110 protein-coding genes (2 of these 110 running past the window's edge) are annotated in these 112,116 nt (G+C 63.3%); 64 read left to right on the top strand and 46 right to left on the bottom strand.

Annotated elements, in window-relative coordinates; all coding sequences use genetic code 11:
- Positions 1 to 174: the final stretch of a 3-isopropylmalate dehydrogenase gene (leuB, locus tag ABDJ38_RS01810; protein ID WP_346783366.1), read on the top strand. 882 nt of this gene lie to the left of the window's left edge; 174 of the gene's 1,056 nt are visible here — the last part of the coding sequence; the start codon falls outside the window, past its left edge; it ends in the stop codon at positions 172 to 174.
- Positions 175 to 267: 93 nt separating this feature from the next.
- Positions 268 to 453 (top strand): PLD nuclease N-terminal domain-containing protein, encoded by a 186-nt coding sequence (locus ABDJ38_RS01815; RefSeq protein ID WP_346783367.1) that lies wholly within the window; start codon positions 268 to 270, stop codon positions 451 to 453.
- Between the two features lie 66 nt (positions 454 to 519).
- Here ABDJ38_RS01815 and ABDJ38_RS01820 read toward each other — a convergent pair whose 3' ends face one another.
- Positions 520 to 1,803: a phospholipid carrier-dependent glycosyltransferase gene (locus tag ABDJ38_RS01820; RefSeq protein WP_346783368.1), complete on the bottom strand. Its 1,284-nt coding sequence runs from the start codon at positions 1,801 to 1,803 to the stop codon at positions 520 to 522.
- A 76-nt stretch (positions 1,804 to 1,879) separates the two neighbouring features.
- Between ABDJ38_RS01820 and ABDJ38_RS01825 the strand changes: the two genes are divergently transcribed.
- From ABDJ38_RS01825 to ABDJ38_RS01850, 6 genes are all read left to right on the top strand, one after another.
- Complete coding sequence (locus tag ABDJ38_RS01825) at positions 1,880 to 3,088, top strand: trans-sulfuration enzyme family protein (RefSeq protein ID WP_346783369.1); 1,209 nt, start codon at positions 1,880 to 1,882, stop codon at positions 3,086 to 3,088.
- Between the two features lie 84 nt (positions 3,089 to 3,172).
- Positions 3,173 to 4,525 (top strand): PAS domain S-box protein, encoded by a 1,353-nt coding sequence (locus ABDJ38_RS01830; protein ID WP_346783370.1) that lies wholly within the window; start codon positions 3,173 to 3,175, stop codon positions 4,523 to 4,525.
- 71 nt (positions 4,526 to 4,596) lie between these two features.
- A complete protein-coding gene (gene apaG, locus ABDJ38_RS01835; RefSeq protein ID WP_346783371.1) occupies positions 4,597 to 5,013 on the top strand; it encodes a Co2+/Mg2+ efflux protein ApaG in 417 nt (138 codons plus the stop codon).
- 48 nt (positions 5,014 to 5,061) lie between these two features.
- Positions 5,062 to 5,850, top strand: a complete 789-nt coding sequence (locus ABDJ38_RS01840; protein WP_346783372.1) for a LysR family transcriptional regulator — start codon at positions 5,062 to 5,064, stop codon at positions 5,848 to 5,850.
- Between the two features lie 89 nt (positions 5,851 to 5,939).
- Positions 5,940 to 7,244 carry a hypothetical protein gene (locus ABDJ38_RS01845; protein ID WP_346783373.1) on the top strand — a complete coding sequence of 435 codons (1,305 nt, stop codon included), beginning with the start codon at positions 5,940 to 5,942 and terminating at the stop codon, positions 7,242 to 7,244.
- Between the two features lie 404 nt (positions 7,245 to 7,648).
- Positions 7,649 to 7,975, top strand: a complete 327-nt coding sequence (locus ABDJ38_RS01850) for a hypothetical protein (RefSeq protein ID WP_346783374.1) — start codon at positions 7,649 to 7,651, stop codon at positions 7,973 to 7,975.
- Here the strand turns inward: ABDJ38_RS01850 and ABDJ38_RS01855 are convergent.
- The 5 genes from ABDJ38_RS01855 to ABDJ38_RS01875 all read right to left on the bottom strand — a co-directional run bounded on the left by ABDJ38_RS01855 (position 7,902) and on the right by ABDJ38_RS01875 (position 12,906).
- Positions 7,902 to 8,390, bottom strand: coding sequence for a hypothetical protein (locus ABDJ38_RS01855; RefSeq protein ID WP_346783375.1), 489 nt, complete (start codon positions 8,388 to 8,390; stop codon positions 7,902 to 7,904). The genes ABDJ38_RS01850 and ABDJ38_RS01855 overlap by 74 nt on opposite strands.
- Before the next feature lie 207 nt (positions 8,391 to 8,597).
- Complete coding sequence (locus ABDJ38_RS01860; protein ID WP_346783376.1) at positions 8,598 to 9,854, bottom strand: hypothetical protein; 1,257 nt, start codon at positions 9,852 to 9,854, stop codon at positions 8,598 to 8,600.
- A gap of 121 nt (positions 9,855 to 9,975) precedes the next feature.
- Entirely contained in the window at positions 9,976 to 10,128 is a 153-nt protein-coding gene (locus ABDJ38_RS01865) for a hypothetical protein (protein WP_346783377.1), read from the bottom strand.
- Positions 10,129 to 10,167: 39 nt separating this feature from the next.
- On the bottom strand, positions 10,168 to 11,979 hold the full coding sequence (locus ABDJ38_RS01870; RefSeq protein WP_346783378.1) for a diguanylate cyclase: 1,812 nt from the start codon (positions 11,977 to 11,979) through the stop codon (positions 10,168 to 10,170).
- Between the two features lie 201 nt (positions 11,980 to 12,180).
- Positions 12,181 to 12,906 (bottom strand): hypothetical protein, encoded by a 726-nt coding sequence (locus tag ABDJ38_RS01875; protein ID WP_346783379.1) that lies wholly within the window; start codon positions 12,904 to 12,906, stop codon positions 12,181 to 12,183.
- A gap of 124 nt (positions 12,907 to 13,030) precedes the next feature.
- On the opposite strand from ABDJ38_RS01875, the gene ABDJ38_RS01880 reads away from it, so the two are divergent.
- The 26 genes from ABDJ38_RS01880 to rpmD all read left to right on the top strand — a co-directional run bounded on the left by ABDJ38_RS01880 (position 13,031) and on the right by rpmD (position 29,563).
- Complete coding sequence (locus ABDJ38_RS01880) at positions 13,031 to 13,987, top strand: DNA cytosine methyltransferase (RefSeq protein WP_346783380.1); 957 nt, start codon at positions 13,031 to 13,033, stop codon at positions 13,985 to 13,987.
- On the top strand, positions 13,984 to 14,877 hold the full coding sequence (locus tag ABDJ38_RS01885) for a NaeI family type II restriction endonuclease (protein ID WP_346783381.1): 894 nt from the start codon (positions 13,984 to 13,986) through the stop codon (positions 14,875 to 14,877). The genes ABDJ38_RS01880 and ABDJ38_RS01885 overlap by 4 nt, the downstream gene beginning before the upstream one ends.
- A 371-nt stretch (positions 14,878 to 15,248) precedes the next feature.
- Entirely contained in the window at positions 15,249 to 15,620 is a 372-nt protein-coding gene (rpsL, locus tag ABDJ38_RS01890; protein WP_346783382.1) for a 30S ribosomal protein S12, read from the top strand.
- A gap of 133 nt (positions 15,621 to 15,753) precedes the next feature.
- A complete protein-coding gene (gene rpsG, locus ABDJ38_RS01895; protein ID WP_346783383.1) occupies positions 15,754 to 16,224 on the top strand; it encodes a 30S ribosomal protein S7 in 471 nt (156 codons plus the stop codon).
- 128 nt (positions 16,225 to 16,352) lie between these two features.
- A complete protein-coding gene (gene fusA / locus ABDJ38_RS01900; protein ID WP_346783384.1) occupies positions 16,353 to 18,446 on the top strand; it encodes an elongation factor G in 2,094 nt (697 codons plus the stop codon).
- A gap of 94 nt (positions 18,447 to 18,540) precedes the next feature.
- On the top strand, positions 18,541 to 19,716 hold the full coding sequence (tuf, locus tag ABDJ38_RS01905) for an elongation factor Tu (protein ID WP_346783385.1): 1,176 nt from the start codon (positions 18,541 to 18,543) through the stop codon (positions 19,714 to 19,716).
- 332 nt (positions 19,717 to 20,048) lie between these two features.
- Complete coding sequence (gene rpsJ, locus ABDJ38_RS01910) at positions 20,049 to 20,360, top strand: 30S ribosomal protein S10 (protein ID WP_010234663.1); 312 nt, start codon at positions 20,049 to 20,051, stop codon at positions 20,358 to 20,360.
- Positions 20,361 to 20,610: 250 nt separating this feature from the next.
- On the top strand, positions 20,611 to 21,471 hold the full coding sequence (gene rplC / locus ABDJ38_RS01915) for a 50S ribosomal protein L3 (protein WP_346783386.1): 861 nt from the start codon (positions 20,611 to 20,613) through the stop codon (positions 21,469 to 21,471).
- Between the two features lie 4 nt (positions 21,472 to 21,475).
- Complete coding sequence (gene rplD, locus ABDJ38_RS01920; protein ID WP_346783387.1) at positions 21,476 to 22,099, top strand: 50S ribosomal protein L4; 624 nt, start codon at positions 21,476 to 21,478, stop codon at positions 22,097 to 22,099.
- Positions 22,092 to 22,403, top strand: coding sequence for a 50S ribosomal protein L23 (locus tag ABDJ38_RS01925; protein ID WP_346783388.1), 312 nt, complete (start codon positions 22,092 to 22,094; stop codon positions 22,401 to 22,403). The genes rplD and ABDJ38_RS01925 overlap by 8 nt, the downstream gene beginning before the upstream one ends.
- A gap of 4 nt (positions 22,404 to 22,407) precedes the next feature.
- Entirely contained in the window at positions 22,408 to 23,244 is an 837-nt protein-coding gene (gene rplB, locus ABDJ38_RS01930; protein ID WP_137679571.1) for a 50S ribosomal protein L2, read from the top strand.
- A gap of 6 nt (positions 23,245 to 23,250) precedes the next feature.
- Complete coding sequence (rpsS, locus tag ABDJ38_RS01935; protein ID WP_137679570.1) at positions 23,251 to 23,526, top strand: 30S ribosomal protein S19; 276 nt, start codon at positions 23,251 to 23,253, stop codon at positions 23,524 to 23,526.
- The gene (gene rplV / locus ABDJ38_RS01940; protein WP_346783389.1) at positions 23,526 to 23,903 is read left to right on the top strand and encodes a 50S ribosomal protein L22; all 378 of its coding nucleotides are present in this window, start codon (positions 23,526 to 23,528) and stop codon (positions 23,901 to 23,903) included. The genes rpsS and rplV overlap by 1 nt, the downstream gene beginning before the upstream one ends.
- A 2-nt stretch (positions 23,904 to 23,905) precedes the next feature.
- A complete protein-coding gene (gene rpsC, locus ABDJ38_RS01945) occupies positions 23,906 to 24,601 on the top strand; it encodes a 30S ribosomal protein S3 (RefSeq protein ID WP_346783390.1) in 696 nt (231 codons plus the stop codon).
- Between the two features lie 11 nt (positions 24,602 to 24,612).
- On the top strand, positions 24,613 to 25,047 hold the full coding sequence (gene rplP / locus ABDJ38_RS01950; protein WP_346783392.1) for a 50S ribosomal protein L16: 435 nt from the start codon (positions 24,613 to 24,615) through the stop codon (positions 25,045 to 25,047).
- Positions 25,047 to 25,256 (top strand): 50S ribosomal protein L29, encoded by a 210-nt coding sequence (rpmC, locus tag ABDJ38_RS01955; RefSeq protein ID WP_346783393.1) that lies wholly within the window; start codon positions 25,047 to 25,049, stop codon positions 25,254 to 25,256. Before rplP ends, rpmC begins: the two co-directional genes overlap by 1 nt.
- Positions 25,257 to 25,267: 11 nt before the next feature.
- Positions 25,268 to 25,558: a 30S ribosomal protein S17 gene (gene rpsQ, locus ABDJ38_RS01960; protein WP_137679565.1), complete on the top strand. Its 291-nt coding sequence runs from the start codon at positions 25,268 to 25,270 to the stop codon at positions 25,556 to 25,558.
- Positions 25,559 to 25,680: 122 nt separating this feature from the next.
- Positions 25,681 to 26,049, top strand: coding sequence for a 50S ribosomal protein L14 (rplN, locus tag ABDJ38_RS01965; RefSeq protein WP_119591144.1), 369 nt, complete (start codon positions 25,681 to 25,683; stop codon positions 26,047 to 26,049).
- Positions 26,049 to 26,369, top strand: a complete 321-nt coding sequence (gene rplX / locus ABDJ38_RS01970) for a 50S ribosomal protein L24 (RefSeq protein ID WP_346783394.1) — start codon at positions 26,049 to 26,051, stop codon at positions 26,367 to 26,369. Before rplN ends, rplX begins: the two co-directional genes overlap by 1 nt.
- A complete protein-coding gene (gene rplE / locus ABDJ38_RS01975) occupies positions 26,362 to 26,946 on the top strand; it encodes a 50S ribosomal protein L5 (protein WP_346783395.1) in 585 nt (194 codons plus the stop codon). The genes rplX and rplE overlap by 8 nt, the downstream gene beginning before the upstream one ends.
- A 42-nt stretch (positions 26,947 to 26,988) precedes the next feature.
- Positions 26,989 to 27,294: a 30S ribosomal protein S14 gene (gene rpsN / locus ABDJ38_RS01980; RefSeq protein WP_346783396.1), complete on the top strand. Its 306-nt coding sequence runs from the start codon at positions 26,989 to 26,991 to the stop codon at positions 27,292 to 27,294.
- A 12-nt stretch (positions 27,295 to 27,306) separates the two neighbouring features.
- Positions 27,307 to 27,702: a 30S ribosomal protein S8 gene (gene rpsH / locus ABDJ38_RS01985; RefSeq protein ID WP_346783397.1), complete on the top strand. Its 396-nt coding sequence runs from the start codon at positions 27,307 to 27,309 to the stop codon at positions 27,700 to 27,702.
- Positions 27,702 to 28,235: a 50S ribosomal protein L6 gene (gene rplF, locus ABDJ38_RS01990; protein ID WP_346783398.1), complete on the top strand. Its 534-nt coding sequence runs from the start codon at positions 27,702 to 27,704 to the stop codon at positions 28,233 to 28,235. Before rpsH ends, rplF begins: the two co-directional genes overlap by 1 nt.
- A 1-nt stretch (position 28,236) precedes the next feature.
- Complete coding sequence (rplR, locus tag ABDJ38_RS01995; RefSeq protein WP_346783399.1) at positions 28,237 to 28,581, top strand: 50S ribosomal protein L18; 345 nt, start codon at positions 28,237 to 28,239, stop codon at positions 28,579 to 28,581.
- Positions 28,582 to 28,583: 2 nt separating this feature from the next.
- Complete coding sequence (rpsE, locus tag ABDJ38_RS02000) at positions 28,584 to 29,378, top strand: 30S ribosomal protein S5 (RefSeq protein WP_429771079.1); 795 nt, start codon at positions 28,584 to 28,586, stop codon at positions 29,376 to 29,378.
- Between the two features lie 5 nt (positions 29,379 to 29,383).
- Positions 29,384 to 29,563 carry a 50S ribosomal protein L30 gene (gene rpmD, locus ABDJ38_RS02005; RefSeq protein ID WP_346783401.1) on the top strand — a complete coding sequence of 60 codons (180 nt, stop codon included), beginning with the start codon at positions 29,384 to 29,386 and terminating at the stop codon, positions 29,561 to 29,563.
- A gap of 99 nt (positions 29,564 to 29,662) precedes the next feature.
- On the opposite strand, the gene ABDJ38_RS02010 is transcribed toward rpmD, so the two are convergent.
- A complete protein-coding gene (locus ABDJ38_RS02010) occupies positions 29,663 to 30,271 on the bottom strand; it encodes a sulfotransferase family protein (RefSeq protein ID WP_346783402.1) in 609 nt (202 codons plus the stop codon).
- Between the two features lie 178 nt (positions 30,272 to 30,449).
- Between ABDJ38_RS02010 and rplO the strand changes: the two genes are divergently transcribed.
- From rplO to ABDJ38_RS02055, 9 genes are all read left to right on the top strand, one after another.
- On the top strand, positions 30,450 to 30,974 hold the full coding sequence (gene rplO / locus ABDJ38_RS02015) for a 50S ribosomal protein L15 (protein ID WP_346783403.1): 525 nt from the start codon (positions 30,450 to 30,452) through the stop codon (positions 30,972 to 30,974).
- A 109-nt stretch (positions 30,975 to 31,083) separates the two neighbouring features.
- The gene (gene secY, locus ABDJ38_RS02020; RefSeq protein WP_346783404.1) at positions 31,084 to 32,448 is read left to right on the top strand and encodes a preprotein translocase subunit SecY; all 1,365 of its coding nucleotides are present in this window, start codon (positions 31,084 to 31,086) and stop codon (positions 32,446 to 32,448) included.
- Between the two features lie 48 nt (positions 32,449 to 32,496).
- A complete protein-coding gene (locus tag ABDJ38_RS02025; protein WP_346783405.1) occupies positions 32,497 to 33,144 on the top strand; it encodes an adenylate kinase in 648 nt (215 codons plus the stop codon).
- 309 nt (positions 33,145 to 33,453) lie between these two features.
- Positions 33,454 to 33,822, top strand: a complete 369-nt coding sequence (gene rpsM / locus ABDJ38_RS02030) for a 30S ribosomal protein S13 (RefSeq protein ID WP_346783406.1) — start codon at positions 33,454 to 33,456, stop codon at positions 33,820 to 33,822.
- Positions 33,823 to 33,877: 55 nt separating this feature from the next.
- Complete coding sequence (rpsK, locus tag ABDJ38_RS02035) at positions 33,878 to 34,267, top strand: 30S ribosomal protein S11 (RefSeq protein WP_119591157.1); 390 nt, start codon at positions 33,878 to 33,880, stop codon at positions 34,265 to 34,267.
- Between the two features lie 116 nt (positions 34,268 to 34,383).
- On the top strand, positions 34,384 to 35,439 hold the full coding sequence (locus ABDJ38_RS02040) for a DNA-directed RNA polymerase subunit alpha (RefSeq protein WP_346783407.1): 1,056 nt from the start codon (positions 34,384 to 34,386) through the stop codon (positions 35,437 to 35,439).
- Between the two features lie 120 nt (positions 35,440 to 35,559).
- Positions 35,560 to 35,979, top strand: a complete 420-nt coding sequence (gene rplQ / locus ABDJ38_RS02045; RefSeq protein WP_346783408.1) for a 50S ribosomal protein L17 — start codon at positions 35,560 to 35,562, stop codon at positions 35,977 to 35,979.
- A 209-nt stretch (positions 35,980 to 36,188) separates the two neighbouring features.
- Positions 36,189 to 36,749 (top strand): hypothetical protein, encoded by a 561-nt coding sequence (locus ABDJ38_RS02050; RefSeq protein WP_346783409.1) that lies wholly within the window; start codon positions 36,189 to 36,191, stop codon positions 36,747 to 36,749.
- Positions 36,750 to 36,843: 94 nt separating this feature from the next.
- Complete coding sequence (locus ABDJ38_RS02055; RefSeq protein ID WP_346783411.1) at positions 36,844 to 37,638, top strand: hypothetical protein; 795 nt, start codon at positions 36,844 to 36,846, stop codon at positions 37,636 to 37,638.
- 16 nt (positions 37,639 to 37,654) lie between these two features.
- Here ABDJ38_RS02055 and ABDJ38_RS02060 read toward each other — a convergent pair whose 3' ends face one another.
- The 13 genes from ABDJ38_RS02060 to ABDJ38_RS02120 all read right to left on the bottom strand — a co-directional run bounded on the left by ABDJ38_RS02060 (position 37,655) and on the right by ABDJ38_RS02120 (position 52,493).
- Entirely contained in the window at positions 37,655 to 38,278 is a 624-nt protein-coding gene (locus ABDJ38_RS02060; protein WP_346783412.1) for a trimeric intracellular cation channel family protein, read from the bottom strand.
- Positions 38,275 to 38,955, bottom strand: coding sequence for a PepSY domain-containing protein (locus ABDJ38_RS02065; RefSeq protein ID WP_346783413.1), 681 nt, complete (start codon positions 38,953 to 38,955; stop codon positions 38,275 to 38,277). The genes ABDJ38_RS02060 and ABDJ38_RS02065 overlap by 4 nt, the downstream gene beginning before the upstream one ends.
- Positions 38,956 to 38,997: 42 nt before the next feature.
- The gene (locus ABDJ38_RS02070; protein ID WP_346783414.1) at positions 38,998 to 39,420 is read right to left on the bottom strand and encodes a VOC family protein; all 423 of its coding nucleotides are present in this window, start codon (positions 39,418 to 39,420) and stop codon (positions 38,998 to 39,000) included.
- Between the two features lies 1 nt (position 39,421).
- A complete protein-coding gene (locus ABDJ38_RS02075; protein WP_346783415.1) occupies positions 39,422 to 39,988 on the bottom strand; it encodes a DUF924 family protein in 567 nt (188 codons plus the stop codon).
- On the bottom strand, positions 39,985 to 40,806 hold the full coding sequence (locus ABDJ38_RS02080) for a hypothetical protein (protein WP_346783416.1): 822 nt from the start codon (positions 40,804 to 40,806) through the stop codon (positions 39,985 to 39,987). Before ABDJ38_RS02080 ends, ABDJ38_RS02075 begins: the two co-directional genes overlap by 4 nt.
- A gap of 4 nt (positions 40,807 to 40,810) precedes the next feature.
- A complete protein-coding gene (gene lpdA, locus ABDJ38_RS02085) occupies positions 40,811 to 42,208 on the bottom strand; it encodes a dihydrolipoyl dehydrogenase (protein ID WP_346783908.1) in 1,398 nt (465 codons plus the stop codon).
- A gap of 113 nt (positions 42,209 to 42,321) precedes the next feature.
- Positions 42,322 to 43,572 (bottom strand): 2-oxoglutarate dehydrogenase complex dihydrolipoyllysine-residue succinyltransferase, encoded by a 1,251-nt coding sequence (gene odhB / locus ABDJ38_RS02090; protein ID WP_346783417.1) that lies wholly within the window; start codon positions 43,570 to 43,572, stop codon positions 42,322 to 42,324.
- Between the two features lie 18 nt (positions 43,573 to 43,590).
- Positions 43,591 to 46,431, bottom strand: coding sequence for a 2-oxoglutarate dehydrogenase E1 component (locus ABDJ38_RS02095; protein WP_346783418.1), 2,841 nt, complete (start codon positions 46,429 to 46,431; stop codon positions 43,591 to 43,593).
- A gap of 52 nt (positions 46,432 to 46,483) precedes the next feature.
- A complete protein-coding gene (gene sucD, locus ABDJ38_RS02100) occupies positions 46,484 to 47,374 on the bottom strand; it encodes a succinate--CoA ligase subunit alpha (RefSeq protein ID WP_346783419.1) in 891 nt (296 codons plus the stop codon).
- Between the two features lie 299 nt (positions 47,375 to 47,673).
- Positions 47,674 to 48,648, bottom strand: coding sequence for a malate dehydrogenase (gene mdh / locus ABDJ38_RS02105; RefSeq protein WP_346783420.1), 975 nt, complete (start codon positions 48,646 to 48,648; stop codon positions 47,674 to 47,676).
- 193 nt (positions 48,649 to 48,841) lie between these two features.
- A complete protein-coding gene (locus tag ABDJ38_RS02110) occupies positions 48,842 to 50,776 on the bottom strand; it encodes a putative bifunctional diguanylate cyclase/phosphodiesterase (protein ID WP_346783421.1) in 1,935 nt (644 codons plus the stop codon).
- A gap of 98 nt (positions 50,777 to 50,874) precedes the next feature.
- The gene (locus ABDJ38_RS02115) at positions 50,875 to 51,183 is read right to left on the bottom strand and encodes a hypothetical protein (protein ID WP_346783422.1); all 309 of its coding nucleotides are present in this window, start codon (positions 51,181 to 51,183) and stop codon (positions 50,875 to 50,877) included.
- A 143-nt stretch (positions 51,184 to 51,326) separates the two neighbouring features.
- Positions 51,327 to 52,493 carry a cell wall hydrolase gene (locus ABDJ38_RS02120; RefSeq protein WP_346783423.1) on the bottom strand — a complete coding sequence of 389 codons (1,167 nt, stop codon included), beginning with the start codon at positions 52,491 to 52,493 and terminating at the stop codon, positions 51,327 to 51,329.
- Between the two features lie 381 nt (positions 52,494 to 52,874).
- Here ABDJ38_RS02120 and ABDJ38_RS02125 point away from each other — a divergent pair, with 381 nt between their 5' ends.
- The 3 genes from ABDJ38_RS02125 to ABDJ38_RS02135 are packed head-to-tail and all read left to right on the top strand — an operon-like array spanning position 52,875 to position 55,305.
- Positions 52,875 to 53,597, top strand: a complete 723-nt coding sequence (locus ABDJ38_RS02125) for an ABC transporter substrate-binding protein (RefSeq protein WP_346783424.1) — start codon at positions 52,875 to 52,877, stop codon at positions 53,595 to 53,597.
- Between the two features lie 5 nt (positions 53,598 to 53,602).
- Positions 53,603 to 54,559 carry a FecCD family ABC transporter permease gene (locus ABDJ38_RS02130; RefSeq protein WP_346783425.1) on the top strand — a complete coding sequence of 319 codons (957 nt, stop codon included), beginning with the start codon at positions 53,603 to 53,605 and terminating at the stop codon, positions 54,557 to 54,559.
- On the top strand, positions 54,550 to 55,305 hold the full coding sequence (locus ABDJ38_RS02135; RefSeq protein ID WP_346783426.1) for an ABC transporter ATP-binding protein: 756 nt from the start codon (positions 54,550 to 54,552) through the stop codon (positions 55,303 to 55,305). Before ABDJ38_RS02130 ends, ABDJ38_RS02135 begins: the two co-directional genes overlap by 10 nt.
- Here ABDJ38_RS02135 and ABDJ38_RS02140 read toward each other — a convergent pair.
- Positions 55,302 to 57,512: a M3 family metallopeptidase gene (locus ABDJ38_RS02140; RefSeq protein ID WP_346783427.1), complete on the bottom strand. Its 2,211-nt coding sequence runs from the start codon at positions 57,510 to 57,512 to the stop codon at positions 55,302 to 55,304. The two genes, ABDJ38_RS02135 and ABDJ38_RS02140, sit on opposite strands and share 4 nt — an antisense overlap.
- A 267-nt stretch (positions 57,513 to 57,779) precedes the next feature.
- On the opposite strand from ABDJ38_RS02140, the gene ABDJ38_RS02145 reads away from it, so the two are divergent.
- The 3 genes from ABDJ38_RS02145 to uvrA all read left to right on the top strand — a co-directional run bounded on the left by ABDJ38_RS02145 (position 57,780) and on the right by uvrA (position 63,966).
- Positions 57,780 to 59,066, top strand: a complete 1,287-nt coding sequence (locus tag ABDJ38_RS02145) for a surface lipoprotein assembly modifier (RefSeq protein WP_346783428.1) — start codon at positions 57,780 to 57,782, stop codon at positions 59,064 to 59,066.
- Between the two features lie 14 nt (positions 59,067 to 59,080).
- On the top strand, positions 59,081 to 60,949 hold the full coding sequence (locus ABDJ38_RS02150) for a HupA family protein (protein WP_346783429.1): 1,869 nt from the start codon (positions 59,081 to 59,083) through the stop codon (positions 60,947 to 60,949).
- Positions 60,950 to 61,071: 122 nt separating this feature from the next.
- Entirely contained in the window at positions 61,072 to 63,966 is a 2,895-nt protein-coding gene (gene uvrA / locus ABDJ38_RS02155; protein ID WP_346783430.1) for an excinuclease ABC subunit UvrA, read from the top strand.
- Positions 63,967 to 63,977: 11 nt separating this feature from the next.
- Here the strand turns inward: uvrA and ABDJ38_RS02160 are convergent, their stop codons facing one another.
- Genes ABDJ38_RS02160 through ABDJ38_RS02170 form a run of 3 tightly spaced genes read right to left on the bottom strand, consistent with a single transcriptional unit; the run spans position 63,978 to position 65,386 of the window.
- Positions 63,978 to 64,496: a hypothetical protein gene (locus tag ABDJ38_RS02160; RefSeq protein ID WP_346783431.1), complete on the bottom strand. Its 519-nt coding sequence runs from the start codon at positions 64,494 to 64,496 to the stop codon at positions 63,978 to 63,980.
- A 1-nt stretch (position 64,497) separates the two neighbouring features.
- Positions 64,498 to 64,824 carry an STAS-like domain-containing protein gene (locus tag ABDJ38_RS02165; protein ID WP_346783432.1) on the bottom strand — a complete coding sequence of 109 codons (327 nt, stop codon included), beginning with the start codon at positions 64,822 to 64,824 and terminating at the stop codon, positions 64,498 to 64,500.
- The gene (locus tag ABDJ38_RS02170; RefSeq protein WP_346783433.1) at positions 64,808 to 65,386 is read right to left on the bottom strand and encodes an ATP-binding protein; all 579 of its coding nucleotides are present in this window, start codon (positions 65,384 to 65,386) and stop codon (positions 64,808 to 64,810) included. The genes ABDJ38_RS02165 and ABDJ38_RS02170 overlap by 17 nt, the downstream gene beginning before the upstream one ends.
- 893 nt (positions 65,387 to 66,279) lie before the next feature.
- Between ABDJ38_RS02170 and ABDJ38_RS02175 the strand changes: the two genes are divergently transcribed.
- Entirely contained in the window at positions 66,280 to 67,257 is a 978-nt protein-coding gene (locus ABDJ38_RS02175; RefSeq protein WP_346783434.1) for a hypothetical protein, read from the top strand.
- Here ABDJ38_RS02175 and ABDJ38_RS02180 read toward each other — a convergent pair.
- The 4 genes from ABDJ38_RS02180 to ABDJ38_RS02195 form a co-directional block, all read right to left on the bottom strand.
- Positions 67,254 to 67,838 carry a septal ring lytic transglycosylase RlpA family protein gene (locus ABDJ38_RS02180; protein ID WP_346783435.1) on the bottom strand — a complete coding sequence of 195 codons (585 nt, stop codon included), beginning with the start codon at positions 67,836 to 67,838 and terminating at the stop codon, positions 67,254 to 67,256. The two genes, ABDJ38_RS02175 and ABDJ38_RS02180, sit on opposite strands and share 4 nt — an antisense overlap.
- Positions 67,839 to 68,111: 273 nt before the next feature.
- Positions 68,112 to 69,329, bottom strand: a complete 1,218-nt coding sequence (locus tag ABDJ38_RS02185) for an argininosuccinate synthase (protein ID WP_346783436.1) — start codon at positions 69,327 to 69,329, stop codon at positions 68,112 to 68,114.
- Between the two features lie 63 nt (positions 69,330 to 69,392).
- Complete coding sequence (locus ABDJ38_RS02190) at positions 69,393 to 70,724, bottom strand: MATE family efflux transporter (RefSeq protein ID WP_346783437.1); 1,332 nt, start codon at positions 70,722 to 70,724, stop codon at positions 69,393 to 69,395.
- 147 nt (positions 70,725 to 70,871) lie between these two features.
- A complete protein-coding gene (locus ABDJ38_RS02195) occupies positions 70,872 to 72,197 on the bottom strand; it encodes a class I SAM-dependent methyltransferase (RefSeq protein WP_346783438.1) in 1,326 nt (441 codons plus the stop codon).
- A gap of 86 nt (positions 72,198 to 72,283) precedes the next feature.
- On the opposite strand from ABDJ38_RS02195, the gene ABDJ38_RS02200 reads away from it, so the two are divergent.
- Entirely contained in the window at positions 72,284 to 72,721 is a 438-nt protein-coding gene (locus ABDJ38_RS02200) for a DUF1801 domain-containing protein (protein ID WP_346783439.1), read from the top strand.
- A gap of 3 nt (positions 72,722 to 72,724) precedes the next feature.
- On the opposite strand, the gene ABDJ38_RS02205 is transcribed toward ABDJ38_RS02200, so the two are convergent.
- The 3 genes from ABDJ38_RS02205 to ABDJ38_RS02215 are packed head-to-tail and all read right to left on the bottom strand — an operon-like array spanning position 72,725 to position 74,915.
- Positions 72,725 to 73,468, bottom strand: a complete 744-nt coding sequence (locus ABDJ38_RS02205; protein ID WP_346783440.1) for a molybdopterin-dependent oxidoreductase — start codon at positions 73,466 to 73,468, stop codon at positions 72,725 to 72,727.
- Positions 73,465 to 74,157, bottom strand: a complete 693-nt coding sequence (locus tag ABDJ38_RS02210) for a cytochrome b/b6 domain-containing protein (RefSeq protein ID WP_346783441.1) — start codon at positions 74,155 to 74,157, stop codon at positions 73,465 to 73,467. Before ABDJ38_RS02210 ends, ABDJ38_RS02205 begins: the two co-directional genes overlap by 4 nt.
- Positions 74,154 to 74,915 (bottom strand): SDR family oxidoreductase, encoded by a 762-nt coding sequence (locus ABDJ38_RS02215; RefSeq protein WP_346783442.1) that lies wholly within the window; start codon positions 74,913 to 74,915, stop codon positions 74,154 to 74,156. The genes ABDJ38_RS02210 and ABDJ38_RS02215 overlap by 4 nt, the downstream gene beginning before the upstream one ends.
- Positions 74,916 to 75,103: 188 nt before the next feature.
- Here ABDJ38_RS02215 and ABDJ38_RS02220 point away from each other — a divergent pair, with 188 nt between their 5' ends.
- A complete protein-coding gene (locus ABDJ38_RS02220; RefSeq protein WP_346783443.1) occupies positions 75,104 to 76,363 on the top strand; it encodes a PQQ-dependent sugar dehydrogenase in 1,260 nt (419 codons plus the stop codon).
- Between the two features lie 149 nt (positions 76,364 to 76,512).
- Here ABDJ38_RS02220 and ABDJ38_RS02225 read toward each other — a convergent pair whose 3' ends face one another.
- From ABDJ38_RS02225 to rlmN, 6 genes are all read right to left on the bottom strand, one after another.
- Complete coding sequence (locus tag ABDJ38_RS02225; protein WP_346783909.1) at positions 76,513 to 78,570, bottom strand: NAD(+) synthase; 2,058 nt, start codon at positions 78,568 to 78,570, stop codon at positions 76,513 to 76,515.
- Between the two features lie 330 nt (positions 78,571 to 78,900).
- Positions 78,901 to 79,347: a glycine zipper 2TM domain-containing protein gene (locus ABDJ38_RS02230; protein WP_346783444.1), complete on the bottom strand. Its 447-nt coding sequence runs from the start codon at positions 79,345 to 79,347 to the stop codon at positions 78,901 to 78,903.
- A gap of 147 nt (positions 79,348 to 79,494) precedes the next feature.
- On the bottom strand, positions 79,495 to 80,697 hold the full coding sequence (locus ABDJ38_RS02235) for an amidohydrolase family protein (protein ID WP_346783445.1): 1,203 nt from the start codon (positions 80,695 to 80,697) through the stop codon (positions 79,495 to 79,497).
- Between the two features lie 58 nt (positions 80,698 to 80,755).
- Positions 80,756 to 81,403 (bottom strand): MOSC domain-containing protein, encoded by a 648-nt coding sequence (locus ABDJ38_RS02240; RefSeq protein ID WP_346783446.1) that lies wholly within the window; start codon positions 81,401 to 81,403, stop codon positions 80,756 to 80,758.
- On the bottom strand, positions 81,400 to 82,011 hold the full coding sequence (locus tag ABDJ38_RS02245) for a class I SAM-dependent DNA methyltransferase (protein ID WP_346783447.1): 612 nt from the start codon (positions 82,009 to 82,011) through the stop codon (positions 81,400 to 81,402). Before ABDJ38_RS02245 ends, ABDJ38_RS02240 begins: the two co-directional genes overlap by 4 nt.
- On the bottom strand, positions 82,008 to 83,276 hold the full coding sequence (gene rlmN / locus ABDJ38_RS02250) for a dual-specificity RNA methyltransferase RlmN (protein ID WP_346783448.1): 1,269 nt from the start codon (positions 83,274 to 83,276) through the stop codon (positions 82,008 to 82,010). The genes ABDJ38_RS02245 and rlmN overlap by 4 nt, the downstream gene beginning before the upstream one ends.
- 360 nt (positions 83,277 to 83,636) lie before the next feature.
- Between rlmN and ABDJ38_RS02255 the strand changes: the two genes are divergently transcribed.
- On the top strand, positions 83,637 to 84,299 hold the full coding sequence (locus tag ABDJ38_RS02255) for an outer membrane protein (RefSeq protein ID WP_346783449.1): 663 nt from the start codon (positions 83,637 to 83,639) through the stop codon (positions 84,297 to 84,299).
- 73 nt (positions 84,300 to 84,372) lie between these two features.
- On the opposite strand, the gene ABDJ38_RS02260 is transcribed toward ABDJ38_RS02255, so the two are convergent.
- The gene (locus tag ABDJ38_RS02260; RefSeq protein ID WP_346783450.1) at positions 84,373 to 84,855 is read right to left on the bottom strand and encodes a hypothetical protein; all 483 of its coding nucleotides are present in this window, start codon (positions 84,853 to 84,855) and stop codon (positions 84,373 to 84,375) included.
- A gap of 208 nt (positions 84,856 to 85,063) precedes the next feature.
- Between ABDJ38_RS02260 and ABDJ38_RS02265 the strand changes: the two genes are divergently transcribed.
- From ABDJ38_RS02265 to alaS, 10 genes are all read left to right on the top strand, one after another.
- The gene (locus ABDJ38_RS02265; protein WP_346783451.1) at positions 85,064 to 85,714 is read left to right on the top strand and encodes a YqiJ family protein; all 651 of its coding nucleotides are present in this window, start codon (positions 85,064 to 85,066) and stop codon (positions 85,712 to 85,714) included.
- Positions 85,715 to 85,765: 51 nt separating this feature from the next.
- The gene (locus tag ABDJ38_RS02270) at positions 85,766 to 87,481 is read left to right on the top strand and encodes a flotillin family protein (protein WP_346783452.1); all 1,716 of its coding nucleotides are present in this window, start codon (positions 85,766 to 85,768) and stop codon (positions 87,479 to 87,481) included.
- Positions 87,482 to 87,534: 53 nt separating this feature from the next.
- On the top strand, positions 87,535 to 88,722 hold the full coding sequence (locus tag ABDJ38_RS02275) for a DUF3734 domain-containing protein (protein WP_346783453.1): 1,188 nt from the start codon (positions 87,535 to 87,537) through the stop codon (positions 88,720 to 88,722).
- A 201-nt stretch (positions 88,723 to 88,923) separates the two neighbouring features.
- On the top strand, positions 88,924 to 89,448 hold the full coding sequence (locus ABDJ38_RS02280; protein ID WP_429771080.1) for a DUF2062 domain-containing protein: 525 nt from the start codon (positions 88,924 to 88,926) through the stop codon (positions 89,446 to 89,448).
- Between the two features lie 59 nt (positions 89,449 to 89,507).
- Positions 89,508 to 91,946: a hybrid sensor histidine kinase/response regulator gene (locus ABDJ38_RS02285; protein WP_429771081.1), complete on the top strand. Its 2,439-nt coding sequence runs from the start codon at positions 89,508 to 89,510 to the stop codon at positions 91,944 to 91,946.
- Positions 91,947 to 92,027: 81 nt separating this feature from the next.
- Positions 92,028 to 93,509, top strand: coding sequence for a DUF4139 domain-containing protein (locus ABDJ38_RS02290; RefSeq protein WP_346783456.1), 1,482 nt, complete (start codon positions 92,028 to 92,030; stop codon positions 93,507 to 93,509).
- A 173-nt stretch (positions 93,510 to 93,682) separates the two neighbouring features.
- A complete protein-coding gene (locus ABDJ38_RS02295; RefSeq protein ID WP_346783457.1) occupies positions 93,683 to 95,275 on the top strand; it encodes a DUF4139 domain-containing protein in 1,593 nt (530 codons plus the stop codon).
- A 136-nt stretch (positions 95,276 to 95,411) separates the two neighbouring features.
- Positions 95,412 to 96,479, top strand: coding sequence for a recombinase RecA (recA, locus tag ABDJ38_RS02300; RefSeq protein ID WP_346783458.1), 1,068 nt, complete (start codon positions 95,412 to 95,414; stop codon positions 96,477 to 96,479).
- 204 nt (positions 96,480 to 96,683) lie between these two features.
- Positions 96,684 to 97,502 carry a methyltransferase domain-containing protein gene (locus ABDJ38_RS02305; RefSeq protein ID WP_346783459.1) on the top strand — a complete coding sequence of 273 codons (819 nt, stop codon included), beginning with the start codon at positions 96,684 to 96,686 and terminating at the stop codon, positions 97,500 to 97,502.
- A gap of 93 nt (positions 97,503 to 97,595) precedes the next feature.
- Complete coding sequence (gene alaS, locus ABDJ38_RS02310; RefSeq protein ID WP_346783460.1) at positions 97,596 to 100,268, top strand: alanine--tRNA ligase; 2,673 nt, start codon at positions 97,596 to 97,598, stop codon at positions 100,266 to 100,268.
- Here alaS and ABDJ38_RS02315 read toward each other — a convergent pair.
- Together ABDJ38_RS02315 and ABDJ38_RS02320 are read right to left on the bottom strand one after the other, a co-directional pair.
- A complete protein-coding gene (locus ABDJ38_RS02315) occupies positions 100,260 to 100,430 on the bottom strand; it encodes a hypothetical protein (RefSeq protein ID WP_346783461.1) in 171 nt (56 codons plus the stop codon). The two genes, alaS and ABDJ38_RS02315, sit on opposite strands and share 9 nt — an antisense overlap.
- 53 nt (positions 100,431 to 100,483) lie before the next feature.
- A complete protein-coding gene (locus tag ABDJ38_RS02320; RefSeq protein ID WP_346783462.1) occupies positions 100,484 to 102,250 on the bottom strand; it encodes a cation:proton antiporter domain-containing protein in 1,767 nt (588 codons plus the stop codon).
- A 131-nt stretch (positions 102,251 to 102,381) separates the two neighbouring features.
- Between ABDJ38_RS02320 and putP the strand changes: the two genes are divergently transcribed.
- Positions 102,382 to 103,839: a sodium/proline symporter PutP gene (putP, locus tag ABDJ38_RS02325; protein WP_346783464.1), complete on the top strand. Its 1,458-nt coding sequence runs from the start codon at positions 102,382 to 102,384 to the stop codon at positions 103,837 to 103,839.
- Here putP and ABDJ38_RS02330 read toward each other — a convergent pair whose 3' ends face one another.
- The 6 genes from ABDJ38_RS02330 to ABDJ38_RS02355 all read right to left on the bottom strand — a co-directional run.
- Positions 103,840 to 105,444, bottom strand: coding sequence for a GNAT family N-acetyltransferase (locus ABDJ38_RS02330; protein ID WP_346783465.1), 1,605 nt, complete (start codon positions 105,442 to 105,444; stop codon positions 103,840 to 103,842). It abuts the gene before it with no gap.
- 99 nt (positions 105,445 to 105,543) lie between these two features.
- The gene (locus ABDJ38_RS02335) at positions 105,544 to 106,773 is read right to left on the bottom strand and encodes an NADP-dependent isocitrate dehydrogenase (RefSeq protein WP_346783466.1); all 1,230 of its coding nucleotides are present in this window, start codon (positions 106,771 to 106,773) and stop codon (positions 105,544 to 105,546) included.
- Between the two features lie 112 nt (positions 106,774 to 106,885).
- On the bottom strand, positions 106,886 to 107,737 hold the full coding sequence (locus ABDJ38_RS02340; protein ID WP_346783910.1) for an NAD(P)H-dependent flavin oxidoreductase: 852 nt from the start codon (positions 107,735 to 107,737) through the stop codon (positions 106,886 to 106,888).
- A 56-nt stretch (positions 107,738 to 107,793) separates the two neighbouring features.
- Positions 107,794 to 109,584: an acyl-CoA dehydrogenase C-terminal domain-containing protein gene (locus ABDJ38_RS02345; RefSeq protein ID WP_346783467.1), complete on the bottom strand. Its 1,791-nt coding sequence runs from the start codon at positions 109,582 to 109,584 to the stop codon at positions 107,794 to 107,796.
- 12 nt (positions 109,585 to 109,596) lie between these two features.
- Positions 109,597 to 111,939, bottom strand: coding sequence for a 3-hydroxyacyl-CoA dehydrogenase/enoyl-CoA hydratase family protein (locus ABDJ38_RS02350; RefSeq protein ID WP_346783469.1), 2,343 nt, complete (start codon positions 111,937 to 111,939; stop codon positions 109,597 to 109,599).
- Positions 111,939 to 112,116 carry the 3' end of a thiolase family protein gene (locus ABDJ38_RS02355; protein WP_346783470.1) on the bottom strand. The gene runs 956 nt beyond the window's last position, so only the last 178 of its 1,134 coding nucleotides appear in the window; its start codon lies off the right edge, out of view; its stop codon occupies positions 111,939 to 111,941. The genes ABDJ38_RS02350 and ABDJ38_RS02355 overlap by 1 nt, the downstream gene beginning before the upstream one ends.

The raw sequence follows: 112,116 nt of genomic DNA on the forward strand, positions 1-112,116 counted from the left end.
GCGATGATCTTGTCGCTGGCGATGCTGCTGCGCCATTCGCTCGGGTTGGAAGAGCAGGCCGCGCGGGTCGAAAAGGCGGTGTCGCGGGCGTTGGCCGACGGCATCACCGGGGCAGACCTTGGCGGCTCTGCGGGCACCTCCGAAGTGGGCGACGCTGTGCTCGAGCGGCTCTAAGGTAATATTACTGAGGAACCGGACCCGTGCTTCGCCCGTTTCTGAGTCATAATCGCCGCTGACACTTGCGGCTACCAAACTCAGGAGCGGACCATGGAGTTTATTTTCGGTATCGTCGTGCTTTTGCTCGACATCTGGGCCATCGTGAACATTGTTGCGAGCCCGTCCTCAACCCTCAGCAAGGTGCTGTGGACCATCGGTATCATCGTGCTGCCGATCCTTGGCTTCCTCGCCTGGTTTCTGTTCGGCCCGAAGTCGGGTTCGCGCGCAATCGCGTAAGCCTGACAGCCTGATCTGAATAAAAAGGCCGGCATCGCCACGTGCGATGTCGGCCTTTTTCTCGAGCTAGCGCCAGCCGTCGAACCAGGCCCACAGCAGGAACGCCTGGTCGTCTTGGAGCGGCGCGCCGGTCAGCACCGGATACCAGTACGCAAAGGCGGACAGCGCGCCGATCGTGATTACCCCGGCAACCAGCCGATCGCCGCGTTGCCACAGACGCTCGACCGCCAGGGCCAGCGCCGCGGAAAGAAAGATCGAAGGCAGGAAATAGTGGAAGTAGAACTGTATCGGCTTGGGCGCGATCACCCATAGCGCCATGCTGATGAGATATAGCACCGCCACGCCGAGGCACTCGCGCCGCTTGTCCTTGATTCCAGCCCACAGGCACCATGCCAGCGCGGGCAAGCCTGCGATCATCGTTATCGGGTTGCCGATCAGCATCACGCCGCGCTGCGCCCCGTCGATCACCTCGTAGAGATACCAGATTGCGCGGATGTTCGGGATCCACTGCCACCAGACGCTTTGATAAGGGTGGGGCTTAACTATCTGTTGTTGCAACTCAATCATATGCCGGTGTAAAGCAATGATCCCCTGGCCGGCTTCGCCCGGGCTGGTGAAAGCGGCATAGGGCAGGAAGCTTGCCCAGTAGACTGCGAGCGGCAGCACCCCGAGCCACAGCGCCGCCTCCCACAGTGCCATGCCGCGGATCGGGGGATATCGTGTGGCTGTAACCACCTGCCAGCCTGCCGCATGCATTCTGATGGCGAGGAAGGCCAGCCCCGGCAGCACGGCCAACGGCACCGCGTTCCACTTGGCTGCCATCGCCGCGCCCATCGCTACGCCCCCGATCGCGAGGCGCCAGCGCGCGGTTTCGTTCTGCCGCCATGCGCCGACCACCATCCATGTCGCCAGCATCAGGAACGAGACCATGAACACATCGAGCATGGCGATGCGCGACTGGACGAACAGTAGGAAGTTGGTGCCAACGAACAGTCCGGTGAGGACGCTGGCCGTACCCGCGCGGCCGGTCAGCCACATCGCGCGCATCGATGCGAACAGCGCCAACGTGCCGAACAACGCCGCCAGCGCCCGCCAGCCGAACGGGCTATCGCCGAACAGCCAGATCGACAGCGCGATCATCTCCTTGCCGAGCGGCGGGTGTTCGAGGTTGACCGCGTTTGACAGCTCGAGAAAGCGACGGCCCGCTGGGACGTAGTGGACCTCGTCGAAATAAGGCGCCGAGGGAATCTTTATGCGGATCAGCACCAGTACGAGGAACGCGAGGGCGATCAGGCCATGCCACAAGATCGGATCGCTGGCGCGGTGAGGTGGGGCAAACAGCGGTCTCATCGCTTCGCCGAATAAGTCGGCGTGAGGCCAAGGGCAATTGGCAAATCCGCTGCAGGTCCGTAAACGGCGGCGCATCATGAAAAAGACCACCGGAATAGATCGCAGCCAGACCAGTTCCTGGCGCCCCGCCACCCGCGCCGTGCGTTCGGGCACCTGGCGCTCCGACCACGGCGAGACGAGCGAGGCGCTCTATCTCAACAGCGGTTATTCATACGACAGCGCGCAGGAAGTGGCCGACCGCTTTGCCGGCGAAGCCGAGGGCATGGTCTATTCGCGCTTCCAGAACCCCACCATCGCGATGCTCGAAGAGCGGATCGCCGCGATGGAAGGGGCCGAGGCCTGCAAGGTGCAGGCTTCGGGCATGGCGGCGATGACCACCGCCCTGCTGTGCCAGCTTTCGGCGGGCGATCACGTGGTCGCAGCCAAGGCGGCGTTTGGTTCGTGCCGGTGGATCCTGTCGAACGTGCTGGCCCGTTTCGGGATCACCCACACGATTGTCGACGGGCGCGACAACGCCGCCTGGGAAGCCGCGATCCAGCCCAATACCAAGGTGTTCTTCTTCGAGACCCCGGCCAACCCCACGCTCGATGTGGTTGACCTCACGTTCGTCTGCGGGCTGGCGAAGGCGCATGGGATCATGACGCTGGTCGACAATGCCTTTGCCACCAGCGCGCTTCAGCGTCCGCTCGAATTCGGGGCGGACCTGGTCGCCTATTCGGCTACCAAGCTGATGGACGGGCAGGGCCGGGTGCTGGCGGGCGCGGTTTGTGGCTCGAACGAGTTCATCCACGAGGTGCTCTCGCCGTTCCAGCGCAACACCGGCCCGGTCTGCTCGTCGTTCAACGCTTGGGTGGTGCTCAAGGGGCTGGAGACGCTGTCGCTGCGCGCCTTCAAGCAGAGCGAGAACGCGCTGGAGGTGGCGAAGTTCGTCGAGGAGCGCGGGGTCAAGGTGCTCTATCCCGGCTTGCCGAGTTTTGGCCAGCACGAGCTGGCGGCGCGGCAGATGGATGCCTTCGGGCCGATCTTCAGTTTCGTGGTCGAAGGCGGGCGCGAGAAAGCCTTTGCCGTGCTCGATGCGATGCAGCTGGTCGATATCTCGAACAACATTGGAGATTCCAAGTCTCTCGCCTGCCACCCGGCCAGTTCCACGCATCACTCCATGGGGCCGGAGGGCCGGGCAGATATGGGCGTCGACGAAGGCATGATACGGATCAACATCGGCCTTGAGGACCCGCGCGACCTGATCGAGGATCTGGGCCAGGCCTTCGATACTGCGGGAATCTGATCGTCCGCATATACAAATTTGTGGTGCTGCCTTGGCGAAACACGCATATGCTGTGCGTGTTTGCCGCGCAGAGTGCCTGATAAAGTGCCCACAAATTCTGACTTTTATGCCTGCCTCGTTGATTCCTGCAGTGATGCCATCGTGGCCAAGGCTATCGATGGCACGATCGTCGGCTGGAATGCCGCGGCCGAGCGATTGTTCGGCTATTCGGCGGCGGAAATGGTCGGGAATACGACCCGCGGATTGCTGCCCGAAGACCGTCAGCACGAGGAAGACGACATCCTCGCGCGCATCCGTGAGGGCGAAGTGGTTGGGCAGTTCCTTACCAAGCGGTGGCACAAGGACGGCACGCTGCTGGACATTTCCGCCACCGTTTCGCCTGTGCGCGATGCCGATGGCAACATCGTGGGGGCGAGCAAGATCGCCCGCAATGCCGGGCCGTACCTGGAGAACCAGCGCCGCATTCGCGAGGCCGACCTGCGCTTCCGGATGATGGCCGATAACATCAGCCAGCTCGCCTGGATGGCGAACCCCGATGGTAACATCTTCTGGTACAACAAACGCTGGTACGACTACACCGGGACCGACTTCGAAACCATGCAGGGATTCGGCTGGCGCACGGTCCATCATCCCGACCATGTCGACCGCGTGATCGCCCGCTATCATGAGAGCTTTGCCACGAAGGAGCGCTGGGAGGACACGTTCCCGCTTCGCGGCAAGGACGGCAATTATCGCTGGTATCTGTCGCGTGCGCTGCCCGTGTGCGACGACAATGGCGAGGTGCAATACTGGTTCGGCACCAACACCGACATCACCGAACAGCGCGAGCAGGCCGAGCAAATTCGCGTGCTGCTGATGGAAGTGAACCACCGTTCGAAGAACATGCTGGCAATCGTCCAGGCGCTCGCCCGCCGCACCGCGCCCGACGACGCCGGGTTCGTTGCGCGGTTCGAGGATCGGGTGCGCTCGCTGGCGGTCAACCAGGATATTCTCGTGCGGCGCGAATGGCGCGACGTCCCGGTGCTCGAGCTGGTGCAGCAGCAGTTGCGCTTTGTCGAGGCGGCGCCGGGCGGGCTAATGATCGAGGGGCCGACGATCCTGCTGAAACCGCGCGCGGCCGAGGTGATCGGTATGGCATTACACGAACTGGCGACCAATTCGATCAAACACGGTGCGCTGTCGCTGGATGGAGGAAAGGTCACGATCGGCTGGGACAAGCGCGAAGCGGCTGGCTCCGATGCCGAGGGGTTCACGATGTTCTGGCATGAAGAGGGCGGGCCGCTCGTGGCTACTCCGCAACGTACCGGCTTTGGCACCAGCCTGATCAGCGATATACCGCGGCGTTCGCTTTCAGCTACGGTGATGCTGGAATATCCGCGCGAGGGCGTGCGCTGGGAGCTTTCGTGCGGGCCAGAGATTATCGCCGGGCAGGGCTGAGCCGCCGCGCGCGGGGGCAGCGGCTGCGAAGCCCTTGCTCCCTGCCGCAAAGCCGTTAGGCTGCGGCCGCGATGACCGATGATGCACTCCATTCGCTGTTCCAGCAGGTAGCCACGACCCACGGGGTGACCGTGCGCGTGGCGGTCAGCTTCATGCCTGAGCAATCGCGGGTCGAGGCCGGGCGCTGGTTCTGGGTCTACCATATCCGGATGGAGAACCACCGCGAGGAAACGATCCAGCTGCGCACGCGCCATTGGCGCATTTCGGATGCGGACGGGATGATCAACGTGGTCGATGGCGAAGGGGTGGTCGGCGAAACGCCGATCCTCGCCCCGGGGCAGACGCATGACTATGTATCGGGTTGCGAACTGAGCACGCGCCATGGCGCGATGGAGGGGCACTATGCTTTCACCCATGCCGATGGCTCGCTGTTCGAGGTGGCCATTCCCCACTTCGTACTCGAAGCTCCCGCAGAGCGTGCGCACTAGAGGGCTTGCCGGACCCCGCGGCTAGGCATAAGTCGCAGGCCCAAGACCATGAAACGCACGCACCTGCCCCTGAACGCCCTGCGCGTATTCGATGCCGCCGCGCGGCACCTCAGCTTCACCCGCGCCGCTGACGAGCTGGCGGTGACGCCCGCCGCCGTCGGCCAGCAGATCCGCGCGCTGGAAGACGTGCTCGGCGTGGTGCTGTTCCGCCGCACCAGCAAGGGCCTCGAACTGACCGAGGAGGCGCAGTCGGGCCTGGAACCTTTGCGCGAAGGCTTCCTGCGGTTCGAGGAAAGCGTCGAGGCGATGCAGGCGGGGCAGGGCTCGTCCACCTTTGCCATTGCCGCCCCGCGCGAGTTCTTCGCCCAGTGGCTGGCACCCCGGCTGGCCTCGTTCCGCGTGATCAATCCCGATATCCGTTTCGCGCTCGCAAGCGATGAACATGCAGATTTCACCGAGGCCAACCTCGATCTCGCCGTGCGGCTGGTCGAAGGGCCGGCCGAGCTGGAAGGTATCCAGCTTGCTCCGGGTGAACGCGTGGCGGTGTCGGCGCCCGATGCACAGGACGGCTGGATCAGCTGGCCGGGCTTCGAACCGGCAGACGATGCGCGCGTGGTGCTGCAGGCAGGCAATGCGGGCCAGGCGCTGTCGGCGGCGTTGGCTGGTATGGGCTCGGCGCTGATGCCGCTGCCGCTGGTGGCCGAGGCGCTGGCGAACGGCGCGTTGCTGGCACAGGGCGAGGCGCAGGCCTGTCGCCGCGCGTTCTGGTTGGTCGCGCCGCGCCCGCAGTGGCGCCAGAAGAAAGTGCGCGCGCTGGTCGAGCATCTTACCAGCTGAACCTGCGCCAGCGCGCGGGCTTTGATTGCCAGCAAGATGCCGCGAGCTTAAGGCGGCCCTGAAATTTGCCGAATGATGGAGACAATACGATGCGTGCAGGACTGGTAATGGCGGCGCTGCTCGCCAGCGCGGCGATGGCAATTCCGGCGGCCGCGCAGGAGGTGCGCAATCTCGATCAGGAACAGAGCGATGCGCGCGTTTTCAGCAGCGCTCACAATGGCGATCCGGTACTTTTCGAAGTGTCGCTGCCGGCCGGAGAGGCGATGCGCGTCGATGTGATCTCGACCAGCGAGATGGACCCTGTGCTGCGCATCTACAATTCTACCACGGGCGACCTGATCGTGGAGAACGACGATGGCGGCGATGGTCTTAACTCACGCGCCGTGGTCACCGCCAGCGAGGACATGCACCTGCGCATCGAGGTCAACGCCTTCTCGGCCGAAGAGGCCGCGGAAGAGGTCGTGGAGGCGGTTGTCGGCGACGAGATCGTCGAGTCGGGTGATGGCGGCTTCGTTTCCCCGCGGACCTTCGATCTCAAGCTCACCGCGCTCAGTTACGATCCGCAAGCCACGCGCCAGGTGAACTGGAATGACGAGGAAAAGGGTCAGATCTTCGGCGGAGAAGAGCACCTGTTCACCGTCACTGGCGAAGAAGGCCTGCTGCTCGAAGTGGCGATGGTGGCCGATACCGACATCGGCAACGAGCTCGATCCCTTTCTCGCCCTGCGCGACGCCAGCGGCCAGACCGTGGCCGAGAACGACGATGGCGGAAATGATCTCAACGCACTGCTGCGCTACGTCATGACGAGCGATGAGACCTACACCATCGTCGCCACGGGCCTTGGTGAGAGCGTCGGTGGCTATACCCTGCGCGTTGGGCCGCGGCGCGAGCCGGTTGTTCAGGCGCCGTTGCAGGTGGTGGCCATTGGCGACAGGGCGACCGGACGCGTGGGGGCAGGCTACGAGAACGGCGACCTCGATCCGGCCTCGATCCTCTATCAGCTCTCCGATAGCGCACTGGCCGCGATCCGTGGCGGCGCTGGTCAAGTCACCGTGCGGATGATGGCGGCAGAGAGCGACGATCCCGATTTCGCCAATCCGCTTGATCCCTATCTGGAGCTGGGCTTCGACACGCCGCTCGGTTTCGCCGTGGTGCAGACCGACGACGATGGCGCGGGCGATCTCAACGCGATGATCCCGGTCGATCTTTCGACCATTGCGGATAGCGCTGAGCTGCTCGATGCCTTGCGGATCAAGGTAAGCGGGTTTGGCGATTCGGCGGGCGACTTTGTACTCACCGTTACCGAAGGGCTCGATCCGATTGAGGCGCATTACGAGGACTATCTCGAAAGTGCAGTCGGCGCGAGCCACATCCCGTTGGCTGTCGAGGACTGAGGCGCAACGCACGGCCCGGGCGTCGTGCTTGGGCCCACCGCCAGAGGCGTTGTTCACCCGGCTGCCTGCGTGCGGCGGTTCGGCGCGCCCGGCGGCCCGCTGCCGCATCGGGAAGCTCGTCGGCGGCGGCCGCGCGAGGCTGGCGCCCGTTATGCGGAAGGCCTTCGAACTGCAACTGGTCGATCTCTGATCGTAGCATCGGAACGCATTTGGTCGATGCGCCACAGTCGCCTGCTAGCCCGGGATCGGGTTTGGAGGGGCGCAGTTCATTCTGTACATATCTTAAAATATGTACAGAATGGCATTGATAATCTGTGTAATTAAAATATAACAATTACTAACAGTAATGTTAATAACTGGAGCTCGGGCGCGGGGCCTTTCGTGATCGGGATGAGGGTGGGACTATGCCGGATGACGATGCCGGGCATGAGGCTGGGGAATTCGCGCGGGGCATGTATGCCCTGTCGGGTGATCTGGACGAACTGATCGATGATGCCCGTCGGCGTGTCGACAGGCTCGGTCGGCAGTCCAGCCAGTTGCTTGACCTGCTTCTCGATGGATACGGGCGTGAGGATATCGTTGCCGTAATGGGCATTGCGCCCGCGCAGTTCGACGAAGCGCGCGCAACGATGCTTGCCGAACTCGACGCCAGTTCGATTACAGATGCGATCCGGATTGGTATCTGTGCGGCCTATCGCCGGCCACGGGATAGCTCAGAATCTCCTGATTGAGGGCATAGTCCATCATCAGGCAGTCCACGATCGCGGCGAGCACGGCTTGGCCTAAGGTTGCGCCAATAGCCACACCTACTGCCTCTCGCGCGGCCAGGCGCACCCTGGCGTTTGCGCCCTTCTCGCTGCTCTGGATTTCCAGTTCCGGGTTTGTGCCGAGCAGCAGCATTGCAGCGCAGTCGAATTGGCGGGCCTCCAGCAGGGCCTCCATGCAAGCCCCGCAAGTTCGATCGAGCCCTTTGATCCGCAGCGGTTCAGGCGCAAGCAAACACAAGTGGAATGCCAGTCGCAGGTTCCGCCCAAGGGCGGCCTTGTCGAGCCCGTCGTCCTTCAGCGACGTGGCGACCGTCTCCAACTTGGAGATCCATATCTCCGGTAATAAAGGCTCCAGACCCTCGACATCACAGCTGTCCATCCGCCGCCCCCCTTGGTTCCATCTGTCCTCCTCAGGCCGCCAGAGAGACTCTGGCTGCAGAACTCAGATCGTGGACCCACAACGCCCCACGAATTGGATCTATTCTGTCACGAAAACAAAGTCTTCGTTAGCATGGCTCGCGAGACGCGCGATTCGCTAAGGCGATCGTCCCGAGGTTGCAAGATATTTCGCAATGTCAGGAAGAAACTATTCGTCTTTAGTATCATCCTGTGCAGCTGGAGGCTCACCGCGGCCGGGGCGAGGGCCGGTGCCGGGGTCGTGGTCGAAGGGCTGGGCGAAGCGGCTGCGGTCGTCGTTCTCGGCGGTAACGGCCTCTTCCTCACCCGCCGCGATGCGGGCCTGTTGCGCGCGACTCGCGCTGATGTAGTCGCGCGGCATGTAATTGCCCTCGTGGCAGGCATATTCGAAGAACTGATAATCCTCGTCGCGGCTCCACGAGATGCGGGTGGTCCAGGGCTGGGTGTAGACCTCGGGATCGGAATAGGTCAGCTCGTGGACGATCTCGTCCGGCCCGACCATGGTCAGCCGTTCGACCGTCATCGCCTGATCGCTCATCGGCACGGTGTTGAAGGCGGGCACGTCGAGCGTGCCGGTAAACTGCGTCGCCATGTTGAGCGGGCTGGCCGAGCGGGCATAGCTATCGTGCGTGGCGCTGTCGCCCGAGACGATGTTGGTGGTTTCGATCACCAGCGTCTTTCCGTCCCACCAGCCGCGCGAATTGCCCATCCACGCCTCGACCGGCTCGTCCAACTTGGCCGCCTGTGCCGCTTCCTTGCTGTCGTAAATCTTCACCACCCGCGTGCCGAGCATCTCCAGCACGATGGTCATCACACCGGGGCTCTGGAAGATGCGGATGCCGTTGTTGTAGCGGAACGGGTACATCGAGGCCGGAAAGCCCCGCGAAACGCACCGGTCCCAGCTGTCGAAGTCGCTCACCCAGTCATAGGCCTGACCGGGCACCCAGCCCGAGCGGCCCTGCTTGAACAGCTCCATCGCCTGCGGGGTGAGGGCGGGCAATTGGCCATCGGCGGGGCTGACGAGCATCGCGGTGCGCTTGCCGAAGCTGGTCGACTGGAACCACGCCTCCAGCCCCTCGGTCCCGGCGGTGCCAATGCCGGTCTCGGTCGCCTCGGCGAAGTTGCCATCGTTCCCGCGCGCGGCGGCGAGGCGGCGTTCGAACTCCTCGTCGGTGACCCACTGGCGCATTCCATAGGCGGCGGGGCGCTGGAACAGGATGTGGCCGGTGTTGATATTCTCAATCGGCCAGGTGCCGGTGAAATCGTAGTCGCCCCAGGATGTCTTCGCGGGCTCGTAGTCGGTGGGAACGGGCGGCAGTTCGGTGAGGTCCGCAGGCCGCTCCTGCGCCACGACGGGGGCGGCGAGGGCCAGACTCAGCGCAGGCGCCGAAGCGGCACACAGGACGGCGGCAAGGCGACGGATCATGCAATACTCTCCTCAGAGGTTTGCCTTACAGCAAATTGATTTTGTCCATTTCTAGTAGCGTTTGTCCGGTACGGCAATGTTTGTTTCGTCTCAGCCTCCGCGTTTGCACCGGCGCGCTTGGCTACCACCCTACCACCCCCGCATCCCGACGGACTTGCTCGCTCTCCATACCAGCCTCGGCCTCCCTGGCGCGCTGCACATCGAGCTCGGCGCGGATGCGGGCTGTCAGATCAGGAATGGCTGGATTGCGCCAGCCGACACTGATTTCGAACATCGATATCCGATTGCCGGGAGCCGCCTGAAGCTGGTCTTCCTAACCCGCCGTTTTATGGTCTTGCAGCAGCTGAGCGATCTCGACCCTATCCCTGCCGTTTCTCTTCGCCTTGAGAAGCACCGCATCGGCGGTGGGCACGAGCACACCGACATGGCAGTGTTCAGGTGCGGTTGCGACACCGACCGAGACGGTTATCGTCCCCAGATCCTTGCCTATATGGGTTGTCTGTAGCGCTGCGATTTTGGCGCGAATTTCTTCGGCACGTCGGGCGGCCGCGTCAACGTTGACCTCCGGAAGCAACAACAGGAACTCCTCGCCGCCATAGCGGAAAGCTCTTTCTGTTTCGCGCACCGAGCTTTTCAGCACGCCGCCCACTTCCTGCAAGACAAGATCGCCAGCTTCATGTCCATGTTTGTCGTTGAAGCGTTTGAAATGGTCGATATCGATCATCAGGCAACTGAGCGATTTGCCTTCCCGAGCCAGTCGAGCGGCCTGCGTTGTCAGAGTCTCGTCAAGGCGGTGGCGGTTGGCCAGCCCGGTCAGGGCATCGACCATCGCCATCTCGCGTAAAGCATCGCTCAGGCGCAAGTTCGCGAGGGCAAGGGCGATATTCTCGACAAGCATGTTGAGATAGACTTCGCTGATCGTGCTCTTTTCGGTCTCGTCGTCGCGCGCCTCAAGATAGAGCAGGCCCAGCCTTTCGCCTTGCGCCGTGATCGGCAGACATAGGGTATCGGGAGCTTTCGACCCTTCCAGGCGAAGGTGATGGCACGGAACATCGACGTTCCCATTGGCGGGGCGGTGCGGCAATCCGCGGCGCAAAGCCCAGCACGCCGAGGGTGGAAACTCCGAAGCCGAATGGCGCGGGCCGAGCCAGTCGCACGATGCAACCATCGCGTTGCGTTGGTCTTCAAGCAGATAAAGGCGGCCCGCATGACCGGGCGTAATGGAGGGAATAAAGCTCTTAACCACATATAGCAGGTCGTCCAGCGTATCGCAGCTTTGCATGCGCTGGGTCATGGATAGAAGCCGGTTCTGTGTTGCGAGGTCGACATCGCGTTCGGCTTCCAGCCGCTGCCGCTCCAGGCCGTTTTCGCGGAATATCCGGACGGCCTTGGCCATATCACCGATCTCGTCGATCTGGTCGATGTCGGGGAGTTCAGTCGTATAGTCCTGCTCGGCCAACCGCCCAACAATGTCGCTCAGCTTGACCACCGGCCGCAGAACGCGCTGTTTGAAGATGAAATAGAGTACGCAGAGAAACAGGATGCCCGTGATCGCAATCACGATTTCGGACACGGTCTTCCAAAGCCTGGCGACCTCGGTGGCGGCCTGCACCGTGCGTTCGGTGCGACGGTCCAGCAAGTCCTGGAAGCGGACAATCAGCGCCTGCACCTGGTCGAGTTGGCGTTCATATTCCGCGCCGAACAGAATTTGCCGTGCGACCGTCTCGTTTCCCGCTTCAAAGGCATCTATCGCAAGAATTTGTTCGTCATGCAGCGTGTCCGCCTGACGAACCGCATTTTCCAGAAGCGCAAGCTCGTTTGCGCTCGCACCTGCGTCATCAATGTGGTCGATACGCTGTTCGACCGTCGCGAGGCCTTCCAGATCGTGGCCGTAAACGACCTTATACGTCGGGTCGCCGGTATTCAGATATTGCCTTGCATGGTCACTCAAGGCGTAAACTTCGGAGCCGAGCCGCGAGGTGGCCTTATCGAGGCGATAGCGCTGCTCGACCGCGTCGCGCTCGCGCTCCTGCGCGCTGGCTGCCAGCAACATTGTTCCGCCGGATGCCAGGGTGAGCGCAACTGTTGCGCCATATGCCCAGTTGGTGATTGTCGACAGTCTCATGCATGGACCGTCGCAGAAAACCACCACCAATTCGTATACATCCTCAGACTGCTCCACCTATCGGACCAGTGGTTGGCCACGCGCGATCAGCGGACATTCGCCCCGCCTGATTGCCTCTCGGCCTGCGCACAGTGCCGGGTCTGCAATTCACCCGTGAATTCTCGCCGTGCGAGCGCGTTGCGGGCCGGATCGACCGGGTATTCACTGGTCCGGGCCGCATGATCCGGAGTGGAGGTGTTCATCCGGCTCGACGTGCTCGCCATCGCTGTGCCGGGCGTTGCGCAGCGCATCGACCTCGGCGCTGATCAGGTCGACCAGCGCGCCGCGGTTGCGCTCGGCCTGCTGCATGAGGTCGGTCAGCACCTCGGCGCGGATGCGTTCGTAGACCGCGTTGCCGGGGCGCAGGTGCTGCGAGTATTTCTCCGGACGCCGGTTCTTCAGGAAGAACATCACGAGGTTCTCGTTATGCTTCGCGCCGTGGACGACGATGTCGCCATTGGCGAGCACATGCTCGTAGGGCACGCCCTTGATCGCGCGCTCCATGGCGGCGGCCTCGATCCGGTCGACCCCGCGATCGACCGCGGCTTCCCACGCGGCGGCAAAGCCCTCGGCACCCGGCTGCTGGCGCAGCTTGTACAGCGCCTCCAGCGAAACCCCGATATGCATGGCCGCGCGGGCGACGATCCCGGTGGCGGCGAGCATGGCGATGAAGTCGCGCTGTTTGTCGGGCGTGATCGAGTTCCGGCGCGGCTGCTTGTGAAGATAGGGCGCAAAGTCGAGCAGCGGATCGTCCGCGGCGGGCAGCGGGCCGGAGGCGGTCATATAGCTGGTGCCCTGCCGCGCCGTCGCGCGCTGGTGGCCTTTGGGCGCGGGGGTGTCAGGGCTGAGCGGTTGCGGGCGCGCGGGCTTTTTGGGTGAGTCGGGCATCTGCCAGTCTGGAGCAGATTTGGGGGTGTGTAGGAAAGGGGTTTGCTCTTCCACCAATTTCGAGGTGTCTCAGGTTGACTGGAACGGATGGGGAACTTACGCCGAGGTGAAGTAGGAGGCCGTGATGCAGTCGATTGAGTTTTGTGCTGGTGCCGGGGGGCAGGCGCTCGGGTTGGAACGAGCTGGATTCGACCATGCTGCACTCGTTGAGATCGATGAGGATTGCTGCAAGACACTCAGGCTCAATCGACCGCAATGGGATGTTCGATGTGTCGATATGAATGACTTCGACGGAAGGCCGTTTGCGGGAGTTGAACTGTTTGCCGGAGGCTTGCCTTGCCCTCCGTTTTCGGTGGCGGGCAAGCAGTTAGGTCAGAAGGATGAACGAAATCTATTTCCCGCAGCACTTCGCCTTATCGACGAGATTAATCCCAAGGCGGTAATGATAGAGAACGTCAAAGGTTTTCTATCGCCAGTTTTTGAAGAGTACCGGCTCAAGCTTAAGTCGGACTTTAAGAAGTTGGGATATAAGATCGATTGGCGGTTGTTGAATGCGTCAGACTTCGGAGTTCCTCAACTGCGGCCACGCGTAGTGATCGTCGCTATGAAGAAGGAGTTCGTTGATGGATTTGAATGGCCGGAAGTGCAGCCGCAAAATCCGCCGACAGTGGGGGAGGCGCTGCGGGAAATGATGGGCGCAGGCGGCTGGTTGGGGGCAGATCTATGGGCCGTGCGCGCGAATGACATTGCGCCAACCATCGTTGGTGGATCCAAGAAGCATGGCGGCCCGGATTTAGGGCCCACCAGGGCACGTAATGCTTGGGCGGCCTTGGGTGTGGAGGGGCGCAGTCTGGCAAATGAGGTTCCGGCCCCAGACTTTAATGGTATGCCAAGGTTGACCGTTCCGATGGTGGCAAAGTTGCAAGGCTTTCCCCCGGAATGGCAGTTTTCTGGTCGTAAGACGGCTGCTTACAGGCAGGTTGGAAACGCCTTTCCTCCGCCGGTTGCTTGCTCTGTGGCGCGAAACGTCAAGGCGGCGTTGTCGACCGCGCGGTATTTTTCGGTCAAGGCGGTTGCGTGACATCAGATGAAAGCTCTGGTTACGCGCCATTAGCGCCTGAGCACATTGACTTCGAAGACTTGCGGCGCCTCGAAGGTGATCTGTTTCAGGCGGTTGGCGGGCGCTTGGTGTTCGACGAGAAGCTGCGCTCGTTTTTCCGTTCCGCCATCGATGAGGTCATCGACACTGCCCGCACCGGTCGTTTTTTCCTGTCTGACTTGGAGAAAACTGAAAAGACCTACCTTGGCACGAAATTCGAAATCCTGCTGAGAGACTGGTTGGACGTTCCGAAGGGTGTTGTCCTTGATTTACATATCGGCGGGCAAGAAGTCGATGTGAAGTCAACCACTGGCGGAGGGTCCGGCTGGATGATCCCGCCTGAGGCGATAGATCAGCTTTGCATTCTGCTGAGGGTAAATGAGGTCGATTCGACCTGTGCCGTTGGCTTGGTAAGGGCTAGGCCTGCGTATCTTAGGTCTGGGCAAAATCGTGATGCCAAGACTTCGTTTTCCGCTGCGGGCCGTGTCAATATCTGGTGGTTGGTACAGGGCTTTGCATATTCACCGAATTTTTGGACGCTGATCTCTGAGCAAACGCGTGAATATATCATGGCTCCTAGTGGCGGAACTAACCGCTTAGTGCGCCTTTTTACGGCTTGTCCTGGGATTCCGGTGTCTCGCGTGTTGATTGCAAGCGTCGCAAAGCAGGATGATTTCATGAAGCGCCTTCGCCGGAACGGCGGAGCGCGTGACAAGCTTTTTGAGGCCGGCATCGTCGTTCTCTATTCGGAAGCGCACCGTGAGCTTATGCATGAACTGGGTTTGACGTTTGGGGCGCGTGAATTTGTCTCTTACAAAATAGAGAATGAGAGCGATCGAGCCAAATTGCAGATGCATGGGGTGATCGACTAAGGCTTCTCCCCTTGACCGACACCCCACAACTCGCTAATGGCCCGCCCTTCGCAGGTCCGTCCGCAAGGTCGGCTTTGCAATCATAGAGCTGAACATTGTCGGCCCCGTCCCAGCGCGAACGCAAAGGGGCAGTCGGCAAAGTAACCCGGTTATCTGGCTGTGCCAGCACTCCGGGTGGAGCGTTTCAGGCTCGCGCGATACTTGCTCGCTTGTCCCTCGCGGCAGGCAGCTTCGCACGATCCCGATACATTCCATCCGGAACGCTGTTTCAACCCGGTGACCAATTAGGGTCCGGGTCTTTTTCCATGCTTGCTCAGAATTGGGCGGGCGAGGGCAGGGGCCGGGGTCCGCAACCCGCACGAAGGATATCAATGCCTACGATCAACCAGCTGGTCCGCAAGGGCCGCCATCCCATCGTCAAGAAGTCGAAGTCGGCGGCGATGGATTCGAACCCGCAGAAGCGCGGCGTTTGCACCCGCGTTTACACCACCACTCCGAAGAAGCCGAACTCGGCTCTGCGCAAGGTGGCCAAGATCCGTCTCACCAACAAGCGTGAGATCATCGCCTACATTCCGGGCGAGGGCCACAACCTGCAGGAGCACTCGGTGGTGCTGATCCGCGGCGGCCGTGTGCGCGACCTTCCCGGTGTGCGCTACCACGTGCTGCGCGGCGTTCTCGACACGCAGGGCGTGAAGGACCGCAGGCAGAGCCGTTCGAAGTACGGCGCCAAGCGGCCCAAGTAACAGGTTTTTCCCACGTCGCCCCGGACCCGGTCCGGGGCAGGGCTTTCTTCTGTCGTGCGCGCGGCGCTCGTGAAGGGAAAGCCCGGGCCCGGATCAAGTCCGGGCAGGCGAACTAGATTTTGGAGACTGAGAAATGTCACGTCGTCGTCGTCCCGAAAAGCGGGAAATCCTGCCTGATCCCAAGTTCGGAGATCAGGTCCTGTCGAAGTTCATGAACAACCTCATGCTCGACGGTAAGAAGGCCGTTGCCGAAGGTATCGTCTACACCGCGCTCGACACCGTCGAGGCCCGCGCCAAGAGCGATCCGGTGCAGGTGTTCCACGATGCGCTCGAGAACGTGAAGCCGCAGGTCGAGGTGCGTTCGCGCCGCGTCGGTGGTGCTACCTATCAGGTGCCGGTCGAGGTTCGCCCCGAGCGTGCCCAGGCGCTGGCGATCCGCTGGCTGATCTCGGCTGCGCGCGGTCGTGCCGAAACGACGATGTCGGCCCGCCTCTCGGGCGAGCTGATGGACGCCGCCAACAACCGCGGCAACGCGGTGAAGAAGCGCGAAGACACGCACCGTATGGCTGATGCCAACCGTGCCTTCTCGCACTATCGCTGGTAAGATGCTGATCCGGCCCGCCGCCATGCCTTTGTGGATGGCGGGCCGTCAGGTCTTCAAGCTGACACATTAATAGCCATATGGGGCGCGCTTCGGACGTCTGAAGTCCCCCAACGCTCAAGGAATTCATTATGGCCCGCGAATATCCGCTGGAACGCTATCGCAACATCGGGATCATGGCGCACATCGACGCCGGGAAGACCACGACGACCGAGCGGATCCTGTACTACACCGGCAAGTCCTACAAGATCGGCGAAGTCCACGACGGCGCCGCCACCATGGACTGGATGGAGCAGGAGCAGGAACGCGGGATCACGATCACCTCGGCTGCCACCACCACCTTCTGGGCCGCCGAAGACGGCAAGGGCCCGAAGCACCGCATCAACATCATCGACACCCCCGGCCACGTCGACTTCACGATTGAAGTCGAACGTTCGCTGCGCGTCCTCGACGGCGCGGTCGCCGTGTTCGACGGTGTTGCCGGTGTCGAACCGCAGTCAGAAACCGTCTGGCGTCAGGCCGATAAGTACCGCGTGCCGCGGATGTGCTTCATCAATAAATTGGACCGCACCGGCGCCGATTTCTACTACTGCGTGAACTCGATCGTCGAACGTCTGGGCGCTACCCCGCTGGTGCTCTATCTCCCGATCGGCGCCGAGAGCGACCTCAAGGGCGTTGTCGACCTCGTCAATAACCGCGGCATCGTCTGGGAAGACGACGGCCTCGGTGCGACCTTCAACTACGTCGATATCCCGGCTGACCTGGCCGACAAGGCTGCCGAATACCGCGAGAAGCTGATCGAGACTGCTGTCGAGCAGGACGATGACGTGATGGAAGCTTACCTCGAGGGCAACGAGCCCGACGCGGCGACCCTCAAGAAGCTGATCCGCAAGGGCACCATGGACCAGGCCTTCGTGCCCGTGCTGTGTGGCTCGGCGTTCAAGAACAAGGGCGTTCAGCCGCTGCTCGACGCCGTGGTCGACTACATGCCGTCGCCGCTCGACGTTCCCGCCATTAAGGGCGTTCTGCTCGATGGTGAAACCGAGGAAACCCGCCCGTCGTCGGACGATGCGCCGTTCTCCGCGCTCGCCTTCAAGATCATGAACGATCCGTTCGTCGGGTCGCTCACCTTCACCCGCATCTACTCTGGGCAGCTGTCCAAGGGTTCGGTGCTGAACTCGGTGAAGGACAAGAAGGAAAAGATCGGCCGCATGCTGCTGATGCACTCCAACAACCGCGAGGACATCGAAGAAGCATTCGCCGGCGACATCGTCGCTATCGCGGGTCTCAAGGAGACTACCACCGGTGACACGCTGTGCGATCCGTCCAAGCCGATCATCCTTGAGCGGATGGAATTCCCCGAGCCCGTGATCGAGCTGTCGGTGGAGCCGAAGACCAAGGCCGACCAGGAAAAGATGGGCGTTGCGCTCAACCGCCTGGCTGCCGAGGATCCCTCGTTCCGCGTCAGCACCGACCACGAATCTGGCCAGACGATCATTAAGGGCATGGGCGAGCTTCACCTCGACATTCTTGTCGATCGCATGAAGCGCGAGTTCAAGGTCGAAGCCAACGTCGGTGCGCCGCAGGTGGCCTACCGCGAATCGCTCGCCCGCAAGGTCGACGTGGACTACACCCACAAGAAGCAGTCGGGTGGTTCGGGCCAGTTCGGCCGTGCCAAGGTGACGGTTGAGCCGGGTGAACGCGGCCAGGGCGTCATCTTCAATGACGAGGTCAAGGGCGGTAACATTCCGAAGGAATATATCCCCGCGCTTGAAAAGGGCATGCGCGAGCAGGCTGACAGCGGTCACCTGGTCGGCTTCCCGATCATCGACTTCACCATCACCCTGACCGACGGTGCCTACCACGACGTCGACTCGAGCGCGATCGCGTTCGAAATCTGCGGCCGTGGCGCCATGCGCGAAGTGGCCGAGAAGTCCGGCATCAAGCTGCTTGAGCCGGTCATGAAGGTGGAAGTGGTTACGCCCGAGGAATATCTCGGTGACGTGATCGGCGATCTGAACTCGCGTCGTGGCCAGATCCAGGGTACCGACAGCCGCGGCAACGCACAGTCGGTCGAGGCTCACGTACCGCTGGCGAACATGTTCGGCTACGTCAACGAACTGCGCTCGTTCACCCAGGGCCGTGCCCAGTACTCGATGCAGTTCTCGCACTATGACGAGGTTCCGGCGAACGTCGCGGCCGAAGTCAAGGAGAAGCTTGCCTAAGGCAGGCTCAACGTCTAGTGGCGGGCGCCTGATTCAGCAGGTGCCCGCCTGATCTTGAAGAAAATCAGATTCGAACAAGAAGGTTATTGGAAAAATGGCGAAGGAAAAATTCGAGCGGAACAAGCCGCACTGCAACATCGGCACCATCGGTCACGTCGACCACGGCAAGACCACGCTGACTGCTGCAATCACCAAGGTTCAGGGTTCGGCTGTCGATTTCGCAAACATCGACAAGGCTCCTGAAGAGCGCGAGCGCGGCATCACTATCTCGACCGCCCACGTGGAATACGAGACCGACGCCCGCCACTATGCGCACGTCGACTGCCCGGGCCACGCTGACTATGTGAAGAACATGATCACCGGTGCCGCCCAGATGGACGGCGCGATCCTGGTGGTGAACGCTGCCGATGGCCCGATGCCGCAGACCCGTGAGCACATCCTGCTTGCCCGTCAGGTCGGTGTGCCGGCGCTGGTCGTGTACCTGAACAAGGTCGATCAGGTCGACGACGAGGAAATCCTCGAGCTGGTCGAGCTGGAAGTGCGCGAGCTGCTTTCGAGCTACGATTTCGACGGCGACAACATTCCGATCATCAAGGGCTCGGCTCTGGCCGCTCTCGAAGGTCGCGATCCGGAGATCGGCGAGAACTCGATCAAGGAACTGATGGCCGCGGTTGACGAGTACATCCCGCAGCCGGAGCGTCCGGTCGACAAGAACTTCCTGATGCCGATCGAAGACGTGTTCTCGATCTCGGGTCGTGGCACCGTGGTCACCGGCCGTGTGGAATCGGGCGTTGTGAACGTTGGCGACGAAGTCGAAATCGTCGGCATCAAGGACACCACCAAGACCACCGTGACCGGCGTGGAAATGTTCCGCAAGCTGCTTGATCGCGGCGAAGCTGGCGACAACATCGGCGCCCTGATCCGCGGCGTGGCGCGTGAAGCTGTCGAGCGTGGCCAGGTCCTGGCCAAGCCCGGCTCGGTCACCCCGCACACCGACTTCGAAGCCGAGGTCTATGTGCTGTCGAAGGACGAAGGCGGCCGTCACACTCCGTTCTTCGCCAACTACCGTCCGCAGTTCTACTTCCGCACCACCGACGTAACCGGTGAAGTGGTTCTGCCGGAAGGCACCGAGATGGTCATGCCCGGCGACAACGTGTCGATCGGCGTGAAGCTCATCGCCCCGATCGCCATGGACGAAGGTCTGCGTTTCGCTATCCGCGAAGGCGGCCGCACCGTCGGCTCGGGCGTGGTCTCGAAGATCACCAAGTAAGCCTGCTGCGCCCATCAGGGCGCCAGGTTCAAAGGCGGCCCGGCTCACTTTCCGTGAGTCGGGCCTCTTTTTATGTGAGCTGAATTTTCCCGTCCTGTCGCAAAAGTGAAAGGGAAGGGGGCAATTGCCCGACTTTCGGGTTGTCAGTGCGGGCCAAGCCCCGTATAGGCGCGACCACAGAGAGAGATTCGTCACTCTCGCAACGAATTCATGCAAGAGGCCGCCCTGTCCGGTGAGACCGGAAAGCGGGGCGGGCTTTTGTTTTTTGTGGGAAGTATCCCCGTCGCAAGATAGGGCGCTTTCTTGGCTCTTTCGCATCGGTAGTTGGAATTATGGACGCTCAGAACATCCGCATTCGTCTCAAGGCCTTTGATCACCGTGTGCTCGATCAGGCGACTGGCGAAATCGCTGATACCGCACGCCGCACCGGCGCGCTGATCCGAGGCCCGATTCCTCTCCCGACGCGCATCGAGAAGTTCACCGTGAACCGCGGCCCGCACATCGACAAGAAGTCGCGTGAGCAGTTCGAGGTGCGCACCTACAAGCGGCTGCTGGACATTGTGCAGCCGAACGCCCAGACGGTCGACGCGCTGATGAAGCTCGATCTGGCTGCTGGCGTGAACGTCGAGATCAAGCTCGCTTAAGCGGGAAACGCCCCGGCATCAGGCCGGGTGCTCCGGTTCCGACAAGGGACCGTGAAGACAGAGCCCGGTGAAACGCCATCGGGACACAAGGGATACCACCGGAGGGTTGCTCCACCGGGTTTGCGTCCCCCGTCTTAGTCCTCCCTGTTGCGGGGAGGGCGCTTCAGCCCGGACGGGGCTCGCTTCTTACAACAGGGCTGGGCACGCACCTGGGGATGGTCCTCTTGTGCCTCTGTAAGGAGTTTTGGTCATGCGCACTGGCGTGATCGCGAAGAAAGTCGGGATGACCCGCCTCTTCCAGGAGGACGGTCGGCACGTGCCGGTCACCGTTCTCTCGCTGGAAGAGTGCCAGGTTACCGCCCACCGCACAGCCGATCGCGACGGCTATTTCTCTGTTCAGGTCGGCGCAGGCCGGGCCAAGCAGAAAAACGTCAACAAGCCGCAACGCGAAGCGTTTGCCAAGGCCGAAGTCGGTCTCAAGCAAAAGGTTGCAGAATTCCGCGTCGAGAATGAGGAAGGCCTCCTTCCCGTCGGCGCTTTCATCACCGCCGATCACTTCATTGCTGGTCAGCTGGTTGATGTCACCGGCCACACCGTCGGTAAGGGCTTTGCCGGCGCCATGAAGCGCTGGGGCTTCGGTGGTCTGCGCGCTACCCATGGCGTCTCGATCTCACACCGTTCGCACGGTTCGACTGGTAACCGCCAGGATCCCGGCAAGGTGTTCAAGGGCAAGAAGATGGCCGGCCACATGGGCGACCGTCAGCGCACCCAGCAGAACCTCGAAGTGGTTCGCACCGACGCCGAGCGTGGCCTCATCTTCGTCAAGGGCTCGGTCCCTGGTTCGAAGAATGGCTGGCTGATGGTCAAGGACGCGGTCAAGGTCGCGCTGCCTGAAGGCGCGCCGTTCCCCGGCGCGATGCGTCGCAACGCCGCAGAGACTGCTTCGGAAGATGCCAAGCCTGGCATGGTCGAGGCTGCTGCAGAGCATGAAGTGAACCCCGATGTCACTGTCGAGCAGCAGGCAAAGCTGGCTCAGCAGCAGGACGCGGGCGTTGGCACCGAGGCTGGCACGCCGCCGGCCGACGCCAATTCCAAGAACGAGGAAGGCTAACGCCATGAAGGTGAAGGTCCAGAAAATTGACGGCGCAGCAGCCGGCGACGTGGAGCTGAACGAGGCCGTTTTCGGCGTCGCGCCGCGTGCCGACATCCTGCACCGGGTTGTCACCTGGCAACTTGAGAATCGCCGTGGCACTGCCCGCCCGACGCGTGAGCGTTCGGATGTGGCTCGCACCGGCAAGAAGTGGGGCAAGCAAAAAGGTTCGGGTGGCGCTCGCCACGGCGACCGCGGCGCTCCGATCTTCATCGGCGGCGGCAAGGCCCACGGTGCGCGCAAGCGCGAGTTCGAGCAGTCGCTCAACAAGAAGATCCGTGCGCTCGGCCTGAAGATGGCGCTTTCGAGCAAGGCGGCCGGTGGCCTCGTGGTCGTCGACAGTCTTGAGCTGAAGGACGCCAAGACCAAGGCGCTCGCCGGTATCTTCGGCAAGAATGGCTGGAACGGCAAGGTGCTCGTGATCGACGGTGAAGCCGTCGACGAGGGCTTCCGCAAGGCCGCCGGCAACCTGCCGGGCGTGGACGTGCTCCCGGCTGCGGGCGCCAATGTCTACGACATTCTCAACCACGACACGCTGGTCCTGACCAAGGACGCTGTCGCCAAGCTGGAGGCGCGTTTCAATGGCTAAGCAGCAGATCGACGCGCGTCACTACGACGTCATCCTGTCGCCGCACATCACCGAGAAGGCTACGCTTCTCTCGGAGAACAACGCGGTTGTGTTCAAGGTCGCCGGTTTCGCCACCAAGCCCCAGATCAAGGAGGCCGTCGAGGCTCTGTTTGATCGCAAGGTCAAGTCGGTCAACACGATCGTGAGCAAGGGCAAGACGAAGCGGTGGAAGGGCAAGCCCTACACCCGCACCGACTTCAAGAAGGCGATCGTGACTCTCGCAGAGGGTCAGGACCCGATCGACATCACCGAAGGTGTGAGCTGATCCCATGGCACTGAAGAACTATAACCCGACTAGCCCGGCCCGCCGCGCGCTTGTCCTCGTCGACAAGACCGGCCTGCACAAGGGCAAGCCCGTCAAGGCGCTGACCGAAGGTAAGCGCAAGACCGGTGGCCGTAACAACAAGGGCCATGTGACCAGCCGCGGCATCGCCGGTGGTCACAAGCAGAAGTATCGTTTCATCGACTTCAAGCGTCGCAAGTGGGGCGTTGAAGGCACCGTGGAGCGGATCGAATACGATCCCAACCGCACCGCTTTCATCGCGCTCATCAAGTACGCCGATGACGAGCTGGCCTATATCATCGCGCCCAACCGCGTGGCCGTTGGCGACAAGATCATCGCCGACGAGAAGACCGACACCAAGCCGGGCAACGCCATGTTGCTGGGTCAGATGCCGGTCGGCACGATCTGCCACAACGTCGAGATGAAGCCGGGCAAGGGCGGTCAGATCGCCCGTTCGGCCGGCACCTATGTGCAGCTCGTCGGTCGCGACCGCGGCATGGTCATCGTTCGCCTGAACTCGGGCGAGCAGCGCTACCTGCGTGCCGATTGCATGGGCACGGTCGGTTCGGTGTCGAACCCCGACAACCAGAACCAGAACCTCGGCAAGGCCGGGCGTGTCCGTCACATGGGCCGCCGTCCGCTGACCCGTGGTGTCGCCAAGAACCCGGTCGATCACCCGCACGGTGGTGGTGAAGGCCGGACCTCGGGCGGTCGTCACCCGGTTACTCCGTGGGGCAAGCCGACCAAGGGCGCGCGTACCCGCAACAACAAGCAGACGGACAAGATGATCATCCGTTCGCGTCACGCCAAGAAGAAGAGGTAAGCGAAGATGGCACGTTCCGTCTGGAAAGGTCCGTTCGTCGATCTTCACCTGCTGAAGAAGGCGCAGGAAGCTCAGGAAGCCAGCAGCACCAAGCCGATCAAGACCTGGTCGCGCCGCTCGACTGTGCTTCCCGATTTCGTCGGCCTGACGTTCAACGTCTACAATGGCCACAAGTTCATCCCGGTGTCCGTTTCGGAAGAAATGGTCGGCCACAAGCTCGGTGAGTTCGCGCCCACGCGCACCTTCCCGGGCCACGCTGCCGACAAGAAGGGTAAGCGCTGATGAGCAAGCAGAAAGCCCCCCGTCGCGTAGCCGACAATGAGGCTCTGGCGGTCGGCACCACGATCCGTGGTTCGGCCCAGAAGCTGAACCTTGTCGCGGCGCTGATCCGTGGCCGCAAGGTCGAGGAGGCGATGAACATCCTCACCTTCTCGAAGCGTGCCATGGCCCGCGACGCGCAGAAGGTGCTGGCCTCGGCCATCGCCAATGCCGAGAACAACCACGATCTTGACGTCGACTCGCTGGTCGTCGCCGAGGCGAGCGTTGGCAAGTCGGTGACCATGAAGCGTTTCGCAACCCGTGGCCGCGGCAAGTCGACCCGGATTCTCAAGCCGTTCAGCCGGCTGCGGATCGTCGTGCGCGAACAAGAGGAGGCCTGATCATGGGTCATAAGAGCAATCCGATCGGCCTTCGTCTGCAGATCAACCGTACCTGGGACAGCCGCTGGTACGCCGAGGGCGGCGACTATGCGCGTCTGCTCAAGGAAGACATCGAGATCCGCAAGTACATCATGGGCAAGTTGCCGCAGGCGGCGATTTCCAAGGTGGTGATCGAGCGCCCGGCCAAGCTGTGCCGTGTGTCGATCTATGCCGCACGTCCGGGTGTGATTATCGGCAAGAAGGGCGCGGACATCGAAAAGCTGCGCGCCGAGCTGGCCAAGATGACGACGAGCGAAGTGAAGCTTAACATCGTCGAGATCCGCAAGCCGGAAGTCGATGCCAAGCTCGTCGCCCAGGGCATCGCCGATCAGCTGATCCGCCGTGTCGCTTTCCGTCGCGCGATGAAGCGTGCGATGCAGTCGGCCATGCGTCTGGGTGCCGAAGGCATCAAGATCATGTGCTCGGGCCGTCTCGGCGGCGCCGAAATCGCCCGCGTCGAACAGTATCGCGAAGGCCGCGTTCCGCTGCACACGCTGCGTGCCAACATCGACTATGCCGAAGCCGAGGCGCTGACCGCCTATGGCATCATCGGCATCAAGGTGTGGGTCTTCAAGGGTGAGATCATGGGCCATGATCCGACCTCGACTGACCGACTGATGATGGAATCGCAGACGTCCGGCGTCCGCCCGGCTCGCTGAGGTAGAAGATCATGCTGCAACCGAAGAAAACCAAGTTCCGCAAGGCCTTCAAGGGCAAGATCCATGGTCTCGCCAAGGGTGGCTCGGCGCTGAACTTCGGCTCCTATGGCCTGAAGGCGATGGAGCCGGAACGTATCACCGCACGCCAGATTGAAGCTGCGCGTCGTGCGATCACCCGCCACATTCGCCGTCAGGGCCGTCTGTGGATCCGCGTGTTCCCCGATGTGCCGGTGTCGAAGAAGCCTGCCGAAGTGCGTCAGGGTAAGGGCAAGGGTTCGGTCGAATACTGGGCCGCTCGCGTGAAGCCGGGCCGCATCCTGTTCGAACTCGATGGCGTTCCCGGCCCGCTGGCCGCTGAAGCGTTCGAACGTGCCGCGATGAAGCTGCCGATCAAGACCAAGGTCGTTGCCCGTCTCGGCGACACCTCGCATCTGGGAGGCGAATAATGGCCAAGATGGAAGACCTTCGCACCAAGACTGACGATCAGCTGGGTGAACAGCTGACCTCGCTCAAGCGCGAACAGCTCAACCTGCGGTTCCAGGCTGCGACCAACCAGCTCGAGCGTTCGGCTCGCGTGAAAGAGGTCCGCCGCGAAATCGCTCAGATCATGACCCTGCAGACCGAACGCGCCAAGAGCGCGGCGGCGCAGGGCTGAGGAGACAGACTATGCCCAAGCGTATCCTGATCGGGACCGTCAGCTCCGACAAGACCGACAAGACCGTGACCGTGCTGGTCGAACGCCGCGTGAAGCACCCGCTTTACGGCAAGATCATCAAGCGGTCGAAAAAGTACCACGCCCACGACGAAGCCAACGAGTACAAGGTTGGCGACAAGGTCCGCATCGAGGAGACCAAGCCGATCTCCAAGACCAAGACCTGGGCGGTGAAAGATCGGATCGTTGCATCAAAGGGTGTTGCGATCGAGGCCGATCTCGATGTAGAGGCCGCCGGCAACTAAGCCGACAAGCCGATTTAGTTTCCCTTCCTCGCAACCCTGCGGGGAAGGGTAAGGCGTTTAGGAACTGCCGGGCCCCAGTCGTATTGGGTGTCCCGGCAAGCCAATGAGAAGGAACCGGATCAATGATCCAGATGCAGTCCAATCTCGACGTCGCGGACAACTCCGGCGCCAAGCGCGTCCAGTGCATTAAGGTGCTGGGTGGCTCGAAGCGTCGTACCGCGAGCGTCGGTGACGTGATCGTCGTTTCCGTCAAGGAAGCGCAGCCGCGTGCCCGCGTCAAGAAGGGCGACGTTCACCGTGCGGTGATCGTGCGCACCAAGAAGGATGTCCGCCGCGTCGACGGCACCGTCATCCGTTTCGACAGCAATGCTGCGGTGCTCGTCAACAAGAACGAGGAGCCGATCGGCACTCGTATCTTTGGCCCGGTGGTGCGCGAACTGCGCGGCAAGGGCTTCATGAAGATCATCTCGCTCGCTCCGGAGGTGCTGTGATGGCTGCTGCAAAGATCAAGAAGGGCGACCAGGTCGTCGTGCTTGCGGGCAAGGACAAGGGTCAGACCGGTACGGTCGCCAAGGTCATTCCCGGTGAAGGCAAGGTCGTGGTCGAGGGCGTCAACGTGATGACCCGCCACCGCAAGCCGAACCAGGCCAATCCGCAGGGCGGCATCGACCGCGTTGCCGCGCCGATGGCGATTTCGAATGTCGCCGTTGCCGATCCCAAGGACGGCAAGCCCACCCGTGTCCGCTTCGAAACGAAGGATGGCAAGAAGGTGCGCGTCGCCGTCAAGTCCGGGGAGACGATCGATGGGTGATTACACGCCGCGTCTGAAGACCAAGTACAACGAGGAAATCGCCAAGGCGATGACCGAGAAGTTCGGTTACAAGAACCACATGGAAATCCCGCGTCTGGAAAAGATCACGCTCAACATGGGCGTGGGCGAAGCCAGCCAGGACAAGAAGAAGGTTCAGGTTGCCGCCGAGGAAATGGAACTGATCGCCGGCCAGAAGCCCGTGATCACCAAGGCCAAGAAGTCGATCGCCCAGTTCAAGCTGCGCGACGGCATGCCAATCGGCTGCAAGGTCAACCTGCGCCGGGACCGGATGTACGAATTCCTCGATCGTCTGGTGACGATCGCGATGCCGCGCATCCGAGATTTCCGTGGCCTCAACCCGAAGTCGTTCGATGGCAATGGCAACTACGCCATGGGCATCAAGGAGCAGATCATCTTCCCCGAGATCAGCTACGACCAGATCGACAAGGTGCGTGGCATGGACATCATCGTCACCACCACCGCCAAGACCGACGAGGAAGCGCGCGAGCTGCTGCGCCTGTTCGGTTTCCCGTTCCCGGCCGAGCAGTCGGCTGATGAAGAAAAGGCGGCGGCGTAAGCCGTCGCCCCGCAAGCTGAGAAAAGAGAGAGCTTAAGTCCAATGGCGAAACTGAGTTCCATCAACAAGAACGAGAAGCGTAAGAAGCTCGTTCAGAAGTATGCCGCGAAGTATGCGAAGCTGAAGGCGATTGCCGACGATGATTCGCTCGACGAGACCGAGCGCCTGATGGCCCGCCTCAAGATGGCCGAGCTGCCGCGCAACGCGAACCCGACCCGGGTGCGCAACCGCTGCAACACCACCGGCCGCCCGCGCGGCTACTACCGCAAGTTCGGCCTGTGCCGCATCGAGCTGCGCGATCTTGCCAACAAGGGCATGATCCCCGGCGTCACCAAGTCGAGCTGGTAAGGACCTAGAGAGATGGCATTGACCGATCCCTTGGGTGATATGCTCACCCGTATCCGCAACGGCCAGCGTGCGAAGAAGGACTCCGTCCTGTCGCCGGCGTCGAAGCTGCGTGCCAACGTGCTCGAGGTGCTTCAGCGCGAGGGCTATATCCGTGGCTACAGCGAAGATACCAGTGGTGCCCACAAGGCGCTGCGCATCGAGCTGAAGTATTTCGAGGGCGAACCTGCGATCAAGCACGTTGCCCGTGTCTCCAAGCCGGGCCGCCGCGTCTACTCGGGTTCGAAGGAACTGCCGAGCATTCGCAACGGCCTCGGCATCACCATCGTCTCGACGCCTCGCGGTGTGCTTTCGGATGCCGAAGCCCGCACGCAGAACGTCGGCGGCGAAGTGCTGGCGGAGGTGTTCTGATGAGCCGCATCGGCAAAAGGTCGGTGGCGATCCCGAGCGGGGTGACGGCCACTATCGAAAATGGTTCGCTGATCGTGAATGGCCCCAAGGGCACCCTCTCGATGAGCACTTCGGACCTCATCACCTACACGATCGAAGACGGCGAGATTTCGGTCAAGCCGGCCAACAACAGCAAGCCTGCGCGTTCCCACTGGGGCATGCAGCGCACGCTGGTGTCGAACCTGGTGGAAGGCGTCACCGACGGCTTCTCCAAGGTTCTCGAAATCGCTGGTGTCGGTTACCGCGCGAACATGCAGGGCAAGACCCTGAAGCTGCAGCTCGGTTTCTCACATGACGTCGATCTCGATGTGCCGGAAGGCATTGAGGTGAAGACCCCCGATCAGACCACGGTCGAGATCTCGGGTATCGACAAGCAGAAGGTCGGCCAGTTCGCTGCCGAAATTCGCGAATGGCGCAAGCCTGAGCCCTACAAGGGCAAGGGTGTGAAGTATCGCGGTGAGTATATCTTCCGCAAGGAAGGGAAGAAGAAGTAAGATGGCAAAGCTATCCCTTTTCGAACGTCGTCGTCGCCGTGTCCGCACGGCCCTGCGCGCCCGCGCCGGCGGCAAGCCGCGTTTGTCCGTGCATCGCACCGGCAAGCACATCTACGCCCAGATCATCGACGATGCCGATGGTCGCACCGTTGCCGCTGCTTCCACGCTTGGTGGCAAGGCTTCGGGTGCCAATGTCGCTGCTGCCGAACAGGTCGGCAAGGACATTGCCGCTGCCGCCAAGAAGGCTGGCGTGACCACTGTCGTGTTCGATCGCGGCGGGTTCCTGTTCCATGGCCGCGTCAAGGCGCTGGCCGATGCCGCTCGTGAAGGCGGGCTGGAGTTCTGATGATGGCTGATGAAAACAACAACGCGGAAACTCCCGTGGTAGACAACGCCGGCTCGACCCCGACGCCGACCACCGCCCCGAGCGAAGCAGCCGACAACCAGTCGTCGGCTGCTGCAACCGACGGCAACGAGCGTGGCGCTCGTGGTGGCCGTGGCGGTCGCGGAGGTGATCGTGGCGGTCGCGGTGGACGTGACGGCGGCCGTGATGGCCGTGGCCGTGGTCGCGGTCGTGATGACCGTCGCGGCGGTGACGACGATGGTGAGGAGCTGATCGAAAAGCTCGTCCACATCAACCGCGTCGCCAAGGTGGTGAAGGGCGGTAAGCGCTTTGGTTTCGCCGCGCTGGTCGTGGTGGGTGACGGCAAGGGCCGCGTGGGCTTCGGCCACGGCAAGGCTCGCGAAGTGCCGGAAGCTATCAACAAGGCGACCGCTGCTGCCAAGAAGAAGATGATCCGCGTGCCGCTTAAGGAAGGTCGCACGCTGCACCATGACGGCAAGGGCCATTTCGGCGCTGGCAAGGTCAACGTGCGTTCCGCGCCTCCGGGCACCGGCATCATCGCGGGTGGTCCGATGCGCGCCGTGTTCGAAAGCCTTGGTGTGGCCGACGTGGTCACCAAGTCGATCGGCACCTCGAACCCCTACAACATGATCCGCGCCACCTTCGACGCGCTCACCAACCAGTCTTCCCCGAAGTCGGTTGCTATGCGTCGTGGCAAGAAGGTCGCCGACCTTCTTGGTCGGGGCGGTCAGGTCAGTGAAGCTGAGGCGGAAGCCGAAGCTGCTGCTATCGCGGAGTAAGTCTGATGGCGACTATCAAAATCAAGCAGATCGGTTCGCCGATCCGTCGTCCGGAAAGCCAGCGCAAGATCCTGATCGGCCTCGGGCTGAACAAGATGCACAAGGTGGTGGAACGCGAGGACACCCCGGAAGTGCGCGGTGCGATCCGCAAGCTGCCGCACATGGTTCAGGTGATCGAGGATTAATCGATCACATGATACACGAGTAAATGCGAGGGCGCAGACCATCGAGTCAGCGCCCTCGTTTCATTTTTGGCAAGGGGATACTGCGAAGTCTGGCCCGCGCTAGCTGGAAACGATGTTCTTGAGCTTTCGTCGGGCCCTACCGGCGAAGCGGCGCAGGACGCTCTTCGGCGGAGCAGCGTTGGCTACCGGAAAGGGAATGTCGGGGACGGGCCTGTCGACAAAGCTGCACAGCTTTTCCCAACCGTCCCCTGCGGCCCAGTTGACAACCAACAGGTCATCAGGGCGATCAGCGAAGTATGCGCGCACATCGCGATTGTGCCGGTTGTAGCGTTCCAGCAGCATTTCGTCGGTCACATCGGGAAAAGGTAGGCCGTAAAGGCGTCGTCGCCAGCGGGTGGTTTGCTCGCCCTGGTCGGAGCGTTCCAGCTGCCTGCGGTAGCTGATAAGCCAGGATTGCGGGTCGCGCGTGGTCAGAATGAAACGCGTGCCGGGAAAACGTTGATCGAACTCGCGATACAGCAGCAGCCAGGGCCAGTCTTCAAAGGTTTCGTGCCTGGCGGCGCATTCCCAGATCGGCTCCTGGCCGGGTTGATCGAGCGCATCGGTAAAGCTCAGTTCCTGCGTCTTGTGCCGAAACCCGAGATGCCGCAGAGCACTTGCGAGACTTGTTGTTCCTGTTTTTGCCCACCCAACACCAAGGAATTTCAACGGCTGCTCCCTATTGATTGTGCGTAGTTATTGAATTCTTCGGGGTGGCGCTCAAGGTCATTCTTGTCAAACCCTTGGCAGCTTTCACAAGGTAACAAAGGGCGTGACAAAGCTTGCATGATCGCCTAGGGCGCCGCCTTCCCAACAGCGCGAACAAAGCGAAAGCGAGTGCAAGACTATGAAACTTTCAGACATCCGTGACAACGATGGCGCCCGCAAGGGCCGCATCCGTGTCGGCCGTGGCATCGGCTCGGGCAAGGGCAAGACCGGGGGGCGTGGCCAGAAGGGTCAGAAGAGCCGTTCGGGCGTGGCCATCAAGGGCTTCGAAGGTGGCCAGATGCCGCTGCACATGCGGATCCCGAAGCGCGGCTTCAACAACCCGTTCGGCAAGGACTACGCTGAGGCCAACCTGGGCCAGATCCAGGCGCTGGTTGACGCTGGCAAGCTCGACGCCAAGGCGACGATCGATCACGCCGCGCTGAAGGCGGCCGGTATTGCCCGTGGCGGCAAGGACGGCGTGCGCCTGCTCGGCAAGGGCGAGATCACTGCCAAGCTGACCTTCAAGGTCGACGGTGCCTCGAAGGGCGCGGTTGCCGCGGTGGAAAAGGCTGGCGGCTCGGTTGAGGTGATCGACCGTGGTGCTCCCGAGCACGAAAAGAAGGCTGCTCGCGCCGAAGCCAACAAGGCTGCGCGCGCGAAATAACCGCTTAAAGGGGTGTGCGGGTTCGACAAAGAGCCGGCGCACCCCTATCTACCCTGCCGGGCTTGCCAGGGGGTGGGCCGGATAGTCAGGAAGTCAAAAGACAGAACCGATGGCATCACGCGCCGACAACATCGCCTCATCGCTGAGCTTTGCCAACTTCGGCAAGGCCACTGAGCTCAAGCAGCGCATCTGGTTCACCATCGGTGCGCTGATCGTGTTCCGCTTCATGAGCTTCGTGCCGCTGCCGGGTGTAAACCCGCAGATCCTCGAAACGCTTTACGACCAGACGCGCGGCGGTATCCTCGACCTGTTCAACACCTTTTCGGGCGGTTCGCTTGAGCGGATGAGTCTTATCGCGCTTGGCGTCATGCCCTACATCACGGCCTCGATCGTGGTGCAGCTGGCCGCTTCGCTTCACCCGGCGCTGATGGCGCTGAAGAAGGAAGGCGAGGCCGGCCGCAAGAAGCTCAACCAGTATACCCGCTATGGTACGGTGTTCCTGTGCGCAGTGCAGGGCTGGTTCCTCGCGTCGGGCCTCGAGGCTTACGGCGCGCAGTCCGGCCTGCAGGCCGTGGTCGATCCGGGCATCATGTTCCGCATCGTGGCCGTCATCAACCTCGTCGGGGGCACCATGTTCCTGCTGTGGCTCGGTGAGCAGATCACCTCGCGAGGGATCGGGAACGGCGTGTCGCTGATCATCATGGCGGGCATCGTTGCCCAGTTCCCGACCTTCATCTCGAACCTGCTAGAAGGCGGCCGCACTGGTGCGATCAGCCCTGTTATCATCGGTGGCTTCTTGATCATGGTCGTGGTGCTGATTCTCGGCATTTGCTTCTTCGAGCGCGCTCAGCGCCGTTTGCTGATCCAGTATCCCAAGCGCGCGACCGAGCGCGGCGGGATGCAGGCCGACCGTTCGCACCTGCCGCTGAAGCTCAACACGGCAGGTGTGATCCCGCCGATCTTCGCCAGCTCGCTGTTACTGCTGCCGCTGACGATCACCCAGTTTGCGGGCAACTCCATCGATCCGAGCAGCAGCTTCGGTGGTTTCGTGCAGAGCCTTAACCAGTACCTGGCGCATGGTCAGCCGCTGTACATGGCGCTCTATGCGATCGGCATCATCTTCTTCTGCTTCTTCTACACGGCGGTGGTGTTCAACCCCGAGGATACGGCGGAGAATCTGAAGAAGAACGGCGGGTTCATTCCTGGCATCCGTCCGGGCAAGCGCACGGCCGATTATCTCGACTATGTGCTTACCCGCGTCACTGTCGTAGGCGCGATCTACCTTACGGTGGTCTGCGTAGTCCCCGAATGGGGGATTGCTCAGACGGGCATTCCGTTGTTCCTGGGCGGTACGTCGTTGCTCATCGTTGTGAACGTGACGGTGGATACGATCAGCCAGATTCAGTCACACCTGCTTGCGCATCAGTATGGTGACCTTATCAAGAAGGCCAAGTTGAAGGGCCGCCTGCGCTGAGTCTACGGACTCAGGCGTGGAGTTGCTCCGGTTAGTGAGGGGGCTTTCATGAACATTATTCTTTTGGGGCCTCCGGGCGCGGGCAAGGGGACGCAGGCTGCACGCCTGGTCGCCAAGCATGGCATGCGCCAGCTTTCGACAGGCGACATGCTGCGCGCCGCCGTTAAGGCGCAGACACCTGTGGGTCTCGAAGCCAAGGCCGTGATGGATCGTGGCGAGCTGGTTTCCGATGCCATCGTCTCGGCATTGATCGACGACGAGCTGGCGGCGATGGGCGAGAGCACCGGCGCGATCTTCGATGGCTATCCGCGCACCGCGGCGCAGGCCGAAGCGCTCGATGCATTGCTGGCCAAGCACAGCCGCAAGTTGCACCATGTGATTGAGCTCGAGGTCAACGAAGACGCGCTGGTCGAACGCATCACCGGGCGCTTCACCTGTGCCAACTGCGGCGAGGGCTATCACGACGTGTTCAAGCGCCCCGAGGTTGAGGGCGTTTGCGACAGGTGCGGCAGCACCGAGTTCAAACGCCGTCCCGACGATAACGAAGAAACCGTGCGCACACGCATGGTTGAGTATCGTGCCAAGACCGCCCCGATCCTGCCGATTTACGATGCACGCGACATCGTGAGCCGGATCGACGGAATGGCCGACATCGACGAGGTCAGCGAGGCGATTGAGCAGGTGCTCGCCAGTTAGCGGGGACGCGGATGGCGTGTTTTGACGCACGGCTGCGCTTGGCGTATATATCCAATGAGCAGGGCACCTTGCGTCGAGCGGGTCCGGAACATCCGGTATCCCGTCATCCGCTGTTGACGTGGTCCGCGAATCACCCTATCTGCGCGGTCCATTCGTCTCATTCGAAATGATCAGTTGCGGGACGGGCGCCTCTCAGGTGGTCCATTTCTTATCCATTTGATTTTTCGGACAGGCGATAATTGCAGCTATGAGATAGGGGGCACTGTGGCCTTGGCGACGGTTCTACCCCTGTGGAGCATGGAGAAGTAAGTGGCTCGTATTGCAGGGGTGAACATCCCCACCAACAAGCGCGTTATCATCGCGCTCACCTACATTCACGGCATCGGCCCGACGACGGCCCGCACGATCGCTGAGAAGCTCGGCATTGATGCCTCGCGCCGCGTTCAAGATCTGACAGACGCCGAAGTCCTGCAGATTCGCGAAGCGATCGATAGCGAATACACGGTCGAGGGTGATCTTCGTCGTGACACCGCGATGAATATCAAGCGCCTGATGGACCTCAAGTGCTACCGCGGCCTGCGTCATCGCAACGGCCTTCCGGTGCGCGGCCAGCGCACGCACACCAACGCCCGCACCCGCAAGGGCAAGGCCAAGCCGATCGCCGGCAAGAAGAAGTAAGCAGGGCATTAGCCCCAGCTTTTTCCTTCTGTCCCAATACTGAGGAACCACAACAATGGCACGCGAACCTAACCGCATCCGGCGGCGCGATAAGAAGAATATTTCGAGCGGTGTTGCCCACGTCAACGCCAGCTTCAACAACACCATGATCACCATCACCGATGCGCAGGGCAATGCGATCAGCTGGTCCAGCGCCGGCATGATGGGCTTCAAGGGCAGCCGCAAGTCGACTCCCTATGCCGCTCAGGTTGCCGCCGACGATGCCGGCAAGAAGGCTGCCGAGCATGGTGTGCGCACGCTGGAGGTGGAGATCAAGGGACCGGGCTCGGGGCGCGAAAGCGCGCTGCGTGCCCTCCAGGCCGTGGGCTTCACGATCACCTCGATCCGCGATGTGACCCCGATCCCGCACAACGGGGTTCGGCCGTCCAAACGCCGTCGCGTCTGATCGAACTTGTGCCCGGTGGCAGGGCTCTCCTGTCACACCACATTTTTTCGCATCGGCCGCGGCGCTTCCAAGCGACCGCGGCCTTTGCCGCCAATACGAACCTTTAGGGGAAGTCCATGTCCGTCAACATGAAGAACTGGCAGGAGCTGAAGAAGCCCAACACCCTCGAGATCAAGGAAGGCGGCGACAAGAAGCGCAAGGCTACCTTTGTCGCCGAGCCGCTTGAGCGCGGTTATGGTCTCACGCTCGGCAATGCCCTCCGCCGTGTGCTTCTCGCCAGCCTTCAGGGCGCAGCCATCACCTCGATCAAGATCGAGAACGTGCTGCACGAATTCTCGAGCCTCGCCGGTGTGCGCGAGGATGTCACCGATATCGTCCTCAACGTGAAGCAGATCGCGCTGAAGATGGAAGGTGAGGGGCCCAAGCGGCTCCAGCTTTCGGTCACCGGTCCGGCCGAAGTCACCGCCGGCGACATTGCCGTCACCGGTGACATCGAGGTCCTCAACAAGGATCTGGTGATCTGTCACCTCGACGAAGGTGCGACGCTCAACATGGAGCTGACCGCCGACACCGGGAAGGGCTACGTGCCCGCCGTGCAGAACCGCCCGATCGATGCGCCGATCGGCCTGATCCCGGTGGACTCGCTCTATTCGCCGATCAAGCAGGTCAGCTACAAGGTCGAGAACGCCCGCGTCGGTCAGGAGCTTGATTACGACAAGCTCTCGCTGACGATCGAGACCGACGGCACCGTGACCCCGGAAGATGCCGTGGCCTATGCCGCGCGCATCCTGCAGGACCAGCTCACGCTGTTCGTGCACTTCGAGGACGGTATTCCGCAGCCGCAGTCGGCGATGATCGGCGTTGCCGCCGAGCCGCAGGAAAGCGACACCAACCAGCTCAACCGTTACCTGCTCAAGAAGGTCGACGAACTGGAGCTGTCGGTGCGTTCGGCCAACTGCCTCAAGAACGACAACATCATCTACATCGGCGACCTGGTCCAGAAGACCGAAGCCGAGATGCTGCGCACGCCGAACTTCGGCCGCAAGTCGCTCAATGAGATCAAGGAAGTGCTCTCCAGCATGGGTCTGCGCCTCGGCATGGACATCCCTGGCTGGCCGCCCGAGAACATCGAGGAAATGGCCAAGAAGCTCGAGCAAGAGCTGCTGGGCTAACCAGTTACGGCCTCCGGTGTGAGCCGGGGGCCGATTTTGGGGCAAGGTGGCACCCCTGATAACAGCCACCGGGACCGGGGTACCTCATACGGCCCCCTTACGAACTGAAGGAAGACAATTATGCGTCACGGTATTTCCGGCCGTAAGCTTAGCCGCAAGTCGCAACACCGCACCGCGATGTTCCGCAACATGGCGGCGGCTCTGGTCAAGCACGAGCAGATCCTCACCACCCAGGCCAAGGCCAAGGAACTGCGCCCCTACGTCGAAAAGCTGATCACCCTCGCCAAGAAGGGTGGCCTGTCGAACCGTCGTCTGGCACACGCCCGCATGATGGACGACGCGCAGGAAAAGAAGCTGTTCGACGTTCTGGCCGAGCGTTATGCCGATCGTGAAGGCGGCTACACCCGCATCATCAAGGCCGGCTACCGCGCCAGCGACGCGGCTCCGATTGCTTATATCGAGCTGGTCGATCGCGACGTCGAAGCCAAGGGCCAGGATTCGGGCCCGGTGATGACCGAGGACGAATACGAGGACGCGTAAGCGCTCGTCGTCTCAGCGACAGACACATGAAGGGGCCGGGCAGCGATGCACCGGCCCCTTTCTTTTGATTATCTGTACTGCTGTTCATGTTTAGGCAGGTAAAGCTGAATATCAGCTAACGCCCGAGTTCAGTCCCGTCTCACGGCGGCTCGTGTAAACCCATGTCATTGGGAGGCCACCGAGGTCTCCCCGATGTGAGGAGAAGCCAGATGACTGCCATTTCCAAAGCTCTCGCCAAAGGCACTATAGCGACCGTCGCGGCAGGCGCGATGGCGATGGCTGCCGCCAGCCCCGCCGCCGCGCAGGAGCGGTATCGCCATCACGACCGCGACCGCGGTGGCCTTTCGACCGGCGAGATCATCGCCGGTGTCGCGGTGCTGGGCGGATTAGCCGCCGTGCTCGCCTCGTCGCGCAACAATCGTGATCGCGACTATCGCTACGACGACCGCTACGATCAGCGCCGTGGCTGGAACGACTACCAGCGCAACGCCGACCGCGCGATCGACCAATGCGTCCGCGCTGCCGAGCGTCGGGCCCGCCGCTGGAGCGGCAACCGTGCCGAAGTGACCGACATTCGCGACATCGACCGCCGTCGTGGCGGGTTCGAAATCAAGGGCCGGATCGCGGTGCGTGAAGACTATCGCGGCCGTGGCTGGGACCGCGCGCGCTATCGAGGCCGCAATGACCGCTGGGACGATGGCCGCTTCACCTGCCGGGTGCGCAATGGCCGGGTGGTCGATGTGGACTTCCGCGGCATCCGCGGCCTGTAATCGGTTGCCGAAGGGGCGGGGCAGGGCGGTTCAGGCTGACGACAGTCTGAGCCGCCTAGTCTCACCGAGACAGCCTCCTGAAGGAGTTGCCCGCATGATCCGTCTGTCTGCCGCCGTCACTTCGCTGGCCGCGCTGGCCATGGCCGCAACGCCTGTGGCTGCGCTGGATTTGCCTGCCTCGCGCACGCTCGCCCCGCAGGTCGCGGACGCCCCGCAGGTCGCGGACGCCACGCAGATGGAGGTGCGGGGCTGGGGCTATGACCGCTATGACCGTTACGGTCGCTATGATCGCCCCCGCCGCAATCGCGATCGCGGCATAGACGCTGGGGACATCATCGCCGGAGTGTTGGTGATCGGCGCGATTGCCGCCATCGCCACCTCCGGCCCCAAACGCTCGCGCGAAACTTACGACGATCGCTATCCGCGCCAGACCGACTATCGCCGCAACGACCGCAATTCCGACAGCGGGATCGACCGCGCGGTCGACATGTGCGTCGATCAGGCTGAGCGCGGCTCGGCACGAGTCGATAGCGTCGACGACGCCACTCGCGGGCCCGATGGCTGGCGGGTGTCGGGCCGGATGTCCGATGGCCAGGATTGGCGCTGCTGGATCGACAATGACGGGCGGTTGCGCTCGCTCGACTTCGGCACCAGCTATGCGGGCTACGGCAATGAGGGCGGCTACCAATCCGCTGCCGCCAGCGGACAATTGAGCAACGAGGCCTATACCCGGGCACGTGCCGCCACGCGCTATGCCGAAGCCGATCGCGGTTATGCGGCGAGCAGTCGGGGCAGCTATGACGACAGCGGTGAAATTGACGGCGACCTCAACAGGGGGCCTATCCCCGCCTATCCGGGTGGCCCGCTGCCGGAGGAAGAACGCTACTAAGCGCGCGCGCCGCTGATCACGTCTCGGGATTGCTGGCGCGCGTATAGGCGGGCAGCTTCAGGCTCCAGATAAGCGCCGCACCCCGCAGGGCGAAGCCGACCACCGACCCGACCAGCAAGGCCAGCGTCTCGTCTACACCGCACAACATCATGGCGGCTGCCGTGACAGCGGCCAGCGCTGAGGGGGTGACATAAAGATCGGGCCGCATCAGGATCGAGGGCACCCCCGCGACCACGTCGCGCAGCATCCCGCCCGCGCAGCCCGTGATAACCCCTAGGATCATCGCAGGCACCGGTTCGACCCCGTAGGCCAGCGCCTTGCCTGCGCCCAGCGTCGAGAAGGCGGCCAGCCCCGCCGCGTCGGCCCATTCTAGCAAGCGGCCCTCCCACAACTTGGCCGGGGTGATCCACACCGCACCCGCGCTGACCAGGATGATCGGCGCGACCAGCGGATCGACCAGCCAGAAGACCGGCGCATCGAGCATCACGTCGCGGATCGTCCCGCCGCCGACCCCGGTAAGCAGGGCGAAGAAGCAGGCGGTGACGAAGGTCTGGTTAAGCTGCGCGGCCAGCAAGGCTCCCGACAGCGCAAACACGGCAATGCCGCCGAGCGAGAGCAGCGGCAGCAGCGGGTCGATCATGCCCGCCCCCCAAACCGCGGCTTGGCCTTGCGCCGGCGGAACATCAGCACGCAGCCGAGCAGCGCGCCGATCACGGCCAGTGCGGCAAAGATCGTCAGCACGGGATGCGATGTGTCGTCGCGTGTTTCGAGGTCCATGATGTGCAGACCCCACATGAAGTCGTAAAAGCGCCACCAGCCTGTCCGCACGGCCACGATCTCGCCGGTGCTGGAGCGCATGTAGATATTGGTGCCATCGGAGAAATGGGCCTGCCAGGCATCGAACGGCGCGCGCAGGTCCATGGGGGAGACATCGGCGGGGAAATAGGTGACGCTTTCAAGTGCGCCGTTGCCCGCATAGGCCGCCTCGGCCACGCGCCGCGCTTCGCTTTCGATCAGTGGCGGCAGCACTTCGCCGGTGCGCGCCGAATAGCGATAGCGCCCGCCATCGGCCTCGGTGACGAGCCAGGCCGGGCCGTCGACCTGCTGGGCAAGCGAAATGGCGCTGGCCTTGTTGAGGCTGTCGGCGGGGAACACCAGCCCGCGCGGGTCGATCAGCGGAGCCTCGGCGCGCATATGCTCGCCGCGCACATCCTCGATCGGGTAAAGTGTCATCACGAAGCCGCTGATGCACCACATCAAAATCGGCACGCCCACCAGCCAGCCAAGCCAGATGTGCCAGCGAGCGAATTTCAGCATGAGGTTGCGTCGAGCCATGGCCGCGCGCACTACACGAAAGTGCTAGGAGGTGGCGAACAGTTTTGAACGGTCCGCAAAGGCCTTCATCTCGATGGCATTTCCCGAAAGATCGGTGAAGAACATCGTCGCCTGTTCGCCCGGTTCGCCCTTGAAGCGAATATAGGGCGCGATCTTGAATTCGGTGCCCGCTGCGGTGAGCCGGTCGGCCAGTTCCTGCCATTCTTCCATGCCCAGAACCAGGCCGAAGTGCGGCACCGGCACACCATGCCCGTCGACCGGGTTCTCATGCGCATCGGAGCGCTCGCCCGTGAGGTGGGCGACGATCTGGTGGCCGAAGAAGTCGAAGTCTACCCAGTGCTCGCTGCTGCGGCCTTCGGGGCAGCCTATCACACCGCCCCAGAACGCGCGCGCCGCAGCAAGGTCGTGAACGGGAAAGGCGAGGTGGAAGGGGGATAGGTACGCCAAGTCAGAACCCCATCGGATGCTGGTCGAGGAACGCGTATTCTTCCGCTGTCGTTGGACGGTCCAGCGCTTCATTGCGCGCGGGATAACGGCCGAACCGGGCGATCACCTCGGCATGGCGACGGGCAAACTCCTCGCCCTCGGCAAGGCCTGCCGCGTGCATCAGCGTGATCGAGCGCTCGACATCGGCGAGGCGCTCCGAATGCATGAACGGCATATAGAGGAACTGCTTCTCCTCGCCCGACATCCCTTTATCGAAGCCTTTTTCGAGTGCCTCGCGTGCCAGCGCCAGTGCGGCTTCGTCTTGCGCATAGGCGCGGGGATCGCCGCGAAACATGTTGCGGCTGAACTGGTCGAGCACGACGATAGCGGCCAGCATGGTGCGTGGATCATCACGCCAGGCGGGCGGAACGCCCTCGGTCAGTTCGGCATGAAGCGGGCCGAAACGCTGCGCGATCTTCACGTCGATAGCGTCATCTTGCGCGAAGCGCTTGTCAGGCGGAACCTCGCCAAACCAGAAGCCGAGCACCTCGGTGGCGGCGTGGGTGGGGTCGGATGATGAGACAGTCATCGGCTAGCTCCTGACGGCCATGCGAGCGCCACGGCATAGCCTATTATCGGTGCCGCGCCATAGCCGATTAGCGGGGAGGGATAGTTGTTGATCACGGCCATTACCGCAAATCCGAACAGCGAGCCTGCCAGCGCAAACCGCTCCGCCCGCGTTCCGGGACCGGTCAAAAGCATCAGCGCAAAGGATGCCAGCAGCGTGATGAACAGCAGCAGCGCAAGTGGGCCGCTGTCACCTGCCGCCTGAACGAGCACCCGCTCGACAAAAGGCACGGCGGGCAATTCGCCGTGTATCCCGGCATACATGCTGGCGAAAAAGCCGAGGATGGCGATGAAGCCCACGCGCCAGTTCTTCGTCACGTGGTGGAGCCCGACCGCCGCGATGGTGAGCGCGAAGGTGGCGGCGGCATCGGGTTGCAGAAGCGCAGCCAACAAAGCGGCGGCTAGCATCCACGGGCCGTATTCGCGATCCTGCGCAGCCAGTCGCGCCAGCAAGGGGAGCGCCAGAAGACCGCTGTTGAGCGCTACCGGGCCGAGCGGAATCCAGCGGGCGATGCCGTTCATGGTGGGGCCGGTTGCCAGCGGCAGAAGCATCAGCAGGATGCAGAGGGCCGCCGCTATTCGCCGCGTCAGCAGGCTGGCTGGGCCGGGCGGGGCCGAGAGGATCAGCGCCAGTGCGACAACCAGCGAAGCACCCGTAATCGCGAGGTAGGCCTCGGGTGCGCCGAAGCTGGCCATATAGGCGATCCCGGCCAGCACCGGGAGCGCCAGCGCAAGCAGGGCGGGTAGCCGGGCCGCAAGTCGTTCGCGGAGCCCTGTCACCGGCTCACATGTGGATGGGCTTGCCCCGCACCGCCATGGCCGCTTCCTTGATCGCCTCGGAGTGCGTCGGGTGAGCATGGCAGGTGTAGGCGATGTCTTCGGAGAGCGCGCCGAATTCCATCGCCTGCGTCGCCTGCGCGATCATCGTGCCCGCCACCGATGCGATGCACCAGACGCCCAGCACCTCGTCGGTTTCGGCATCGGCGATCACCTTCACGAAGCCGTCGGGCTCGTGGTTGGTCTTGGCGCGGCTGTTGGCGAGCATCGGGAACTTGCCGACCTTGATCGCGCCGCGTTCCTTGGCTGCTTCCTCGGTGAGGCCCACGCCCGCAAACTCGGGCATGGTGTAGACGACGCCGGGGATGAGGTCGTGATTGACGATGCCGATCTGCCCGGCGATCCACTCGGCCACGGCTATGCCTTCGTCCTCGGCCTTGTGCGCGAGCATCGGGCCGGGGACCACGTCGCCCACGGCGCGAACGCCCTTCACCTTGGTGCGGAACTGGCCGTCGACCTCGATCTGGCCGCGCTCGTTGGTCTCAAGGCCGATCGCTTCTAGATTCAGGCCCTCGGTATTCGGACGCCGCCCGATCGAGACCAGCACGCAATCCGCCTCGATCACTTCAGCCTCGCCGCCAGCGGCGGGTTCGACGGTGACCTTGGCGCTCTTGCCCTTGACCTCGACGCCGGTGACCTTGGTCGAAAGCTTGAGCGTCATGCCCTGCTTCTTGAAGATCTTGGCCGCTTCCTTACGCACATCGGCGTCCATGCCGGGCAGCAGCTGGTCGAGGAATTCGACCACGGTGACCTCGGCGCCAAGACGACGCCAGACCGAGCCAAGCTCCAGCCCGATCACGCCGCCGCCGATGACGACCATCTTCTTGGGGACAGCAGGCAGGTCGAGCGCGCCGGTGCTATCGATCACCACGCCCTTGTCGTTGTCGATCTCGACGCCGGGCAGGGGGGTGACCGAGGAGCCGGTCGCGATCACGATTTCCTTGGCGGTGTGGCTTTCGCCTTCCACTTCCACGGTATTCTCGCCGGTGAACTTGGCGTGGCCCTTGAGCCAGGTGACCTTGTTCTTCTTGAACAGCATCTCGATCCCGCCGGTCAGCTGCTTCACCGCATCGCGGCGCTGGCCGTGCATGGCATCGAGATTGAGCTTGGGTGTCACATCGACACCCATCTTCGCCATCGCGCCGTTGGCGGCGGCATCGAAGTATTCGGACGCGTGGAGCATCGCCTTGGAAGGAATGCAGCCGACGTTGAGGCAGGTACCGCCCAAGGTGGCGCGGCTTTCGACGCAGGCGACCTTGAGGCCCAGCTGCGCGGCGCGGATCGCCGCCACATAGCCGCCGGGGCCGGCACCGATCACGATTACGTCGAAGTCATAGTCTGCCATGTTTACTCCGCTCATCCAGAGCTTTTTGAAGGATTGCTCTTACTTCGGTCTTGCCGCTCCCGTTGCAAGGCCAGAGCTTCGACAAGCTCAGCCCCAACGGGAGCGAGGTAGTCTTACAAGTCGATCAGCAGCCGGGTCGGATCCTCGATCGCTTCCTTGATCGTCTTCAGCGCGGTGACTGCCTCGCGGCCGTCGATGATGCGGTGATCGTAGGACAGTGCGATGTACATCATCGGGCGGATCACGATCTCGCCATTGCGCACGACCGGGCGGTCCTCGATCCGGTGCAGGCCGAGCACGGCGGACTGCGGCGGATTGATGATCGGGGTGCTCATCAGGCCGCCGAACACGCCGCCATTGGAGATGGTGAAGGTGCCGCCCTTCATCTCGTCCATGGTCAGCGTGCCATCTTTTGCCTTGCCGCCATATTCGGCAATCGCCTTCTCGATGCCCGCAAAGCTCAGCTGGTCGACATTGCGCACCACCGGCACCACGAGGCCGTTGGGGGCCGACACCGCCACTGAAATATCGACATAGTCGAAATAGACGATCTCATCGCCATCGATCTGCGCGTTTACGCTGGGGAAGGTCTTCAGCGCCAGAACCGAGGCCTTCGAGAAGAAGCTCATGAAGCCGAGCTTCACGCCGTGCTTCTTGGCGAACACGTCCTTGTACTTCTCGCGCGCCTCGATCACCGCCGTCATGTCGACGTCGTTGAAGGTGGTGAGCAGCGCGGCGGTGTCCTGCGCGCTCTTCAGGCGCTTGGCGATGGTCTGGCGCAGGCGCGTCATCTTCACGCGCTCTTCCTTGCGCTCGCCGCCCTGAGCGGGAGCGGGCGAAGGAGCGTTCGCGGTGTCGGCAGGCGCAGCGCCACCCGACTTGGCCTTGGCCGCGGCGAGCACGTCTTCCTTGGTCAGGCGGCCGTCCTTGCCGGTGCCCTTGATCGTGGTCGGATCGACCCCCGCTTCGAGCACCGCGCGGCGCACGGCGGGCGACATGGTCGGCGATCCGTCGGGCAGCGACTCCATCTCGCTTTCGCTGGCCTTTTCGGCCGGGGCTTCGTCGGCCTTCTTTTCGGCGGGAGCAGGCGAAGGCGAGGGTGAGGGCGAAGGTGCCGCACCGCTGCCGCCTTCGGAAACGGTCGCGATCACCGCGCCCACTTCCACCGAATCGCCCACGGCGACGATGTGCTCGCCCATCACGCCCGCGACGGGTGAGGGCACCTCGATCGCGACCTTGTCGGTCTCGAGGCTGGCGATCGGCTCGTCCTGCGCCACGGCATCGCCGGGCTGCTTGAGCCATTCGCCCACGGTTGCTTCGGTGACGCTTTCGCCCAGCACGGGCACTTTGACTTCGATGGTCATGGTCTTTGGTCTCTCAGCCTAGTTGGTGCCGCGCTTTTCGGCGCACTCTGTCGCGGTCTTGCCGCGTGTGGATAGTCCCAGGGCGACCGACACCAGCGCTTCCTGCTGCGCCTGATGGCGCTTGGCATAGCCGGTGGCGGGCGAAGCGGCCACTTCGCGCCCGGCATAGCTGGGGCGCATCCCCTTGTGCCCGGCGGCGGTCAGCGCCTCTTCGATCTTGCTCTCGACGAAGAACCACGAACCGTTGTTCTTCGGCTCTTCCTGACACCAGACCACCTCTTCGAGGTTGGTCATGCGCTGCATGCGCACGGCCAGAGGTTCGCCGGGGAAGGGGTAAAGCTGCTCGATGCGGACAATCGAGACATCTTCGACGCCCTCTTCGTCGCGCTTGGCCATCAGATCGTAGGCGACCTTGCCCGAGCACAGCACGAGGCGGCGCACCTTCTTGTCCTCGACCTGTTTCTTGTCGGAGAGGATCCGCATGAAGTGCCCCTCGCCGGTGAACTTGTCCTCGTCGCTCTTGGCCATCGGATGGCGCAGCAGCGACTTGGGTGTCATGATGACGAGCGGCTTGCGGAACGGACGCAGCATCTGACGGCGCAGTACGTGAAAGTAGTTCGCCGGGCTGGTGATGTTGCAGACCTGGATATTGTCGTTCGCGCAAAGCTGCAGGAAGCGTTCGAGCCGCGCCGAGCTATGCTCCGGACCCTGGCCCTCGAACCCGTGCGGCAGCAGCAGCACGAGGCCGTTGGCGCGCAGCCACTTGGCTTCGGCAGCGGCAATATACTGGTCGATAATGATCTGCGCGCCGTTGGCGAAGTCACCGAACTGCGCTTCCCACAGCACCAGCGTCTTGGGGTCGGCCATGGCAAAGCCATATTCGAACCCGAGCACGCCATATTCGCTGAGCGTGGAATCGTAGACCTCGAACTTGCCGTGCGGCAGGTTTGACAAGGGAACGTACTTCGCCTCGGTCTTCTGGTCGATCCAGATTGCGTGGCGCTGGCTGAAGGTGCCGCGCCCCGAATCCTGCCCAGACAGGCGCACGCCGAAGCCCTCAGTCACCAAGCTGCCGAAGGCGAGCGCCTCGGCGGTTGCCCAGTCGAACCCGCTGCCGGTCTCGAACATCTCGCGTTTGGCATCGAGCACGCGCTGAAGCGTCTTGTGGATGGTCACATCGTCGGGGACGGTGGTGAGCGTGCGGCCAAGATGGTCGAACAGCTTCTTGTCGATCGCGGTGTCGATGTTGCGACGCGCATGTTCGGGGTCGGCGGGCTTGTGCAGCCCGCTCCAACGACCGGCGAACCAGTCGGCCTCGTTGGGCTTGTAACTCTGCCCGGCCTCGAACTCTTCATCGAGCTGCTTGGTAAACTCTTCGCGCATGGCGGGCGCGGTGCCCGCCTCGATCACGCCTTCGCTCTTCAGCCGCTCGGAATAGACTTCCGACACGCGCGGGTGCTGCTTAATCGCCGCATACATCAGCGGCTGGGTGAACATCGGTTCGTCACCCTCGTTGTGGCCGAAGCGGCGATAGCACCACATGTCGATCACGATATCGCGCTTGAAGGTCTGGCGGTATTCGACCGCCAGCTTGCAGGCGAAGGTCACGGCCTCGGGATCGTCGCCGTTCACGTGCAGGATCGGGGCCTGAACGCCCTTGGCCACATCGCTCGGATAGGGCGAGTTGCGGGCGAACTTGGGGCTGGTGGTGAAGCCGATCTGGTTGTTGATCACGAAGTGGATGCAACCGCCGGTGTCATAGCCGCGCACGCCCGACAGGCCGAAGCACTCCCACACCACGCCTTGCCCGGCGAAGGCGGCGTCGCCGTGGATCAGCACCGGCAGCACCTTCTGGTGCACGCCGATATCGTCGTGAATCGCCTGCTGCGCACGCGTCTTGCCGAGCACGACCGGGTCGACCGTTTCGAGGTGCGAAGGATTGGGCACGAGGCTCATGTGGACCTTGATACCGTCGAACTCGCGGTCGGTGCTGGTGCCGAGGTGATACTTCACGTCGCCCGAGCCGCCGACATCGTCGGGGTTGGCACTGCCGCCCGAGAACTCGTGGAAGATGACCTTGTAAGGCTTGGCCATCACGTTCGCTAGCACGTTCAGGCGGCCGCGGTGGGCCATGCCGTAGATGATCTCGCGCACTCCGGTGGAGCCACCATACTTGATGACGGCTTCGAGCGCCGGGATCATCGCTTCGCCGCCATCGAGCCCGAAGCGCTTGGTGCCGACGTATTTCTTGCCGAGATACTTCTCGTACTCCTCGCCGCGGATCACCGCCTGGAGGATCGCCTTCTTGCCCTCGGGCGTGAACTGGATCGTTTCCTCGGGGCTTTCGAAGCGCTTCTGCAGGAAGCGCCTCTCCTCGGTGTCGGCAATGTGCATGTATTCGAGGCCGACATTGCCGCAATAGGTCTTGCGCAGCGCCTTATACAGCTCGCCGACCTTGACCCATTCGAACCCGAATGCACCGCCGACATAGACTTCCTGATCCTCGCGCCCGGCAAAGCCATGAGCGGCGAGCGACAGCTCTTCTTCCTTGTCGCGGTGGGTGAGGCCGAGCGGATCGAGCGTGGCGGCCATGTGCCCACGCACGCGATAGTGCCGGATCAGCATCATCGCCTGGATCGAATCGTTGGCCGCAGCCTCGATGCTCTTGGCATCGACCGGCTTGCCCGCGTCCTTGGCCGCCTTCTCGAGCGACAGCTTCATCGCTGTCGGGTCGAGACCGGCGGTGAGGTCGCTGCCGTCGTCGGCGAGCGGCCAGTGCGGGTTGGCCCAGCTCGGCCCTGCCTGGGCCACGCCCTGATCGGGCATTTCGGGAAGCAAATTCAACGGCTCATCACCCATGGCAGGGACCTTCACACAATACTTCGTCAACCATAACCCTTACGGGCAGAACTCAGGCAAGTTCCTTGAGCAGGGCATCCAAAGTAATACCGAGTTCGCTGGGCGAGGGGCTGACACGAATGCCGGCCGCTTCCATCGCGGCGATCTTGTCTTCCGCGCCGCCCTGGCCGCCAGAGACGATCGCGCCCGCGTGGCCCATGCGGCGGCCCGGAGGGGCGGTGCGCCCGGCGATGAAGCCGACCATCGGCTTGGAACGGCCCTTGGCGGCTTCCTGCTTGATGAATTCGGCGGCTTCTTCCTCGGCGCTGCCGCCGATTTCGCCGATCATGATAATCGACTTGGTCTCGTCGTCCGACAGGAACAGGTCGAGCACGTCGATGAAGTTGGTGCCGTTGACCGGGTCGCCGCCGATGCCGACAGCCGTGGTCTGGCCGAGGCCGACCGCGGTGGTCTGGTGCACGGCTTCGTAGGTCAGCGTGCCCGAACGGCTGACGACGCCGACGGAGCCCTTCGAGAAGATCGAGCCGGGCATGATGCCGATCTTGCACTCGCCGGGGGTGAGCACGCCGGGGCAGTTCGGCCCGATCAGGCGCGACTTGGAGCCCTGCAGCGCGCGCTTCACGCGCACCATGTCGAGCACGGGAACACCCTCGGTGATGGCGACGATCAGCTCGATTTCAGCCTCGATGGCTTCAAGGATCGAGTCGGCGGCGAATGGCGGCGGGACGTAGATCACCGAAGCGGTCGCACCGGTTTCGGCCTTGGCTTCCTTCACGGTGTCGAAGTTGGGCAGGCCGAGGTGGGTGGTACCGCCTTTGCCGGGGGTCACACCCGCCACCATCTGCGTCCCGTAATCGAGCGCCTGCTGGGTGTGGAAGGTGCCGGTGTTGCCGGTCATCCCCTGGGTGATGACCTTGGTGGATTTGTCTACGAGGATGGACATTTAATTTTCCTCTTGGTGAGATGTAAAACTTGCGGGCACGTGTCGCGCTAACAAAGCGATCACCAAAAGGATCACTCCGAGGCTGGAAAAAGTCACACCCCAGAAAAGCGCACCGACCATTTCGTCTTTCGGAAGCCGGACCAAATTTACAAGAATTGTGCCGCCGATTGCGCCCCAAGCCGTCAAGAGAAGCGCGGAGCCTGTTGATAGCCACGACCGCCTGGCGGCCTTGATGAAGAGGCTCCCGAAAGTCAGCAAACCAACAACTGCCCCAACAGCGACGAAGGCATTTAGGACGATCACGCCAGCGAGCTATCCAGGCCCTTGCAGGCCTCAAGCAATTCCTCGACCGCATCGGTGCTCACCTTGAGGTTGGCGGCTTCTTCGTCCGACAGTTCGATTTCGACCACGTCCTCGATCCCGCCGGCACCGATCACCGCGGGCACGCCAACGTAAAGCCCGTCCACGCCGTACTTGCCTTCGACATAAGCGGCGCAGGGCAGGATGCGCTTCTGGTCACCCAGATAGGCTTCGGCCATGGCGATGGCGCTGGTGGCGGGGGCGTAATAGGCGCTGCCGGTCTTGAGCAGGCCGACGATCTCGCCGCCGCCCTTGCGGGTGCGATCGACGATCTCGTCGAGACGGCCTGCGTCGACGCCCTTAATCTTGGCGAGATCGGGCACCGGGATGCCGCTGATGGTGGAGTAGCTGAGCACCGGCACCATGGTATCGCCATGGCCGCCGAGTACGAAGGCGTTCACGTCGCGCACCGAGCAATCGAATTCCCAGGCGAGGAAGGTCGCAAAGCGCGCGCTGTCCAGCACGCCAGCCATGCCGACCACCTTGTTGGCGGGGAGGCCGGAGAATTCGCGCAGCGCCCAGACCATCGCGTCGAGCGGGTTGGTGATGCAGATCACGAAAGCGTCGGGCGCGTGGGTCTTGATGCCTTCGCCCACGGCCTTCATCACGCTGAGGTTGATGCCGAGCAGATCGTCACGGCTCATGCCGGGCTTGCGCGGCACACCGGCGGTGACGATGATCACGTCGGCGCCAGCAATATCGGCATAGTCGTTGGTGCCGGTGATCGAGGCGTCGAAGCCTTCGACCGGGCCGCACTGGCTGAGATCGAGCGCCTTGCCCTGTGGCATGCCTTCGGCAATGTCGAACAGGACGATGTCGCCCATTTCCTTTTTCGCTGCGAGGTGAGCGAGGGTGCCGCCGATCATGCCGGCGCCGATGAGGGCGATTTTCTTGCGTCCTGCGTTCTGGGCCATCGGGTGTCTTCGTCCTTTGCCTTTCGAGGGGCGCACTCCGAAATGTTACGACACTGCCCTGCGCCCGGCCGGGACAATGCCTTTCGTGGGAGGTGCGTTAGGCCTGCCCAAGTGCTATTGCAACAGCGAAAGCGGCGCTGGATTGTCTTATCTTTGCAAATACTTCGCAATTTCAAAAACTGGCTGTCTCAGCCTAGTTTGCGATGCGAAAGCGGCTAAGCTCGCTCATCTCCTGATCGAGCAAATCTTGCGCGCCCTGCGCGGAGACGGCACGGCTGAAGAAGAACCCCTGGCCAAGTGTGCAGCCCGCGCGGTGCAGGCTGGTGGCCTGTTCCGCCGTCTCGATGCCCTCGGCCACGATTTCCATCCCGAGCTTGCGGCCCATGCAGGCGACGGCGCGAATGATCGCGTCGCTGTGCGGGCCGACCTGCGGGCCGCACACGAAGCTGCGGTCGATCTTGATCTTGTCGAAGTGATAGCGGTGCAGGTAGCTCAGCGACGAGTAGCCGGTGCCGAAATCATCGAGCGCGAAGTGGACCTTCGCGCGAGTCAGGTCGTCCATGAAGTGGCGTGCGTGGACGCAGTCCTCCAGGAAGACGCTCTCGGTCACCTCGATGACCAGCCGGTTTGGCGCCAAGCCGGCCTGACGCAGCGCGTGAAGGATGCCCAGCGCCGCACCTGGCGCCCGCATCTGGGTTGGCGACAGGTTAACCGCGAGCCTGATGTGATCGGGCCAGGTGGCAGCGGCGCGCGCGGCCTGAGCCGTCACCCAGTTGCCAAGGGTGATGATCTGTCCGGTTTCCTCGGCAAGCGGGATGAAGACCTCGGGCGAAATCTCTCCCTTTATGGGATGGGTCCAGCGCACCAGTGCCTCGAAGCTGCAGATCCGCCCGCTATCGAGGTCGATCAGGGGCTGGAAATGCACTTGCAGTTCCTCGTGGGCGAGGGCGCATCGCAGGTCGCGCTCCATCTCCTTGCGCTCCGCGCGCTGGCGGCTCATTTCGGGGATGTAGTAGCAGAACCGGGCATGCTGTTCCTTCGCCTGCATGAGTGCGATATTGGCGGCCTGCATCAGGTACGAGATCGTCGTGGCATCTTCGCCGAAGATTGCCACGCCGATGGCGGTGCCTGCCTCCACCATCGCATAGTCGAGCCGCAAGGGGCGGTTGAGATGATCGCTGACGCTTAACACCAGTTGCTCGGAATCGGCGCGCGAGGGCACCGGCACGGCGAGCAGGAACTCGTCGCTTCCGAACCGCGCCAGCACGGCATCGTCCGGGGTGCAGGCGCGCAGGCGCCGCGCCATCTCGCACAGCAGTTTGTCGCCGGCGGCATAGCCCTGGCTTTCGTTCACATCGCGCAGGTGATGCAGGTCGAACCACAGCAGCGCAATGCGCTGCTCGCTGCCCCGCTCCCGCAGCATGTCTTCCAGCGACAGGTGAAACCCGTCGCGGTTAAGCAGGCCGGTCAGCCCGTCGTGCAGCGCAAGAAAATGATACTGTTCGTTGACCGCTTGCCGTTCTTCGGCAAACCGCACGATATTCGAGAGGCTACGGTGAACGGTCTGGGTCAACGAGTCCATTCCCATGGCGAGGCCAGGAAGCACCAGGGCCAGGATGAGCGAGCTTGGCGTTCCCACGTACAAGGCCGCCACGAACACTGGCACCACGGCAAAGGCCATGTGCGCGCGCGCGAGGGTTGGCCGGTCGGCGCAGCGGACCGTCATTGCCGTGGCATAGGTCAATGCATAGCAGAGCGCGAGCAACTTGAGGTCGCCGGAGATCTTGAGGGCAAGCGTGAGCGCCGCGAACACGCCGATGTTCGCGGACAGCACCGTTTGAGCCACCAGCACGAGCGGCTGCAGGCGTTTGCGGGCGGAGGATGTCGTGATCGTTTGATAGATAAGCGACGTGATCAGTCGGAACGATACGATTAAGGACATGACCAGCGCGAATACAAACAGCAATCGCGAGCCGCTCAGCAAGGCGCAGGACCAACTGACGACAATATTCGCAAGGCTTGCCAGAACTAGCCCGACAGGCGGCACGAAATAGCTGTCATAGCGAGCCCGCTCCTGAATTGCAGGCTTGGCGCCCTCGGGCGGTATGGTTTCGAGGCTGTTTGGCAAGATATCCTCCGGAGGAGGTCCGCTATATGCTGGTTCTTTCGTTAGAATCCTTAATTTGCCTATTAGTAATTGTGACAGTTTGCCGACTTGTTAGTCAGTTAGCTTGTTTGCGGCAGATATTGGTCGAGGCCGCGCGCCAGTCGACGGTCGAGATTGGCGCAGACTTCGTGCCAGGCTGCAAAGCCTTCGGCATCGCCCCGCATGGCTGCGCGTTCGGCTGCGTCACGCGCCACCTTTGCAGCGCCGAGGCCGTGTTGCCCAAACAGCTCCAGCGCACGGCGGATCACCGCATCGCTCTCAGCACTGCTGGCACGGTTGTCGTTGGCAGCCTGTTGTTGCAGGCGTTGAATCTGCGATTCAAGGAGCCGCTTGCGCGATAGCTGGGGGGCGGCGAAACGGATCGACATGGCTGGCAATCTCTCGGCTCGTGTTTCGCTGCCGCTGGCCGGCAGCTGCCGAATTGCTATGGAGATTACCTTAATTCCGGGTTGCAAAGCATGGTTTACGCAATCTTTACCAAGTGTGCGCGAGATGTCGCAGAGACATTACGTCAATCCTGTCGTGGTTCGGTGCGCCAGGTGCCGCTGCGCGCATACTCGTCCCGGATCGCACCGCCACCAGGCAATCGGGAGCCGAAGGCCGCCGCCGGGGCCGAACCCGGCACGGGTGTCTTCGCCGCTGTTGGTAGCTCCTTCAGCGCAGTTGCTTCGGACGCAGGGAAATCCTGATCGGCGAGGGTAGGCAGAGTGCCTGTCGTCGCCAGCGGACCGGTCGGATCGGGAGCAGCCCCGGCACTGGCCTGAGCCATAAGAACCGCCGCGCGGACGGGTGCCGGTTCGCCCCCAAGATAGCGCCCGGTGAAGGCACGGCTGGTCCCGGCTTCACCGCGCCAGCGATAGAACTGGTGCGCGCCGATCACGGCCACCTGGTCGAGGCTGTCCGCCCAGTAAGGATGCACCGCGAGCGTGTGGTAGTGCGTTGACAGTCCAACCGGGGCATAGACGGCGCCCGCCAGGGCTTGCCGTGCGATGCGGCTGGCGCGGCCCCACATAAAGGCCGAGGGCTGGCGCGCCAGCGAGCCGTCGCAGGTGAAAGTGAACTGGCACCCGCTGCTGCGTTCCGAGCCCTGAAACACCACCCCGCATACGGTTGATGGGTAGGAGGGATGGGCCAGCCGGTTGAGCACCACCTGAGCCACGGCGCGCTGTCCGGCATCGGATTCGCTGGCCGCTTCGTAATAGATCGCTTGCGTCATGCACTGTTGTGCGCGGGCCTGGTCGGTCAGCGAGCCCGTCACGCGCAGCGAGCGCGCCGCAGGTCCGGCGATGAACGCGCTGGTCGGGTTTTGCGCGCCGAGCTGCATGGCGTCCTCGGGCACGGTTGCGAGATCGACGCCGTGCGTGGCATTGGCGGCGACCGCCTCGGGCGCGTCCTCAAGGTAGTAGAAGGCCGAGCCGGGGAAGCTTTCGCCCGGCGTCTCGAAGCCCATGGGCACCGTGGCTGCCGTGGCGGCGGTCGCGGACGACATGGTCAGGCCCTGCAAGCCGCCCGGCATGGCCAGCGCTGGCACGGCCACCGCCGTCGCCAGCACGCCAAGTTTGCGAACCGACCGACTGCCATTGCCACGCGCCGCGAGCGAACGCGCGGCGCGCTTGCGCGAGATGCTATGACGGAAGTCGGGGACCGACTCGTCCGGGAAGATGCAACTGACGCGCATCGTGCTCTAATAGGCGAAAATATTTGACAGGATATTGACGCCGCCTCCACTGTCTCTCTTCGGGACAATTCTTTGGCCGGATTGGCAATTGCGGCCGACGCGAGCCATTGCTAGCGGTATCCTGGAACGACGGGAACTTCGGATTTTTCCGGTCGTTGGTCGCATATTGTTCGAGGTGACGCCTGGCGCATAGGCTGCTGGCGGGTGTTGTGGGAAGGCGCGACGGCGAAAGGGCTGCGCGCGGGAACGGCGCGAATGCGCAAGGCGGCTGGTATTCTCGTGCGCAGGTTTCGAACATTATCGCCCCTGTGGTTTTCGCTGCTGATCGCCTCGTGCAGCGCGCCGCCGTCCCGTCAGCGTGTCGATGATCGCCCCCTCATTGTGAGCCTCAACCCTTGCAGCGATGCGATCCTCGTCGAATTTGTTCCTCCAGACCAACTGCTCGCCATTTCCCAGCTCAGCAAGAACCCCGAGACCAGCTCGATAACCGCGTCGCAGGCAGCTCGCTATCGCGCGACTTACGGGCGGACGGAGGAAATCCTTGCCCTTGCGCCCGACATTGTCGTGGCCGACCGCTTCCTGCCGGCCCCCACCCGCCGTGCGCTGGAAAAGGCCGGGATCGCGGTTTTCACTGTCGACATTGCCTCAACGGTCGAAGACAGCCTTGCCCAGGTCCGTGCGCTGGCCGATCTTGCCAGGCGCACCGAAGAAGGCGACGCGCTGGCTGACACGGTGGCCGAGGCCTGGCAGCAAGGCGGCACCGAGCAGGAAGAGCCGATCGTTACGCTGCTGTGGCAGGAAGGCGGGATCGTTCCCGGACCGGACAGCCTTGCTGCGGCTCTGCTCGAACACTCCGGCTTCAGCCTTCACTCTGCCACACGTGGGTTGGCGCAGGGGGACTATCTGCCGCTCGAACAGGTGCTGGCCGATCCGCCGCAGCTGATCCTGTCGGCGGGGGCGGCGCGGGCCTTGCACCATCCGGCGCTCGATGCGTTGGTCGGCACCGCGCGCGAGGAGCTCGACAAACGCTTGTTATATTGCGCGGGGCCGGTGATCCCGCGCGCGCTCGCGCGGTTGCGCGAGATCAGGGAGGGGCTGAAGTGAGGCGGATGGTGGCAGGCTTGCTCGTCGCCAACGCGGTCGCGCTGGCGGCATCGCTTCTCGCCGGGCGGGTGTGGGTCGATCCGGCTACCGTGCCCAACGCCTATGTCATCCTCGCCGAACTGCGTCTGCCGCGCGGCGTGCTGGCGCTTGTGATCGGTGCAGGCCTCGGCGCGGCAGGAGCGGCGATGCAGGGCTACCTGCGCAATCCGCTGGCCGATCCCGGACTGTTCGGCGTCGCTCCCGGCGCAGCTCTGGGCGGAGTGTTTGCGCTGTGGAGTAGCGGGGGCAACCTCGGCGTGCTGGGCGTACCTTTCGCCGCGCTGATTGGAGCGGGAGGCTCGATGGCGCTGCTCTCGCTGCTCGCCGGCCGCAGTGCGGGCGTGGCGTTGTTTACGCTGGCCGGGGTGATGATCGCGAGCCTCGCTGGCGCGCTGACTGCCTTGGTAATCAGCCTGACGCCCAACGCCTTCGCGTTGGCGGGAATCGTGACCTGGCTGATGGGCGCGCTGACCGACCGCAGCTGGCAGGACGTGGCCATCGCCGCACCGCTGACACTGGTGGGCGTGGGTCTGCTCTGTGGCGGAGGCCGAGCGCTCGATGCGCTGACGCTGGGCGAGGCGGCGGCGCGGTCGCTCGGGGGCGATCCGCAGGCGTTGCGCTGGCTTATGATCATGGGCGTGGCGCTGACCGTGGGCAGCGGCGTGGCCGTGGCAGGCGTGATCGGCTTCGTCGGCCTGATCGTGCCGCATCTGGTGCGCCCGTTTACCGACCGCGCGCCCTCGTCGCTGATTGTGCCGAGTGCGCTGGCAGGTGCGCTGCTGGTGCTGCTGGCTGACGTAGCCTGCCGTCTGCTGCCATTGGAGAGCGAATTGCAACTCGGCATCGCTCTCAATCTGCTCGGCGCACCGTTCTTCCTGCACCTGCTGCTGAAGATGCGGCGCGGAGTCGCGTCATGGAGCTGAGCGCGCGCGTCGTCACCGTGATGCGGGGGCAGTATCCGGCCTTGTCGCGCGTGTCGCTTGCGCTGCAGGAGGGCCAGCTGGTGGCGATCTGCGGGCCGAACGGGGCAGGCAAGTCCACCCTTCTCGCTGCGCTGGCCGGGATCGAGTTCCCTGAACTGGGCGCAATATCCCTCGACGGTACGCTGCTCGCCGCTATCCCCCCGCGCGAGCGCGCCAAGCGGATCGGCTTCCTGCCGCAGACCGGCGAGATCGCCTGGGACATGTCGGTGGCACGGCTTGTTGCGCTCGGGCGCCTGCCGCAAGGTGATGGCGAACGCGCCGACGGGAAGGCGGCGATCGAACGTGCGCTGCTTGCCTGCGACCTTGCCACACTTGCCGGACGGCCTGTCTCCAGCCTGTCGGGTGGGGAACGCGCACGCGTGCTGCTGGCGCGGGCACTGGCGGGCGAACCACGCTGGCTGCTTGCCGACGAGCCGCTCGCCGCGCTCGATCTGGCCCATCAGCTGCGCATGTTGCGTGTGCTCCACGCCGCTGCCGCCGAAGGGCGCGGGGTGGTGCTGGTGCTCCACGACCTGGCGCTGGCGATGAACCATGCCGACCGGGTCATCGTGCTCGACAATGGCGAACTGGTCACCGACGGCCCCCCCGACAGGGCGCTGACAGCCAAGGTGCTGGCGCAGGTGTGGGGCGTTGAGGCGCACTGGATCGGCGAACCGGGCCAGCGCGCGCTCACGATGCGGCCTTAGCCGACGCAGCCCTTTTCCTGGTCCTCGCACTTCGAGCCGGTGCTGGCGACGCCGCCGGTCAGGCCGAGTGCTTCGAGCAGCGGGCCGACTTCCGGATCGTGCCCGGTGAAGTCGCGATACATCTGCTCGTAGCTGTTCGAGTGCCCCTGGCCGAGGAAGGTTTCGCGGATGTGGTCGCCATTGGCGCGGGTCATCCCGCCATTGGCCTCGACCCAGGCATAGCCGTCCTTGGCCAGCATGTTGGTCCAGGTGTAGCTGTAATAGCCCGCCTGATAGCCATGGCCGAAGATGTGCCGGAAGTAGGGCGTGTAGTAGCGCGGCGGCACCAGATCGGTGCGCAGGCCCATGCTTGCGAGCGCATCCTGCTCGAAGGCCAGCACGTCGGCGGGAGCCTCGCCGGGTGCGAGCGAGTGCCACTTCATGTCGAGCAGCTGCGCGGTGATAAGCTCACCGAAGTCATAGCCCTGGTTGAACTTGCTGGCCCGGTCGATCGCCTCGACCATCTCCATCGGGATCGTCTCGCCGGTCTGCCAGTGCTTGGCATAGTTCTGCAACACCTCGGGCACGGCGGCGAAAGGCTCGTGGAACTGGCTCGGGAACTCGACCCAGTCGCGCGCGGTGTTGGTGCCCGAAAGCGACGGATAGCGCTGGTCGGCGAACATGCCGTGCAGCGCGTGGCCGAACTCGTGGAAGGTGGTGGTCACATCGTCCCAGGTCATCAGCGCAGGCTGGCCGGCAGCGGGCGGGGCCACGTTGAGCGTGTTGGCGATCACGGGCTTGAGGCCGAGCAGGTGGCTCTGTTCGATGAAGTTGTTCATCCACGCGCCGCCGCCCTTGCTGTCGCGCTGGAACGGATCGAAGTAGAACAGCGCCAGTTCGCTGCCATCGGCATCGAACACGGTGTAGACGCTCACGCCCTCGTGATAGACGGGGATGTCGGTACGCTTCTCGAAAGTCAGCCCATAAAGCTTGTTGGCCATGAAGAACACGCCGTCTTCCAGCACGCGATCCACCACGAAATACTGCTTGATGGCCTCGTTATCGAGGGCATAGCGCTCCTGCCGGATCTTTTCGGCGTAGTAGGGCCAGTCCCACGGCTGCACGGTGAAATCGCCGCCTTCGCGTTCGATCATCGCGTTGATTGCGGCAGCCTCGCGCTCCTGCGTGGCGCGCAGGGCGGGGACCATCTCTTCCATGAAGCCGATAGCGCGTTCCGGCGTCTTGGCCATGCGATCGTACATCTGCCAGGTGGCATAGTCGGGCGTGCCGAAGATGCGCGCGACCCGCGTGCGCAGTTCCACCACTTCGCGGATCATGTCGACCGTTTCGTTGTCGCCGGCATAGTTGCGGGTCGAGTTGGCGCGATACAGCCGCTCGCGCGTGGTGCGGTTGTTCAGCTGCGAGAGCAGCGGGTGCGAGGTGGTGTTGGTCATCGCCAGCACATATCTGCCGGGCATTCCGGCTTCCTCGGCAGCGGCTGCGGCGGCAGCGATCTGGCCTTCGGACAGGCCCGAAAGCTCCTCCACCGTATCCACCGTCAGCGCGGCATCGGCCTGACCTTCGGTAATCCGCTGAGGGATCTGCGCGCCCAGTTCGGACAGGCGGCCGTTGATCTGCTTCAGCTCGGCCTTGGCCGCATCGGAAAGCAGCGCGCCATTATGCACGAAATCGGCATAGGTCGTCTCCAGCAGCATGGCGTCTTCGCGGATCATGCTCATGGCGGCGCGGTTGTCGTAGATCGCCTTCACGCGGGCGAACAGCTTGGGATTGAGATAGATCGCATCGGACAGCGCGGCGCGCTGCGGGGCCAGCGCCTCGTCGGCGGCGGCGAGCGTATCGTTGATGTCGGCCGAGACCTTCTGGTCGAAGGCGGCAGTGGCGCGGGAATAGACCTGCCCGGTACGCTCCATCGCGACGATGGTGTTCGAGAAGGTAGGCGGCTCGGGGTTGTTGGCGATCTGTTCGATCTCGGCGATCTGGATCGCAATCGCTTCCTCGATGGCCGGCTGATAGTCGGCATCGCTCAGCGCGGTGAAATCGGGCGCGTGGAAGGGCAGCGTGCTCAGCTCGGCAAAGGCGCTGGTGGCTTCAGGAACCCCGGGAGCGGGGGGCGAGGAGGCAACATCCATGGGGGCGCTATCCGGAGTGGTGGCACAGGCGGCGGTCATAATGGCCAGCATGGAACTGGCGAGCAAACGGGTTTTCATGGAGTGCGAACCTCGGATCTGGTGAATTCATTTCGTATGAAACTGGAGTCATAGCAGGGCGGGGCTGGGGGGCAAGGGGAGGGCAAAGCACCGATTGCGATAAATTCGAATCTTGCATCCCGTTAGAAAACGCATATCGGTTGCCGAGTAAAAAAGGGTCCCCAACTTTTGCCTGCAAATAGAATTCGGGTCGCAGTCTTTATGGGGCCGGCGATTTTGCTGCTGTTTGCGGCCGCGCATGCCGTTGCGCAGGATTTGCCTCGGGCTATGGCTACAAATGCTGCGGCGGCGCCGTCGGCGGGCAGCGAGCAAGTTCGCGAGTTCACCCCGGCCCAGCTTTTTGCCTATGCTGGTGCGGCGTCCGATGCTGGCGATTATGCGGCAGCCGAGACGGCCTACCGCGCATTGGCGACCAATCCGGACATTGAGCTGCGAACCGAAGCGCGCTTCCGCTTGGCGTTGATGCTGGCCGACAAACAGGGCAAGTTCGAGGCCGCCGCCGTGTTGTTGCGCGCTATTCTCGACGACAAGCCCGATGCCGCACGGGTGCGGGTCGAACTGGCACGGATGCAGGCGATGCTCGGCCATTTTGGCGATGCCCAGCGCGAAATACGCGCAGCGCAGGCAGCGGGCCTGCCGCAGGAGGTCGAGCAACTGGTGCGGTTCTATGCCGCGGCGCTGGCGGCCAAGAAGCGGGTAGGCGGCTCTTTCCAGCTCGCGCTAGCGCCCGATAGCAACATCAACCGGGCCACCCGCTCCGACACGCTTGAAACCGTGATCGGCAATTTCGACCTCGACCGGGATGCCCAGGCGACCTCGGGCGTCGGTCTGGCGCTGCGCGCACAGGCCTATTTTCGCGCGCCGTTATCTTCCAAGGCCGACCTGCTGATACGGTCGAGCGTGCAGGCGCGGTTCTACGGCAAGGATCAGTTCAACGATTATGTCGGGTCGCTCGAAGCCGGGCCGCAATTTACCTGGGGTTCGCAGCGGCTTTCGCTCGCCGCACTGGTGAGCCATCGCTGGTTCGGCGGCAAGTCCTACACCACCGGCTATGGCCTTTCGGGCGAATGGCAGAAGCCGGTTTCGCGTACTGCCCGGCTTACGCTGGATGCAGTCGCGATTGAAACCGACGATCTCCTGAGCGATCAGCGCGATGCACGGCGCTATTCGCTGGGCTTGAGCGCGGACAAGGCTATCAGCGCGCGCTTCGGAGGCGGCGTGCGCCTTTCGGGCTTCCGGGAAGTGGCACGCGATCCGGGTTACTCGCTCGCCAGTGGCGGGGCCGATGTCTACCTGTTTCGCGAGTTCGGCCACACGACGCTGGTGCTCAACGCCGGTTACGACCGCACCGAGGCCGATGCGCGCATCCTGCTTTATCCGCGCCGGCGTGTCGACGACCGCTTCGAGACGGGGCTCTCGGGCACCTTCCGCGCCCTGCGCGTGGGCGCCTTCGCGCCGCTGGTGTCGGCGCGTTACGAAAAGAGCAATTCGACCATCGAACTTTACGATTACAGCCGCGTGTCGATCGAACTCGGCATCACGGCGGCATTTTGACAGGGGATCGGGAAATGAAGAATTCGCACCTTATGGCAGGTGCCAGCGCGTTGATGCTGGCCTTTTCGCTATCAGCCTGCGGCGGCGGGAGCACCGGCGGTGGCGGCGGCACGGTGGTGACCCCGCCGCCTGCGCCTGCACCTACACCTGCACCTACACCTGCACCTACACCTGCACCGACGCCCGCTCCGACGCCTGCTCCTCCGGAAAACACCGGTGTCGTCCCACCGCTGGTCACCGGCAGCTTTGCCACCGAGGCCGGGCTAACAAGTCTGGTTTACGACCGTGGCAGAGCCCAGCCCGCTGAGCGCGGCGACGGCACCGGGGTTGAGATCAGCTACGATGCCAGCGACAACTCTTACGCCCTTCGCGTGGGAACCCAGAGCTTCAGCTTTGGCCCGGATGAAGAGGTGCCGGAAGTTGACGGCCAGGGCTTCGAGCGAGTCGAGGACGACAACGAGGACCGGTTGGTGCTTTCGGATATCTCATCGTATAATGAAAATGTGTTCCCGACGGCGCGCCACGTACGTGCAGGTCTGTTCTATTCTTCCACGCTCAATTTCATCGACGACGAACGGACCTATCTGGCCTCGGCCTTTGCGTTTGGCTTTCCTAGCCAGGCAAGCGCTGTTGCCACCAGCGGGCGCGCCTCGCACTACATCAGCCTCCACGGCGTTCATTCGGGCGGCAATTGGGGCTCGGGCACCACACCTGTAGCCCCTTACGATACGCTGAGCATTCTCTCAGGCAATGGTACGGTGTTGATCGATTTCTCCAGCGGGCAGCTCTCGCTCGACGCGAACACCTGGTCCACCAATACGAGTGGCTCTTCCTACTCAACCTACCTGGCCGGCTCGCTCAGCGGCACTGCCAGCATCGTTGCGGGCGAAAACCTGTTCAACGGCACCTTCAGCGCCAGCCATCAGGATGCCAACGGCCCGCTCATCTTCACCGGCACGCTCGATGGACAGTTCTACGGCCCCGAGGCCGATGAGATTGGCGGCGTGCTTTACGGCACCAGCGGCAGCGATTTTTACAACGTGAGCTTTGTCGGCCGAGAAAATGCCGATCTGGCGGCGACCAAGACGCTGGCGAGCTTGACCGAGCTCACCTATTTTTGGTCCACTGAGCGTGGCAACTATTTCGCCGAGACGTCCGAGTGGTCGTCGTCGGAAAGCCACCGCGTCATTTGGTATAATACCTACGATCCAGCCACTGGCACCTATCTGGCCTCCACCAGCCTGTTCGCTGTTGCGTTCGAGCAGCGCAACCGCGTGCCTGCCAACGACGCCGACGACATGTTGGCCTATCGTGCCACGGACGAGATCGCTGGAGATGGCGAGACCGAGCATCTGATAAGCGTTTTCGACGGTTCGTCGGCAGGGGTTACGCTTACCTATTCGAGTTTCATGAGGGCCGATGGCACGTGGTACGATAAGGACGGCGCGGTGGTCGGCACTTCACTCGACTGGATCGGCTTCGGCATTGCCACCCCGCTGCACCAGATCCCGCAGACGGGCAGTGGCCGTTATGCCGGCCTGGTATCGGGCACGTTGCGGCAGGGAAGCGACATAAAGGCGAGCTTCGGCGGCACTTCGATGCTCGAGATTGACTTTCTTGCCCGTACGCTCAGTGCGAGCCTGGCACCCAGTGGCACCGATGCCAATGGCTCACCGATCGCCTATGGCAATTACGACTTTACCGGGACGCTCTCGGCTGTCGACGGGGTGTTGCGGGCAAACGCCACGGACCTTGATGGGCTGCTCCTCGGTAAACTCTATGGCGATGTGGCACAGGAATATGTCGCCACCTTCGGATTGGAAGATCCTGCGCTCGGCACGCTCGAGGGAGTGAGCTTCGGCACTCGCGCGCCGCCCCCCTGAGGCTGGGGACGGGCGATGACTTGATCTTGACCTATCGGAACATTTGCGGAACATGGTTCACATCTCCGGTTGCCCTTTCAGGGCGCTGGACTCTGTGCCAACCAGTCCCCAAGTGAGCCCCCATGTCACTCACCCACATTTCCGTCCGCGGCGCCCGTGAGCATAACCTCAAGGGCGTCGATATCGAGCTGCCGCGCGACAAGCTCATCGTCATCACCGGCCTTTCCGGCAGCGGCAAGTCGAGCCTCGCCTTCGACACCATCTATGCCGAGGGCCAGCGCCGCTATGTCGAGAGCCTGAGCGCCTATGCGCGCCAGTTCCTCGAAATGATGCAGAAGCCCGATGTCGAGCATATCGACGGGCTCTCGCCCGCAATCTCGATCGAGCAGAAGACCACGAGCCGCAACCCGCGCTCGACCGTGGCGACCGTCACCGAGATTTACGACTACATGCGCCTGCTTTGGGCGCGGGTGGGGGTGCCCTATTCGCCTGCCACCGGCCTGCCGATCGAGGCGCAGACGGTCTCCAACATGGTCGACCGGGTAATGGCCCTGCCCGAGGGCACGCGCGCCTATCTGCTCGCGCCGGTGGTGCGCGGCCGCAAGGGCGAATACCGCAAGGAGCTGGCCGAGTGGCAGAAGGCGGGCTTCACCCGCGTGCGCATCGATGGCGAAATGTACGCGATCGAGGAAGCGCCTGCGCTCGACAAGAAGTACAAGCACGACATCGAGGTGGTGGTCGACCGGATCGCGGTGAAGGAAGGGCTGGAGACGCGGCTGGCGGACTCGTTCGAAACCGCGCTGAAGCTGGCCGAGGGGCTGGCCTATGTCGATCTGGCCGATGGCGTGGTGCCGGGCCGCGAAGGCGAGGAGCAGGGCAAGAACCTCAAGGGCGCAGGCCTGCCCGCCAACCGCATCGTGTTCAGCGAGAAGTTCGCCTGTCCGGTCTCGGGCTTCACCATCGAGGAGATCGAGCCCCGCCTGTTCTCGTTCAACGCGCCGCAGGGCGCTTGCCCCACCTGCGACGGCATCGGCGAAAAGCAGCTGTTCGACCCGCAGCTGGTGGTCCCCAACGAGGAGCTGAGCCTCAAGAAGGGCGCCATCGTGCCCTGGGCGAAGAGCAACCCGCCGTCGCCCTATTACATGCAGGTGCTGACCAGCCTCGCCAAGGCCTACGACTTCGATATCGAGACCCCGTGGAACCAGCTCGATGCGGACCAGCGCGACATCATCCTCCATGGCACCAAGGGCATGCCGGTCGAGCTGACCTTCAAGGATGGCCGCAAGAGCTACACGGTGCAAAAACCGTTCGAGGGCGTGATGGGCAACCTCCAGCGCCGCATGCAGCAGACCGACAGCGCCTGGATGCAGGAGGAGCTGTCCAAGTTCCAGACCGCGCAGCCATGCGAGACCTGTGGCGGCGCCCGCCTCAACGAGAAAGCGCGCGCGGTGAAGATCGACGCGACCGACATCTCGCAACCCACGCGCTACTCGGTTTCCGATGCGCTGCAATGGTTTACCGCACTTCCCGAGAAGTTGACCGACACCCAGAACCAGATCGCCAAGGCCATCCTCAAGGAGATCGTCGAGCGGCTCGGCTTCCTCGACAATGTCGGGCTCGACTACCTCAACCTCGACCGCACCAGCGGCACACTCTCGGGCGGTGAGAGCCAGCGCATCCGGCTCGCCTCGCAGATCGGCTCAGGGCTTTCGGGCGTGCTCTACGTGCTCGACGAGCCCTCCATCGGCCTCCACCAGCGCGACAACGACCGGCTGCTCGAAACGCTCAAGCGCCTGCGCGATCTCGGCAACACGGTGATCGTGGTCGAGCACGACGAGGACGCCATCCGCGCCGCCGACTATCTGGTCGACCTCGGCCCCGGCGCGGGCGTCCACGGCGGCGAGATCGTGGCCGAGGGCACCTTGAAGCAGGTGCTCAAGAACAAGAACTCACTCACCGCCGCCTACCTCAACGGCACGCGCCAGATCGAGGTGCCGGCCAAGCGCCGCAAGGGCAACGGCAAGAAGCTCACCGTCCACGGCGCGAAGGCGAACAACCTCAAGGACGTCACCGCCGCGATCCCGCTCGGCACCTTCACCTGCATCACCGGCGTTTCGGGCAGCGGCAAGTCGAGCTTCACCATCGACACGCTCTATGCCGCCGCCGCCCGCACGCTGAACGGCGCGCGGGTGATCGCGGGGCCGCACGACAAGGTGACCGGCCTCCAGCACTGCGACAAGGTGATCGAGATCGACCAGTCGCCCATCGGCCGCACCCCGCGCTCGAACCCGGCCACCTACACCGGCGCCTTCACCCAGATCCGCGACTGGTTCGCAGGGCTGCCCGAGGCGCAGGCGCGCGGCTACAAGCCGGGGCGGTTCAGCTTCAACGTGAAGGGCGGCCGCTGCGAGGCCTGCACCGGCGACGGCCTGATCAAGATCGAGATGCACTTCCTGCCCGACGTCTACGTCACCTGCGAGGAATGCGGCGGCAAGCGCTACAACCGCGAGACGCTGGAGGTGAAGTTCAAGGGCCACTCGATCGCCGACGTGCTCGACATGACGATCGAGGACGCGGTCGAGTTCTTCAAGGCGGTGCCCCCGATCCGCGACAAGATGGCGATGCTGGCCGAGGTGGGGCTGGGCTACATCAAGGTGGGCCAGCAGGCGACCACCTTATCCGGGGGCGAGGCGCAGCGGGTGAAGCTGGCGAAAGAGCTGTCGCGCCGCTCCACCGGGCAGACGCTCTATATCCTCGACGAGCCGACCACCGGCCTGCACTTCGAGGACGTGAGGAAACTGCTCGAGGTGCTGCACCGGCTGGTCGATCAGGGGAACTCTGTGGTGGTGATCGAGCACAACCTCGACGTGATCAAGACCGCCGACTGGCTGGTGGACCTTGGGCCGGATGGCGGTGTGCGCGGGGGTGAGATTGTGGCTGAGGGTACGCCGGAGGATGTGGCTTCTACGGCAGCGAGCTATACGGGGCAGTATTTGAAGCCGATGCTGGGGGCGTGACCGGGAACGCGTTAGTCTCTAAGGTTGCGGATACGATCTCTGAAAAGTGAGGAAATCACTTTCAAGATCGAAGTGCTTTTCATCCAATCGCAATACATTTTGTCGATTCGAAACTTAAGTTCATTAGCAGAATTAGTTATATCAGATTTTCCAACCTGTTCTTGTGTTTGCATCTTGAAATCGATAGTCTCAAAATAGCCTCCAGTGACGGCTTGCTTGTATTGCACGAGATACCGGGCAACTTTTCCGTCAACGCCCAAATCTCTGAGAAGCATGAGGTAGTGGCTCACTAAAAGAAACTTCGAGCGAATTTCTCCGCTTAAGAAGCCGATGTGATTATCGTTGCTTTCATAATATTGTTTTGAAATTTTTAGGATTTCGTCGACTTCGAATTTGGCGCTTTTAACAATTTCCGAGATGTTATCTCTATTTTTCAAAAGCGCCGAGTGCTCAAAAACAACGACCCAGCCGATGACTGATAGGGCTAATGGGGCTAAAGACAACCAAACGTTCGGGCTCGGTTCGCTCATATCAATTCCGGCCTGTGGACTCTGCTGAATTAATATACTCCAAAACTTCATAGCGAAGAAAATCATCGCTGGTTTCGAGAGTGATCAAATTTAGAACTTGATCTCGGGAAAAACCTTCGATTCTGATCAGTCCGCCAAACGCCTCTTCTAAGAAAGAGGAGCCATAATCAATCGCGTTATCGAAAATAATGGAAATATTCTCTCCGACATTTAAGGGGGTCACGAGGAATTTCTTTCGGAATGATTCTCCATTATATTTCCCATCACTTGGAAATCTCCCTGCGGGGTGACGAGAAAATTGACGCCCTATGTCAATAAACGTGGTCATTATTGTCTCCGTCAATTGTCTTGACGCTCCACGCGACGATCGTTCCTTTAATGCTATCTGAGTATTCAAATTCATGCTCCTTATCGGTTGCACCATTCCATGTTAGGCGCGCCCTATTGGAGAAAATCGAAACACCGCGACCGGATACCTCTCGAACCGCTTGCCAGATTTGCGGTAGACCTTTTCCGCGATGCGCTTCCTGTGTTCGAGTTTTGCTAATCTCAAGCGCTGTGCGTATGGCTTTGACGTCAGGCCCCTTGGAGCTATCGAATTTTGAGATTAGCTGAGCCACAACGGATTCCTCCCACTTCAGTGGTAGCGAGCGTGGTATGCCAATTCCTAAATCGCAGACCATCACAGTTAATTCGCCTTCTAACTCTTGAGTGAGCATCCACCACCTTTTGCTGCGCATCCGCGACCCGGCAGTGCCTCGCGGCTCGATATAGGCGTGCTGAACACTGTTTACGAGAGCCTCAGAAAAGCTGCGCCACATGCCCTTAAACGCCTCTGGCGCAATTCGGCCCTCGATGCGGTCAAAGGCCGCGTTCGCTTCGTCATCCACACGTTCGCCACTTGCGTACCGCCAGTGGCGAACGTTATCTTGGAAGCGCTCTTTCGCAATTTTTGGCTATGTTTGATCGCACAACTCGTAAAAACCAAGTTGCACAAGAATCTGTCTCGTAAGAGGGTCTTTTACATTTGATAGAGTAAAAGAAAATTCACTCTTCAAAATTCTTTTGATTCTATCAACTTCGGCAATAAACAGGAGCATTGCCGGAAACTCTATAACTTCCGTCTTAGAGAAATCTAAATTTACAACTCGTTTCTCGACGAGGGCTAGTTGTCTTATTTTATCGAAAAGTCGAAGGACTTCTGGTCGGTGCTTCCGTGCGTTTAGGCTTAAAACAAATGGAACTGAAACACGCGTCCGTTGGCGCTTTCCTGGCCATTTTTGACCAGCACGCTTAAAAGATAACTTCAATTTCGAAAGCCGATTACGCAACTGACGTTTGCGTACTATTCTCTTAAGATTTTTATCTCGATTCTGGAGACTTTTACGCATAATTCTCTCAAGCGGTCTTAATCGGCGCTGTTGCTAAATGGAAATGGCGCTGGAATATTTTCTTGTGGTCTATGATCGTAGCCTTGGAAAGTAAAAAGTCCCCTTTCCTACACACCCCAAAATATGCCTCACTGCGCGCCCGCTTTGCCCAAGGCGGTCCACGAAACGCGCAGAACACGAGGTGCCCCCATGTCGCAATACCGCTTGCCCGTTGCCCCCATCGACCATCCCGACGTTGTTGGCCATGTCCAGCGCTGGCTCGCCCATGTCGAGGCGGGGCGGATCGGGGGGAAGGGTGGCTCTGGTGGAGCGGGCGTCGCAAACCCCTCCCCCGACCCCTCCCCTCAAGGGGAGGGGAGTTATGTTGCGCGCACCCACGGGGAGGGCGCGCGATGACCTCCATCGTCCAGCTCTCGCCGCTCCAGCTCGCGCAGCTTGACCCGCATGTCATCGCCGATCCCGACAATCCCCGCATCGCGCGCACCGCCAGCGGCCAGCAGGTCGCGCTCACGCCGCCGCGCATGGCCGACTTCCTCGAAAGCCTCATGACCATGGGCTCGGTCGCCATCGCCTGCCAGCGCGCCGGGGTCGCCCGGCAGACCGCCTATCGGGCGCGACGTCGCTCTCCCGGGTTTGCGCGGGCGTGGGACGCGGCGTTGCTCGCCGCGCGCACCGTCGCCGAGAGCGAGCTGGCCGAGCGGGCCATCAACGGGGTCGAGGAGGCGGTGTTCTATCACGGCGAGGAGGTCGCGCGGCGGCGGCGGTTCGACAGCCGTCTGCTGCTCGCGCATCTGGCGCGGCTGGACCGGGCGGCCGAGCGGCTCGACCTTGCCGCCACGCTCCCGCAGCTCGACGACCAGATCGCGGCGCTGCGCCTTGCCGGAGAGGGGGCGGGCGAGGGGGCCGGAGAAGGGGCGGGCGAGGGGGAGGCCGATGCGGTGCTGCCCGCGCAGGTCGAGCGCGAGCTGCTGCGCGCGGCGCAGGATGCGCGCGAGCTGGTGCGCGATCCCGCCGGGTTTGCGGAGCGGGAGGCTGCGCGGGAAAAGGGGCAACCTCAGCGGTCGAAAGAATCTCCTCAGGACCCTGTCACACCTGTCACACCTTGTGATGACTGTGGGGGCTTCTGCATCGATGCCGAGACCGAGCCGGGGGTCAGGCTGACGCAGGCGGACTGTCAGTGGCTGGGCAACCGGCTCGAGCGGATGGAGGAGGCGCGGCCCGAGGATGCGCTGCCGCCGTTCAGGCTCTGCCCCGAGGGCGATCCCACCGGCGCGCTGGAGATGGCGCAGCTCCATGCGTTCGAGGCGGGCGTGCCGCGCTGGTGGGCGCTGGCCCCCGAAGAGGCGCAGGCGGCGCTTGAGCGCGCCTAGCGGTCCAGAACGGCGAGTTCGACCTTGCCGTGGCCCTGGGCGATGAGGCCGATCTCCTCGGCAGCGGCGCGCGAGAGGTCGATCAGGCGGCCATGGGCATAGGGCCCGCGGTCGTTGATGCGGACGATGACGCTGCGGCCGGTGCGCGGGTAGGTGACGCGCACGCGGGTGCCGAAGGGCAGCGTCTTGTGCGCGGCGGTGAGCGCGGTCATGTCGAAGGCTTCGCCGCTGGCGGTCGGGCGACCGCTGAAGCGGCGACCGTAGTAGGAGGCATCGCCGCTGCCGAGCGGGGTGGCCTCGGGCTCGGCCGGGGTGATGTCGGTGATGTCGACGGCGCCGGGCTGGTCAAGCGGGGCGGCTGGGTCGGCATAGGGTGCGAAGGCCTCGGCGAAGCGGGCCTCCTCGCTGGGGGTGAAGACGGGCCCGGTGGCGGCGGCACGCGGCGCGATAAGCGCGGCCGTTTCGAGCTGCGTCTCGGCGTGACCGGCACCGACCATGCCGAGCGTGGCAGCAATGGTCGCAGTGGCGCCGATGAGAGCCAGCGTCCGGCGCGAGGTGCGCTTGGGATCTTGAGCGTTCATGGGGCGCGCCTTTACGGGGGTATGGCGCGGGTGCCCACCCCGGGTTCCTCCAGTGGTCGCTCGACAGGGGCAGTTCGTCGCGGATTGGGGCGCAAATGCGGCGAAGCGAGCGGCTTTGGACGTGAAATCGCGGCGCGTATGGCTTCGCAGCGACCCAAAATGAGGCCAATGCCGCGATTAGGCCGATTCGCAGGAGGAAAAGCGCGAAGGATCAGTGAGATAGAACGAGAACAGGGGCCGACATCGCTGTCGACCCCCATGGATCGTGTCCGATCAGCGATGGTCGCGCTGGGCCAGCAGGCGCAGGCGCAGGGCATTGAGCTTGATGAAGCCCGCCGCGTCCTTCTGGTCGTAGGCACCAGCATCGTCCTCGAAGGTCACATGCGCCTCCGAATAGAGCGAGTTTGCCGACTTGCGGCCCACCACCATGGCATTGCCCTTGTAGAGCTTGAGGCGAACGGTGCCGCTCACCTTCTGCTGGCTGAGGTCGATCGCGGCTTGAAGCATCTCGCGCTCGGGGCTGAACCAGAAGCCGTTGTAGATCAGCTCGGCATACTTGGGCATCAGCTCGTCCTTGAGGTGAGCAGCACCCCGGTCGAGCGTGATCTGCTCGATCCCGCGATGGGCGCGGGCGTAGATCTCGCCGCCGGGTGTCTCGTACATGCCGCGGCTCTTCATGCCGACAAAGCGGTTCTCGACCAGATCGAGGCGGCCGATGCCGTGCTTGCGGCCAAGGTCGTTGAGCGCCGCCAGCAAGGTCGCCGGGCTCATCGCCTCGCCGTTAAGGGCAACGCCGTCGCCTTGCTCGAAGTCGATGGTGATGTATTCAGGGGTGTCGGGCGCGGTCTCGGGGTGGTCGGTGCGCGAGTAGACGTAGTCGGGGGTCTCTTCCCACGGATCTTCCAGCACCTTGCCTTCGGACGAGGTGTGCAGAAGGTTCGCATCGGTCGAGAACGGGCTTTCGCCGCGCTTGTCTTTCGGAACGGCGATCTGGTGCTGTTCGGCCCAGGCGATCAGCGCGGTGCGGCTGGTGAGATCCCACTCGCGCCAGGGGGCGATGACCTTTATATCGGGGTCAAGCGCATAGGCCGAAAGCTCGAAGCGGACCTGATCGTTGCCCTTGCCGGTCGCGCCGTGGGCCACGGCATCGGCGCCGGTGGCATGGGCGATCTCGACCAGACGCTTCGAAATCAGCGGACGCGCGATCGAGGTGCCGAGCAGGTAGTCGCCTTCATAACGGGCGTTGGCGCGCATCATCGGGAACACGAAGTCGCGCACGAACTCTTCGCGCAGGTCTTCGATGAAGATGTGCTCGTCGGGAATGCCCATCGCCCGGGCTTTCTCGCGTGCCGGTTCGATCTCCTCACCCTGGCCGAGGTCGGCGGTGAAGGTGACGACCTCCAGACCGCGCTCCACCTCGAGCCACTTGGCGATCACCGAGGTATCGAGACCACCCGAATAGGCAAGGACGACGCGCTTGATCTCGGACATTATGGCACACTCCAAAGGCTGAATTTCGCGCGCGCCTATCAGCAAGCGGCAAGCGCCGCAATGTCAGGCGGGGCCGATTGTGCGCGCAAGGCGCGGAAGCTGCCAGCCAAGCGCCACTGCGCGCAGCAGATAGCTGGCGCTGAAAGCGATCCACAGACCAAGCTGACCTTGCCCACGCAATGCCAGATCGAGGGCGATGTAGGAAAGCGTCGCGAGCACGGCGGCATTGCGCAAGGCGCGGCCCTGCGTTGCCCCGACGAACACGCCGTCAAGCATCCAGCTCGGCATCCCGATCAAGGGGATCAGCGCGGCGAAGGGGAGGAAGCGGCGGGCGGTCTCGCGCACTTGCGGTTCGGTGGTGAGAAAGTCGATCACCGGGCCTCCCGCGAGCAGGAACAGCGCCGAGAGCAGCACGCCTGCCAGCAGCGAGAACTCTCCCGCCAGCCGGATTGCGCGCGTGAAGTCCGCCCGCGAGTGTTTGCCCACGGCGTTGCCCACCCGCGCCTCGGCGGTGAAGGCGAAGGCGTCGAGCACGAAGGCGGCGACGTTCACGAACTGCAACAGCACGTGGTTTGCCGCCAGTTCCGCCGCACCGAGCCGAGCCCCGGCATTGGCGAACCAGACGAACAGCAGCAGCAGCGAGACGGTGCGGATCATGATGTCGCGGTTGACCGCGAACAGCTGCTTCAGCCGCTCCGGGTCAAGCACCTGCGCCTGCGTGGCGCGCCGGACGAAGGCGACCACCGTGCCCGCGCCATCGCGACCGACCAGCGCAAGGCCCGTTATCAGCGCGATCAGCTCTGCCAACGCCGTGCCCGCGCCGACACCGAAGGCGCCCCAGTCGAAGCCCACGACGAACCACAGGTCGAAACCCACATTGGCCGCGTTCATCACCAGTTGCAGCGCCAATGCGTCGCGCGTTCGGCCAAGGCCGAACAGCCAGCCGGTCAGCGCATAAACCGTCAGCGCGGCTGGCGCGCCCATGAAGCGGCCGTGCATATAGGCGGCTGCCTCGGTGCTCACACTCTCGCCGCCCGCCATCAGCGCCAGCGCGCCGCGGCCCAGTGGCACTTGCAGCGCGAAGATCGCAACACCCAGCGCCAGCCCGATGGTGATCCCGCGCAGAAGCAGCGCCTCGACTTCGTGCCGTTCGCCCGCACCCTGCGCCTGCGAGGCAAGGCCGGTCATCCCCATGCGCAGGAAGCCGAAGCTCCAGAACACGAGGCCGATCAGCGTTGCCCCCAGCGCCACGCCTGCGAGCGCGGCAGCATCGCCGCTGCGCCCGATCACGGCGGTGTCGACAATGCCCACGAGCGGGATCGAGGCCTGGCCGAGCATGATCGGCCAGGCCTGCGAGAAGATCGCGCGGCGGGTGAGGGGCAGGGCGGTGCTCATTGCGCCGCCTTTAGACCGAGCCTGATGGAATGGAAATCTCCCCTCCCCGTGGGGAGGGGCAGGGGGGGGGGGAGCGACGCTCGATCTGGCGCCGAGCCCCCCTCCCAACCCTCCCCCACGGGGGAGGGCTTTCCAGGAGCGAAATCCTTACTCCGCCGCCTGCTTCAGCGCCGGATCGAGGTGCCATGCCGGCGGCTCTTCCGAATTGCGCAGGCGGGTGGCCTCCTCCTCCATGTAGTCGCGGATCATCGGCACGGCATTGCGATCCTTCACATATTGCAGCTGCCAGTTGACCAGCGTGCCATGGCGGAAGCTCTGCTCGGCACCGGCGAGATAGAACAGCCACATCTTGTAGAACTGCTCGTCATACATCTCGGTGATCTCCTCGCGGTGGAGGACGGTGCGATTGTACCATTCCTCCAGTGTGTGCGAGTAGTGGAAGCGCATCGCCTCGACGTCCATCACCTGCCAGCCAGCCTTCTCGCTTTCGGTCACGAGTTCGCTCAGCGCGGGGATATAGCCGCCGGGGAAGATGTATTTGCGGGTCCATGCATCCGTGAAACCCGGAGGGCCGGCGCGGCCGCAGCAGTGCGAGAACATCACGCCATCGTCGGCCAGCAGTCGGTGCGTATGCTCCATGAACTGCGGATAGTGCGGGGTGCCGACATGTTCGAGCAGGCCGACCGAGGAAATGCGGTCGAACGTGCCTTCCACATCGCGGTAGTCCATCAGCTTGAACTTGACCTTGTCGTCCACGCCCGCCTGCTTCGCGCGTTCCTTGCAGAAGGCGATCTGGTCGGGCGCGAGCGCCACGCCGAGTACCTCGCAGCCATAATGCTTGTTGAGGTAATGCGCGAGGCCGCCCCAGCCGCAGCCGATATCGAGCACGCGCATCGGGCGATCCATCTCGCGCGCCTTCTGCATATACATCTTGCCCGCGATCAGCGCCTTCTTGTCAAGCTGGGCCTTTTCAAGGCTGACGTCGGTCGTGCGGTGATAGCCCATGGTATATTGCCGGTCCTCGTCGAGGAACAGCTCATAGAGGCGGCGGGTGAGGTTGTAGGTGTGTTCGGCGTTCTTGCGCGCCTTGCTCTTGAGGTTGATCGAATCGACCTTGGCCGCAGTCTTCTGGATCAGGCGCTTCATCGGCCCTTGCGGCTGCAAGGCGCGGTCGCCGTGAACCTTGGCCTGACCCGTCACATAGAGGATCATGTCGCGGATATCGTAAGGCTCCTCCACATGGAGCCAACCCCACATGAACGCCTCGCCCGCGCCGACCTGCGGATAGCGCGCGATATGGCCCGAGGCCTTCTTGTCGGTGAGGCGGATGCGGATCGGCTGGTCGTAGGTGCCGCCCTGGCCATCGGGCACGGGGCCACCGGGACCATATTCGTAAACCTTGCCGTCATAGTCGGTGATCACGAGCTTGCCAGCCCGGATCAGTTTCGTAAGCATTTTGTCGAGCAGCCACATGGGCATGCGTCCCTTTCATTCAGTCCCGTTGTGGGGCTGTGTGCGGGCCGATTGGCGGCGAGTCAATCTTGCGCTATCATTGCTCAATGGCTGAGAACCTCACCAAGCCGACACAAGCAAGCGTTGCCGAGTTCATCAAAGCACTCGATCATCCGCGCAAGTGCGAGGAAGCCAGGGTGCTCGATGCGCTGTTCCGCAAGGTCACGGGGGAGGCGCCGCAGATGTGGGGGCCGTCGATCATCGGCTACGGCTCCTATCACTACAAATACGATAGCGGGCGAGAGGGCGATATGTGTCGGACAGGCTTTTCGCCGCGCAAGGCAAAGCACTCGTTATATCTGATGGGCAGCTATTGCGATCCAGCGACTGGCGAGCGAACCAACGCGCTACTCGAAGATCTCGGGAAGCACTCGCGCGGGGCATCTTGCCTTTACATAAACAAGCTGGCGGACGTGGACATGGCCGTGCTGGAGGAATTGATCCGCATAAGCTGGGAGGCGATGAACGCGCGTTATCCGCGATAGGGATTATATCCCGGCATACCACTGGTAGCCTGCGCGATCCTCCCAGTAGCCGCCCTTGCCGCCTGCAATCTCTTCGAGGCTGTCGACCACCTCGATCCCGGTAAGGTACTTGGCGTGCTTGTAGCCCAATTGCCGCTCGATCCGCATCCGCAAAGGGGCGCCGTTGAGCACCGGCAGCGGTTCACCGTTCAGTTCGTGCGCAATGATGGTCTGTGGGTGGTAGGCATCGTCGAGGTCGACGCTCTCGTAATACTCCGAGCCGCCGAGCGTATCGGCACAGCGGAACACCACGAAGCGCGCGCCTTCCTGCACGCCCGCCGCCTCGAGCACATGCGAAAGCTGCGGCCCGGTCCACTCGCCGATGGCGCTCCAGCCCTCGACGCAGTCGTGCCGGGTGATCTGGGTGCGCTGGGGCATGGTGCGGATGTCCGCGAGCGACAGGCTGAGTTCGTTGTCGACCAGCCCGGTGACGCTGAGCCGCCAGTTGGCGAAGCTCTCGGCCTCGGCCTTGCGGTAGGCATCGGTGTCGACATCGCGGCTGCCGTTGCCACGGAAGAACGGTGAGATCTCGCTCGCCTTGTATTCGGGCGCCATGGTGATGCGTCCGAAGCCAAGCGCCCGATGCAGCCCCCGGTGCCAGCTCTGCGCGCCATCAACGAGGCTGCGGAACACCGAGGTTTCGCTCACCTCGTTACAGGCCGAGACGAAGGCTGCCATTGCGCCAACAAGAACGCTGCGTCGCTTCATTCTGCCCGTCCTCCGGTAATCATGTCGCGCAGTTGCTTGATCGGGCCCGAGACCAGCACCAGCAACACATGGACTATTAGAAAGCCCACCAGCGCAAAGGCGCAGATGAAGTGGATCGAACGCGCGCTTTGCCGACCACCGAACATCTCGCTCAGCCAAGGCCAGGCCGCTTCCTGCCCCGGGCTCATCGCCATGCCGGTAAACACCATCAGCGGCAGCAGCACGAACACCACGCCGGAATAGGAGATCTTCTGGAGGATATTGTACTTCCCCTCGACCGGATCGAAGTTGAACTTCAGGTGCTCCCTGATGTCGAGCCAGATGTGGGCGGGCGACCATTCGCGCGCGCGCGCAAACAGGTCGCGGTAGATGTGTCCGTTGAACAGCGCGATCAGCATGAAGGCGAGCAGCGAAAAGCCGAACACCAGTGCAAACAACACATGATAGTCGCGCGCGATGGCGAGGCTGTAGCGGGTGGGGATGGTGGCCCAGCCAGGGAACATCGGCGCAACGAACCACGCCTGTGAACTGTCGAACCCCCAGTCGCCCCAATAGAGGCGGCGATGTGCATTGGAGATGGTCAGCCCGCTCATGAACAGGATGATCACGCTTATCGCGTTGACCCAGTGCCAGAGGCGCGTCGACAGAGCGTGGCGTTTGGCCAGTTTGATCTTGCCCAGTTTGGTCATGCCGATTGGCTCTCCTCGCGCGCAAGGTAAATCACATCGCGGTTTTGACAAAGCAGGTGCTGGCCCGAATCGACGAAAAGCTCCTGTCCGCTGGCGAGCTGCCCCTCGGCCATGAACAGCGCGGCCTCGGCCACTTCGCTTGCCTCGGTGCGCCGGCCGAGCAGGTTGAGCCGGTGCGAGCGTTCGGCCTCGCCGTCGGTTTGATCGTGGCTGGCGAGGATCGCGCCGGGGGCAAGCCGATAGACCCGGTCATCCGGCGCAGCGGCCTGGGCGAGCATCCGCGCCGCAGCATCGACCGCCGCCTTGCTCATCGTGTAGCTGAAGAAGTCGGGGTTGATGTTGGCGAGCTTCTGATCGGTCACCTGGATCACGCGCCGCCCGCCGTTTGACCGGGCATGAGCGAAGAACGCGCTTGCCAGCTGGACCTGCGCGCGTGCGTTGACAGCCATGGCGCGGTCGAAGACGTCCGGGTCGAGCGCGCCATGGCTGTCATATTCAAACAGACTCGCGCAGTTGACCAGCGCGCGCCAGTCGCCAAGCTCGCGCGCCAGCGAGTGCATCAGATCTGTGCGGGCGCCCTCGTCCAGAAGGTCGCACTGTACGGTGCGCGCGCTCGGCAGGCTGGCGGCAAGGGCCTGCGCCTCTGCGCGCGAGCGGCGATAGTGGATGACAACATACCAGCCCGCCGCGCCGAAGCGCCGCGCAATGGCTGCCCCGATGCGGCGTGCACCGCCCGTTACCAGAACACTGCGCATCATAAGGCGAGCCAGCCGAAGCGATGAAGGTTGCGGTGCAGCATCTGGCGCAGGTTTGCACGCCTGCGCCCTGCTTGGAAAGGCCGCCGTTGCAAAAGAGTCTTGCACCTTCGCGCAACAGTGGCTTTCTATTCAGGATAAAGTCAATTTGCGGCGGCCATCTCAAGGCCCTCGCGCGGGGGAGGAACGTAATGATCCGGATCGCAACCGTAGCGAGCGCGCTGGCGCTGGCTTTTTGCGCATGTCAGACACTGGCGCAGGATGCGCCGCCTGCCGCATCGGAACCGACGCCGGCTCCAGCGCCCTTCATGGGCACGGCGCTGGGCGAGGGGCCTTGGGACTTCAACAGCGCCGAAGGCCCGATCCATGTCGAGGTGCTGACGCGCGGGTTAGTCAATCCGTGGGGCATGGCGTTCCTGCCCGATGGCTCCATGCTGGTGACCGAGCGACCCGGGCGGCTACGCATCGTTGCTGGCGATGGAACGCTTGATCCCGAGCCGATCGAGGGGCTGCCCGAGATCTACGCTCTGGGCATTGCCGGGCTCAATGATGTCGTGCTCGATCCCGATTTCGAGAACAACCATCTGATCTACCTGGCCTATTCGAAGCCGAATCCCTCGGGCGCGGACGAACAGGCGCTGGCCGTGGCGCGGGCCTTGTGGGACGGTGGGCACGAGCTGCACGATGTCGAGGACATCTTCCTCGCCGCGCCCTGGTATGGCGCGCAGACCCAGCCCGAGCGGTGCTGCGGACAAGGCCCGGCCTTTGGTAGTTTCGGCGGACGCCTGCTGTTCGATGGCGAAGGCCACCTGTTCGTGACCAGTGGCGATCGCAACTATGGCGAGATGGTCGCGTTGCAAGACAACCATTTCGGCAAGATCCTGCGCATCAATACCGATGGTTCGGCGCCCACCGACAACCCCTGGCTCGGGCGCGAGGGTGCGCGGCCCGAGGTCTGGTCGACCGGCCATCGCAACCCGCTCGGGCTCACGATCAACCCCACCACCGGCGACCTGTGGGAAACCGAGTTCGGCCCGCGCGGCGGCGACGAGCTGAACCGGATTATGCGCGGCGGCGACTACGGCTGGATGAGTGTGACGCAAGGCTTTCATTACAACGGCGAACCGGCCGAAGCGGTCAGCAAGGTGCCCGGCAAGATCGACCCGGTCCTCACCTGGGGCCCGCCGAGCCTCAACCCGGGCAATATCGCTTTCTATGAGGGCGATGCCTTCCCTGGCTGGCAGGGCGACTTGCTGCTCGCCACCTTCACCGAAGGCTTGCAGCGGTATGATACGGATGCGCAGGGAATGCCACTGAACCAGCCCGAGACCCTGCTGAAGGACCTCGGCCAACGCTGGCGCGACGTGCGCGTGGGGCCGGACGGGGCCGTCTACCTGCTCACCGATATGGCCGATGGTGCAATCATCAAGCTTACGCCTGCGGCGGGTTAACGCCCTAACAAGTGTCCGTTCGTGGTGAGGAGGAGCCGAGGCCGAAGGCCGAGGAACCGTCTCGAACCACCTGAGCACGTCCTTCGAGACGGGCGCTCAGCCTTCGGCTTCGTGCCCTCCTCAGGACGAACGGAAAGTGTTGTGTTCTATCAACCCGCGGGCACGTTCGCTTTCAGCTCTTCCCGCCACAGGTCAGCCACCGCATCGCTGGGCGCGCGCCAGTCTCCGCGCGGGCTGAGCGCGCCGCCTGCGCTCACCTTGGGGCCGTTGGGAATGGCGCTGCGCTTGAACTGGCTGAAGCCGAAGAATCGCGCGAGGAACTTGTCGAGCCAGTGGGCGATGGTGGCGAGGTCGTATTCGTTCTTCTTGTGCTTGGGGAAGGCGTGCGGCCACAGCCCCTCCGAGCGATCGCGCCAGGCGTGCCAGGCGAGGAAGGCGACATGGCTCGGCTTCTGCCCGAAGCGCACCACGTGGTGGAGGAAGAAGTCGTTCAGTTCATAGGGGCCGATCATGGCCTCGGTGCTCTGGAGCTGCTGGTCCTCGCCTGCCGGAACCAGCTCGGGGCTGATCTCTGTGGCAAGGATCGCCTCAAGCACTTCGTCGGTCTGCGGGTCGAACTGGTTGCTCCGCGTGGCCCAGCGAATGAGGTACTGGATCAGCGTCTTGGGTACGCCGGCGTTCACCGCATAGTGGCTCATCTGGTCGCCGACGCCGTAGGTGCACCAGCCAAGCGCCAGCTCGCTGAGGTCGCCGGTGCCGATCACGAAGCCACCATGATGCCCGGCAAGGCGGAACAGGTAGTCGGTGCGCAGTCCTGCCTGCACGTTTTCGAAGGTCACGTCGTAAACCGGCTCACCCTCGGCATAGGGGTGGCCGATGTCCTTCAGCATCAGCTCGGCGGCGGGGCGGATGTCGATCTCTTCGGCTTCGATGCCGAGTGCGCGCATCAGCTTCCAGGCGTTTTCCTTGGTGCCGTCCGAGGTGCCGAAGCCGGGCATGGTGTAGCCGCGGATGGTGGTGCGCGGCAGGCCGAGCCGGTCGCAGGCCTTGGCCGCCACGATCAGGGCATGGGTGGAATCGAGCCCGCCGGAAATGCCGATCACCATGCATTTGGCATGGGTCGACTGGAACCGGCGCATCAGCGCATCGACCTGAATGTTGAAGGCCTCGTAGCAGTCCTCGTCGAGCCGGTGCTGGCGGTTGGGCACGAATGGGAAGCGGCGGATCGGGCGAATCAGGCCGATATCTCCCGGCGCGGGGGCATGGTCGAAGGCGACGGTGCGGAAGCTGTCTTCAGGGCGGCCCTCCGCTTCGGCGCAGTCGTTGAAGGTGCCCATGCGCATCCGGTCATCAAGAATGCGGCGGGTGTCGATATCGGTGATGCACAGTTCGGGGTGAAGATCGAACCGGCTGCTTTCGACCAGCAGGTCGCCCAGCTCGTAGATCATGCCCTGGCCGTCCCAGGCGAGGTCGGTGGTGCTCTCGCCGTGGCCGCTGGCCGAATAGGCATAGGCGCAGACCGCGCGCGAGGAGCTGGCGCGGCATAGCAGATGCCGCTCGTCGGACTTGCCGATCACGATGTTCGATGCCGAGAGGTTGAGCACGATGGTCGCCCCGGCGAGCGCGGCGAGGGTGCCGGGCTGCGTTGGCGCCCAGAAATCCTCGCAAATCTCGATCCCGAAGGTGAAGCCGGGCAGGTCTTGCGCGGCGAACAGCAGATCGACCCCGAACGGAACTTCCGCGCCGTTGATCGCGATCCAGAGGTCGCGGCAGTCGCGCCCGTGGGCGAACCAGCGCTTCTCGTAGAATTCCCGGTAGTTGGGCAGATAGCTCTTGGGCACCGCGCCGAGCACCTCGCCATGGGCGATCACCACGGCGCAGTTGTAAATCCGGCCATTGCGGCGCAACGGCGCGCCGATCACCAGCACGGGGGTAAGCTTCGCGCTTGCCTTGCGGATCGTTTCGATCTCGTGCTCGACGCTTTCGAGGAGCGCCTCCTGCATCACCAGATCGTCGAGCGCATAGGACGAGAGGCTCAATTCGGGATAGAGCAGCAGGTCGACACGGGCCTCGTGCGCGCGCCGGGCCTCGTCGAGAATGCCCTCGCAGTTGAACGCGACGTCGGCGGTGCGCACGCGCGGCGTGCTGGTCGCCAGGCGCACGAAGCCGTGCGTGTGCATGTCGTAAAAAGGGTGCGTATCGCTCATCGGGGTCTGCTCGGTTGGGGGGAGGGCGGGTTCGAGGAAATCGGACGGCTCGCAAATGCCCAGCTCGGCGAGGCGCTTCTGGGTGGCGGCGCGCGGGATCTTGCCTTGCGCCTCCCAGCCATAGACAGTGCGGCTGGCCCATGGCTCGCCATAGCGTGCACCGAACTCGCCCGCGCTCAGCGGCGGATCGTGCGCCTCGCGAAAGGCGCGGATTTTCTGGCCGGCACGATGCATAGGTGCGGTCGGTATCCTAAAAGGATACTAAGTGCAACAAGAAGGGCGCCGCACCTTGCGATGCGACGCCCTCTTGGTAACTTTGGAAGCGGCGGCTTAGCGGCAGCGGGCCTCGCCACGGTCGATCTCGCGGCCGAGCAGACCGCCCAGAACACCGCCGACCAACGTGCCGACTGTCCGGTCACCGCGTGTGTCGATTGTCCGGCCCAGCAGCGCGCCACCAGCAGCGCCGATGATGAGGCCGGTCGTGCCGTTGTCGCGCTCGCAATAATAGCGACCGTCGCGGCCCCGCCACACGCGGTCGTCACGGCTCACGCGGCGCGGTTCACGATAGCGGCCACGGTCATCGTAATAACGGCGATCATCGCGATAGCGGCGGTCATCGCGGCGATCGTAGCGCACGTCGTATCGATCGTGGTTGCGGTCATAGCCGTGGGCCGGAGCCCAGCGGGGCGGATCGGCCGCAGCGGGTGCGGCGGGGATCGTGAGGGCCGCAGCAGCCGTAGCCATGGCGGCGAGTGGGGTAAGCAAGGTCTTTTTCATGGCTCGATCCTTTCGTCGGTCCAGCATCGTGCTGGGTCGACGATCAATCTCGTTCAGCGTTCCCCAACCGGAGATGAACAGATCGTTGGGATGACAATTCAGGGCCGAGCTGTTGTCCCGCTGCGACAAACCGCGCCAAAAGCCGCGTCAGGCCGCCTCGCGATCGTTGCCCACATCGAGCCGCGCGCGCACCGTGGCCTTGCCGAGGTCGAGCCCATAGAGCTTCGCCGCATTGCCACCGACGATTCGGGCCACCTGCGCCGGGTCCATATGGCCCATGGTGCGATTGATGGTGGGCACCGAATTGGGCCAGATGCTGTCGGGGTGAGGGTAGTCGCTCGCCCAGAGCAGGTTGTCCGGCCCCCAGAAGTCGGTCAGCGCCATGGTCGTGGGGCTTTGCTGGAACGTGCCGTAGATCTGGCGCTTGAAGATTTCCGACGGCTTCATCTGGTGCGGAATGCCGCCCTTGTCATCCCAGTAGTCGGCGCATTCCCAGAGGCGGTGGTGGCGATAGTCCAGCTCTTCCACCACCCACGGCACCCAGCCAGCACCGCATTCAGCGATCACCAGCTTTACGCCCGGATGCCGCTCCAGCAGCCCCCAGGCGAAGAGATCGACGAACGGGTCGAGGAACTGCTCGATGAACATTTTGGCGTGGAGGAAGGTCGCGCCGGGCGAGCCTTTGTACTTGTCGAAAGCATCCCCCGCTTTGGGGAACACGGTGACATGGAATGACAGCACGATCCCGCTTTCCTCGAGCAGGCGGAACACCGGCTCCCACCGCTTGTCTTCGAGGCGGGGCTCGCACACGGCGATCTGCAGGTTGGCCTGCCGGCAGCCGCCCCTTTTCGCCAGCCGTTCCAGCTCGGCATGGGCCATCTCAGGCTGCGGCGGCAGCATGGCGACGCCGATCAGCCGGTCGGGCGCTTCGGCGCAATAGTCTTCGTAAAGCCAGTCGTTGTAGGCGGCATAGGCCTCGGCGGTGAACTCCGGGTCTTCCGACTTGATCGAGGTGACCGGGCCATAGACGACATGCGCCCACACCTTGTCTCGGTCCATATCGGCAAGGCGCAACTTGGGGTGGCCCGCGCGCAGTTCGGTGAGGTCTTCCACGCCGCCGCGATCGTAGGCGGTCAGCAGCGGCTTGGGGCCTTTGCGCTCGACCTTCTTGCCCGCCCAGAAACCCCAGCGGTTGCCGTCGGCGATCCAGCCCGCAGGGCCGTCTTCCGGAATGTCGACGCGCGGTGCGCGCTCGCCCCACTTTGCCGACATCCGGTCGGCCAGCACATTGGCGGGCAGCATATTGAGGTCGAGATGGTCGTCACAGCTGACGAGGGCGGTTTCGAGCATGAGGGGCAGCCTCTCTTGTTATGATAGTTAGCTTGCCAACAATCTTACAGGATCAGTGCTAGGCGTCCAGCCGCACCATGATCTTGCCGCGCAATTTATCGGCGAGCGGGGGGAGCTGTGTGATCTCGCGCAGAAGTTCCGGATCGGTAGGTTCGCTGGTTCCCCAAAGCGCTTCGAACAGGCGCGCCATGGTCCAGCCGGGCAGGCCTTCATGCTCCAGCCTCAGCATGTCTCCGGCCTGCGCGGTGCCTTCTTCGATCACGCGATAGAACCAGCCGCAGCGCCCGCTGGCGAGGATGGTCTTGACCATCTTCTTGGTGCCGAACCGATGCTCGATCTTCCAGCAGGGCTGGCGCGGTTGGCACACCTCGATCAGCGCGCTGCCGAGCCGGTAGCGGCTGCCGAGCAGCACATCGCCTTCGGTAATGCCGCGCACGGAGAGGTTGGAGCCGAACGCTCCGGGATTGTCGAGCAGCTCGTGATCGCCGATCTGATCGCGCCAGAACGCGTGGTGATCGCGCGGATAGAGGTGGACGGCCATATCCGGCCCGCCGTGGTGGACCGGATCGGCCTGCTCGTCACCGGCGACGCCGAGCCGGGTAATTGCCACCGGCCCATCGAGCGCCAGCTTGGCAATCGCGCTCAGGGTATCACCGCGAAAGCTCTGCCTGCGACCGGCGCACAGCGCCTCGACCTGCCATGTCATTGCCCGTTCCTTTGCACGGTCAGCGCGATCCATGGGCGCATGACCTTGTCCATCCCGCTGTCTTCATAGTCAGACACGTCAATAAGTTGCCAGTCGTGCCCCTCATAGAGCGCCATGAGCTCGTCGCGTGGCGGGAAGTTGTATAGCCGCCCGAGCGCATCGCGGTGTTCGCCGTCGCCCAGCTTGTAGTTCGCGAAAAACAGGCCGCCGGGTTTGAGTGCCTGCTCGATCCGCGCCAGCGCGTCGCCGAGCCCGACAATCGGCTGGTGGTGCAGCGAGGCATGGGCATAGACCGCATCATATTCGCCCACCGCCTCCAACTCGCCGAATTGCATCACACGGGCAGGGCGGCCGAGCTTTTCCTCCGCCAGCGCAGCCATCGCCGGAGTGCCGTCGGTGGCATCGACGCGAAAGCCGAGCGCTTCCATCCGTGCGCCATCGCGCCCGTCGCCGCAGCCCAATTCGAGCACCAGCGCACCGGGCGCAAGGCGAGGGAGGAAGCTGTCGAGAAAGCGTGAGTAGTCGTAAGGAAAAGCCTCGGACCACTCGCGCGCACGGGTTTGGTAGAAGGCCTGCGTGGCGGGATCGATTGCCGCCCGCGCGCTCATCCCTCGTTGGCTGCCTCGCTCGCGGCCTCGCGGTCGCGTTCGGCGCGGCTCTTCTTATGCGCGGCAGTCTTGAGCTGGCCGCAGGCGGCATCGATATCGCGCCCGCGCGGGGTGCGCACCGGGGCCGAAATCCCGCCTTCGAACACGATGTTCGAAAACGCGCGAATCCGCTCAGGGCTCGAACAATCGTAGGCCGCGCCGGGCCACGGGTTGAACGGGATCAGGTTGACCTTCGCGGGCAGCTTGTAGGCCTTCAGCAGCCGCACCAGCTCGCGTGCGTCCTCGTCGCTGTCGTTCTTGTCCTTCAGCATCACATATTCGAAAGTGATGCGGCGCGCGTTCGAGGCGCCGGGATAGTCGGCGCAGGCCTGAAGCAGCTCCTCGAGACCATACTTCTTGTTGATCGGTACGATCTCGTCGCGCACATCCTTGGTGACCGCGTGGAGCGAGACCGCGAGGTTCACCCCGATCTCCTCGCCGCAGCGCGCCATCATCGGCACCACGCCGCTGGTCGACAGCGTGATCCGCCGCTTGGACAGGGCGAGGCCATCGCCGTCCATCACCAGCGTGAGCGCCTGCTTAACATGGTCGAAGTTATAGAGCGGCTCGCCCATGCCCATCATCACGATGTTGGTGAGCAGCCGTCCATCGGCGGTATATTCGGCCTCGGTCTCTTCGTCGTCGAGCCCGGCCATGGTGGCGAGACGCGTATCGTTGGCACCCTTCGGCCATTCACTCAGCGCATCGCGCGCGAGCATGACCTGGCCGACGATCTCGCCCGGCGTCAGGTTGCGCACCAGCCGCATGGTGCCGGTGTGGCAGAAGCGGCAGTTGAGCGTGCAGCCCACCTGCGACGAGACGCAAAGAGTGCCGCGATCAGCATCGGGGATGAAGACCATCTCGAATTCGTGGCCATCGTCGGTTTGCAGCAGCCACTTGCGGGTGCCGTCCGAACTGACCTGCGCCTCCACCACGTTGGGGCGGCCGATCACGAACCGTTCGGCCAGCCAGGGGCGCATGGTCTTGGCGATATCTGTCATCGCTTCGAACTCGGTCACGCCGCGATGATAAAGCCAGTGGAACACCTGCTTGGCGCGCAACTTGGCCTGCTTCGCATCGAGCCCCGCCTCGGCGAACAGCTCGGCAATGCGCTTTTTCGGCAGGCCGATAAGGTCGACACGGCCATCGGGGCGCGGCGTGATGTCGCGCGCCACGGGAACGGGATCGATTGCACCGGCAATCGGCATGAGATCGGTATTGGACATGAGACTTCGCCATATAGTCGCGCAGAGCCGCCTTGGAAAGGAGCACGGGCTGTGCATCGCAAACCATCGTTCCAGCGGCCAGCCGTGTGGGTTCGGCGACAAGCGGCGGATCCTGTCAGAATGCGCGCCAAACCGCCTGAAACCCGCGCCCGGAAGAGGCCTGCGCGCGCGCAAAATCGCTCTTGCCAAGAGGTTCCGGCTGTTTGTCGCAGGTAAATCTCAGACTGGCGCTCATCTGTGTGGCTTTTTTGCAACGAAATTTTTGTTGTGTGAGGTTAATGGAACAGACCTGCATCGATACCCATTTCAGCAATCCACGCACATGCTTGGTGTGTGATGATTACGAAGTGGAGTAAGATTATGAATACCCAACGCGCACTTGTTATCGCCGGCATTTCGAGCATTGCGCTCGCGACGCCCGCCATGGCGCAGGACAATGAGGCTTTCACCGGCCCGCGCATTGAAGGGATCGTCGGTTACGACAGCACCCGTCCGGGCTCGAGCACCGATATCGACAATGTCGACGACGTCGACCAGTCGATCGACGACGTCGCCTATGGTGTCGGCATCGGATACGACTTCGCCATGGGTGGCGCGGTGCTTGGTGTCGAGGGTGAATGGCTCGAATCCGAGGCCAGCACTGACTACGACACGACCAATTTCGATGACTTTGGCGTGGCCAACATCGAAGCCGGGCGTGACCTCTATGTCGGCGTGCGCGCCGGTGTGCTCGCCACGCCCCGCACGCTCGTTTACGCCAAGGGTGGTTACACCAATGCCCGCATGAACGTGCTCGCGAGCGACAACACCACCGACGTCGGCACCGATGTGGACCTCGACGGCTGGCGCGTTGGCGCCGGTGTCGAGCAGGTCTTCGGCGAGAACTTCTACGGCAAGCTCGAGTACCGCTACTCGAACTACGAAGAAGGCGAGTTCGAAGCGCCGAGCGGCCTCGAGAGCGACCGTTTCGACGTCGATCTCGACCGTCACCAGGTGATGCTGGGTGTCGGCTATCGCTTCTAATCGCTCACGATAACATAGCCTAAACGGGGGCCGGGGGAGCGATCCTCCGGCCTCTTTTTATGCGGGCTCTCCGCTATCGCCCGGTGCAGCCTACGCTGGCAGCATCGACCGCGCTGGAGATGCCGGTGAGATCGTAGGTGTTGGTAAACAAGCGTCCATCCTTATCGCGTGTTCTCAGCACCATAGTGACGGCTCTTCGCATGGCGGCGACGATAGCGGCATCGTCGCTGGCGTTCTCGGCCCAGACATTGTTGGCGCTTCCGGTGAGCGTGAAGTTGTCGCGCCCGACCCGCAAGGTCACGCGCGCATCGGAGCCAATTTCGCGGCTCGTGCGGAAGTGGACCTGCCCGCGCACGCGCCGCGCCGGCCAGTTGGAGACGGTGGCAAAGGCGGCGAATTCGCTCTCGCCGCTAACGCGTGCAGGTACGGCGATGGCGTAGCAGCGCGGCCCTTCGTCGTCACGAAAGGTGCCCCATTGGCTATATATACCAAGGCTTTCGCGCGCCCAAAGCGGGGCCGACAGGGCAAGCAGGGCTAGGGCGCACAATCGCAGCATGGCGCCTGTCTATCCCATGCTTGGCCGGAACCCAAAACCGCTACGGAATCGTACCTGTCGATACCGGTTTTTCTGGTCAGAATTGGCGAATCATGGCAAAAGGTTCGCGCGGGAAAAGGCACCGGGTAACCTGGCCTGAAGGGTGCAATTGTCGCGCCCCAACATGGAAAGGCGCCGCCCGGAAGTCACCCCAGCGGCGAATGCTGCGATGACCTTGTTTGCCGATTACAATCTGCCCTTTGCGATCGCCTTCGGGGCGATGCTGCTGCTCTCGGTGATGCAACTCATCGGTGTGGGCGATTTGTTTGATCTCGACGCTGATCTCGACCTTGATGCTGACCTCGATACCGCTGCCGACTTCGACGGCGGGGCTTCGATCATGGGCGGCGTTACGACCCTGCTCGGGCTTGGCCGTGTGCCATTCCTGATCTGGCTGGTGATGCTCCTGTTCCTGTTCGCCAGCATCGGCACCGGGATACAGGCGCTCGCAAGAGATCTGCTCGGCGCACCGCTCGACGTGCTGCTGGCCGCGGTCATCGCCCTTGGCGCGAGCCTGCCGGCAACGGCCACGCTGGTGCGACCGCTGGGGCGCATCCTGCCGAATGACGAAACCACGGCGGTCGGGATCGAGAGCCTGGTGGGGCGGCGTGCCGTCATAACCACCGGGCAGGCCCGCACGGGCTATCCCGCCCGCGCGCGGGTCCGTGACCGGCACGGCCAGACGCATCATGTCATGGTCGAGCCGCACACGGCCGATAGTGTCATCACCGAGGGCGACGAGGTGCTGCTGGTGCGCCGCGAAGGGCAAACCTTCTTCGGCGTGGCGCTCACTGAGCGCAAGCTCGCCCCCATTACCTGATTTCGGCGCTTTTGCCGCGCCAACCCCGATTATACGAAAGAGAGAAAAGCCATGTTGGATACAGTTGTCTCTACCCCCCTTGTGCTGGGCGGCGGCCTCGTCGTCGCCGTCATCGCCTTCTTCATCTTCCTGACCAAGCTCTACAAGCGCGCCTCGAAGGAGATTGCCTTCGTGCGCACCGGTATGGGCGGCGAGAAGGTCGTCATGAATGGCGGCGCGCTGGTGCTGCCGGTGTTCAACGAGACCATGCCGGTCAACATGAACACGCTGGTGCTCAGCGTCGTGCGCCGCGATGGCGAGGCGCTCATCACGCTCGACCGCCTGCGGATCGACGTGAAGGCCGAGTTCTACGTGCGCGTGAAGCCCGATGCCGATGCCATCGCCATGGCCGCGCAGACGCTGGGCATGCGCACGATGCAGCCGGAAATGCTGAAGGACCTGGTCGAGGGCAAGTTCGTCGATGCTTTGCGTTCGGTGGCTGCCGGCATGACGATGAACGAGCTGCACGAGCAGCGCGCTGACTTCGTGCAGAAGGTGCAGCAGGTCTCTTCCAACGATCTGGCCATGAACGGGCTGGAGCTGGAATCGGTCTCGCTGACCGGGCTCGACCAGACCTCCATCGAGCACTTCAACGCCAACAACGCCTTCGACGCCGAGGGTCTGACCAAGCTGACAGAGCAGATCGAGGCGCGCAAGAAGCTGCGCAACGACATCGAGCAGGATACGCGCGTGCAGATCGAGACCAAGAACCTCGAAGCGAGCCAGCGCAGCTTCCAGATCAGCCGCGATCAGGAATTCGCCCGGCTTGAGCAGGAGCGCGAGGTCGAGGTGCGCCGTGCCGCGCAGTCGGCCGAGGTCGCCCGCGAGCAGGCCGAGCGCCAGCGCGAGGCCGATGCGGCGCGGATCGAGGCCAAGAAGCTCGTCGATGCGCAGCAGATCGAGGCCGACCGGCAGGTGGAAGAGGCGCGGATTGATCAGCAGCGCGCGCTCGAAATCGCCCGGCAGGAACAGCAGATCGCGGTCCAGAACAAGAGCCGCGAAGAAAGCCAGGCCAAGGCTGACGCTGACGAAGCCCGCGCCAAGGCCGTCGCAGCCGAAGAGCAGGTCGTGACCAGCCGCGAAAGCGAAGTGGCCGAGCGCCAGAAGAAGATCGAACTGATCGAGGCCGCCAAGATCGCCGAGCGCGATGCGATCAAGATCAAGGTCGAAGCCGAGGCCGAAAAAGACGCGGCGACCAACCGCGCGGCGGCCATCAAATTCGAAGCGCAGGGCGAAGCCGACGCCGAAAAGCTGCGCGCCGAGGCTGCGCGCGTGCGGTTCGAAGTCGAGGCTGCGGGCCAGCGGGCGATCAACGAGGCGGCAAACATCCTCTCGTCCGATCAGATCAGCCTGCAAACCAGGATGGCGCTGCTGAAGGTGCTGCCCGAGGTGATCCGCGAAAGCGCCAAGCCGATGGAAGCGATCGACAGCATCAAGATCGTGCAGGTCGATGGCCTTACGCAGGGCAAGGGCGCGGCCGGGTCTGGCACGGGCGGAGCTGCTGGTGCGAGCGGCAACCTGGCGACCGATGCCGTCAGCGCAGCGCTGGCCTATCGTGCGCAGGCACCGGTGCTCGATGGCCTGATGAAGGAACTGGGCCTTGATGGCAGCTCGCTCGGCGGACTGGCGGCAGGGGCGGTTCAGGCCGCAGAACCGCCAGTTCCGGCCGCGAACGACGCTCCCGCTGCCGCGAACGAACTGGACGAGAAAGAAAAAGACGCAGAGTGAGCGCCTAAAGGTCGTGTGATGTTGCAGTGCAGCATCACACGACCCATATAGCGATGATGACAGAGGCTTCTTCGCGCAGTTCTGCTCCGCCGCAGGTTCTCGTCTTGCAGGGCGGGGGCGCGCTCGGCGCCTATCAGGCGGGTGTGTTTGAGAGCCTTCATGCCGAAGGGCATCACCCGGACTGGGTCGCCGGCATTTCGATCGGCGCGATCAACTCGGCGATCATCGCCGGCAACACACGCGACGAGGCGCTCGGCAAGCTGCGGGCGTTCTGGGACCTTGTCAGCTCCGAACTCACCGCGATCGCGCCTGCCGACGGCGGCCCCGCACGGCGCTGGTTTAACGAGGCGTCGGCGGCACTGGTGGCCAGCGTCGGGGCGCCCGGCTTTTTCCGGCCGCGCCTGCCCGGATTTGTCGCGCCGACCGCGCTTTTTGACGGCACCAGCATTTACGACACCTCGCCTTTGCGGCGCACGCTCACCGAGCTGGTCGACTTCGACCTGCTTAACGAGGGGCCAATTCGCTTCAGTGTCGGCGCGGTCAACGTGCTGTCTGGCAACCTCACCTGGTTCGACAACCGCGAATGCCGCATTGGCCCCGAGCATATCATGGCCTCGGGCGCGCTACCGCCCGGTTTTCCGCCGGTCGAGGTCGATGGCCAGCCCTATTGGGACGGGGGGCTTGTTTCGAATACGCCGCTGCAATTCGTGATCGACGAGGAGGAGGGGACCGACATGACGATCTATCAGGTCGACCTGTTCCACACCCGCGGCGCGATTCCGGAGGACCTGTCGGACGTGAGCCAGCGCGAAAAGGATATTCGCTATTCGAGCCGCACCCGGCTCAACACAGACCTGTTGCAGCAGATCAAGCAGCTTCGGCTGGCCGCAAACCGGCTGGCCAGGAAACTGCCCGAAGAATGGGCAAAAGATCCTGACCTGTGCGAGCTGATTCGCCATCCCGAGCCGGGCGCGGTCTCTATCATGCACCTCATCAACCGTCGCGAGCTCTACGAGACCTTCTCGAAAGACTACGAATTCTCGCGCGCGACGGTAAACGAACACTGGCGCACGGGGGTGGAAGATGCTCGCCTCTCGCTTGAGCACCCTTGCTGGACCGGGCGAGACCCCAAGCGTCAGGGGATGATTACCTACGATTTGCGCAACCCCGAAGGGCCGCGTGTGCGCGATGCGATGGGAACCGAAGTGGCCAATGCCCGCAAGGGCGCACCGACGCCCTAGGATCATTGCGCGCGCCCTTCGCGACCAGCGAAACTTTTTGCCCTCCCGGCGATTAATCTCATGCCGTTAAGCGATGGTTTTTCTCTTCCCGTCTAAAGACCACTTTCGCAGGCACAGCAAAGGTGTAAGAGCGCCCCCACAATGACTCACGACAAGCGCGACAAAAGGGCGAAAGGTGGCTGGCGATCACTGCTGCCCGCCATGCCGCAGCGTGAGGAGATGGCTCGCAACCGCTGGCTTGCCCCGATTGCCCACCGGTTCCTCCACTCCGAGCTGTGGCGGTTCACGCGTCGGTCTGTTCCGCGCGGAGTCGCGCTGGGTCTGTTTGCGGCCTTCATCGTTCCCATAGGGCAGATTTTCCTCGCAGCTTTCCTGGCTTTGCCTGCGCGGGCGAATCTTCCGGTGGCGGCGCTCATCACCTTTGTCACCAATCCCTTTACCGTGCCGTTCTGGCTGGTGGTGGCGAACAAGGTCGGGCGTTTTGTGCTCAAGATCGATGCAGCGACATTCAATGCTGCCAGCCCAAGCCTTTCCGCCGGTGGATTTTGGGACAAGTTCGGCTGGTTCCTCGAAACCGCCGGGGTGACGGCCTTCGGGTTTGTCGTGCTGTCGGTGGTTAGCGCGGCGCTTGGTTATCTCATTGGCGGGTTCGTGTGGCGGTTCGTCGTTGCGCGCAAGTGGCACCGGCGACCAGCTCGATCAAAGCTGCTACATCCCGCCGAGTGAAGCACGCGCCGACGACACCTTATGAGGCAAGCAGCGCTCGGCTCGGTATCGAGCTGGCGATGTTGGTGCTCGCGCTAGTCGCAAGCGGGGGGCTGATCTACTGGGTAAGCGGGATGCCGTTGGTCGCGCTGGGCTTTGCCTGCGGGTTGGCGGCGATGATGCTGGCTGCGGCCATGGGCATGCGCGGGCAAAAGCCTGCGGTCGATGTTGAGGAGGCATCGCCGGACTGGTCGGTGACGCTTGCCGCCATGGATAGCGCGGGCGTCGCGGCGCAGGGCAGGGCCAGAGCGGCGATTGCCATTACCGACCGGGCCAACCGGATGGTCTGCGCCAATCCGGTGTTCGAACAGACCTTCGGCAGCCTTCACGCCCCGCCGCGTATGGTGCTCGATGGTGGCGGCGGCGAAGTGCTGTCGGCCATGGTGCGCGAGGCCTGGCGCGACGGAAAGGCTGCTGCGCGCGAGGTGTCCGATGGCGGACGCTGCTGGCGCGTAGGTGCGCGCCGGGCCGGGCGCGCCGATGAATACATGATCTGGTCGTTCGCGCCGATCGAGGAAGTCGATACGCTTGCCGAAATGGCCGCCTGGCTGCGCGGGCCGTTCGGGCATATGTTCGGCGATGCGGGACTGTGCCTCGCACTGGTGGGGCAGGAAGGGACGATCCTCGCCGCCAACAGGGAGATGGCCGCGCGCGCCTGTGGCGACGGCGCGGCAACGCTCGCGGGTCAGGAGTTCGCCGAGCTGTTGCGCAGCGACGACCGCGACCGCATCCACTTCGCGCGCGAGGGTCGCAAGGGATCGCCGCAGACGCTGTGGCAGGTTCCGCTCTCGCCTCCGGAGGCCGAACCTGCGCCGCTTGCGGGCACGGCCCCTGCCGAGGTCGAGCCTGCGTCGCTGATGCTCCTGATCGATGCCGGGATGGGGTTGGGCGGCACCGGCGGCGATGCCAAGGGGCAGGCGGGACAGCTCGAGGCGCTGCTCGAACAACTGCCGCTGGGGCTCGCGATGACCGACCGCGACGGGCGGTTCCTGTTCGCCAATCCCGCGTTCCGCCGTGCCGCCGGGCTCGATGCGCACAACCTGCCGCCCTATCCCTCCGACCTCGTGATCGCCCGCGACAAGACCGCGATGAGCGATGCCGTGCGCCGCTATGCGCAAGGCCCCGCGTCGAGCGGCGACATTGCCGTGCGGCTCTCGGTCGAGCCCGACGAACCGGCGAGCCTCGGGCTTGCGGGTGTGCGCGGGATGGGCGAGGCGGCGGTGCTGCTGAGCCTTGCCGACACCACCGAGGAGACGCGCCTGCGCCGCCAGGTTGCGCAGGCGACCAAGATGCAGGCGGTGGGCCAGCTCGCGGGCGGCGTCGCGCACGATTTCAACAACGTGCTGACCGCGATCATCGGCTATTGCGACCTCATGTTGCTGCGCCACACACCGGGCGATAGCGATTATGACGATATCCAGCAGATCAAGGCCAACTCGAACCGCGCCGCGAGCCTGACCCGCCAGTTGCTCGCCTTCTCGCGCCAGCAGACCTTGCAGCCCGAAGTGCTGCAATTGCCTGATGTGATGAGCGAGGTCACGCAGATGCTGAAGCGGCTGCTTGGCGCGAAGATCACGCTTGAGGTGCGGCACGATCGCAACCTTGGCGCCGTGCGCGCCGATCCGCGTCAGCTCGAACAGGTCATCATAAACCTCGCTGTGAATGCGCGCGACGCGATCCAGTCGAGCGGCGGGGGTGAGGGCGCGAGTGGGATGCTAACCTTCACCACCCGGCGAGTGGAGGCGCGCGATATCCGGCGCATGGGTTCTGAAATCATCCCTGCCGGGGAATATACTGCGCTGATCTGCGAGGATACCGGCGGCGGGATCGCTCCTGCGGTGATCGGGAAGATTTTCGAACCGTTCTTCACCACCAAGGACGTGGGCAAGGGCACCGGCCTGGGCCTGTCGACGGTCTATGGCATCGTCAAGCAGTCGGGCGGGTTTATCTTCGCCAGCAATGTGAAGGGGGCCGATGGCAAGCCTGTCGGCGCCCGGTTCACGATCTACCTGCCCGTGCACGAGGCGAGCGAGGAAGAGCTGAAGAAGACCGAAGCTGTCGAGGAAGCGCGCAACTGGGCAGGCGGCGGACGCATCCTGCTGGTCGAAGACGAAGACATGGTGCGCGCAGTGGCCGAACGCGCGCTGACGCGGCAGGGCTATGAGGTGACAACCGCCAGCGATGGCGACGAAGGCTTGGAAATCGTGCGCGGCGGTCAGCAGTTCGATCTCGTCGTATCCGACGTAGTGATGCCCGCGATGGACGGCCCAGCCATGGCGCTGGCGATCCGCGAAGTTGCGCCCGAGCTGCCGATCCTGTTCATGTCGGGCTATGCCGAGGCGCAGCTGCGTGACCAGATCGACATTGTCGCCATGCACTTCATTCCCAAGCCTTTCAGTGTGCAGCAGATCGCCGACAAGGTTGCCGAGGTGCTGACCACCAGCTCGCGCAGGAGCTGACCCTCGATCAAGCAGGCCGTTCAGCGCGCGCTCAGGCCGTGCTACCTCAATGTAAGCTTTACGAGAGGGAAGATTCGCCAGATGCTCAGCCACGCCCGCACCACCTTCGCTGCCTGCCTGCTCGCTGCCACTGCCGCGAGCGCCTCTGCGCAAGGCGACCCCAACGAGCCGAGCGCGCAGGGCGATCTTGCGGTTACGATCTACAACAACGGCCAGAGCCTGGTGCAGGACGTGCGCCAGCTCGATATCGCGCGCGGGCGCTCGACTGTGACCTTTCCCGATGTCTCGGCGATGATCCGGCCCGAGACACTGAGCTTCAACGCCGCCGACACCACGATCATCGAACAGAACTTCGACTTCGACCTGCTCACCCCGCAAAAGCTGATGGAAAAGGCCGTGGGTCAGGAGGTCACATTGATCCGCACCAATCCCGCCACCGGTGCGGAAACCCGCCAGCGTGCCGAGGTGCTCTCGACCGTGGGCGGGGTGGTGATCCGCGTGAACGGACAGGTCGAGGTGCTGCGCGACGATGGCCTGCCGGTGCGGGTGATCTTCGACCAGCTGCCACCGAACCTGCGGGCGCGGCCCACGCTGTCGGTGAATCTTGAAAGTTCGCGCGGCGGAACGCGGCCCGCGTCGATCCGCTATCTCACCCCCGGCCTCGGCTGGTCGAGCGACTATGTCGCGCTGTTCGACGAAGCGCGGGGCACGGTCGACATGCAGGGATGGGTGACGCTCACCAACACCACCGGCACCACCTTCACCAATGCCGACACACTGCTGGTGGCAGGCAATGTGGGCGGTGGCCGCAATGTGCGCCGCAGCGATATGGTGCGTCCGGGCACCCAGAACGCCGATCGCGAACGGCTGGGCGACTTCTATCTCTACCCGATCGAGGGCCGCACCACGATTGCGAACAATCAGACCAAGCAGGTCAGCTTCCTTGACGTGCAGGGCGTTCCCGCAAACCGCGTCTATTCGGCGGGCGCGGGCTGGCTGGCGACATGGGACGACTGGCAGAGCGTGTCTTCTGCGATCAGCTTCAATTCCTCGCGCGAAGGCGGGCTGGGCGATGCGCTGCCTGCCGGCACGGTGCGGTTCTACCAGCGCGATGCGAGTGGAAACCCGCAGTTCATTGGCGAGAATTCCATCGGCCACACCCCGATGGGCAGCGTGCTGTCTCTACGCACCGGCGATGCTTTCGACGTGTACAGCAAGGTCGAGGTCGAGCGCCGCGACAAGATCACCGCCGCCGACTATGAGCGCTCGGCGCGTTACCGCGTGATCGAGAATGGCGAGGTGACCCGCGAAGTCGAGGTCGACCGGGCGGTCGACTACTATCGCACCACGATGCGCTACAGCTTCACCAATGCGAAGAGCGAGCCGGTCACAGTCGAATTCCGCCAATCGGGGCTCGATCGCGGCTACTGGGCCAATGACTATCGCGTGGTCTCGGAAGATATCGCAGGCGAGCAGCTGAACGCCGATACCCGCCTCTACCGCGTGACCGTGCCCGCCAATGGCGAGCGCGTGGTCCGCGTGACTTACGAGACGAAGTACTAAGGGCGCGGGTGGTGCGCCTCAGAAGATCCAGCAATAAAACTCCCCTCCCGTTTACGGAAGGGGCAGCGAGACTTGGCAGCTTGCTGTCTAGTCGCAGCGGGGTGGGCCCTGCGGGCCCATTCCCACCCCCAGCCCCTCCCGTAAACGGGAGAGGAGCTGTTGCGCTCTTCACATTGGCCCTGTGCTTCTCCGCCCCCACCGCCGCGCAAGACCGCCCAACAATCGAAGCCTCCGCCCCCACCGAACAAGCCGTCACCATCTACCGCGACCCCAACCGCGCCCCCGGCGACCGGCTCGACCGCGACAACCCGCAAGGCTTCGCGATGATCTCCGAAGTCCGTACGGTCACGCTGCCACCGGGCGAATCGCGCATCCGCTTCACCGGCGTGGCCGAGGGGATGGTGGCGGTCTCGGCCATCGTCACGGGCCTTCCCGGCGGCACCATCGAGAAGAACCGCAATGCCGACCTCCTGAGCCCCGCCGCGCTGGTCGACGGGACGCTCGGCAACCGTGTCCGCATCACCCGCACCAATCCGGGCACCGGCGCGCAGACGAGCGAGAGTGCCGTGGTCCGCACCCGCGCCGATGGCGGCCTCGTCCTGCAAACCAGCGAGGGGTTCGAGCCGGTGCGCTGCTCGGGCCTGCCCGAAAGCCTTGCCTTCGATCGCATACCCGCGGGGCTCTCGTCCGAGCCAGTGTTCTCCATCGACACCCGCGATGCGAGCGGCGGCACCTACACGGTGACGTTGTCGTACCTCGCCTGGGGTTTCGACTGGGAGGCGAACTATGTCGCCACGCTCGTCGAAGCGGGCGCGCGCGAGGACGCGCGGTTAAGGCTGGTAAGCTGGCTGACGGTGCTCAACGACAACGGCCAGAGCTTCGAGAACGCCGAGCTTATGGCCGTCGCCGGCACGATCAACGTCGAGAGCGACTTCGAGGGTCTGGCAGAGCCTCCGCGTGCGCGTCCGCTGCGACTCACCTGCTATCCGATCGGCAGCACCGCTGCCGGGTCGCCAGAACTCTACTTCAATCCTCCCGCCCCTCCGCCTGCGCCCATGGTCATGTATGCGCCCGTCGCGATGCGCGCGCGCGCGGAGGCTGACGAGGAAATCGTCGTCACCGCGACGATGCGGGCGACCGAGGAAGATCTGGGCGACCTCAAGCTCTATCGCGTGCCTGAGCCGGTGACGGTTTCAGCCAAGGGCCTCAAGCAGATCGCCTTCCTCGACCGGCCTGAGGTCGAAGGGCGGATCGTCTATCGCGCCGACCAATGCGTACCGTGGACGCCCTTTCCGAGCCGCGAAGATCGGGCTGATTTCACTCCCGCCACGCTGATGCTGGTCACGAAGAACGACGAGGCGCACGGCCTCGGCGCGGCGCTGCCGCTCGGCAATATGGCGCTGTTCGAGCCGTCGCCGGCGGGCAACCTGCTGGTGAGCGAGCTGGACCTGCGAGACTATGCCGTGGGGCAGGATGTCGAGCTGGATATCGGCCAAAGTCCCCAGGTGTTCACGCAGTGCGCGCGGCTCGGCGCGGCCGAGCCCGATTCGTATGGCGAGCGCTGGATGCCGATGCGCGCGCGCGTCACCAATGCCAATCCGCATAGAGTGACCATGCGAATCATGCTCGGGCGGGAAGCCGGGTGGGACTATCGCTTCCCGCGTGAGCGCCTGCTGACGAAGAATGGCGCCCGCTATGTCGAGGTGCAGATCGCGGAAAATTCGACCACCGATTTCGACTGGCAGATGCGCTCGACCCTGCGCTGATCCTGCGTTTTGCGGTGCTAAGCAGGAAAAATGTAGGAAATTTTATGTTCCACTCTTGTTCTCATGGAACAAAGTGGGTACACCGGTCTCGTGGACGAAGGGCATGAGGCCCTAGCGACAGAGCGGAGACCGTGTCATGGCTACCCAATTGAAGCTGGTTGAAGAGGATCGCAAAACCGTGGACCGTCAGAAGGCGCTGGACGCCGCTCTCGCACAGATTGATCGCGCCTTTGGCAAGGGCTCCGCCATGAAGCTGGGGCAGAAGGAAGCCATGCAGGTGGAAGCGATTTCCACCGGCTCGCTCGGCCTCGATATTGCGCTGGGCGTGGGGGGCCTGCCCAAAGGCCGCGTGATCGAGGTTTATGGCCCGGAAAGCTCGGGTAAGACAACGCTCGCGCTGCACGTGATCGCCGAGGCGCAGAAGGGGGGCGGCACGGCGGCTTTCGTCGATGCCGAACATGCGCTCGATCCCGTCTATGCGAAGAAACTGGGCGTCGATATCGACGAGCTGATCGTGTCGCAGCCCGACACCGGCGAGCAGGCGCTGGAGATCGTGGACACGCTGGTGCGCTCGAATGCGATTGACGTGCTGGTGGTCGATTCGGTGGCTGCACTGGTGCCGCGCGCCGAGATCGAGGGCGAGATGGGCGACAGCCATGTCGGCCTGCAGGCCCGCCTGATGAGCCAGAGTCTGCGCAAGCTCACCGGTTCGATCAACCGTTCGAAGTGCATGGTGATCTTCATCAACCAGCTGCGCATGAAGATCGGCGTGATGTACGGCAACCCGGAAACGACGACCGGCGGTAACGCATTGAAATTCTATGCTTCTGTCCGCCTCGACATCCGCCGCACCGGGGCAATTAAAGACCGTGACGAGGTTACCGGTAACTCGACACGCGTGAAAGTGGTGAAGAACAAGGTGGCCCCGCCGTTCAAGCAGGTCGAGTTCGACATCATGTATGGCGAGGGCATTTCAAAGATCGGCGAGATCCTCGACCTCGGCGTGAAGGCCGGCGTGGTCGAGAAGGCGGGTTCGTGGTTCAGCTACGATAGCATCCGCATCGGCCAGGGCCGCGAGAACGCCAAAACTTACCTGAAGGAAAATCCCGAGATTTGCGACCAGATCGAAGCTGCGATTCGCAGCCAGACCGATGCGGTCGCCGAGGAGATGATGACGGGGCCGGACGCGGACTCCGACGACTGATCCTCAAGAAGGGTCGGGCAGCGATGACAGCAGCCCCCCTTGCGAACCGGAGCCGGCGCGAAGACACTTATACCGTGTCCGAGCGTCGGCTTCCTCGCATTCGCACTGGCCCGGACTTGAGCCATCGCGGTGTTTCGGTGCATGAGCTGCAATGACATCGAAACAGAACTGGCGAAACCGACCATCAAGCAGGGGGATGGCATATTGGACAAGACTGACTGGCAGGGAAGCCAAGGCGCAAGCTGGGCCGACAACTGGCGCCGGACCGACCGCAGCTTCGGCATTCTCACCGATCGTCTCCTTACCCGTTTACGTAGCCTGGAGTTTCGCGAGGTCCTCGATATCGGCTGCGGCGCTGGCGAGCTGTCACTGGCTGTCGCACGTAACCGTCCGGCCGTGCAGGTGTGCGGCCTCGACATCTCGCCGCACCTTGTCGAGGCGGCGCAGGCTCGCGGCGAGAGATTCGGTAATGTCACTTTCGTCTGCCACGACGCCTCCACCTGGAGGCCAGAAGATGCCTTCGCACCTGATCAACTGATCTCGCGTCATGGCGTGATGTTTTTCGGCGATCCTACGGCTGCCTTCGCCAACCTGGCTGCTGTTGCGGCTCCTTCGGCAAAGCTGTTGTTTTCGTGCTTTCGAGCGCCTTCGCTCAACCCTTTCATGACTGAGGTCGCGCGCCTGCTGCCGCAGCCGGCCCAATCAGATCCTCGCGCGCCTGGCCCCTTTGCCTTTGCTGATGCATCCTATGTCGAGCAGATACTTTCCGCCGCCGGGTGGACAGACATAACCTTCGCGCCTGTCGAGTTTCCGATGATCGTGGGCACAGGTGAAGACCCGGTGGCCGATGCGCGCGATTACTTCTGCACCATCGGCCCCGCTGCCAGGGCCCTTGGCGAGCTGGATCAAGATGAGCGCCAGACCTTCCTGACCAAGCTCGACGCGTTATCGGAGCGCAACTGTCGCGAAGGTATCGTTTCGCTGCCGGCTGCGGCCTGGCTGGTCTCCGCACAGCGTAGCTAGGAGGTCGGACTGGTGGTGTACGAGGCGCACGAGCCTGACCATTGTGCGCGTAACATGCTTGTCGAGCAGGCGAACAGGCCCTAATTCGACGCGATGCAATCGACCAACGACATTCGCCGCGCGTTTCTCGACTACTTCGCGGCCAACGATCACACGGTTGTGCCGTCGGCACCGCTGGTTCCCTACAACGATCCTTCGTTGATGTTCGTCAACGCGGGGATGGTGCCGTTCAAGAACGTCTTCACCGGACTTGAGACGCCGCCCGCTCCGCGCGCGACGACCAGCCAGAAGTGCGTGCGCGCCGGCGGCAAGCACAACGATCTTGATAATGTCGGCTATACTGCCCGCCATCTCACGCTGTTCGAGATGCTCGGCAACTTCAGCTTCGGCGACTACTTCAAGGAACGCGCGATCGAACTGGCCTGGGGCATGGTCACGCGCGAGCTTGGCCTCGATCCCGAGCGGCTGCTGGTCACCGTCTATCACACCGACGATCAGGCCGCCGAGCTTTGGCGCAAGATCGCGGGGCTCCCCGACGAGCGCATCATCCGTATCGCCACCAAGGACAATTTCTGGGCTATGGGCTCGGATGGCCCCTGCGGCCCCAGTTCGGAAATCTTCTGGGACCACGGCCCGGAGATCGCCGGTGGCCCGCCGGGATCGCCCGACGAGGATGGCGACCGCTTTGTCGAGATCTGGAATCTCGTATTCATGCAGCACATTCAGGAAGCCGACGCCATCGTCGGCGACCTGCCGCGTCCGTCGATCGACACCGGCATGGGGCTCGAACGCATTTCGACCGTGCTTCAGGGCGTGCACAATGTGTTCGAGACCGACACCTTCCGCGCGTTGATCGAGGCCAGCGAAGACCTCGTGAAGGCCAAGGCCGAGGGTGAGCAGATCGCCAGCCACCGCGTGATTGCCGATCACCTGCGCTCGACCAGCTTCCTTATCGCCGACGGCGTGCTGCCCTCTAATGAGGGACGCGGCTATGTCCTGCGTCGCATCATGCGCCGCGCCATGCGCCATGCGCACTTGCTCGGCGCCGACCGTCCGCTGATGCACCGCCTCGTGCCCGCGCTCGTAACCGAGATGGGGCAGGCTTACCCCGAGCTGTCGCGGGCGCAGGCGCTGATCACCGAGGTGCTCGAACGCGAGGAAACGCGCTTCCGGCAAACGTTGGAAAAGGGGCTTCGCCTGCTTGACGATGAAGTTGCCACGCTGGGCGAGGGCACGAACCTGCCCGGTGAGGCGGCCTTCAAGCTCTACGACACCTATGGGTTCCCTTATGATTTGACCGAGGACGCGCTGCGTTCGCGCGGCATCGGCGTCGACCGCGAGGGCTTCGATGCGGCGATGGCGCAGCAGAAGGCGGCAGCGCGTGCGGCGTGGAAGGGCTCGGGCGCGGCGGCTGACAGCGAGGTCTGGTTCGACGTGGTTGAGCGCGAAGGCGCGACAGAGTTCACCGGCTATACCGCCGACAAGGGCGAGGGCCGGGTGGTCGCCTTGGTGGTCGATGGCAAGGAGGTCGCCAGCGCCGATGCCGGGCAGGAGATGATCCTGCTCACCAACCAGACGCCGTTCTATGGCGAGAGTGGCGGGCAGTCGGGCGATGCCGGGGTCGTGACTGGCGACAATGGCCTCAAGATCGCGATCACCGACACCTCCAAGCCGCTCGGGCGGCTCCACGCGATGCACGGGACCATTGAGGCCGGGCAGATCAGCGTGGGTGACACCGTTCACCTTGCGGTCGATGCCGAACGGCGCGATGCGATCCGGGCGAACCACTCGGCCACGCACCTCGTGCATGCGGCGTTGCGCAGTCAGCTTGGCGACCACGTGACGCAGAAGGGCTCGCTGGTGGCAGCGGAGCGGCTGCGATTCGATTTCTCGCATCCCAAGCCGCTGACCTCCGAGGACATCTCCGCAATTGAATCCGAGGTGAACGCGCAGATTCGCGCGAACAATGAAGTCACCACCCGGCTGATGAGCCCTGATGATGCCATCGAGGCCGGGGCCATGGCGCTGTTCGGCGAGAAGTACGGTGAGGAAGTGCGCGTACTCTCGATGGGGCAGGACAATTTCGGCGGCTCGGGGAGGACCTATTCGGTCGAGCTGTGCGGTGGCACCCATGTGCGCGCGACGGGCGATATTGCGCTGTTCCGCATCGTGTCGGAAAGCGCCGTCTCCTCGGGCGTGCGCCGGATCGAGGCGTTGACCGGCGAGGCCGCGCGCCAATGGGTGGTAGGCCGAGAAGAGGCCTTGAAGGCGGTCGCCAACACGCTGCGGACCTCGCCTGACGAGGTCGAGGAGCGGGTTGCTGCACTGGTTGATGAACGCAAGCGACTCGAACGCGAGCTGGCCGATGCGAAGAAGCAGCTGGCACTCGGCGGCGGCGGTGCGACCGGTGTCGCGCCAGCGGCGGACGAGAACATAGGCGGCGTCGCCTTCTCGGGCCAGGTTCTGCAGGGCATGAACCCCAAGGAACTGCGGGGGCTGCTTGATGAAGCCAAGGGCCGGATGGGGTCAGGGGTTGCGGCGATATGCGCGGTCAATGAGGGCAAGGCCGCCTTCGCCGCCGCCGTCACCGACGATCTGACCGATCGCTTCAGCGCCGTCGATCTGGTGCGCGCGGGCGTGGAAGCTCTTGGCGGCAAGGGCGGCGGCGGCCGCCCGGACATGGCGCAGGGCGGCGGTCCGGACGGCGACAAGGCCGACGATGCCATTGCCGCCGTGCGCGCCCTGCTGTCCGCGGGCTCAGCCTGATCGATGCTGTGCGGAGCGGCGGCGCTCGCCTTCGCTGCCGCGCGGTACGTCCTTCATGTCGCGCTCGTTCTGACCGCCTGACGGACTTCCGTCTGCCACGTTCTGCGGCTTGAACTTCTCATCGTTGCTGGTCGGCTTGGTGGGATCTTTTTTGTCGCTCATGCGAACCTCCTTTCTGCATCAACGCATGGGAGGGTGAACGGTATCCCGCGCGGTCAACCGTTCGTCGTGCTCGTGCGCAGCTTCGGCTTTTCGGCAAGGTCAGCACCCTGCTGGATCTTTTCGCGCATCTCGTCGCGCTTTTCGTGAATCGAGGCGATCACCGGGCCGACTGCCACGCCCAGATCGACCAGTGCGGCTTCGGATAGTTGCAGCGAGCTTTCGAGTGTCTCGGGCACGGCGGTGGTTGCGCCGCTGCGGTATAGCTCGGCAGCGTGGACGCTGTCGCGCGCGCGGGCGATAATCGGCAGCTCCGGATGCTGTTCGCGCAGCTTGCGCACCAGCTGCTGCGCCAGCACGTGTTCGTCCATGGTCAGGATCACGGCGGGCGCGGTGTCGATGCCCAGCTTTTCGAGCACGTCGGCGCGCATCGCATTGCCATAGACCGCGACATAGCCGTCGCGCCGTGCATCCTGAACGAGGTCGGGATTGGAATCGATGGCAATATAGGCCTTGTCGTGCCGCGCCAGCATTTGCGCCACCAAGCGCCCGACGCGACCCAAACCGACGATCACCACATGCGGCGCACGCGGGTTTTCGTCGACTTCCTCAAGCGTGGGCGCCGGATCCATCCGCCCCGCGAGGTTCTTGCCGAGCAAGGCCAGAAGCGGGGTGATGGTAAGGCCGATTGCGGTCACGGTCTGCCAGAACTGGCCTACCTCGCGGCTTACCAGCGCCGCACTGGTGGCGGCAGTCAGGACGATCAGCGTCGTCTCCGAGGGGCTGGCCATCAGAATGCCGGTTTCGACCGAGGTGCTCCGCCGCGCGCCCATGAACCGCAGCAGCACGCCGGTTACCACGGCCTTGAGCAGCAGGATCCCGACCACAGCCAGCGCGATGGTGCCGAGGTTGTCCCACACCATCGAAAAGTCGATGCCCATGCCGACCGTGAGCAGGAACACGCCGAGCGCGAGACCCTTGAATGGCTCCATGATCCCCTCAACCTCGGTATGATACTCGGTTTCGGCGATCAGCAGGCCGGCAATCAGCGCGCCGACGATGGGCGACAGGCCGACGGCGGTGGTGGCGAGGCTCGCCCCGATGACCACCAGCAGCGAGGCGGCCAGGAATATCTCCGGGCTCTTGGTGCGCGCGGCCTGGGCGAACAGACGCGGCAAGACCATGCGCCCGCCCACCATCATGATCAGCACTACGAACAGTCCCTGCCAGATAGTCGATAGCAGGCCTGCCATCCCGTCCGCCTCGGCATAAGGGGCGAGCGCGCCGAGCAGGAAGATCACCGGTACGATCATGATGTCTTCGAACAACAGCATCGACAAAGCGGCCCGACCCACCGGCGAGGTGGTGCCCGAAATCGGCAGCACCAGCGCGGTCGAGGAAAAGGCGAGGGCAAGGCCCAGCGCCAGTGCGCCTGTCCAGTATTGGCCGGTGTAATAGAGAATTGCAGTAATCAGCGCCCCGATCACCACGATCTCGAGCGCGCCGAGCCCGAACACCAGCCTGCGCAACTGCCACAGGCGTTTGAAGCTCAGCTCCAGCCCGATGGTGAACAGCAGCAGGATAATTCCGAATTCGGCGAAGGGCTCAAGGCCTTCCGGCTCTGAAATCGTGACATGGTAGAGCCATGGATAATCCTCCACCATGCGCCCGAGGCCATAGGGGCCGACCAGCAGGCCGACAAGAATGAACCCGATGATCGGTGTGATCCGGAAGCGCGCGAAGAGCGGGATCACGATCCCCGCCGCCCCCAGGATCACTAGCGCATCGGACATCATTGGCGAAAGGTGGGCAGATCCATGCATGGTGCCAGTTATCGACAAAAGTGCATGGCAGGACAACGACAATATTGCTGCAATGCGCAAGCGCACGCAGCTTCCTGACGAATTTTGTTATGAAGGGTGACAAAGCGGCTTGTTTCCGTATGTCAGGGGCCATGCAGACGCCGACCCTCATTTCGCTCGCCCTGTATTTCATTCTCATGCTTGGCATCGGGCTTTACGCCTGGCGCAAGTCGACAGAAGATTCCGAAGGCTATCTGTTAGGTGGCCGCAACCTGCCACCAGCTGTCGCGGCGCTGTCCGCCGGGGCATCGGACATGTCCGGTTGGTTGCTGCTCGGCCTGCCCGGCGCGCTTTATGTGTCAGGCCTGGTCGAGGCTTGGATCGGCATCGGCCTGTTTATCGGCGCCTTGGTCAACTGGCTGATCGTGGCTCCGCGCCTACGCGAGCAGACCGTATCTTACGGCAATTCGCTGACGATTCCGCAATTCCTCGCCAACCGCTTCCCCGATAAGGCGACTGCGCTGCGCGTGGTTTCGGCGGTCATCGTGGTGATCTTCTTTTCGGTCTACAGCGCGGCGGGGCTGGTCGGCGGCGGCAAGCTGTTCGCGGCGAGCTTCCTTGATGAGCCGATTCTCGGCATGAGCCCCTATATGGCGGGCGTCGTGCTCACTGCGGGCGTGGTGCTCGCCTATACCATGGTGGGCGGCTTTCTCGCCGTGAGCCTTACCGACTTTGTGCAGGGTTGCATCATGGTGGTGGCGCTGGTGGTCATGCCGCTGGTGGTGATTTTCGATGATGGGGTGGGCACGGTCGCCACAACGCTGCGCGACGTCGATCCCAATTTCCTCAGCTGGTTCGGCGGGCTATCGGCGATTGGCTTCATTTCTGCCATTGCATGGGGCCTAGGCTATTTCGGCCAGCCGCATATCATCGTGCGGTTCATGGCTGTGCGCGATGGCGGCATCAAAGCCGCCCGCAACATCGGCATGAGCTGGATGTTCGTGGCACTGATTGGTGCGCTGGGTGTGGGGCTGGTGGGCCGCGCGCATGTCGAGCTGAACCCCGGCATCGAACTGGCCGATCCGGAAACGATCTTCATCCTTCTGGCCAACACGCTGTTCCACCCCTTCGTCACCGGCTTCCTGCTGGCAGCGCTGCTGGCCGCGATCATGAGCACGATCAGTTCACAGCTTCTGGTCAGCTCCAGCTCGCTGACCGAGGACTTCTACCGCCTGTTCCTGCGCAAGCAGGCGAGCGAGCGCGAGATGGTCAATGTCGGACGGATCTGCGTGCTGCTGGTTTCAGTGGCGGCGATTGCCATTGCCGCCGACCCGGACAGCGAGGTGCTTGGCCTCGTCTCCAACGCCTGGGCCGGGTTCGGCGCTGCCTTCGGCCCGCTGATCATCCTGTCGCTGATCTGGCGCGGAATGACGGGCGCAGGCGCATTGGCCGGGCTGGTCACGGGCACCGCCGTGGTGATCACATGGATCTTCTCGGGCGCTGCCGAGGCGACGGGTGTCTATGAGATCATCCCGGGCTTTGCCGCCGCGTGGCTGGCGATCTGGCTCGTGAGCAAGGCAACCTCGGGCGCGCCGGAAGCGGCGGCCTGATCAGCCGCCGCCGGGCCCGTGTCCCCGACGCGGGGCCGGGCCTTGCACATCGCCCGCACCTGAGCCGCCGCCGTCTTCGTTCCACTCGATGCGGTAAAGATCGTGTCGACGGTCGGCAAGGTTGCGCACCGTACCCTCGGCGCGCGCCCAGGAGAGATCGGCAAGGTTCACGTCGCTAATCGTCAGTGTTTCGACGTTCTCGCTCGCCTCGGCGGCGATGCCGTCGCGCGCGAAGGGGAAGTCGCAGGGGGTGAGAATGCAGCTTTGGGCATACTGGATGTCCATGTTGCCGACATTGGGCAGGTTGCCGACGTTGCCCGCCATCACCACGAAACACTGGTTTTCGATTGCCCGCGCAGCCGCGCAATAGCGCACCCGCATGTAGCCCTGGCGGCTGTCGGTGCAGAACGGCACGAAGATTATGCGTGCGCCCTGGTCGACAAGGCGGCGCGAGAGTTCGGGGAACTCGCTGTCGTAACAGATCTGGATGCCGATCGGGCCGCAGTCGGTCTGGATCACGTCGATGGAGTCGCCACCTTTGATGTTCCACCAATAGGCTTCGTTGGGGGTGGGGTGGATCTTCTCGCGCTCGTGGATCGAGCCGTCGCGCAGGCACACGATGGCGATATTGTGGATGTCGCCATCGTCCATCCGCGTGGGGTGCGAGCCGCCGATGATGTTGATGTTGAACCTCAGTGCCATCTCCGAAAGCGCCTCGCGGATGCGCGGGGTATACCGTGAGAGCAGCTCGATGCTTTCGAGTGGTGACAGCTCCTCCTCTTCCGCGCTCAACAGCATCAGCGTGAACAGCTCGGGAAGAAGAATGAAGTCTGCTTCGTAATCACTTGCAACATCGACAAAATATTGCACCTGGCGAATGAACTCGTCGAAGTCCTTCACTGCGCGCGCCTGCAACTGGCAGACGGCGATACGGACGTTCTCGATCCCGCGCGGGACGGACAGCTGCGCACTCGCCTCCTGATCGACGAAGGGGTTGCGCCAGACCATCTGCACCGCATTGCCTCGGCTGCGGCGATCCTCGGGCAGGTAACCGGGCAGCACGCCCAGCGGCTCGAACCCGTTGGCGAGCTGGAAGCGCAGCACCGGATCATGGATCTTGCCCGAGATGACCTTTTCGAGATAGTCGTCGGCGCTCTCCACCCGGCGCCAGCTTTTCTGAAGGTTCGGCATGCGCCCGGCAAAGACGATGCCCTTCAGTTCGAGCTGTTCGGCGAGGAACCTGCGCTCTTCATAGAGCCGCCGCCCGATCCGCGTGCCGCGCACCTTCGGGTCGACGCACATCTCATAGCCGTAAAGCCACTCCCCGGTGGCCTCGTGGCGGCTGCCATAGCCGTTGCCGGTGATCTCGTCCCAGGTGTGCGGACGCAGCGCTTTTTCACCGCTGATACGCATCGTGGCGCAATAGCCGACCAGCTTGTCGTCAAGCACGGCGACGAAGCAACCCTCGGGGTAATTGTTGATCTGTCCGCGAATTTCGCCCTGCGTGTAGGGTACGAAGTCCTCGTAAACACGCTTGGCGAGCGCTGCGATGCGGCGGACGTCGGCGGGAACGGCGGCGCGGACTTCGAGGCGGGCTTTGGTCATGCAATCTCCTGTGACACGAAAAGGGGCGCGCGACCGCCGTCGCGCGCCCCGTTATCATAACTTCGCGGTCGGCGGGCCGTTCCGCGAGGCATAGCCAGATCAGCCCAGGCCCTGCGCCTTCATTTCCACTTCTAGCGCATCGACGATGGCTTCGAAGAACTGCTCGGTGGTCATCCAGCTCTGGTTCGGACCGATCAGGAGCGCGAGGTCCTTCGTCATCTTGCCCTTTTCGACGCACTCGATGCAGACGCGCTCAAGCGTTTCGGCGAAGGCCACCACTTCGGGGGTGTCGTCGAACTTGCCGCGATACATCAGGCCGCGGGTCCATGCGAAGATCGAGGCGATCGGGTTGGTGCTGGTCGCCTTGCCCTGCTGGTGCTGGCGATAGTGGCGGGTCACGGTGCCGTGCGCAGCCTCGGCTTCCACCGTGTTGCCGTCGGGCGCCATCAGCACGCTGGTCATCAGGCCGAGCGAGCCGAAGCCCTGCGCCACCACGTCGGACTGCACGTCGCCGTCGTAGTTCTTGCAGGCCCAGATGAACTTGCCATTCCACTTGAGCGCGGCGGCCACCATGTCGTCGATCAGGCGGTGTTCGTACCAGATCTTGGCTTCCTCGAACTTCTCCTTGAAGCCCTCGGTGTCGAACACTTCCTGGAACAGGTCCTTGAAGCGACCATCGTACTTTTTCATGATGGTGTTCTTGGTGGACAGGTACACCGGCCAGCCGCGATCAAGGCCGTAGTTGAAGCTGGCGCGCGCGAAGTCGCGGATGGACTCGTCGTGGTTGTACATCGAGACCGCCACGCCGGGCTGATCGAAGGTGTGAACGAGGAGGTCGATTTCCTTGCCGTCCTCGCCCTCGAACACCATGCGCAGCTTGCCCGCGCCGGGGATCAGGGTGTCGGTGGCGCGATACTGGTCGCCGAAGGCATGACGGCCGACGACGATCGGGTCGGTCCAGCCGGGCACCAGGCGCGGCACGTTGTCGATCACGATCGGCTCGCGGAAAATGGTGCCGCCCAGGATGTTGCGGATCGTGCCGTTGGGCGAACGCCACATCTGCTTGAGGTCGAACTCCTCGACGCGGGCCTCGTCCGGGGTAATGGTGGCGCACTTCACGCCCACACCATATTCCTTGATCGCGTTGGCGGCGTCGATGGTGATCTGGTCGTCGGTCTCGTCGCGCTTTTCGACCGAGAGGTCGTAGTACTTCAGGTCAACGTCGAGATAGGGCAGGATCAGCCGCTCGCGGATCCATTGCCAGATGATCTTCGTCATCTCGTCGCCGTCGATCTCCACGATCGGATTGAGCACCTTGATTTTGGCCATGAACTGTCCCTGTCTCTTGCGAATGTTTGCGGAAATATGGTTTGGCGAGCCTCTTAAGGGTGCGCGGGCGCGAGCGCAAGCCGAGCCGAGGTCATGCTGTTGAGCTTGCGAATTACTCGCAGAAAGCTGCGCGCGCTGCCCGATATTCCGCGATCAGCTGCTCGCAGATGGCGGCGGCAGAGCGCACCGCGCGGGTGGCGCCAACGCCGTGGCCGGACGACCAGATCGTCTTCCACGCGCGGGCCTCATCGTTGAGCGTCATCTCGCCGTGCCCATCGGGCAGGGTGGCTTCGGCCAGGCTTGGAGCAAGGAAGTTGGCACCAACGCCGGTGACCTTGTCGGTATAGGTGATGTCCTTGGCGCCAGAGGCGATCATCATCTGCTTTTGCGGATCGCTCGCCATGCTTTCTGCGGCGGCGATGAAGTGCGAGCCGAGATAGCCGAACTGCGCTCCCATCATTTGCGCGGCGGCGATGTGGCGCCCGTGGCTCATCGCGCCCGAGAGGATCAGCGGGCCATCGAACACCTCGCGGATCTCGCTCAGCAGCGCGAAGGGGCTTAGCGTGCCGGCATGTCCGCCAGCCCCTGCGGCGACGCCGATAATTCCGTCGACGCCTGCCTCGGCGGCCTTTTCGGCGTGGCGGCGCTGGACCACGTCGTGAAACGCCAGGCCGCCATAGGAATGCACCGCCGCCACCAGATCGGGCACCGCGCCGAGCGAGGTGATGACCAGCGGCACCTTGTGCTTCACGCAGATCTCAAGGTCAGCCTCGACGCGTGGGTTCGACTTGTGGACGATCAGATTGACGCCATAGGGCGCGGCATCTTGCCCGCAGCGCTCTTCGATCTCGCAGAGCCATTCGTCGAACCCGGCGCTGGAGCGCTGGTTCAGCGCTGGAAAAGTGCCCGCGAGGCCTGCCTTGCAACATTCCACTACAAGGTCGGGCCCCGAAACAAGAAACATCGGCGCAACGATGGCGGGGATCGCCAGCCGCTGCGCGAAGGCCTCTACCTTCGCGCTCAAAACGCGTCCTCGGGCAGCTCCATCATGCTCGCCTTGCCGCTCTTGATCGCCATGAACTGCGCTGTGGCGACGGGCAGCAGACGGTCGAAGAAGAACTGCACGGTGGTGAGCTTGGCCTTGTAGAAGCCTTCTTCCGAAGTGCCCTCGGCCAGCTTGGCATGGGCGACCTTGGCCGCCTTCGCGAAGCAATAACCCATGGCGACGAAGCCCAGCAGGCGCAGGTAGTCACTCGCCGCCGCAGCCGCTTCCTCGGGATCTTTCAGGCCCTTCTGCGCGATGTGCCCGGTCGAAAGCTGGAGCGCGCCGAAGCTTTGCTGCAGTGAGCCGACCAGCTTGCCGATGTCGGCATCGGAGGCATGATCTTCGCAGAACTGCGAGACCGGGTGGAAGAAGCTGCGCAGGTTCCGGCCCATCCGGTGCGGCAGCTTGCGGCCCACGAGATCGAGCGCCTGAATGCCGTTCGTACCCTCGTAGATCTGCGCGATCCGGGCGTCGCGCGCGAACTGCTCGACGCCCGATTCCTGAATGTAGCCGTGCCCGCCATAGACCTGCACCGCCAGTTGCGCACTTTCGTGGCCCAGATCGGTGAACAGGGCTTTGACCACCGGGGTCATCAGCGCCACGAAATCGGTCGCTCGTTCGCGTACCTCGGGTTCACGCGCGGAATGCGAGGCATCTAGCGCGCGGCTGACCCATGCGGACAGAGCGCGGCAGCCCTCGTTATAGGCGCGCATCGTCATCAGCATCCGGCGCACGTCGGGGTGGACGATGATCGGATCGGCCGGGCCATCGGGGTTCTTGACGCCCGAAAGCGAACGGCCCTGCAAGCGGTCCTTGGCGTAGTAGACCGCCGACTGATAGGCGATCTCGCCCACGCCGAGGCCCTGGATGCCCACAGCCACGCGCTCGGTGTTCATCATCGTGAACATCGCCTCGAGCCCCTTGTTCGGCTCGCCGACCATCCATCCCTTCGAGCCGTCGAAGCTCATCTGGCAGGTGGCCGAGGCCTTCAGGCCCATCTTGTGCTCGATCGCGGTCGGCCCGGCCTTGTTGTGCTCACCCGGTTCGCCATCGTCATTGGGCAGGTACTTGGGCACGAGGAACATCGAGATGCCCTTCACGCCCGCCGGGGCATCGGGCAGGCGCGCCAGCACGAGGTGCACGATGTTCGAGGTGAGGTCATGGTCACCCGCCGAGATGAAGATCTTGTTGCCGGTAACGAGGAAGCTGCCGTCGTCCTGCGGTTCGGCCTTGGTGCGAAGCATGCCGAGATCGGTGCCGCAGTGGGCCTCGGTCAGGCACATGGTGCCCGACCATTCGCCATTGGCCATCTTCGGCAGGTAGAACTCTTTCAGCTCGTCGGTGCCATGGGCCTCCAGCGCCACCATCGCGCCGCCCGTGAGGCCGGGGTAAAGCCCGAACGAGAGGTTGGCCGAACAGGTCATCTCCTCGACCATCTTGCCCAGCGCATGGGGCGCATTCTGGCCCCCCCACTGCTCGGCCACCCCGAGCCCGGCCCAACCGCCTTCGCAGAACTGCTTGTAGGCGTCCTTGAAGCCCTCGGGCGTGGAGACGGTGCCGTTTTCGAGCTTGCAGCCTTCCTGATCGCCCGACCAGTTGATCGGCAGCAGCACTTCCTTGCACAGCTTGCCGGCTTCTTCGAGAATGGCAGTGGTCACATCGGAATCGAAATCCTCGAACCCTTCGACATCGCCAAAGCCATCGTCGTTATGCAGCTCTTCGAGCACGAAGCGCATGTCGCGAATGGGGGCCTCATAGACTTGCATCGCGTCTCTCCCTTAGTTCCTGAGCGGCTTGCCGGTTTCGAGCATATGCTCGACCCGCGCCTGCGAATTCGGATTGCGGACCAGCCGCATGAAGCCCTCGAATTCCAGCTTTAGCAGCTGGTCTTCGGTGACGACTTCGGTCGGATCGGTGTCACCGCCGGTGAGGACATAGGCCAGCTCTTCGGCGACAACCTCGTCATGCGGGGTGGCGATGCCGCGTTTGCGGAAACCATCGACCGCCAGCTTGAGCGCCGCGCGACCCGATGCGCCGGGCAGGCGGAACTCGGGCTTTTCGGGCGGCTGGTAGCCTTCAGCCATGCTTAGCGCGCGTTGCTTGGCATCGAACAGCAGCCGGTCGCGGTTCATGGTGATCTGGTCGCTCTGCCGAACAAAGCCCAGCTCCTTGGCCTCGGCGGCGCTCTTGGCAACCGTGGCGGTGGAGATGATTTCGAACACCTTGCTAACGGCCGCCATTGGCCCCTTGGGATGGCGCGGATTGTCGATCCAGCGTTCGAGCATCTCGCCGCAGCCGCCCCAGCCGGGGATGATGCCGACACCTGTTTCGACGAGGCCGATATAGGTCTCGGCATGAGGCTGGATCGCGTCCGAGTTGAGGCAGACCTCGCAGCCGCCGCCAAGCGCAAGCCCAGTGGGCGCAGCGACAACAGGGAAGGGCGCATACTTTAGCGCCTTCAGCGCGGCCTGTCCGCCCTTGACCAGCTTTTCCACCTCGCTCCACGCCGCGATGTTCATCGCGAAGATTGCCAGGCCAAGGTTGGCCCCCGCCGAGAAAGCCGGGCCTTCGTTGTAGACCACCAGCGCCTTGAAGTCCTTCGCGACCACGGGAACGGCCTGCTGGATCAGCTTCATGACATCGCCTTCGAGCGTGTTCATCTTGCCGGTGAACTCGAGACAGGCGACTCCATCGCCTACGTCCCACAGTGCGGCGGAGCCATTCTTAATGATCGGCTCGGCAGAGAGCTTGATGTCCTCCAGCAGCAGCACGCCCTCGGGACGCACCACATCGTGATACTCGCCATCGGTGCCGAAATACTGGCGCTTGCCGTTCTCGACCCGGTAGAACGTACCGTCGCCCACCTGTTCGAGCAGCGGCGGCACTGGCAGGCCGTCGGCCTTCAGCCGCTCGACCAGCTTGGCCGCGCCGATCTTGTCGATCATCTCGAACGGGCCGGACTTCCAGTTGTAGCCCAACTTCATCGCGTCATCGACGCCGACGATGGTCTGCGTCGCCTCAGGCACGATGGAGGCGGAATAGGAGAGGGTGGGGCCGAGAATGGCCCAGGCATAGTCGCCGACTTTGCCGGGGATGGAGATCAGCTTGGCGAGGTTGCCCTTGGCCGCCGAACCGCGCACCACGCTCGATCCGCGCGCGGCGGAGTATTCGCCTGACTTGAGGTCGATCGCTTCCTTGACCTTGCCGCCGCCCTCGCGGTTGATGCGGTAGAACCCGCCCTTGCCCTTGCGGCCAGTGTAGCCTTCGCCAATCAGCTTTTCGATCAGCGCTTCGCTGCGGGCGATCTTCTGGTAGGGATCGTCGGCGGGCAGGGTGCTGGTGAGGCTCTTCTGGAGATAGGGCATCAGGTCGAGCCCGATCAGGTCGATCAGGCCGAAAATGCCGGTCTTGGGCACACCCATCGGTTTGCCACCAATGGCGTCAGCGTCTTCGATGGAAATTTCCATATCGAAGGCAGCGTTTACCGCGGCTTGAATCCAGAAGGTGCCGATGCGGTTGGCGATAAAGCCGGGCGAATCCTCACAATCGACCGGCGTCTTTCCGAGCTTGCGGTCGGCAAAGTCGCTTACCTTGGCGACGGTGGCCGGATCGCTCTGCGGGCCAGCCACGATCTCGATCAACCGCATGTAGCGCGGCGGATTGAAGAAGTGGGTGATAAGGAAGTCGCGCTTGAATTCGTCCGAGCGGCCATCGGTCAGATGGGCGAGCGGAATGGTCGAGGTGTTCGAACTCACCGCCGTGCCCGGCGTGCGGACCTTTTCCAGCTTGGCATACAAGTCCTGCTTGATGTCGAGCCGTTCGATGATCGCCTCGATCACCCAGTCGCATGTCGCAACCTTGTCCAGATGGTCCTCGATATTGCCCGTCTCGACCAGCTTGGCCGCGCGCTTGCCCATGAAGGGGGCGGGGTCGGTCTTGAGCATCTTGGCCACCGCGCCTTCGGCGATGGCATTTCGGTTGTCGCTATCCTTGGGGACGATGTCGAGCAGCAGCACCGGCACGCCCGCATTGGCGACCTGCGCGGCGATCCCGGCACCCATGGTGCCAGCACCGATCACGCAGACTTTCTTGATCTGCCCAGAAACGTTTGCGTCGCTCATTATTCGGCCTCCAGAATGGTGGCGATGCCCTGGCCGCCGCCGATGCACTGGGTGGCGAGCGCATATTTCTTGCCCTCGCGCTTCAGTAGTTGGGCGACCTTGCCGGTGATCCGCGCGCCGGTGGCGCCAAGCGGGTGCCCGATGGCAATGGCGCCGCCGTCGAGATTGATCTTCTCG

Origin of the sequence: Aurantiacibacter flavus (assembly GCF_039710615.1) — a bacterium.
GTDB classification, from domain to species: Bacteria; Pseudomonadota; Alphaproteobacteria; order Sphingomonadales; family Sphingomonadaceae; genus Alteraurantiacibacter; species Alteraurantiacibacter flavus.

Excerpts from the sequence above, each read along its gene's own strand:
- ABDJ38_RS01815 (WP_346783367.1), top strand. The coding sequence starts at position 268 with ATGGAGTTTATTTTCGGTATCGTCGTGCTTTTGCTCGACATCTGGGCC.
- ABDJ38_RS01820 (WP_346783368.1), bottom strand. The coding sequence starts at position 1,803 with ATGAGACCGCTGTTTGCCCCACCTCACCGCGCCAGCGATCCGATCTTG.
- ABDJ38_RS01825 (WP_346783369.1), top strand. The coding sequence starts at position 1,880 with ATGAAAAAGACCACCGGAATAGATCGCAGCCAGACCAGTTCCTGGCGC.
- apaG (WP_346783371.1), top strand. The coding sequence starts at position 4,597 with ATGACCGATGATGCACTCCATTCGCTGTTCCAGCAGGTAGCCACGACC.
- ABDJ38_RS01840 (WP_346783372.1), top strand. The coding sequence starts at position 5,062 with ATGAAACGCACGCACCTGCCCCTGAACGCCCTGCGCGTATTCGATGCC.
- ABDJ38_RS01845 (WP_346783373.1), top strand. The coding sequence starts at position 5,940 with ATGCGTGCAGGACTGGTAATGGCGGCGCTGCTCGCCAGCGCGGCGATG.
- ABDJ38_RS01850 (WP_346783374.1), top strand. The coding sequence starts at position 7,649 with ATGCCGGATGACGATGCCGGGCATGAGGCTGGGGAATTCGCGCGGGGC.
- ABDJ38_RS01855 (WP_346783375.1), bottom strand. The coding sequence starts at position 8,390 with ATGGACAGCTGTGATGTCGAGGGTCTGGAGCCTTTATTACCGGAGATA.
- ABDJ38_RS01860 (WP_346783376.1), bottom strand. The coding sequence starts at position 9,854 with ATGATCCGTCGCCTTGCCGCCGTCCTGTGTGCCGCTTCGGCGCCTGCG.
- ABDJ38_RS01865 (WP_346783377.1), bottom strand. The coding sequence starts at position 10,128 with ATGTTCGAAATCAGTGTCGGCTGGCGCAATCCAGCCATTCCTGATCTG.
- ABDJ38_RS01870 (WP_346783378.1), bottom strand. The coding sequence starts at position 11,979 with ATGAGACTGTCGACAATCACCAACTGGGCATATGGCGCAACAGTTGCG.
- ABDJ38_RS01875 (WP_346783379.1), bottom strand. The coding sequence starts at position 12,906 with ATGCCCGACTCACCCAAAAAGCCCGCGCGCCCGCAACCGCTCAGCCCT.
- ABDJ38_RS01880 (WP_346783380.1), top strand. The coding sequence starts at position 13,031 with ATGCAGTCGATTGAGTTTTGTGCTGGTGCCGGGGGGCAGGCGCTCGGG.
- rpsL (WP_346783382.1), top strand. The coding sequence starts at position 15,249 with ATGCCTACGATCAACCAGCTGGTCCGCAAGGGCCGCCATCCCATCGTC.
- rpsG (WP_346783383.1), top strand. The coding sequence starts at position 15,754 with ATGTCACGTCGTCGTCGTCCCGAAAAGCGGGAAATCCTGCCTGATCCC.
- fusA (WP_346783384.1), top strand. The coding sequence starts at position 16,353 with ATGGCCCGCGAATATCCGCTGGAACGCTATCGCAACATCGGGATCATG.
- tuf (WP_346783385.1), top strand. The coding sequence starts at position 18,541 with ATGGCGAAGGAAAAATTCGAGCGGAACAAGCCGCACTGCAACATCGGC.
- rpsJ (WP_010234663.1), top strand. The coding sequence starts at position 20,049 with ATGGACGCTCAGAACATCCGCATTCGTCTCAAGGCCTTTGATCACCGT.
- rplC (WP_346783386.1), top strand. The coding sequence starts at position 20,611 with ATGCGCACTGGCGTGATCGCGAAGAAAGTCGGGATGACCCGCCTCTTC.
- rplD (WP_346783387.1), top strand. The coding sequence starts at position 21,476 with ATGAAGGTGAAGGTCCAGAAAATTGACGGCGCAGCAGCCGGCGACGTG.
- ABDJ38_RS01925 (WP_346783388.1), top strand. The coding sequence starts at position 22,092 with ATGGCTAAGCAGCAGATCGACGCGCGTCACTACGACGTCATCCTGTCG.
- rplB (WP_137679571.1), top strand. The coding sequence starts at position 22,408 with ATGGCACTGAAGAACTATAACCCGACTAGCCCGGCCCGCCGCGCGCTT.
- rpsS (WP_137679570.1), top strand. The coding sequence starts at position 23,251 with ATGGCACGTTCCGTCTGGAAAGGTCCGTTCGTCGATCTTCACCTGCTG.
- rplV (WP_346783389.1), top strand. The coding sequence starts at position 23,526 with ATGAGCAAGCAGAAAGCCCCCCGTCGCGTAGCCGACAATGAGGCTCTG.
- rpsC (WP_346783390.1), top strand. The coding sequence starts at position 23,906 with ATGGGTCATAAGAGCAATCCGATCGGCCTTCGTCTGCAGATCAACCGT.
- rplP (WP_346783392.1), top strand. The coding sequence starts at position 24,613 with ATGCTGCAACCGAAGAAAACCAAGTTCCGCAAGGCCTTCAAGGGCAAG.
- rpmC (WP_346783393.1), top strand. The coding sequence starts at position 25,047 with ATGGCCAAGATGGAAGACCTTCGCACCAAGACTGACGATCAGCTGGGT.
- rpsQ (WP_137679565.1), top strand. The coding sequence starts at position 25,268 with ATGCCCAAGCGTATCCTGATCGGGACCGTCAGCTCCGACAAGACCGAC.
- rplN (WP_119591144.1), top strand. The coding sequence starts at position 25,681 with ATGATCCAGATGCAGTCCAATCTCGACGTCGCGGACAACTCCGGCGCC.
- rplX (WP_346783394.1), top strand. The coding sequence starts at position 26,049 with ATGGCTGCTGCAAAGATCAAGAAGGGCGACCAGGTCGTCGTGCTTGCG.
- rplE (WP_346783395.1), top strand. The coding sequence starts at position 26,362 with ATGGGTGATTACACGCCGCGTCTGAAGACCAAGTACAACGAGGAAATC.
- rpsN (WP_346783396.1), top strand. The coding sequence starts at position 26,989 with ATGGCGAAACTGAGTTCCATCAACAAGAACGAGAAGCGTAAGAAGCTC.
- rpsH (WP_346783397.1), top strand. The coding sequence starts at position 27,307 with ATGGCATTGACCGATCCCTTGGGTGATATGCTCACCCGTATCCGCAAC.
- rplF (WP_346783398.1), top strand. The coding sequence starts at position 27,702 with ATGAGCCGCATCGGCAAAAGGTCGGTGGCGATCCCGAGCGGGGTGACG.
- rplR (WP_346783399.1), top strand. The coding sequence starts at position 28,237 with ATGGCAAAGCTATCCCTTTTCGAACGTCGTCGTCGCCGTGTCCGCACG.
- rpsE (WP_429771079.1), top strand. The coding sequence starts at position 28,584 with ATGGCTGATGAAAACAACAACGCGGAAACTCCCGTGGTAGACAACGCC.
- rpmD (WP_346783401.1), top strand. The coding sequence starts at position 29,384 with ATGGCGACTATCAAAATCAAGCAGATCGGTTCGCCGATCCGTCGTCCG.
- rplO (WP_346783403.1), top strand. The coding sequence starts at position 30,450 with ATGAAACTTTCAGACATCCGTGACAACGATGGCGCCCGCAAGGGCCGC.
- secY (WP_346783404.1), top strand. The coding sequence starts at position 31,084 with ATGGCATCACGCGCCGACAACATCGCCTCATCGCTGAGCTTTGCCAAC.
- ABDJ38_RS02025 (WP_346783405.1), top strand. The coding sequence starts at position 32,497 with ATGAACATTATTCTTTTGGGGCCTCCGGGCGCGGGCAAGGGGACGCAG.
- rpsK (WP_119591157.1), top strand. The coding sequence starts at position 33,878 with ATGGCACGCGAACCTAACCGCATCCGGCGGCGCGATAAGAAGAATATT.
- ABDJ38_RS02040 (WP_346783407.1), top strand. The coding sequence starts at position 34,384 with ATGTCCGTCAACATGAAGAACTGGCAGGAGCTGAAGAAGCCCAACACC.
- rplQ (WP_346783408.1), top strand. The coding sequence starts at position 35,560 with ATGCGTCACGGTATTTCCGGCCGTAAGCTTAGCCGCAAGTCGCAACAC.
- ABDJ38_RS02050 (WP_346783409.1), top strand. The coding sequence starts at position 36,189 with ATGACTGCCATTTCCAAAGCTCTCGCCAAAGGCACTATAGCGACCGTC.
- ABDJ38_RS02055 (WP_346783411.1), top strand. The coding sequence starts at position 36,844 with ATGATCCGTCTGTCTGCCGCCGTCACTTCGCTGGCCGCGCTGGCCATG.
- ABDJ38_RS02060 (WP_346783412.1), bottom strand. The coding sequence starts at position 38,278 with ATGATCGACCCGCTGCTGCCGCTGCTCTCGCTCGGCGGCATTGCCGTG.
- ABDJ38_RS02065 (WP_346783413.1), bottom strand. The coding sequence starts at position 38,955 with ATGCTGAAATTCGCTCGCTGGCACATCTGGCTTGGCTGGCTGGTGGGC.
- ABDJ38_RS02075 (WP_346783415.1), bottom strand. The coding sequence starts at position 39,988 with ATGACTGTCTCATCATCCGACCCCACCCACGCCGCCACCGAGGTGCTC.
- lpdA (WP_346783908.1), bottom strand. The coding sequence starts at position 42,208 with ATGGCAGACTATGACTTCGACGTAATCGTGATCGGTGCCGGCCCCGGC.
- odhB (WP_346783417.1), bottom strand. The coding sequence starts at position 43,572 with ATGACCATCGAAGTCAAAGTGCCCGTGCTGGGCGAAAGCGTCACCGAA.
- ABDJ38_RS02095 (WP_346783418.1), bottom strand. The coding sequence starts at position 46,431 with ATGGGTGATGAGCCGTTGAATTTGCTTCCCGAAATGCCCGATCAGGGC.
- sucD (WP_346783419.1), bottom strand. The coding sequence starts at position 47,374 with ATGTCCATCCTCGTAGACAAATCCACCAAGGTCATCACCCAGGGGATG.
- mdh (WP_346783420.1), bottom strand. The coding sequence starts at position 48,648 with ATGGCCCAGAACGCAGGACGCAAGAAAATCGCCCTCATCGGCGCCGGC.
- ABDJ38_RS02115 (WP_346783422.1), bottom strand. The coding sequence starts at position 51,183 with ATGTCGATCCGTTTCGCCGCCCCCCAGCTATCGCGCAAGCGGCTCCTT.
- ABDJ38_RS02120 (WP_346783423.1), bottom strand. The coding sequence starts at position 52,493 with ATGCGCGTCAGTTGCATCTTCCCGGACGAGTCGGTCCCCGACTTCCGT.
- ABDJ38_RS02130 (WP_346783425.1), top strand. The coding sequence starts at position 53,603 with ATGGTGGCAGGCTTGCTCGTCGCCAACGCGGTCGCGCTGGCGGCATCG.
- ABDJ38_RS02135 (WP_346783426.1), top strand. The coding sequence starts at position 54,550 with ATGGAGCTGAGCGCGCGCGTCGTCACCGTGATGCGGGGGCAGTATCCG.
- ABDJ38_RS02140 (WP_346783427.1), bottom strand. The coding sequence starts at position 57,512 with ATGAAAACCCGTTTGCTCGCCAGTTCCATGCTGGCCATTATGACCGCC.
- ABDJ38_RS02145 (WP_346783428.1), top strand. The coding sequence starts at position 57,780 with ATGGCTACAAATGCTGCGGCGGCGCCGTCGGCGGGCAGCGAGCAAGTT.
- ABDJ38_RS02150 (WP_346783429.1), top strand. The coding sequence starts at position 59,081 with ATGAAGAATTCGCACCTTATGGCAGGTGCCAGCGCGTTGATGCTGGCC.
- uvrA (WP_346783430.1), top strand. The coding sequence starts at position 61,072 with ATGTCACTCACCCACATTTCCGTCCGCGGCGCCCGTGAGCATAACCTC.
- ABDJ38_RS02160 (WP_346783431.1), bottom strand. The coding sequence starts at position 64,496 with ATGAGCGAACCGAGCCCGAACGTTTGGTTGTCTTTAGCCCCATTAGCC.
- ABDJ38_RS02165 (WP_346783432.1), bottom strand. The coding sequence starts at position 64,824 with ATGACCACGTTTATTGACATAGGGCGTCAATTTTCTCGTCACCCCGCA.
- ABDJ38_RS02175 (WP_346783434.1), top strand. The coding sequence starts at position 66,280 with ATGACCTCCATCGTCCAGCTCTCGCCGCTCCAGCTCGCGCAGCTTGAC.
- ABDJ38_RS02180 (WP_346783435.1), bottom strand. The coding sequence starts at position 67,838 with ATGAACGCTCAAGATCCCAAGCGCACCTCGCGCCGGACGCTGGCTCTC.
- ABDJ38_RS02185 (WP_346783436.1), bottom strand. The coding sequence starts at position 69,329 with ATGTCCGAGATCAAGCGCGTCGTCCTTGCCTATTCGGGTGGTCTCGAT.
- ABDJ38_RS02190 (WP_346783437.1), bottom strand. The coding sequence starts at position 70,724 with ATGAGCACCGCCCTGCCCCTCACCCGCCGCGCGATCTTCTCGCAGGCC.
- ABDJ38_RS02195 (WP_346783438.1), bottom strand. The coding sequence starts at position 72,197 with ATGTGGCTGCTCGACAAAATGCTTACGAAACTGATCCGGGCTGGCAAG.
- ABDJ38_RS02200 (WP_346783439.1), top strand. The coding sequence starts at position 72,284 with ATGGCTGAGAACCTCACCAAGCCGACACAAGCAAGCGTTGCCGAGTTC.
- ABDJ38_RS02205 (WP_346783440.1), bottom strand. The coding sequence starts at position 73,468 with ATGAAGCGACGCAGCGTTCTTGTTGGCGCAATGGCAGCCTTCGTCTCG.
- ABDJ38_RS02210 (WP_346783441.1), bottom strand. The coding sequence starts at position 74,157 with ATGACCAAACTGGGCAAGATCAAACTGGCCAAACGCCACGCTCTGTCG.
- ABDJ38_RS02215 (WP_346783442.1), bottom strand. The coding sequence starts at position 74,915 with ATGATGCGCAGTGTTCTGGTAACGGGCGGTGCACGCCGCATCGGGGCA.
- ABDJ38_RS02220 (WP_346783443.1), top strand. The coding sequence starts at position 75,104 with ATGATCCGGATCGCAACCGTAGCGAGCGCGCTGGCGCTGGCTTTTTGC.
- ABDJ38_RS02225 (WP_346783909.1), bottom strand. The coding sequence starts at position 78,570 with ATGAGCGATACGCACCCTTTTTACGACATGCACACGCACGGCTTCGTG.
- ABDJ38_RS02230 (WP_346783444.1), bottom strand. The coding sequence starts at position 79,347 with ATGAAAAAGACCTTGCTTACCCCACTCGCCGCCATGGCTACGGCTGCT.
- ABDJ38_RS02235 (WP_346783445.1), bottom strand. The coding sequence starts at position 80,697 with ATGCTCGAAACCGCCCTCGTCAGCTGTGACGACCATCTCGACCTCAAT.
- ABDJ38_RS02240 (WP_346783446.1), bottom strand. The coding sequence starts at position 81,403 with ATGACATGGCAGGTCGAGGCGCTGTGCGCCGGTCGCAGGCAGAGCTTT.
- ABDJ38_RS02245 (WP_346783447.1), bottom strand. The coding sequence starts at position 82,011 with ATGAGCGCGCGGGCGGCAATCGATCCCGCCACGCAGGCCTTCTACCAA.
- rlmN (WP_346783448.1), bottom strand. The coding sequence starts at position 83,276 with ATGTCCAATACCGATCTCATGCCGATTGCCGGTGCAATCGATCCCGTT.
- ABDJ38_RS02255 (WP_346783449.1), top strand. The coding sequence starts at position 83,637 with ATGAATACCCAACGCGCACTTGTTATCGCCGGCATTTCGAGCATTGCG.
- ABDJ38_RS02260 (WP_346783450.1), bottom strand. The coding sequence starts at position 84,855 with ATGCTGCGATTGTGCGCCCTAGCCCTGCTTGCCCTGTCGGCCCCGCTT.
- ABDJ38_RS02265 (WP_346783451.1), top strand. The coding sequence starts at position 85,064 with ATGACCTTGTTTGCCGATTACAATCTGCCCTTTGCGATCGCCTTCGGG.
- ABDJ38_RS02270 (WP_346783452.1), top strand. The coding sequence starts at position 85,766 with ATGTTGGATACAGTTGTCTCTACCCCCCTTGTGCTGGGCGGCGGCCTC.
- ABDJ38_RS02275 (WP_346783453.1), top strand. The coding sequence starts at position 87,535 with ATGATGACAGAGGCTTCTTCGCGCAGTTCTGCTCCGCCGCAGGTTCTC.
- ABDJ38_RS02280 (WP_429771080.1), top strand. The coding sequence starts at position 88,924 with ATGCCGCAGCGTGAGGAGATGGCTCGCAACCGCTGGCTTGCCCCGATT.
- ABDJ38_RS02285 (WP_429771081.1), top strand. The coding sequence starts at position 89,508 with ATGTTGGTGCTCGCGCTAGTCGCAAGCGGGGGGCTGATCTACTGGGTA.
- ABDJ38_RS02290 (WP_346783456.1), top strand. The coding sequence starts at position 92,028 with ATGCTCAGCCACGCCCGCACCACCTTCGCTGCCTGCCTGCTCGCTGCC.
- recA (WP_346783458.1), top strand. The coding sequence starts at position 95,412 with ATGGCTACCCAATTGAAGCTGGTTGAAGAGGATCGCAAAACCGTGGAC.
- alaS (WP_346783460.1), top strand. The coding sequence starts at position 97,596 with ATGCAATCGACCAACGACATTCGCCGCGCGTTTCTCGACTACTTCGCG.
- ABDJ38_RS02315 (WP_346783461.1), bottom strand. The coding sequence starts at position 100,430 with ATGAGCGACAAAAAAGATCCCACCAAGCCGACCAGCAACGATGAGAAG.
- ABDJ38_RS02320 (WP_346783462.1), bottom strand. The coding sequence starts at position 102,250 with ATGCATGGATCTGCCCACCTTTCGCCAATGATGTCCGATGCGCTAGTG.
- putP (WP_346783464.1), top strand. The coding sequence starts at position 102,382 with ATGCAGACGCCGACCCTCATTTCGCTCGCCCTGTATTTCATTCTCATG.
- ABDJ38_RS02330 (WP_346783465.1), bottom strand. The coding sequence starts at position 105,444 with ATGACCAAAGCCCGCCTCGAAGTCCGCGCCGCCGTTCCCGCCGACGTC.
- ABDJ38_RS02335 (WP_346783466.1), bottom strand. The coding sequence starts at position 106,773 with ATGGCCAAAATCAAGGTGCTCAATCCGATCGTGGAGATCGACGGCGAC.
- ABDJ38_RS02340 (WP_346783910.1), bottom strand. The coding sequence starts at position 107,737 with ATGTTTCTTGTTTCGGGGCCCGACCTTGTAGTGGAATGTTGCAAGGCA.
- ABDJ38_RS02345 (WP_346783467.1), bottom strand. The coding sequence starts at position 109,584 with ATGCAAGTCTATGAGGCCCCCATTCGCGACATGCGCTTCGTGCTCGAA.
- ABDJ38_RS02350 (WP_346783469.1), bottom strand. The coding sequence starts at position 111,939 with ATGAGCGACGCAAACGTTTCTGGGCAGATCAAGAAAGTCTGCGTGATC.